General features: G+C 41.3%; 105 protein-coding genes, 1 tRNA gene, 2 pseudogenes, 1 riboswitch and 4 other annotated features (2 of these 113 running past the window's edge). Of the genes and pseudogenes, 98 read left to right on the top strand and 10 right to left on the bottom strand.

Annotated elements, in window-relative coordinates:
* From icd to NSQ64_RS14865, 18 genes are all read left to right on the top strand, one after another.
* A protein-coding gene (gene icd / locus NSQ64_RS14950) for an NADP-dependent isocitrate dehydrogenase (RefSeq protein ID WP_024424789.1) crosses the window boundary here: on the top strand, positions 1-1,102 show its 3' portion. The gene continues 170 nt to the left of window position 1, outside the view; only the last 1,102 of its 1,272 coding nucleotides appear in the window; its start codon lies beyond the left edge, outside the window; its stop codon occupies positions 1,100-1,102.
* A 34-nt stretch (positions 1,103-1,136) separates the two neighbouring features.
* A complete protein-coding gene (gene mdh, locus NSQ64_RS14945) occupies positions 1,137-2,075 on the top strand; it encodes a malate dehydrogenase (RefSeq protein WP_007501693.1) in 939 nt (312 codons plus the stop codon).
* Positions 2,076-2,262: 187 nt separating this feature from the next.
* Entirely contained in the window at positions 2,263-2,991 is a 729-nt protein-coding gene (locus tag NSQ64_RS14940; protein ID WP_007501691.1) for a response regulator transcription factor, read from the top strand.
* Complete coding sequence (gene pnpS / locus NSQ64_RS14935; protein WP_017358268.1) at positions 2,984-4,726, top strand: two-component system histidine kinase PnpS; 1,743 nt, start codon at positions 2,984-2,986, stop codon at positions 4,724-4,726. The genes NSQ64_RS14940 and pnpS overlap by 8 nt, the downstream gene beginning before the upstream one ends.
* A gap of 254 nt (positions 4,727-4,980) precedes the next feature.
* Positions 4,981-7,620, top strand: coding sequence for a DNA polymerase I (gene polA / locus NSQ64_RS14930; protein ID WP_341017133.1), 2,640 nt, complete (start codon positions 4,981-4,983; stop codon positions 7,618-7,620).
* 25 nt (positions 7,621-7,645) lie between these two features.
* On the top strand, positions 7,646-8,479 hold the full coding sequence (gene mutM, locus NSQ64_RS14925; RefSeq protein WP_337902818.1) for a DNA-formamidopyrimidine glycosylase: 834 nt from the start codon (positions 7,646-7,648) through the stop codon (positions 8,477-8,479).
* 174 nt (positions 8,480-8,653) lie between these two features.
* Complete coding sequence (gene ytaF / locus NSQ64_RS14920; protein WP_007501684.1) at positions 8,654-9,286, top strand: sporulation membrane protein YtaF; 633 nt, start codon at positions 8,654-8,656, stop codon at positions 9,284-9,286.
* A 13-nt stretch (positions 9,287-9,299) separates the two neighbouring features.
* On the top strand, positions 9,300-9,905 hold the full coding sequence (coaE, locus tag NSQ64_RS14915) for a dephospho-CoA kinase (RefSeq protein WP_024718656.1): 606 nt from the start codon (positions 9,300-9,302) through the stop codon (positions 9,903-9,905).
* A gap of 172 nt (positions 9,906-10,077) precedes the next feature.
* Positions 10,078-11,100 (top strand): glyceraldehyde-3-phosphate dehydrogenase, encoded by a 1,023-nt coding sequence (locus NSQ64_RS14910; protein ID WP_008346043.1) that lies wholly within the window; start codon positions 10,078-10,080, stop codon positions 11,098-11,100.
* A gap of 235 nt (positions 11,101-11,335) precedes the next feature.
* Complete coding sequence (gene speD, locus NSQ64_RS14905; protein WP_003216492.1) at positions 11,336-11,716, top strand: adenosylmethionine decarboxylase; 381 nt, start codon at positions 11,336-11,338, stop codon at positions 11,714-11,716.
* 184 nt (positions 11,717-11,900) lie between these two features.
* Complete coding sequence (locus NSQ64_RS14900; RefSeq protein ID WP_017358264.1) at positions 11,901-12,287, top strand: hypothetical protein; 387 nt, start codon at positions 11,901-11,903, stop codon at positions 12,285-12,287.
* Positions 12,288-12,291: 4 nt separating this feature from the next.
* Positions 12,292-12,750 (top strand): transcriptional regulator NrdR, encoded by a 459-nt coding sequence (gene nrdR / locus NSQ64_RS14895; RefSeq protein WP_003216720.1) that lies wholly within the window; start codon positions 12,292-12,294, stop codon positions 12,748-12,750.
* Positions 12,751-12,849: 99 nt separating this feature from the next.
* Positions 12,850-14,271 (top strand): replication initiation and membrane attachment family protein, encoded by a 1,422-nt coding sequence (locus NSQ64_RS14890; RefSeq protein ID WP_017367826.1) that lies wholly within the window; start codon positions 12,850-12,852, stop codon positions 14,269-14,271.
* Between the two features lie 17 nt (positions 14,272-14,288).
* On the top strand, positions 14,289-15,218 hold the full coding sequence (dnaI, locus tag NSQ64_RS14885; RefSeq protein ID WP_341017128.1) for a primosomal protein DnaI: 930 nt from the start codon (positions 14,289-14,291) through the stop codon (positions 15,216-15,218).
* A 32-nt stretch (positions 15,219-15,250) separates the two neighbouring features.
* Positions 15,251-15,889 (top strand): TVP38/TMEM64 family protein, encoded by a 639-nt coding sequence (locus NSQ64_RS14880; RefSeq protein WP_058336551.1) that lies wholly within the window; start codon positions 15,251-15,253, stop codon positions 15,887-15,889.
* Between the two features lie 60 nt (positions 15,890-15,949).
* Positions 15,950-16,819 (top strand): putative sporulation protein YtxC, encoded by an 870-nt coding sequence (gene ytxC, locus NSQ64_RS14875; RefSeq protein ID WP_268381844.1) that lies wholly within the window; start codon positions 15,950-15,952, stop codon positions 16,817-16,819.
* A 43-nt stretch (positions 16,820-16,862) separates the two neighbouring features.
* Positions 16,863-17,110 (top strand) — a binding site (T-box leader).
* Positions 17,111-17,155: 45 nt separating this feature from the next.
* Complete coding sequence (gene thrS / locus NSQ64_RS14870) at positions 17,156-19,096, top strand: threonine--tRNA ligase (protein WP_007501674.1); 1,941 nt, start codon at positions 17,156-17,158, stop codon at positions 19,094-19,096.
* Between the two features lie 171 nt (positions 19,097-19,267).
* Positions 19,268-20,188 (top strand): methyl-accepting chemotaxis protein, encoded by a 921-nt coding sequence (locus tag NSQ64_RS14865; RefSeq protein ID WP_268381845.1) that lies wholly within the window; start codon positions 19,268-19,270, stop codon positions 20,186-20,188.
* Between the two features lie 55 nt (positions 20,189-20,243).
* Here NSQ64_RS14865 and NSQ64_RS14860 read toward each other — a convergent pair whose 3' ends face one another.
* Entirely contained in the window at positions 20,244-21,023 is a 780-nt protein-coding gene (locus NSQ64_RS14860; RefSeq protein ID WP_024718651.1) for an HAD family hydrolase, read from the bottom strand.
* Between the two features lie 136 nt (positions 21,024-21,159).
* Positions 21,160-21,735, bottom strand: a complete 576-nt coding sequence (locus NSQ64_RS14855; protein ID WP_024718650.1) for a DUF4352 domain-containing protein — start codon at positions 21,733-21,735, stop codon at positions 21,160-21,162.
* A 338-nt stretch (positions 21,736-22,073) separates the two neighbouring features.
* Positions 22,074-22,205 (top strand) — a sequence feature (ribosomal protein L20 leader region).
* A 71-nt stretch (positions 22,206-22,276) separates the two neighbouring features.
* Between NSQ64_RS14855 and infC the strand changes: the two genes are divergently transcribed.
* The 4 genes from infC (at position 22,277) to NSQ64_RS14835 (ending at position 23,739) form a co-directional block, all read left to right on the top strand.
* The gene (gene infC, locus NSQ64_RS14850) at positions 22,277-22,792 is read left to right on the top strand and encodes a translation initiation factor IF-3 (protein ID WP_024718649.1); all 516 of its coding nucleotides are present in this window, start codon (positions 22,277-22,279) and stop codon (positions 22,790-22,792) included.
* A gap of 25 nt (positions 22,793-22,817) precedes the next feature.
* Positions 22,818-23,018: a 50S ribosomal protein L35 gene (rpmI, locus tag NSQ64_RS14845; protein WP_003216324.1), complete on the top strand. Its 201-nt coding sequence runs from the start codon at positions 22,818-22,820 to the stop codon at positions 23,016-23,018.
* A 31-nt stretch (positions 23,019-23,049) separates the two neighbouring features.
* The gene (gene rplT, locus NSQ64_RS14840; protein ID WP_007501659.1) at positions 23,050-23,409 is read left to right on the top strand and encodes a 50S ribosomal protein L20; all 360 of its coding nucleotides are present in this window, start codon (positions 23,050-23,052) and stop codon (positions 23,407-23,409) included.
* A 63-nt stretch (positions 23,410-23,472) separates the two neighbouring features.
* Positions 23,473-23,739, top strand: a complete 267-nt coding sequence (locus NSQ64_RS14835; protein WP_008346019.1) for a DUF1294 domain-containing protein — start codon at positions 23,473-23,475, stop codon at positions 23,737-23,739.
* A 17-nt stretch (positions 23,740-23,756) separates the two neighbouring features.
* Here NSQ64_RS14835 and NSQ64_RS14830 read toward each other — a convergent pair whose 3' ends face one another.
* A complete protein-coding gene (locus tag NSQ64_RS14830; RefSeq protein WP_008346017.1) occupies positions 23,757-24,161 on the bottom strand; it encodes a hypothetical protein in 405 nt (134 codons plus the stop codon).
* Positions 24,162-24,340: 179 nt separating this feature from the next.
* Here NSQ64_RS14830 and NSQ64_RS14825 point away from each other — a divergent pair, with 179 nt between their 5' ends.
* Together NSQ64_RS14825 and cstA are read left to right on the top strand one after the other, a co-directional pair.
* Positions 24,341-25,429 (top strand): M42 family metallopeptidase, encoded by a 1,089-nt coding sequence (locus NSQ64_RS14825; RefSeq protein WP_017358255.1) that lies wholly within the window; start codon positions 24,341-24,343, stop codon positions 25,427-25,429.
* Between the two features lie 350 nt (positions 25,430-25,779).
* Complete coding sequence (gene cstA / locus NSQ64_RS14820) at positions 25,780-27,576, top strand: carbon starvation protein CstA (protein WP_039168858.1); 1,797 nt, start codon at positions 25,780-25,782, stop codon at positions 27,574-27,576.
* A 45-nt stretch (positions 27,577-27,621) separates the two neighbouring features.
* On the opposite strand, the gene sspI is transcribed toward cstA, so the two are convergent.
* Positions 27,622-27,843, bottom strand: coding sequence for a small acid-soluble spore protein SspI (sspI, locus tag NSQ64_RS14815; RefSeq protein ID WP_008346010.1), 222 nt, complete (start codon positions 27,841-27,843; stop codon positions 27,622-27,624).
* 113 nt (positions 27,844-27,956) lie between these two features.
* On the opposite strand from sspI, the gene NSQ64_RS14810 reads away from it, so the two are divergent.
* The 3 genes from NSQ64_RS14810 (at position 27,957) to pheT (ending at position 32,541) form a co-directional block, all read left to right on the top strand.
* Positions 27,957-28,700: a TrmH family RNA methyltransferase gene (locus tag NSQ64_RS14810; protein ID WP_135009382.1), complete on the top strand. Its 744-nt coding sequence runs from the start codon at positions 27,957-27,959 to the stop codon at positions 28,698-28,700.
* Between the two features lie 376 nt (positions 28,701-29,076).
* On the top strand, positions 29,077-30,111 hold the full coding sequence (gene pheS / locus NSQ64_RS14805; RefSeq protein ID WP_008346004.1) for a phenylalanine--tRNA ligase subunit alpha: 1,035 nt from the start codon (positions 29,077-29,079) through the stop codon (positions 30,109-30,111).
* A gap of 15 nt (positions 30,112-30,126) precedes the next feature.
* Positions 30,127-32,541, top strand: a complete 2,415-nt coding sequence (pheT, locus tag NSQ64_RS14800) for a phenylalanine--tRNA ligase subunit beta (protein ID WP_216894827.1) — start codon at positions 30,127-30,129, stop codon at positions 32,539-32,541.
* Positions 32,542-32,582: 41 nt separating this feature from the next.
* On the opposite strand, the gene rnhC is transcribed toward pheT, so the two are convergent.
* Entirely contained in the window at positions 32,583-33,506 is a 924-nt protein-coding gene (rnhC, locus tag NSQ64_RS14795; RefSeq protein ID WP_024718641.1) for a ribonuclease HIII, read from the bottom strand.
* A gap of 134 nt (positions 33,507-33,640) precedes the next feature.
* Between rnhC and zapA the strand changes: the two genes are divergently transcribed.
* The 15 genes from zapA (at position 33,641) to NSQ64_RS14720 (ending at position 50,516) form a co-directional block, all read left to right on the top strand.
* Positions 33,641-33,898 carry a cell division protein ZapA gene (gene zapA / locus NSQ64_RS14790; RefSeq protein WP_008345998.1) on the top strand — a complete coding sequence of 86 codons (258 nt, stop codon included), beginning with the start codon at positions 33,641-33,643 and terminating at the stop codon, positions 33,896-33,898.
* A 7-nt stretch (positions 33,899-33,905) separates the two neighbouring features.
* On the top strand, positions 33,906-34,439 hold the full coding sequence (locus NSQ64_RS14785) for a CvpA family protein (protein WP_025207758.1): 534 nt from the start codon (positions 33,906-33,908) through the stop codon (positions 34,437-34,439).
* 114 nt (positions 34,440-34,553) lie between these two features.
* Positions 34,554-36,266: a DNA polymerase/3'-5' exonuclease PolX gene (gene polX, locus NSQ64_RS14780; RefSeq protein WP_203143502.1), complete on the top strand. Its 1,713-nt coding sequence runs from the start codon at positions 34,554-34,556 to the stop codon at positions 36,264-36,266.
* 21 nt (positions 36,267-36,287) lie between these two features.
* Complete coding sequence (locus tag NSQ64_RS14775; protein ID WP_024718639.1) at positions 36,288-38,645, top strand: endonuclease MutS2; 2,358 nt, start codon at positions 36,288-36,290, stop codon at positions 38,643-38,645.
* Between the two features lie 14 nt (positions 38,646-38,659).
* Positions 38,660-39,064: a DUF350 domain-containing protein gene (locus tag NSQ64_RS14770; protein ID WP_007501637.1), complete on the top strand. Its 405-nt coding sequence runs from the start codon at positions 38,660-38,662 to the stop codon at positions 39,062-39,064.
* A gap of 162 nt (positions 39,065-39,226) precedes the next feature.
* Positions 39,227-39,682, top strand: coding sequence for an Imm63 family immunity protein (locus NSQ64_RS14765; protein ID WP_341017117.1), 456 nt, complete (start codon positions 39,227-39,229; stop codon positions 39,680-39,682).
* 100 nt (positions 39,683-39,782) lie between these two features.
* Positions 39,783-41,492, top strand: coding sequence for an AMP-binding protein (locus tag NSQ64_RS14760; protein ID WP_113767054.1), 1,710 nt, complete (start codon positions 39,783-39,785; stop codon positions 41,490-41,492).
* A 174-nt stretch (positions 41,493-41,666) separates the two neighbouring features.
* Positions 41,667-42,251, top strand: a complete 585-nt coding sequence (locus tag NSQ64_RS14755; protein WP_096881717.1) for a TetR/AcrR family transcriptional regulator — start codon at positions 41,667-41,669, stop codon at positions 42,249-42,251.
* Between the two features lie 25 nt (positions 42,252-42,276).
* Positions 42,277-43,056 (top strand): enoyl-CoA hydratase, encoded by a 780-nt coding sequence (locus NSQ64_RS14750; RefSeq protein ID WP_017358245.1) that lies wholly within the window; start codon positions 42,277-42,279, stop codon positions 43,054-43,056.
* A 31-nt stretch (positions 43,057-43,087) separates the two neighbouring features.
* Positions 43,088-43,861, top strand: a complete 774-nt coding sequence (locus tag NSQ64_RS14745) for an electron transfer flavoprotein subunit beta/FixA family protein (protein ID WP_058336556.1) — start codon at positions 43,088-43,090, stop codon at positions 43,859-43,861.
* A gap of 44 nt (positions 43,862-43,905) precedes the next feature.
* Positions 43,906-44,883, top strand: coding sequence for an electron transfer flavoprotein subunit alpha/FixB family protein (locus NSQ64_RS14740; protein ID WP_017358243.1), 978 nt, complete (start codon positions 43,906-43,908; stop codon positions 44,881-44,883).
* Positions 44,884-44,958: 75 nt separating this feature from the next.
* Positions 44,959-46,437 carry an alpha-N-arabinofuranosidase gene (locus NSQ64_RS14735; protein ID WP_341017111.1) on the top strand — a complete coding sequence of 493 codons (1,479 nt, stop codon included), beginning with the start codon at positions 44,959-44,961 and terminating at the stop codon, positions 46,435-46,437.
* Positions 46,438-46,683: 246 nt separating this feature from the next.
* A complete protein-coding gene (gene trxA, locus NSQ64_RS14730; RefSeq protein WP_007501629.1) occupies positions 46,684-46,998 on the top strand; it encodes a thioredoxin in 315 nt (104 codons plus the stop codon).
* 139 nt (positions 46,999-47,137) lie between these two features.
* Positions 47,138-48,910, top strand: coding sequence for an excinuclease ABC subunit UvrC (uvrC, locus tag NSQ64_RS14725; protein ID WP_041506756.1), 1,773 nt, complete (start codon positions 47,138-47,140; stop codon positions 48,908-48,910).
* Between the two features lie 61 nt (positions 48,911-48,971).
* A riboswitch (Lysine riboswitch) is annotated at positions 48,972-49,149 on the top strand.
* A gap of 131 nt (positions 49,150-49,280) precedes the next feature.
* Positions 49,281-50,516, top strand: a complete 1,236-nt coding sequence (locus NSQ64_RS14720; RefSeq protein ID WP_035701939.1) for an aspartate kinase — start codon at positions 49,281-49,283, stop codon at positions 50,514-50,516.
* A gap of 374 nt (positions 50,517-50,890) precedes the next feature.
* Here the strand turns inward: NSQ64_RS14720 and NSQ64_RS14715 are convergent, their stop codons facing one another.
* Positions 50,891-51,334, bottom strand: coding sequence for a YslB family protein (locus tag NSQ64_RS14715; protein ID WP_008345974.1), 444 nt, complete (start codon positions 51,332-51,334; stop codon positions 50,891-50,893).
* Between the two features lie 283 nt (positions 51,335-51,617).
* Between NSQ64_RS14715 and NSQ64_RS14710 the strand changes: the two genes are divergently transcribed.
* The 5 genes from NSQ64_RS14710 to NSQ64_RS14690 all read left to right on the top strand — a co-directional run bounded on the left by NSQ64_RS14710 (position 51,618) and on the right by NSQ64_RS14690 (position 56,160).
* Complete coding sequence (locus NSQ64_RS14710) at positions 51,618-52,226, top strand: succinate dehydrogenase cytochrome b558 subunit (protein ID WP_007501622.1); 609 nt, start codon at positions 51,618-51,620, stop codon at positions 52,224-52,226.
* Positions 52,227-52,263: 37 nt separating this feature from the next.
* Positions 52,264-54,024, top strand: a complete 1,761-nt coding sequence (sdhA, locus tag NSQ64_RS14705) for a succinate dehydrogenase flavoprotein subunit (RefSeq protein WP_007501620.1) — start codon at positions 52,264-52,266, stop codon at positions 54,022-54,024.
* A gap of 1 nt (position 54,025) precedes the next feature.
* On the top strand, positions 54,026-54,790 hold the full coding sequence (gene sdhB / locus NSQ64_RS14700) for a succinate dehydrogenase iron-sulfur subunit (protein ID WP_008345969.1): 765 nt from the start codon (positions 54,026-54,028) through the stop codon (positions 54,788-54,790).
* Between the two features lie 123 nt (positions 54,791-54,913).
* Positions 54,914-55,372 carry an acyl-CoA thioesterase gene (locus NSQ64_RS14695; RefSeq protein ID WP_007501614.1) on the top strand — a complete coding sequence of 153 codons (459 nt, stop codon included), beginning with the start codon at positions 54,914-54,916 and terminating at the stop codon, positions 55,370-55,372.
* A gap of 71 nt (positions 55,373-55,443) precedes the next feature.
* Entirely contained in the window at positions 55,444-56,160 is a 717-nt protein-coding gene (locus NSQ64_RS14690) for a biotin--[acetyl-CoA-carboxylase] ligase (protein ID WP_341017107.1), read from the top strand.
* A gap of 143 nt (positions 56,161-56,303) precedes the next feature.
* Here the strand turns inward: NSQ64_RS14690 and NSQ64_RS14685 are convergent, their stop codons facing one another.
* A complete protein-coding gene (locus NSQ64_RS14685) occupies positions 56,304-57,434 on the bottom strand; it encodes a 2-methylaconitate cis-trans isomerase PrpF family protein (protein WP_017367811.1) in 1,131 nt (376 codons plus the stop codon).
* Positions 57,435-57,569: 135 nt separating this feature from the next.
* Between NSQ64_RS14685 and NSQ64_RS14680 the strand changes: the two genes are divergently transcribed.
* The 25 genes and pseudogenes from NSQ64_RS14680 to NSQ64_RS14565 all read left to right on the top strand — a co-directional run bounded on the left by NSQ64_RS14680 (position 57,570) and on the right by NSQ64_RS14565 (position 80,476).
* A complete protein-coding gene (locus NSQ64_RS14680; protein WP_007501609.1) occupies positions 57,570-58,430 on the top strand; it encodes a LysR family transcriptional regulator in 861 nt (286 codons plus the stop codon).
* 155 nt (positions 58,431-58,585) lie between these two features.
* Positions 58,586-59,902, top strand: coding sequence for a CitMHS family transporter (locus tag NSQ64_RS14675; protein WP_017358236.1), 1,317 nt, complete (start codon positions 58,586-58,588; stop codon positions 59,900-59,902).
* Between the two features lie 206 nt (positions 59,903-60,108).
* A complete protein-coding gene (gene gerE, locus NSQ64_RS14670; RefSeq protein ID WP_003184172.1) occupies positions 60,109-60,333 on the top strand; it encodes a spore germination transcription factor GerE in 225 nt (74 codons plus the stop codon).
* 149 nt (positions 60,334-60,482) lie between these two features.
* Entirely contained in the window at positions 60,483-60,923 is a 441-nt protein-coding gene (locus tag NSQ64_RS14665; protein WP_007501606.1) for a MarR family winged helix-turn-helix transcriptional regulator, read from the top strand.
* Between the two features lie 7 nt (positions 60,924-60,930).
* Positions 60,931-61,749 (top strand): glutamate racemase, encoded by an 819-nt coding sequence (gene racE, locus NSQ64_RS14660; protein WP_341017104.1) that lies wholly within the window; start codon positions 60,931-60,933, stop codon positions 61,747-61,749.
* A 101-nt stretch (positions 61,750-61,850) separates the two neighbouring features.
* Entirely contained in the window at positions 61,851-62,912 is a 1,062-nt protein-coding gene (locus NSQ64_RS14655) for a GerMN domain-containing protein (protein ID WP_035701809.1), read from the top strand.
* Positions 62,913-63,063: 151 nt separating this feature from the next.
* Entirely contained in the window at positions 63,064-63,792 is a 729-nt protein-coding gene (gene rph / locus NSQ64_RS14650) for a ribonuclease PH (protein WP_024718627.1), read from the top strand.
* Between the two features lie 10 nt (positions 63,793-63,802).
* The gene (locus NSQ64_RS14645; protein ID WP_007501598.1) at positions 63,803-64,405 is read left to right on the top strand and encodes an XTP/dITP diphosphatase; all 603 of its coding nucleotides are present in this window, start codon (positions 63,803-63,805) and stop codon (positions 64,403-64,405) included.
* Between the two features lie 14 nt (positions 64,406-64,419).
* Complete coding sequence (locus tag NSQ64_RS14640) at positions 64,420-64,944, top strand: YfcE family phosphodiesterase (RefSeq protein ID WP_039166965.1); 525 nt, start codon at positions 64,420-64,422, stop codon at positions 64,942-64,944.
* A gap of 121 nt (positions 64,945-65,065) precedes the next feature.
* A tRNA-Arg gene (locus NSQ64_RS14635) sits at positions 65,066-65,139 on the top strand.
* 220 nt (positions 65,140-65,359) lie between these two features.
* A complete protein-coding gene (locus NSQ64_RS14630; RefSeq protein ID WP_341017100.1) occupies positions 65,360-66,163 on the top strand; it encodes a hypothetical protein in 804 nt (267 codons plus the stop codon).
* A gap of 76 nt (positions 66,164-66,239) precedes the next feature.
* Positions 66,240-66,344: a DUF4241 domain-containing protein gene (locus NSQ64_RS21000; RefSeq protein WP_081105443.1), complete on the top strand. Its 105-nt coding sequence runs from the start codon at positions 66,240-66,242 to the stop codon at positions 66,342-66,344.
* A 313-nt stretch (positions 66,345-66,657) separates the two neighbouring features.
* Entirely contained in the window at positions 66,658-69,864 is a 3,207-nt protein-coding gene (gene hsdR, locus NSQ64_RS14625) for a type I restriction-modification system endonuclease (protein WP_341018338.1), read from the top strand.
* Positions 69,865-69,978: 114 nt separating this feature from the next.
* The gene (locus NSQ64_RS14620; RefSeq protein WP_341017098.1) at positions 69,979-71,412 is read left to right on the top strand and encodes a class I SAM-dependent DNA methyltransferase; all 1,434 of its coding nucleotides are present in this window, start codon (positions 69,979-69,981) and stop codon (positions 71,410-71,412) included.
* Complete coding sequence (locus NSQ64_RS14615; RefSeq protein WP_341017097.1) at positions 71,405-72,871, top strand: restriction endonuclease subunit S; 1,467 nt, start codon at positions 71,405-71,407, stop codon at positions 72,869-72,871. Before NSQ64_RS14620 ends, NSQ64_RS14615 begins: the two co-directional genes overlap by 8 nt.
* Before the next feature lie 391 nt (positions 72,872-73,262).
* Positions 73,263-73,550: a recombinase family protein gene (locus tag NSQ64_RS14610; protein ID WP_341017095.1), complete on the top strand. Its 288-nt coding sequence runs from the start codon at positions 73,263-73,265 to the stop codon at positions 73,548-73,550.
* Positions 73,551-73,767: 217 nt separating this feature from the next.
* Positions 73,768-74,409: pseudogene (locus tag NSQ64_RS14605) on the top strand (DUF4241 domain-containing protein).
* A 176-nt stretch (positions 74,410-74,585) separates the two neighbouring features.
* Positions 74,586-75,056: a hypothetical protein gene (locus NSQ64_RS14600; RefSeq protein ID WP_216894800.1), complete on the top strand. Its 471-nt coding sequence runs from the start codon at positions 74,586-74,588 to the stop codon at positions 75,054-75,056.
* 18 nt (positions 75,057-75,074) lie between these two features.
* A complete protein-coding gene (locus NSQ64_RS14595) occupies positions 75,075-75,410 on the top strand; it encodes a DUF4288 domain-containing protein (RefSeq protein ID WP_079920222.1) in 336 nt (111 codons plus the stop codon).
* 276 nt (positions 75,411-75,686) lie between these two features.
* Positions 75,687-75,836 (top strand): teichoic acid D-Ala incorporation-associated protein DltX, encoded by a 150-nt coding sequence (locus tag NSQ64_RS14590; protein WP_024427820.1) that lies wholly within the window; start codon positions 75,687-75,689, stop codon positions 75,834-75,836.
* A gap of 14 nt (positions 75,837-75,850) precedes the next feature.
* On the top strand, positions 75,851-77,356 hold the full coding sequence (dltA, locus tag NSQ64_RS14585) for a D-alanine--poly(phosphoribitol) ligase subunit DltA (RefSeq protein ID WP_341017091.1): 1,506 nt from the start codon (positions 75,851-75,853) through the stop codon (positions 77,354-77,356).
* Positions 77,353-78,537 carry a D-alanyl-lipoteichoic acid biosynthesis protein DltB gene (gene dltB, locus NSQ64_RS14580; RefSeq protein ID WP_035391213.1) on the top strand — a complete coding sequence of 395 codons (1,185 nt, stop codon included), beginning with the start codon at positions 77,353-77,355 and terminating at the stop codon, positions 78,535-78,537. The genes dltA and dltB overlap by 4 nt, the downstream gene beginning before the upstream one ends.
* Positions 78,538-78,558: 21 nt before the next feature.
* The gene (dltC, locus tag NSQ64_RS14575) at positions 78,559-78,795 is read left to right on the top strand and encodes a D-alanine--poly(phosphoribitol) ligase subunit 2 (RefSeq protein ID WP_003216498.1); all 237 of its coding nucleotides are present in this window, start codon (positions 78,559-78,561) and stop codon (positions 78,793-78,795) included.
* Positions 78,795-79,961: a D-alanyl-lipoteichoic acid biosynthesis protein DltD gene (dltD, locus tag NSQ64_RS14570; protein WP_259253287.1), complete on the top strand. Its 1,167-nt coding sequence runs from the start codon at positions 78,795-78,797 to the stop codon at positions 79,959-79,961. The genes dltC and dltD overlap by 1 nt, the downstream gene beginning before the upstream one ends.
* A 95-nt stretch (positions 79,962-80,056) precedes the next feature.
* On the top strand, positions 80,057-80,476 hold the full coding sequence (locus tag NSQ64_RS14565; protein WP_341017086.1) for a YkvA family protein: 420 nt from the start codon (positions 80,057-80,059) through the stop codon (positions 80,474-80,476).
* Positions 80,477-80,670: 194 nt separating this feature from the next.
* On the opposite strand, the gene NSQ64_RS14560 is transcribed toward NSQ64_RS14565, so the two are convergent.
* Positions 80,671-81,714, bottom strand: a complete 1,044-nt coding sequence (locus NSQ64_RS14560) for a lactonase family protein (protein ID WP_341017084.1) — start codon at positions 81,712-81,714, stop codon at positions 80,671-80,673.
* A 432-nt stretch (positions 81,715-82,146) separates the two neighbouring features.
* Between NSQ64_RS14560 and ilvE the strand changes: the two genes are divergently transcribed.
* The 17 genes from ilvE to NSQ64_RS14475 all read left to right on the top strand — a co-directional run bounded on the left by ilvE (position 82,147) and on the right by NSQ64_RS14475 (position 102,492).
* Positions 82,147-83,061 (top strand): branched-chain-amino-acid transaminase, encoded by a 915-nt coding sequence (gene ilvE / locus NSQ64_RS14555; protein WP_047946273.1) that lies wholly within the window; start codon positions 82,147-82,149, stop codon positions 83,059-83,061.
* Between the two features lie 8 nt (positions 83,062-83,069).
* Positions 83,070-83,317 (top strand) — a binding site (T-box leader).
* A 122-nt stretch (positions 83,318-83,439) separates the two neighbouring features.
* Positions 83,440-85,164, top strand: a complete 1,725-nt coding sequence (gene ilvB / locus NSQ64_RS14550; protein WP_341017081.1) for an acetolactate synthase large subunit — start codon at positions 83,440-83,442, stop codon at positions 85,162-85,164.
* Positions 85,161-85,679, top strand: a complete 519-nt coding sequence (ilvN, locus tag NSQ64_RS14545) for an acetolactate synthase small subunit (RefSeq protein WP_007501584.1) — start codon at positions 85,161-85,163, stop codon at positions 85,677-85,679. The genes ilvB and ilvN overlap by 4 nt, the downstream gene beginning before the upstream one ends.
* A gap of 18 nt (positions 85,680-85,697) precedes the next feature.
* Positions 85,698-86,726, top strand: a complete 1,029-nt coding sequence (gene ilvC, locus NSQ64_RS14540) for a ketol-acid reductoisomerase (protein ID WP_007501581.1) — start codon at positions 85,698-85,700, stop codon at positions 86,724-86,726.
* On the top strand, positions 86,713-88,266 hold the full coding sequence (locus NSQ64_RS14535) for a 2-isopropylmalate synthase (RefSeq protein ID WP_008342850.1): 1,554 nt from the start codon (positions 86,713-86,715) through the stop codon (positions 88,264-88,266). The genes ilvC and NSQ64_RS14535 overlap by 14 nt, the downstream gene beginning before the upstream one ends.
* Positions 88,267-88,284: 18 nt before the next feature.
* The gene (gene leuB / locus NSQ64_RS14530) at positions 88,285-89,382 is read left to right on the top strand and encodes a 3-isopropylmalate dehydrogenase (RefSeq protein ID WP_341017079.1); all 1,098 of its coding nucleotides are present in this window, start codon (positions 88,285-88,287) and stop codon (positions 89,380-89,382) included.
* Between the two features lie 42 nt (positions 89,383-89,424).
* Positions 89,425-90,840: a 3-isopropylmalate dehydratase large subunit gene (leuC, locus tag NSQ64_RS14525; RefSeq protein WP_007501575.1), complete on the top strand. Its 1,416-nt coding sequence runs from the start codon at positions 89,425-89,427 to the stop codon at positions 90,838-90,840.
* A gap of 15 nt (positions 90,841-90,855) precedes the next feature.
* Positions 90,856-91,455 carry a 3-isopropylmalate dehydratase small subunit gene (gene leuD, locus NSQ64_RS14520; RefSeq protein WP_008342843.1) on the top strand — a complete coding sequence of 200 codons (600 nt, stop codon included), beginning with the start codon at positions 90,856-90,858 and terminating at the stop codon, positions 91,453-91,455.
* Between the two features lie 123 nt (positions 91,456-91,578).
* A complete protein-coding gene (ddcA, locus tag NSQ64_RS14515) occupies positions 91,579-92,586 on the top strand; it encodes a DNA damage checkpoint antagonist DdcA (protein ID WP_007501571.1) in 1,008 nt (335 codons plus the stop codon).
* A 240-nt stretch (positions 92,587-92,826) separates the two neighbouring features.
* Positions 92,827-94,101 carry a trigger factor gene (gene tig, locus NSQ64_RS14510; RefSeq protein ID WP_017358146.1) on the top strand — a complete coding sequence of 425 codons (1,275 nt, stop codon included), beginning with the start codon at positions 92,827-92,829 and terminating at the stop codon, positions 94,099-94,101.
* Positions 94,102-94,352: 251 nt separating this feature from the next.
* Positions 94,353-95,618 (top strand): ATP-dependent protease ATP-binding subunit ClpX, encoded by a 1,266-nt coding sequence (gene clpX, locus NSQ64_RS14505; RefSeq protein WP_007501568.1) that lies wholly within the window; start codon positions 94,353-94,355, stop codon positions 95,616-95,618.
* Positions 95,619-95,756: 138 nt separating this feature from the next.
* On the top strand, positions 95,757-97,418 hold the full coding sequence (gene lonB / locus NSQ64_RS14500) for an ATP-dependent protease LonB (protein WP_007501566.1): 1,662 nt from the start codon (positions 95,757-95,759) through the stop codon (positions 97,416-97,418).
* Between the two features lie 171 nt (positions 97,419-97,589).
* Positions 97,590-99,914, top strand: coding sequence for an endopeptidase La (gene lon / locus NSQ64_RS14495; protein ID WP_096881697.1), 2,325 nt, complete (start codon positions 97,590-97,592; stop codon positions 99,912-99,914).
* Complete coding sequence (gene yihA / locus NSQ64_RS14490; protein WP_007501562.1) at positions 99,911-100,498, top strand: ribosome biogenesis GTP-binding protein YihA/YsxC; 588 nt, start codon at positions 99,911-99,913, stop codon at positions 100,496-100,498. The genes lon and yihA overlap by 4 nt, the downstream gene beginning before the upstream one ends.
* A gap of 238 nt (positions 100,499-100,736) precedes the next feature.
* Positions 100,737-100,877 carry a hypothetical protein gene (locus tag NSQ64_RS14485; protein ID WP_017367733.1) on the top strand — a complete coding sequence of 47 codons (141 nt, stop codon included), beginning with the start codon at positions 100,737-100,739 and terminating at the stop codon, positions 100,875-100,877.
* Positions 100,878-100,947: 70 nt separating this feature from the next.
* Complete coding sequence (locus NSQ64_RS14480; RefSeq protein ID WP_341017075.1) at positions 100,948-102,096, top strand: MFS transporter; 1,149 nt, start codon at positions 100,948-100,950, stop codon at positions 102,094-102,096.
* Positions 102,097-102,492 (top strand): hypothetical protein, encoded by a 396-nt coding sequence (locus NSQ64_RS14475; protein WP_057079242.1) that lies wholly within the window; start codon positions 102,097-102,099, stop codon positions 102,490-102,492.
* Positions 102,493-102,717: 225 nt separating this feature from the next.
* Here NSQ64_RS14475 and NSQ64_RS14470 read toward each other — a convergent pair whose 3' ends face one another.
* Positions 102,718-103,203, bottom strand: coding sequence for a hypothetical protein (locus NSQ64_RS14470; RefSeq protein ID WP_024718411.1), 486 nt, complete (start codon positions 103,201-103,203; stop codon positions 102,718-102,720).
* 240 nt (positions 103,204-103,443) lie between these two features.
* Between NSQ64_RS14470 and hemA the strand changes: the two genes are divergently transcribed.
* The 8 genes and pseudogenes from hemA to ysxE all read left to right on the top strand — a co-directional run bounded on the left by hemA (position 103,444) and on the right by ysxE (position 112,343).
* Complete coding sequence (gene hemA / locus NSQ64_RS14465; RefSeq protein ID WP_024718410.1) at positions 103,444-104,811, top strand: glutamyl-tRNA reductase; 1,368 nt, start codon at positions 103,444-103,446, stop codon at positions 104,809-104,811.
* Positions 104,812-104,818: 7 nt separating this feature from the next.
* The gene (locus NSQ64_RS14460; protein ID WP_007501558.1) at positions 104,819-105,649 is read left to right on the top strand and encodes a cytochrome c biogenesis protein; all 831 of its coding nucleotides are present in this window, start codon (positions 104,819-104,821) and stop codon (positions 105,647-105,649) included.
* 37 nt (positions 105,650-105,686) lie between these two features.
* Positions 105,687-106,622 carry a hydroxymethylbilane synthase gene (gene hemC / locus NSQ64_RS14455; RefSeq protein ID WP_024718409.1) on the top strand — a complete coding sequence of 312 codons (936 nt, stop codon included), beginning with the start codon at positions 105,687-105,689 and terminating at the stop codon, positions 106,620-106,622.
* Positions 106,619-107,410 carry a uroporphyrinogen-III synthase gene (locus NSQ64_RS14450; RefSeq protein ID WP_341017071.1) on the top strand — a complete coding sequence of 264 codons (792 nt, stop codon included), beginning with the start codon at positions 106,619-106,621 and terminating at the stop codon, positions 107,408-107,410. Before hemC ends, NSQ64_RS14450 begins: the two co-directional genes overlap by 4 nt.
* On the top strand, positions 107,407-108,378 hold the full coding sequence (hemB, locus tag NSQ64_RS14445; RefSeq protein WP_007501555.1) for a porphobilinogen synthase: 972 nt from the start codon (positions 107,407-107,409) through the stop codon (positions 108,376-108,378). Before NSQ64_RS14450 ends, hemB begins: the two co-directional genes overlap by 4 nt.
* Before the next feature lie 27 nt (positions 108,379-108,405).
* Positions 108,406-109,698, top strand: coding sequence for a glutamate-1-semialdehyde 2,1-aminomutase (gene hemL / locus NSQ64_RS14440; protein WP_060781245.1), 1,293 nt, complete (start codon positions 108,406-108,408; stop codon positions 109,696-109,698).
* 331 nt (positions 109,699-110,029) lie between these two features.
* Positions 110,030-110,509, top strand: a pseudogene (locus NSQ64_RS20995) (LysM peptidoglycan-binding domain-containing protein); the annotation flags it as partial.
* An 802-nt stretch (positions 110,510-111,311) separates the two neighbouring features.
* Positions 111,312-112,343, top strand: a complete 1,032-nt coding sequence (gene ysxE, locus NSQ64_RS14430) for a spore coat protein YsxE (RefSeq protein WP_035391224.1) — start codon at positions 111,312-111,314, stop codon at positions 112,341-112,343.
* Between the two features lie 79 nt (positions 112,344-112,422).
* Here the strand turns inward: ysxE and NSQ64_RS14425 are convergent, their stop codons facing one another.
* Positions 112,423-112,611 (bottom strand): hypothetical protein, encoded by a 189-nt coding sequence (locus NSQ64_RS14425; protein WP_003216497.1) that lies wholly within the window; start codon positions 112,609-112,611, stop codon positions 112,423-112,425.
* 169 nt (positions 112,612-112,780) lie between these two features.
* Positions 112,781-113,010 (top strand) — a binding site (T-box leader).
* Between the two features lie 58 nt (positions 113,011-113,068).
* Between NSQ64_RS14425 and NSQ64_RS14420 the strand changes: the two genes are divergently transcribed.
* A protein-coding gene (locus NSQ64_RS14420; RefSeq protein ID WP_146270676.1) for a valine--tRNA ligase crosses the window boundary here: on the top strand, positions 113,069-115,343 show its 5' portion. The gene runs 368 nt beyond the window's last position; 2,275 of the gene's 2,643 nt are visible here — the first part of the coding sequence; the start codon lies at positions 113,069-113,071; its stop codon lies beyond the right edge, outside the window.

The following is a 115,343-nucleotide window of genomic DNA, read 5'->3' as shown; positions in this document are numbered from 1 at the left end:
TTGGAAAGAAGTATATGCAGGTGAAAAAGCTTACAATAAAACTGGCGAGTGGCTTCCAGAGCAAACACTTGAAGACATTCGTGAATATTTAATCGCGATCAAAGGACCACTGACAACACCAATTGGCGGAGGAATCCGTTCATTGAACGTGGCACTAAGACAAGAGCTTGATTTATTCACATGCTTACGTCCAGTTCGCTGGTTCAAAGGTGTACCATCTCCTGTGAAACGTCCAGAAGACACAGACATGGTCATCTTCCGTGAAAACACTGAAGATATCTATGCAGGAATCGAGTATGCAAAAGGATCAGACGAAGTGAAGAAGTTAATCGACTTCTTGAAAAACGAATTAGGTGTGAATAAAATCCGTTTCCCAGAAACATCAGGTATCGGAATCAAACCAGTTTCTGAAGAAGGAACATCTCGTCTTGTCAGAGCAGCGATCCAATATGCGATTGACCAAGGCCGTAAATCTGTGACGCTTGTTCACAAAGGAAACATCATGAAATTTACAGAAGGAGCCTTCAAAAACTGGGGCTACGAAGTGGCTGAAAAAGAGTTTGGCGACAAAGTCTTTACATGGGCACAATATGATCGTATTGTAGAACAAGATGGAAAAGATGCGGCAAACAAAGCGCAAAGTGAAGCAGAAGCTGCTGGCAAAATCATTGTCAAAGACAGCATTGCAGATATTTTCCTTCAACAAATTTTAACTCGTCCAGCTGAGTTCGATGTTGTCGCAACAATGAACTTAAACGGAGACTACATCTCTGATGCACTTGCAGCACAAGTTGGTGGAATTGGTATCGCACCTGGTGCAAATATCAACTACGAAACAGGACATGCTATTTTTGAAGCGACTCACGGAACAGCACCGAAATATGCTGGTCTTGATAAAGTGAATCCATCTTCTGTTCTTCTATCAGGCGTGCTTTTACTTGAGCACCTTGGATGGCAAGAAGCTGCTGATCTAGTGATTCAATCTGTTGAAAAAACAATTGCATCTAAAGTCGTCACGTACGATTTTGCTAGATTAATGGACGGTGCAACAGAAGTGAAATGTTCTGAGTTTGCTGACGAGCTCATCAAAAACTTGTCTTGATTCTTAAACTTTAAAGTTAAAGGGGAAAAAGGAAATGGCAAACAAGCGTAAAAAAGTATCTGTCATCGGAGCAGGCTTTACTGGAGCAACTACAGCATTTCTAACAGCTCAAAAAGAATTAGCGGATGTCGTATTAGTGGATATCCCTCAGCTTGAGAACCCGACAAAAGGGAAAGCACTTGACATGCTGGAAGCAAGCCCTGTTCAAGGCTTCGATGCGAATATTACAGGAACTTCTAACTACGAAGATACAGCCGGTTCTGATGTCGTGGTCATTACGGCAGGAATTGCAAGAAAGCCGGGAATGAGCCGTGACGACCTCGTGTCAACAAATGAAAAAATCATGCGCAGTGTGACACGTGAAATCGTTAAATATTCTCCAGAAGCGATCATTGTTGTGTTAACAAACCCTGTTGATGCAATGACATATGCAGTTTATAAAGAATCAGGATTACCAAAAGAAAAAGTCATCGGACAATCAGGAATTCTTGATACAGCACGTTTCCGTACGTTCGTTGCTCAAGAATTAAACCTATCTGTGAAAGATGTGACGGGCTTTGTTCTTGGCGGACATGGGGACGACATGGTTCCTCTTGTACGTTACTCTTACGCAGGCGGTATCCCGCTGGAAACATTAATTCCTAAAGAGCGAATTGATGCAATTGTTGAAAGAACAAGAAAAGGCGGCGGTGAAATCGTCAACCTATTAGGTAATGGTAGTGCGTATTATGCACCTGCTGCTTCACTCGTTGAAATGGTTGAGGCGATCTTAAAAGATCAACGTCGCGTCATGCCGACGATTGCATACCTTGAAGGTGAATATGGCTACGAAGGCATTTACCTTGGAGTTCCAACAATCGTAGGTGGAAACGGCCTTGAGCAGATCATCGAGCTTGAGCTGACAGAAGAAGAAAGAAGTCAGCTTGACCGTTCTGTTGAATCTGTAAAGAACGTCATGAAAGTATTGTCTTAATAAGAATAAAAAAGAAGGCTTCTCGTATGAGGAGTCTTCTTTTTGTTTACAAAGCCAATCTTGTCGAAATTTTAAATTGTTCTCTTGTTAAGCTTTCGTTAAAATGAAAGAGAAAGCATGACTTCTCGCTTTTCACATAAGATACAAAAAACCGGATGCAGGGGAAATCACTAATTGGAGGCACAACATGAATAAAAAAATATTAGTTGTGGATGATGAAGAATCAATTGTAACACTTCTAAGCTATAACCTTGAAAGGGCGGGCTACGATGTCGTCACAGCAAGAGACGGAGAAGAAGCGCTTGAAAAAGCAGCAAGTGAACAGCCTGATCTGATTGTGCTTGATTTAATGCTTCCGAAAATGGACGGCATTGAAGTGTGCAAACAACTGAGAATTCAAAAAATGATGTTCCCTATTTTAATGCTGACAGCAAAGGACGATGAATTTGATAAGGTGCTCGGTCTTGAACTTGGAGCCGATGATTACATGACAAAACCTTTCAGTCCTAGAGAAGTGGGTGCTCGGGTAAAAGCCATTTTGAGAAGAGCACAGCAATCTCAGCCGGCTCCCGTGCAAGAAGAGAAGGAAGAGATCATTGCAGACCAAATCAAAATTGGAGACCTGCGCATTTTACCTGAACATTACGAAGTCTATTTCCAAGAAGAACGTCTAGAGCTCACGCCAAAGGAATTTGAACTGCTTCTTTATTTGGCTAAGCATAAAGGCCGTGTCCTTACGCGTGATCTATTGTTAAGTGCGGTTTGGAATTATGACTTTGCAGGTGATACTCGTATTGTGGATGTGCATATCAGCCACTTGCGGGACAAAATTGAAAAGAACACGAAAAAACCAACATATATTAAAACCATTCGAGGCTTAGGCTACAAATTGGAGGAGCCAAAGCCAAATGAGTAAAGTGAGAACCCGCCTTTTTTCTGGGCTCATTTTTCTCTTGTTTATTGTGTTTGTTGCGCTTGGTCTTTTCTTGGATCATATGTTTCATATTTTCTATGAAACAAAATTAACCGAACGAATGGAAAAGGAATCGAGTTTTCTCCTTTCTTCTATGAATGTTGAAGATTTGAATGCGGAGCAAAACAAGAAGATTCTCAATCAAGCAAAGCAGCATCTCGATATGAATGCGTCGATTGTGGACGTGAAGGGGAATATCATACATACAACGGGTCAAGCAGAACAAAGGGCTGTCATTTTAAACACACTGAAAAGTGAGCAGCTCCAAACAAAAGGAACGTTCATTGAGGATGAGAAGGATGCGCTGTTTCATTATGCAGTCCCAATGATGAAACAAAACGAACCGGCGGGATATTTATTTCTTCATGCTTCATTCCAGCCTTTGAATGAGATTGATGGTCAGCTCTGGCTTGCATTAGCCTTTTGTCTTGGTTCAGCCATCATTATCATCGTCTTCTTTGGCTATCGCATGTCGATGAAGTATGTAAAGCCGATTGATTATGCCACAAAGGTGGCCAAACAGCTTGAACGAGGGAACTATGATACAAATAACTATGAAGAGCTGATCATTGAAACAAGTGAACTCAATACATCAATGAAGCGTCTGGCAGAAAGTCTTCAAGACATGACAAGCGCTGGCGAAATGCAGCGAGATCGTCTGCAAACAGTCATTGAAAACATTGGAGCGGGGATTATTTTGATTGATAAAATGGGCTATATCCACTTAGTCAATCGAACATTCCGCAAGCAATTCAAAGTGCAAAAACATATTTATATGCACAAGCTGTATCATGAAGCCTTTACCCATGAAGAGATTATTGAGTTAATAGACGAAATTTTCATGACAGAAACCAAGGTCCGAAAGTTTTTACGTCTCGCTGTTGACATCGAGCGCCGTTATTTCCAAGTCGATGGTGTCCCGATCTTAAGTACAGACGATGAATGGAAAGGGATTGTTCTTGTCTTTCATGATGTGACAGAAACAAAGCAGCTAGAACAGATGCGAAAAGACTTTGTCGCTAACGTGTCACATGAATTAAAGACACCGATCACGTCAATTAAAGGCTTTTCTGAAACACTTCTGGATGGTGCCATTGACGATAAAGAAGCGCTGACACAATTTTTGTCCATCATCCTAAAAGAGAGTATTCGTTTAGAAACGCTCATCCAAGACTTACTTGATCTCTCGAAAATTGAACAGCAGCATTTTAAGCTGAATATTCAAGAAGCCAATGCGACAGAAATCATTCAAGAGATTGAAGTGCTGCTAAAACAAAAGGCTGCTGAAAAAGGCATTGACCTACAAGTGCGTGTCCCGAAAGAGCCGGTCTATGTCATGGCAGATCCGCTGAGATTAAAACAAATTTTCCTCAACCTGATCAATAATGCCCTCACCTATACACCAGAGGGAGGAAGTGTTACGATCACAGCAAGACAGAGGAAAGACAGCTATGAATTTGATGTAGCAGATACAGGGATCGGTATGAAAAAGAGTGAGATTCCAAGAATATTCGAGAGGTTTTATCGAATTGATAAAGATAGAAGTAGAAACTCAGGCGGTACAGGACTTGGTCTTGCCATTGTCAAACACCTTGTCGAAGCACATGAAGGAACGATTTCTGTTCATAGCAAACAAGGCAAAGGGACGACGTTTACCGTGAGTTTAAAGTCAAAATAGAGAAGAATGGAAAGTGGCGTTAAAATTTACATGATCTTTACAATGAATTCATGTTTTGTTAATCAATCATTGGTAGGATGAATAGGAACCCCTTCATCCAAGGAGCCAATTTTGGAAGGACGAAAACACTTGTTGTTTTCGTCCCTTTTTTATGCAGGCTTGTCTATTTTCTTTTCAAAATAAACTTTGATAAAATGAACATACAATGTGCGAAAGAGACGGCTGAGCCGGCTCAGTCGATGGAGGATTAAAAGATGACAGATCAAAAGAAATTAGTACTTGTGGATGGAAACAGTCTCGCTTATCGAGCTTTTTTTGCTTTACCGCTATTATCCAATGATAAAGGCGTACATACAAATGCCATTTATGGCTTTGCGATGATCTTAATGAAGATGCTGGAAGACGAGAAGCCGACTCATATGCTCGTAGCATTTGATGCGGGTAAAACCACCTTCCGTCACGAGACCTTTAAGGAATATAAAGGCGGAAGACAAAAAACTCCGCCAGAACTATCAGAACAAATGCCGTTCATCCGTGAGCTATTAGATGCTTATCAAGTGAAAAGGTACGAGCTTCCGCAATACGAGGCGGATGACATTATCGGCACACTGGCTGTAGAGGCAGAAAAGGACGGCTTTGAGGTCAAAATCTTCTCAGGAGATAAAGACTTAACGCAGCTTTCAACAGACCATACAACAGTAGCCATTACGAAAAAAGGCATCACAGAAGTAGAATATTACACACCGGCCCATATTGAAGAGAAATACGGCCTCAGACCAGATCAAATCATCGACATGAAAGGGCTGATGGGAGACTCATCAGACAATATCCCTGGCGTGCCTGGTGTCGGTGAAAAAACAGCGATCAAATTACTAAAGCAGTTTGAAACGGTTGAAAATCTGCTTGATCATATTGACGAAGTCAGCGGGAAAAAGCTAAAAGAAAAGCTTGAAGAATATAAAGAACAAGCGGTGATGAGTAAAAAGCTGGCGACGATTCTCGTAGAAGCACCAATAGATGTGTCAAGCAAAGAGCTCGCCTATGAAGGTCCTCACATGGAGCAGGTCATCTCTCTTTATAAAGAACTGGGCTTTCAAACGCTGCTAGAGCGTTTAGGAGAAGCGCCAGAATCAGATGAACCAGTAGAAATAGACGAACTAGACGTGAAGAAAATGACAGATGTCACGGAGGACATGCTGACAGATCACGCTGCACTTGTGGTAGAACAGCTAGGAGACAATTATCACGAAGCCGATTTGATAGGGTTTGCGATCCATAATGAGAACGGTGCATTTTTTATGACAAAAGAAGATGCTCTGCAATCTGAAGCGTTTAAACAATGGGTACAGGATGAAACGAAGAAGAAATGGGTCTTTGATTCCAAAAGAGCGGTTGTTGCCCTTAGATGGCATGATGTTGATCTAAAAGGTGTCGATAACGACGTCCTGCTCGCTTCCTATGTGGTCAATCCGCAGAAATCCTATGAGGACGTTGCAAGTGTGGCGAAGGAATATGGCCTGAACATAGCCCTTTCCGATGAAAAAGTTTACGGAAAAGGAGCGAAACAGGCGATTCCACCTGAAGAAGAGCTAAAAGACCATCTTGGAAGAAAAGCAGCAGCGATCTCTGCGCTGCATGATTTGACCCTTGAAGCGTTAGAAAAAAATGATCAGCATGAGCTGTATGAAGATTTAGAGTTGCCACTTGCCCTCATCTTAGGTGAAATGGAATCTCTTGGAGTAAAAGTGGATGTTGAACGTCTTCAGAAAATGGGTGAAGAACTCACGAAGAAGCTGAAGGAATATGAAGAAACCATTCATCGGTTAGCAGGAGAAACATTTAACATCAATTCACCGAAGCAACTTGGTGTGATTTTATTTGAAAAATTAGGACTGCCGGTTATCAAAAAGACCAAAACAGGCTACTCTACGTCTGCGGATGTCCTTGAAAAGCTTGAAGATAAGCACGAAATTATTCGGTCCATTCTGCATTACCGTCAAATAGGAAAGCTGCAATCCACTTATGTGGAAGGCTTAATGAAAGTGACGCGCAAAGATACGCATAAAGTGCACACAAGATTTAATCAGGCACTTACACAAACAGGAAGATTAAGCTCAACAGACCCAAACCTTCAAAACATCCCGATTCGTTTAGAAGAAGGCCGAAAAATTCGTCAAGCGTTCGTTCCGTCAAAAGAAGGCTGGCTCATGTTTGCAGCTGACTATTCTCAAATTGAGCTGCGTGTACTCGCGCACATTTCTCAAGATGAGAACTTAATTGAAGCCTTTACGCAAGATATGGATATTCACACGAAAACAGCCATTGATGTGTTCCATGTCTCAGAAGAAGAAGTGACTTCCTCTATGAGAAGACAGGCCAAAGCTGTCAACTTCGGAATCGTATATGGAATTAGTGATTATGGACTGTCTCAAAACCTTGGGATTACAAGAAAAGAAGCAGCGGCCTTCATTGAGCGTTATTTAACAAGCTTTAAAGGCGTGAAAACCTATATGGAGGACATCGTGCAGGAAGCAAAACAAAAAGGGTATGTGACCACGCTTCTTAAACGCAGACGATATATCCCAGATATCACAAGCCGTAATTTTAATGTGAAAAGCTTTGCTGAAAGAACGGCAATGAATACACCGATCCAAGGCAGTGCCGCCGATATCATCAAAAAAGCGATGATTGATATGGCACGAAAGTTAAAAGAAGAGAATCTGCAGGCAAATCTGTTATTGCAAGTGCACGATGAACTGATCTTTGAAGCGCCAAAAGAAGAAATCGCCATATTAGAAAAAATCGTCCCTGAAGTCATGGAAAGCGCACTTCAGCTCGATGTGCCGCTAAAAGTCGATTTCGCTTCAGGCCCATCTTGGTACGACGCAAAATAAAGAGAGAGAAAAAGGAGCGAGGAGCATGCCGGAATTACCAGAGGTTGAGACCGTCCGGCGCACTCTTCAGCGGTTAGTCAAAGGAAAAACGATTGAAACGGTCGATATCAAATGGCCAAATATCATCAAACGTCCTGGGGAACCGGAAGAGTTCGCTAGAAGGATGGTAGGAGAAACCATTCAAACCATTGAAAGAAGAGGGAAGTTTCTACTCTTTCATTTAGACCACTATGTGATGGTCTCCCATTTAAGAATGGAAGGGAAATACCGTGTACATGAAACTGGTGAGCCTTATGATAAACATGTACACGTCGTCTTTACGTTCACAGACGGTACCGAACTTCGGTACCATGATGTCCGTAAATTTGGGACGATGCATCTATTTCTGCCAGGCGAAGAAGAAAAAGAACTTCCGCTATCACAGCTGGGATATGAACCTTTTTCAGACTCATTTACACCAGAATATTTATGGGAGCAATTAAAGAAAACCTCCCGCGTGGTCAAAACGGCTTTACTTGATCAAAAAATCGTGGTTGGTCTCGGTAATATTTATGTAGATGAAGTGCTGTTTAAATCAGGCATTCATCCAGAAACAAAAGCGAATCAGCTAAGTCTTGCATCTTGCAAGGTGCTCCACAAACATATTATTGACACGCTTCAAGTGGCTGTTGATGCAGGAGGCAGCACCATTCGCTCCTACATCAATTCACAAGGTGATATTGGGACTTTTCAATTACAGCTTCTTGTATATGACCGGCGGGGAGAACCTTGCCAGACGTGCGGCAGTATCATAGAGAAAACAGTGGTGGGAGGGCGCGGCACCCATTTTTGTGTGACCTGCCAAAAACGCCCTTCATAAAGGTAAGCCGTCAGCATGCTTCCTTTTTGCCATGCATACGATAAAAAACATTCTTTTTTCAGCAAGGTGTAGACTGACACACAGCCCACCTGCTCTTCATATAGTGAAGAAGAGTCTAAGGACGCCTAGAGACTCTTGATCATCGTTGCATGAACAGAAAGGAAGAGTACAGGTATGATTTCGTTTTCGCTTCTGTTTTTAGCTATTGCCGTCAGCATTGACAGCTTTTCTGTAGGTTTTACGTATGGTCTTCGCAAGATGAGGATTCCATTTAAAGCCATCGTTATTATTGCTTGCTGTTCAGGAATTGTGTTGCTCATTTCCATGCTGATTGGCAGCCTGCTCACGACATTCCTCCCTGTCTCAGTGACAGATAAACTGGGTGGAGGCATTTTAATTGCCATCGGACTTTGGGTTCTGTATCAATTTTATAAACCAGCGAAAGAGCGTGATTTGCTCCTTCATGAAAAAACACTTCTCAATGTAGAAGTGCAGTCTCTTGGGCTTGTCATTCATATTTTGCGAAAGCCTACAAGCGCAGATATTGACCGCTCTGGCACCATTAATGGAATGGAAGCGGTGCTTCTTGGAATTGCTTTATCCATCGATGCATTTGGTGCAGGGATTGGTGCAGCGATTCTTGGTTTTTCTCCAATTGTCATGAGCATCACGGTCGCTGTGATGAGTTCTCTTTTTGTATGCATCGGACTGCGTGCGGGTCATTATTTGGCCAATTGGCGCTGGATCGATAAACTCGCATGCTTACCAGGGCTGTTACTCATTTTAATTGGGGTGTGGAAGCTGTAAAGGAGGAAACGAATTGACGCTCGTCATTGGATTAACAGGCGGGATTGCTAGCGGAAAAAGCACAGTCTCGCAGATGATAAAAGAGAAAGGCATTCGGGTGGTGGATGCTGATATCATTGCAAAAGAAGCGGTTTCTAAAGGATCGGCTGCCCTTCATCAAATCGTTCAAACTTTTGGTGAAGAGGTTCTTCTGCCAAATGGTGAACTGAACCGGCAGCAGCTTGGAGCGATCATTTTTTCTGATGAAGAGAAAAGAAAAAAGCTCAATGCCATCGTTCATCCTGAAGTCAGAAAGGAAATGCTCGAGCAGCGTGATGAAGGGGTGAGCAACAATGAAACATTTGTTGTGCTTGATATCCCGCTCCTATTCGAGAGCAAGCTGGAAGGGCTAGTCGACCGCATCATCGTTGTGTACACGACGCCTGAATTGCAGCTGTCGCGGCTCATGAATCGAAACGACCTGAGCGAGGAAGAAGCACTGAATCGCATTCACTCCCAGCAGCCTCTTGAGGAAAAGTGCCAAAAAGCAGACCGCGTGATAGAAAACACAAAAGATCTTGCTTTTATTAGAAAGCAATTAGAGAACATATTAAACGAATGGGAACATACAGATAAGTAAGAGTACATACAGTACTCTTCTTTTTTTATGCTTTTTTCGTCAATTTCATTGCAAAGAACAGCCCTTTTTTGAAAATATACGTTTATATACTGGCAATTACATTCTAATGTGATATACTAATTTCATAAATAAATTTATTGAGTATAACACATAATAGAGGAGTGACCTGTTCATGAAGGTAAAAGCAGCGATCAATGGGTTTGGCAGAATTGGACGCATGGTCTTCAGAAAAGCAATGCTTGATGATCAAATTCAAATTGTAGCGGTGAACGCAAGCTATCCTGCCGAAACGCTAGCACATTTAATTAAATATGACACAAATCATGGACGTTACGAATGCGATGTGACAGCAGAAGATGACGCGTTGATTGTCAATGGCAAAAGAGTGCTTTTGCTCAATAATAGAGACCCAAAGCAGCTTCCATGGGGAGAGCTTGGGATTGATATCGTGATCGAAGCAACAGGGAAATTTAATTCAAAAGATCAAGCGATGGGCCATATAGATGCCGGAGCGAAAAAGGTCGTACTCACAGCTCCAGGTAAAAATGAAGACGTTACAATTGTAATGGGTGTCAATGAGGATGATCTTGATCCTGAAAAGCACGTCGTTATTTCAAACGCATCTTGTACAACAAACTGCTTAGCACCAGTTGTCAAATTGTTAGATGATGAATTTGGCATCGACAACGGCTTAATGACAACGGTTCATGCTTATACAAATGATCAAAAAAATATCGACAACCCCCACAAGGATTTGCGCCGGGCAAGAGCATGTGCCCAGTCCATCATTCCAACGACGACGGGTGCCGCTAAAGCGCTTTCTTTAGTGCTGCCGCACATGAAAGGGAAATTACATGGACTTGCACTTCGAGTGCCAGTTTCTAATGTGTCGATGGTTGATCTTGTGGTCGACTTGAAAAAAGATGTCACAGCAGAAGAGGTCAATGCTGCCTTTGCAACGGCTTCAAAAACATCTCTTGCTGGCATATTAGATTACACAGATGAACCACTTGTCTCCACAGACTTTAACACAAACCCTTATTCTGCTGTCGTTGATGGACTTACAACGATGGTGATGGAAGGCAGAAAAGTAAAAGTTCTTGCATGGTATGACAATGAATGGGGATATTCTTGCAGAGTGGTTGATCTTGTAAAGTTTGTTGGTTCCCAGATGAAAGAGCTTTCAGCTGTTTGAAATGAAGAAGACTGAACGTCCCTTTTCAAGAAATGAGAGAAAATCCCACTAAAAACACAGCTTGCAAAATGGGTCTAAACAAAGTATACTATTTTTCGTGAACTTCTTGTTCGCAGACTCATTCGGGTATACTTAAAGGGTTAGGACCTCTTTGGACTAACTTTCCCCCGTGGTATATGTCCGGTCCGGCTGCTTAGAACTTCACTCTTTCATTCTTGTTTAAGGGGGGTCCATGATGGAAACAATCGGACGTCACGTTATCTCCGAGTTATGGGGATGCGACTGTGATAAACTGAACGACATGGATTTTATTGAAAAAACGTTTGTAAATGCAGCTTTGAAATCAGGAGCTGAAGTAAGAGAGGTTGCTTTTCACAAATTTGCACCTCAAGGAGTAAGTGGAGTTGTCATTATTTCTGAATCTCATCTGACAATTCACAGCTTTCCTGAACATGGTTATGCGAGCATAGATGTTTATACTTGCGGCGATCTAGATCCGAATATTGCAGCAGATCATATCGGAGATGAACTAGGTGCTGAAACAAGAGAAAACATCGAAATTCCTCGAGGCATGGGACCTGTACAAGTGAAACAGGCGCAAGCCAAAGCACTGTAAACATAAAAAAGATTGCAATGGGAGCTGGCCAAAAGCATTAAATGCCTTTGTGTTATGCTCCTTTTTATATTTGTTCCATACACGACATCCAGCATGATCCAACCTGTCTATACTTTTGTTCTAGGAAAACAAAGGTTTTTTTTATAAAATAAAGAAGAGGGTTTATGACAAAGGGGATACGTGTATGACTTTAGGACAAAAGCTCAAACGATTCATTTCAAATCATACAGAAACATCTGACCATCATCCAGTATCAGAGCTGAAAAGCCATTACTACAAATCGACACAAACTCAAGTTTTCCAAGCGGTAGAAGCCGTTCTTTCAAGAAACGATTCCTATCAAGTGACATCTGTTTCAGCAGAACGAGGTGAAATCAGCGCAAACATACGAACGCCGAAAAAAGCTTTTCTCGTGGCGACTGTCATTTCAATTCGTCCTTTTGAAACAGCTGTCGATTTTAATGTGACAACAGAAACAGCGCTGCCCACAGACTTTGGCTACAGTCAAAAGGCTGTTTTGTCCCTCTATAAAGAACTAGACAAACAACTTCCAAGAAGAGATCGGAGCTGATGAAATGAAATGTCCCACATGTCAGCACCTTGGCACAAGGGTGCTTGATTCAAGACCAGTAGATGAAGGGAAGTCCATCCGTCGGAGAAGAGAGTGTGAAAGCTGTCAATATCGCTTCACGACGTTTGAAAAATTAGAAGAATTGCCATTGATTGTGGTGAAAAAAGAAGGAATTCGAGAAGAATTCAGCCGGGAAAAGATGCTGAGAGGCCTCATTAAAGCGTGTGAAAAGCGTCCTGTCGCTTTAAAACAGCTCGAGGATGTCTGCTTTAACATCGAGAAGGAATTGCGTAACCAAGGCATGTCAGAGGTGAAAAGCGAGCTTGTTGGGGAAATGGTCATGGACGAGTTGGCGAAAATTGATGAAGTGTCTTACGTCAGGTTTGCCTCAGTTTACCGTCAATTTAAAGATATCAATGTATTTATTGATGAATTAAAAGATTTATTAAAGAAAGAACGCTAAAAAAGAGCTGAAGATTCTTCATGCTCTTTTTCCTGCGTAAAGCGTAAAACGCAAAAAGAGTGTACAATGAAGACAACCGTATTAAGGGAGGATCAGCATATGACAGAGCATTGGAAGGAAGTGCTAGCCGTCGATCCGTATGTCGTCAAAAGCGCTTCATTGCTCGGTGACATCGATAGACAGCTTATTACTCTTTTATATCAGCCGCTTATTGGCATGTCCGCTTTCAGTTTATACATGACGCTGTGGGGAGAGCTGGAACAAAATCGAATGTGGGGGAAACCCGCACCTCACCGTCAGCTGATGGTGATGCTGCAAACGAATTTAAATGATATTTTTGAGGAGCGCTTAAAGCTTGAAGCGATCGGATTACTCCGCACATATGAACAGGAAACGGAAGAAGGCAGACTGTTTACATATGAGCTCGTGCCGCCGCTGAGACCGGATGAATTTTTCCAAGACGGTATGCTGAATGTCCTTTTGTATCATCGGGTAGAGAAAGCAAAATATATGCAGCTTCGTGATTATTTTTCTTATCCAGGAGTTCCTGCTGATGCAAAGAACATCTCCCGATCGTTTGAAGAAGTGTTTCACGTCTTGCAGCCAGGAGAGCGCAAGATGACAGAGGAAATCAATCAGGCGTCATCGCTTGACGAGGGCTACGAATATGTGACAGTTGGCTCAAGTCAGCCTGCACCGCTTTCAGATGAATCTTTTGATTTTGATCTCCTGTTAGCAGGCATGTCGGATATGATGATTCCGAGAAAGGCTTTGACAAAGCAAGTGAAAGAGACAATTAAGAAGTTAGCGGTCGTCTATGGCATCACCCCGCTGCAAATGCAAAATATTGTCGCAGGTGCCTGTGGTTCAGATCAGATGATATCAACTGAGGATCTGCGAAAAGCAGCGAGAGACTGGTATCAAATTGAATACAGAGGCGAACAGCCGAAGCTGATTGATCAAAAACAGCCAAGACATTTACGTCACAATGTCACGCAGAATTCAGGTGCCGATGCACCTGATGCGAAATTGATTGAAAAGCTTGATCATATTTCGCCTAGAGAGCTTCTAAAAGATATGGCAGATGGCATTGAGCCGACGTATGCAGACTTAAGAATTGTTGAAGATATTATGCTTGAGCAACAGCTAGAGCCTGGGGTCATGAATGTCCTGATCTACTATACACTGCTAAAAACCGATATGAAACTGTCCAAAACATATATGCAGAAAATCGCCGCCCACTGGGTGCGAAAGAAAATCAAAACAGTGGCAGCTGCTATGAAAATTGCCAAAGAAGAGAATAGGCAAATGACAGAATGGGCGCAGCAAAAAAATAAACGTCAATCATATGGATCAGGAAAAGTGATCCGCGAGGAGAAACTGCCTGACTGGATGAAAGAAGCTGAAACGAAAGAACAGCCAAAAGAACAGACAGATAACTTGTCTACAGAGGACCTCGAACGAGAAAAAGAAAAATTGTTAGATCAGTTTAATAATATGAAAAAGTACAATGCACATTAATGTGAGGTGAGATGGAGATGAAACCGATCGGTCGTTCATTTGATCAGCTAAAAGGGCGGGTAGATTTTCGCGTGAGATACAATCAGATTAAAGAAAGTGTCCTAGCTGATGAAGATGTAAAAGCTTTTTTAAAGGAGCATCAAGAGGACATCCAAGAAGACATGATCAATCGCAGCTTGAACAGGCTCTTTGAATATGTACAACAATCAAAGGGCTGTTCTTACTGCTTAGAGGAAGAGAATGTAAATGTCATTTTAGACGGGTATCACCCGAAGCTTGTGATCAAAGGTCAGAGCATTGATATTGAATATTCCCCTTGTCCTGTCAAACTGCGACTTGATAGACAGAAAAAACAGCAAGAACTTATGAAAAGCATGTACATTCCGCAGAATGTTCTTCAAGCGACGTTTGCTGATTTAAATGTGGTTGGAAGACAAGAAGTCATTCAAAAAGTAGGTCAATTCTTGCAAAGTTATGATGAAACAGGTAAGGGCAAAGGACTCTATTTACATGGAAAGTTTGGGGTCGGAAAAACATATATTCTGGCAGCAATTGCGCAACAGCTAGCGGTAAAAGAGTATCCATCTCTCCTTGTATACGTGCCTGAATTTGTGAGAGAGTTAAAAAATTCGTTAGCTGATCATACACTCGAAGAGAAGCTGAATATGGTCAAATCTACACCAATTTTAATGCTTGATGATATCGGAGCAGAGTCGATGACAAGCTGGGTACGAGATGAACTTTTAGGAACAATCTTGCAATACCGCATGGCAGAGCAGCTGCCGACTTTTTTCTCTTCTAATTTCTCACCGAATGAGTTAAAGCATCACTTTACGTACTCACAGCGCGGGGAAAAAGAAGAGGTGAAGGCAGCTCGATTAATGGAACGCATTCTCTACCTAGCTGAACCAGTTCTGCTTGAAGGGGAAAATCGCCGTCATTTATAAAAAGATAGGTCACGTGAAGGGGAGCGGATGAAATGAATAAAAGAAAATGGCTGCTTTTCCTCGTGATTGGCGTTCTAGCTGCTGTGCTATGGTGGCTCAACAAACAGCATTTTCAACTGTCGCCGAAAGATGTGAAGAATTGGATTCTTCAATTTGGGATGTTGGCTCCCTTTGTCTTTCTTTTCTTATCACTTTTTCGTCCATTTGTGCTTGTCCCTCTCACCGTCTTTTCGCTAGCAGCAGGTTTGGCATTCGGCAGTGTCCTTGGGACCATTTATGCCTTAGCTGGTGCGACAGCAGGTGCAACAGGATCTTTCCTGCTTGCCTCAACCTTCCGTTCAAACAAGCAGGAAACCGAATCAAGCAATCGGAAGCTAAAAGCGGTGACGTCCCGTATTCAAGAGCATGGATTTCTTTATATCCTCTTATTACGCATTGCACCCATTCACTTTGATTTTGTCAGTTATGCCGCAGCAGCTTCACGTGCGAATTATCGTGCATTTGCGGCGGCGACTTTTTTAGGGTTAATACCTGGTACTGTGGCGTTAAATGTCCTTGGATCAAGCTTTGTGAGCGGAAATTATGCCGCCTTAGCGATTGTTTGTTTGATTTATTTGATCTTTATCTCAGTGCCACTGATTTTAAAAAGAAAGATGCCTGATTTATTTTAGGCGTCTATTTTTTATGTTCTCCCCATATATATGTAACAGATGTCGTTAGGGGGGACAAACATGCTTGAAATAATCTTTGAAGATGAATATGATACCGCCGCTTTTTTACATCTTGCTGAACACTTGGACAGTCGGCATCACATTTCGATTCAACAAGGGAAAGACCGGCTTCTCATAGAAGCGAAGAAATCAGGAGAAGCCATAGAGCACATTGTGCGGACATTGCTGATTCACTTTTTTTTGGAATGCAAAGAAAATGAACGCATGCGCAGCATCCTTGAAAACACATACTTATTTAAAGATCCAGAAGAGCAGCACCAAATTCTTTCAATCGCCCATAGCATCATGAAAGGGGATCTAGATGATATTCCTGGAATTCATCAAGACCCACCGAGGGAGGATCTGTTAAAAAAAGAGCTTGAGACGATTTCTTTACAGAAAGGTGTTTTTTCCATTGGTTCATTTATGACATTTAGGCTCTCAGCGTATGACAGAAGGCTGAAGAACTATGTTGAAGTATCCATCGAAGAATATAAAATGGAACAAGAATATCAAAACTTTATTCAATCCCTTCGAGACTATGTGATGTCAAGAGAACCTAAGCTTGAAAAAGTACATGTTGTGCATCAGGACCGCCTGATGATTTGGGAATTTCGGTACGCTTCTGAGCGTGATCAAAAACAATACATAGACAGACAGTTTGTAAGAGAGCATCCAATGTATATTGATTCGCAGTTGATTGCACCGCTTGTATCCATTGCGCCACAAAAGATTGACCTATTTACAGATGATACAGGTCACTCGATGGTGCAAACCATTCAAAATATTTTTCAAGAAAGAGTTGAGGTATTCCCTTCTCATTCGTTTCAGGAACAGAATGTTCAATTTGTTCCTAGTCATTTGGAAAAGAAAAGTGAAAAGCTTTCTTGATTTTCACGAAAAAACGTTTTATAATACGGTGTAACTTCATACAGAGACCGTATTGATAAGGACATGAACAAATGAACACCCGCTTAAAGAGAGGGAAGCCGTGGCTGAAAGCTTCCTAGCAGAGGACCATTTGCTTTACCACCTTTGAACATCAGCTGTGAACTGTTTAGTAATAGCTGACGGGAATTCCCGTTATTGAACCACAAGCCGTATTTGCTTTTGACAAAGCAAGCTGCAAATACGGGAAAAAGGGTGGAACCACGATTCCGTTTATTCAACCTCGTCCCTTTCCAGGGGGCGGGGTTTTTATATTGCCAAAAAAAGGAGTGACTAGAGATGTCAGAACAAATTCAACTTACATTTCCAGATGGAGCAGTCAAGGAGTTTGACAAAACAGCTACAACAGAAGACATCGCGGCATCAATTAGCCCAGGCCTAAAGAAAAAAGCGCTTGCCGGTAAATTGAACGGCAAAGAAATAGATCTGCGTACGCCGCTGTTAGAAAGTGGAACAATCGAGATCATCACAGATAAGAGTGAAGAAGCGCTCGATATTATGCGCCACAGCACAGCGCATTTACTAGCACAGGCAATCAAACGCATTTATGGAAAAGAGCATCACGTCCAGTTTGGCGTAGGCCCTGTCATCGAAAATGGCTTTTACTATGATGTCGATATCGATGTAGCGATTACACCTGAAGATTTACCAAAGATTGAAAAAGAAATGAAAAAAATCATTAACAGCAATTTGCCGATTGAGCGCATTGAAGTTTCAAGAGAAGAAGCGAAAGCACGCTTTGAAGCAATTGGCGATGAATTGAAGCTAGAGCTGTTAGAAGCAATCCCAGAAGGCGAAGCCGTCACAATTTATGAGCAAGGTGAATTCTTCGATCTATGCCGTGGTATTCACTTGCCGTCTACAGGGAAAATCAAAGAATTCAAGCTGTTAAGCCTTGCAGGTGCTTACTGGAGAGGCGACAGTAACAACCAAATGCTTCAGCGTATTTACGGAACAGCTTTCTTCAGCAAAGAGGAATTAAACGAGCATTTACGTCTGCTTGAAGAAGCAAAAGAGCGTGATCACCGTAAACTAGGCAAAGAATTGAAACTGTTTGCGAACTCTCAAAAGGTGGGCCAAGGTCTTCCGCTCTGGCTGCCAAAAGGGGCCACAATTCGCCGCGTCATTGAGCGTTATATTGTTGATAAAGAAGTACGCCTTGGTTATGAGCATGTGTATACACCCGTTCTTGCGAGTGTAGAATTGTATAAAACATCAGGCCACTGGGCGCATTATCAAGAAGACATGTTCCCTGTGATGGAAATGGACAATGAAGATCTTGTTCTCCGTCCAATGAACTGTCCGCACCATATGATGATTTACAAAAACGAGCCTCATAGCTATCGCGAATTGCCAATTCGGATTGCAGAGCTTGGCACAATGCACCGTTATGAAATGTCAGGTGCTTTATCCGGCCTTCAGCGTGTTCGCGGGATGACATTAAACGATGCCCATATCTTTGTTCGTCCAGATCAAATCAAAGACGAATTCATTCGTACAGTTCGTTTAATTGAAGAAGTATACCAAGACTTCGGCTTAAATGATTATACGTTCCGCTTATCTTACCGTGATCCAGAAGATACTGAGAAGTATTTTGACGATGATGCAATGTGGAATAAAGCACAGTCTATGCTGAAAGATGCAATGGACGAGCTTGGACATGACTACTATGAAGCAGAAGGCGAAGCGGCATTTTATGGTCCGAAGCTTGACGTCCAAGTAAAGACAGCTCTTGGAAAAGAAGAGACTTTGTCTACTGTACAGCTAGACTTCTTACTTCCAGAGCGTTTCGATCTCACATATATCGGAGAAGATGGAAAACACCATCGTCCAGTTGTCATTCATAGAGGAGTTGTGTCCACAATGGAACGCTTCGTTGCCTTCTTAATTGAAGAATACAAAGGAGCTCTTCCAACATGGCTGGCACCTGTACAATTCCAAGTCATCCCGGTTTCACCATCTGTCCATCTAGATTACGCGAAAAAAGTGCAAGAACGTTTGCAGCTTGAAGGACTGCGTGTAGAACTAGACAGTCGTGATGAAAAAATAGGATACAAAATTAGAGAAGCGCAAATGCAAAAGATTCCGTACATGCTGGTTGTCGGTGATCAAGAAGCAGAAAATGGTGCGGTCAATGTAAGAAAATATGGGGAACAAGATTCAGAAACAATGGACCTCGAAGCTTTTGTGAAACATGCAGTCGCAGAAGCAAAAAAATAATGAAGGCGAACGAAACAGTCAGTGATCTCATCTATTGAGGTTGCTGGCTTTTTTCTTATGGAAAAAAATTCTCCACTAGTGATCCAAGTAAGCAAATGATACGTTTAGATAGTATGAAAGTATGGGTAAGTATGTACTATTAGAGAGAGGCAAATTGGGGGAATGAAAGCGATGATTCAAACAACAAACACTTTATCAACACAAGTATTAGAGCAATCAGCTGTGCTTCGTGCGCTAGAGCACTCACTGGCGATGATTGAATTTGATGTCACAGGTAAGGTCCTATGGGTCAATGATATTTTTGCAAAAGCCATGAAATATTCAAAGGAAGAAATGATTGGTTTAAAGCATAGACAGTTTTGTCCTCCACATATTGCAGAAGACGCAAGTTATCAAATGTTTTGGAAGCGTTTGAAGAATGGTCAAGTGTTTCAGGAAAAGGTGCAGCGGATCACGAAGTACGGTGACACCTTATGGCTTGAAGCGACGTATACACCAGTGCTCAATGAAGAGGGGAATGTAGTGGCTGTCGTGAAAGTGGCAACAGATATTACGGAGAGAGAAAACACAATGAAGCAGGTAGTAGAAGACCTAAAGGATATGTCTGCAAAATTAATGGAGCGAGCGGAAATCGGCATCCAGCATAGTCAAAATGTAAATGCTTCTTTTGAACATATCGCGAATGAAACTGATCAAAACATGAGTTTGCTAGAAGGGTTAACAGAGCAGGTGGAGTCGATCAGCTCAATTGCTACAACGATTAACAGTATCGCTTCCCAAACGCAGCTGCTCGCATTGAACGCGGCCATAGAAGCTGCGCATGCGGGTTCCTATGGAAATGGCTTTAGTGTCGTCGCGGCAGAAATCCGTAAGCTTGCGACAGATTCAAAGGAAGCGATCGTAAAGGTGGATCGTTATGTGAAGGCGATCCATTTAGAAGTTGAAAAGGTCAGCAACGGAACAAGCCGTGCAAAGACAAGCGTGTTTACAAACCGGGATCTTGTCAAGCAGGCAAGCGAGGAATTCATGAATGTAGGAGAAGCAGCACGCGGCTTAGATCGTCAAGCACAAAGTTTAGCAGCAATTGTATAGCCCAAAACGAAAAAACACCCAATCTCGATCAGGAGAAGGGTGTTTTTCCTATGGTTTATTTTAAAATATCAAACAATTCGTGTAAGTCTTTAATTTCATAATCTGGAGTCACATCTGTTTCATTTTTCTTGCCATGACGATTGATCCAAACGGTTTGGATGCCAGCGCGAGAAGCGCCGAGAATATCTGTTTTTGGATTATCTCCTACCATGATGACGTCATCTTTTGTGAGATTTAACAGCTGAAGGCAGTGCTCAAAGATACCAGGATCAGGCTTTCCTTTTCCGTAATCTCCTGAAATCACAATTTCATTAAAGTAAGGGGCAAGTTCCGGAACACCTGCAAGTTTTTCTTTTTGCAGACTAGGATCTCCATTTGTTAAAAGGAGTAATTCATAGGTGCCCTTCAGGCGCTCTAAAACAGGATACGTTTCTTCATAGACATACGGGCGTTTTCTGCGCTCTGCTGCAAAGAAATCTGCTAAGTATTGACCAAATGCTTCATCGTCAATTCCTGCCTCTTTTAAGCCGTTCGTCCATGCGTTTTTGCGATACTCTGGTGCAAGGGCGTTCAGCTTTTGAAAGCCTTCGCTAATCGGCTCACTAAAATTAGACCACAGTCCTTCAAAAGGATTAATGCCAATCATAACAGTATAATCATATGTTTCATAAGAAGAGTACAGCTTTCTTGCTTCTTCACGCACAATCTGTTCAAACGATTCTGGATCAAGTCCATATTTCTTTTCCGCTTCCCTGCATGTTTCCTGAAAAGTGGTATGAATGCTTTTTTCATCCCAAAGCAAAGTATCATCTAAATCGAAAAATACGGCTTTCATCATCTTCTCCCTTGTTATGTATGTAGTTACCCTCAATTGCATGTGACAGGCTCATGTTCATTTTACAATAGAAGTTTTAGAGTTTAAATAGATTATTTAGTAATAAAAAAAGTGCACAAAAATGTGCACTCTTACATTATTTTGATAAATCAATGGTCTTATACTTACCGCCAGTCCATCCTAGTCCTGATGAGACTTGAAGCGAGAATTTCTTTTCGTTTGGAACTTCAAAAGCAATTTTACCTTTTTTAGATAATTTAGGATTTATTTGTTTTAAGAAGAAACTTGAATCGGTATCATTTACATACATATTATTTGTTGCAAGTGATTTGTATTCTGTGCCGTCTTTGCCAATTAACCTGAACATCTCAGTATCTACCATTCTACCTTTTTTACCTGTATTTTTGACCGTTATTTCAACAATCACAAATTTGCCGTCTGTCGTTACATCACTCATATACTGTTTTTGTAAAGATTTCGCTTCTGTTACGCTGTTTACTTGATAAGTAAAGTCTTCGACTGCTACTTTATCTCCAATTTTATGCGTTTTTTCTTTATCATTTTTCTTTTCGCTACTCGTTACTGCATTTTTAGAACCAGTGTTTGATGTATTATCTTTTTTGTTGCCGCCCCCAGCCATACAAGATACAAAGATAATAATCAAAATGAGAATAATGATACTAAGACACCCAATCTTAAAAAACTTTTTCAAATAAATCCCCTACTTTTCCTTATTTTATTAAATGAATTTGAATACTTCTCCAATGATAAGTCTAAAGGATTATAAAATCAATCATTTTTTTGAAAAAATAGATATAATATCCTTTTTTATATAGAATATGATTTATATTTTGGTTTATTTTGTGTATACAACTTGATTTATATCGGTGTGTTAATGAAATATTGAAGGAATTGAAGAGACTTTATTTTCTTTTTAAATAAGTCTTGCCCAAATCGTTTCGTCATGCTAAAATGAAAAAGTTGTTTCAAGAGTTCGGTTACTTGACGGACAAATGAAAATTGTGTAGAATAGTTAACGAATTGAATAGATATCACAAGCAGAAGCACCCGCTTCTCACCTGATTGACACATGTTTGTAGTTGACAGGTTGACCGTACATTTATTTTTTCATGCAAATGTTCGCAGTGTGGGTGTTTTATATGCCCACACTTTTTGTTTGCCTGTAAAACATACAACGAAATGGTCAAAATGAATTGTGAACTCAATTCAAAATCTCATGGAGGTGGCTCACTATTAGCAAAGATCAATTAGTTAATGAAGGTATTCGTGCGCGTGAAGTTCGTTTGATCGGACAAAATGGCGATCAGCTGGGGATTAAAACCCGCCAGGAAGCTCTGGAAATTGCTACGAAAGCCAATCTTGACCTTGTGTTAGTTGCTGCAAATGCAAAACCACCTGTTTGCCGAATCATGGACTACGGTAAGTTCCGATTCGAACAACAGAAGAAGGAAAAAGAGGCACGTAAGAATCAAAAAATCATTAGCTTAAAAGAAGTTCGGTTGAGCCCGACAATCGATGAACATGATTTTAACACGAAGCTCCGTAATGCAATCAAATTCCTTGAAAAGGGAGATAAAGTGAAAGCTTCTATCCGTTTTAAAGGCCGTGCGATTACGCATAAAGAAATCGGACAGCGCGTGTTAGACCGTTTCTCTGAAGCTTGCGCTGAAGTAGCAACAGTAGAAACAAAACCTAAGATGGACGGACGCAGCATGTTCCTCATGCTTGCACCAAAAGTCGAAAAGTAAAAGTAACAGAGGGAGGAAACATCCAATGCCAAAAATGAAAACTCACCGCGGATCTGCTAAACGTTTCAAAAAAACAGGTTCTGGTAAACTTAAACGTTCTCATGCGTACACAAGTCACTTGTTCGCTAACAAATCTACAAAGCAAAAACGTAAATTGCGTAAGAGCGCAATCGTAAGTGCTGGAGATTTCAAACGTATCAAACAACAACTTGCAAACATCAAGTAATCTGGAATAGGAAACATAGGAGGGAATTACAATGCCAAGAGTAAAAGGCGGAACTGTGTCGCGTCAGCGTCGTAAAAAGGTTCTTAAATTAGCAAAAGGTTATTTCGGTTCAAAACATAGATTATATAAAGTAGCAAACCAACAGGTGATGAAATCTGGAAACTACGCTTTCCGTGACCGTCGTCAGAAAAAACGTGACTTCCGTAAACTATGGATCACTCGTATCAATGCTGCAGCTCGTATGAACGGTCTTTCTTACAGCCGTTTAATGCATGGCTTAAAGCTTTCTGGTATCGAAGTAAACCGCAAAATGCTTGCTGATCTTGCTGTGAATGACCTAAACGCATTCAACCAGCTTGCTGATGCTGCAAAAGCACAACTAGACAAGTAAGTCATATAAAAGATCATTCCTCCAAGGAGTGATCTTTTTTTCTCATCATGTGAGGTGAAATCAATGAATATCGCTCTGATCGTGCTGCTCATCTTGGTCAATGTCTATGGGTTTTGTCTCATGGGAGAGGATAAACGCCGGGCGAAAGCACACAAATGGAGAATATCAGAAGCGCACTTATGGAGTGCCGCAGTACTTTTTGGTGCTGCTGGGTCATTTCTTGGCATGCAGTATTTCCGTCATAAAACAAAGCATCCTGCTTTTCAAATGGGTATGCCTGCTTTAATTGTTGTCCAATTGGTGATATTGGTCTATCTCAATCTCATCTGAAAAGGGAGCAGACGCCGTTAAGTCGGCGTGTCTGCTCCCTTTTTTTGTTTGATTTTTTTGATGGGCTGATCCCAATCAATTTTTGTTTGAGGATACCGTTCAATGATGTTTTCCTCAAGTTTTTCAAAGTCTTCTAATGTGAATTCATTTAGCTTCTCAGGTGACTCCGTCCAAACGTAAATGGAGTGGACAAACAGAGGATGATCCTTAGAAGGAACATGCTTCTCCCCTTCAAACAAGACACCTTTATAGACGAAATTAAAATTTTTACGGGCATTTTGCTGTTCGTCCATAAAATAAAAGCCTTCTTTTAATTGTGCTTGTTTCAGCTTTCTTCTCGGGTTTGAGAAGAATTTTACCGCCATGTAGAAAATATAGACAAGCAATGCAACAAGAGCAAGTCTAATGAGGATGACAAACATGACAGGATGCACCTCCAATACCGTTATCTGATGTACTACGAATGAGAAAGACAAAAGGTTTCAACTTTTTTTAAAAAAATATTTCGATTAACGAAAAAATATTCATAAAAAGATCGTATTGAACGAAAGAGGTTTTGTATAATAAGAATGCACCATGAAGAAAAAGGAGGATACACAGAATGACAAAACTAGATCAAACATTAACTATGCTGAAAGACCTAACGGATGCAAAAGGGATTCCAGGAAATGAACGTGATGTAAAAAAAGTCATGCAGTCATACATAGAAACATATGCGGATGAAGTCTCTACAGACCGCCTTGGCAGCTTAATTGCTAAGAAGGAAGGAAATGCAAATGGGCCTAAAGTGATGCTTGCTGGTCACTTAGATGAAGTAGGATTCATGGTGACAAAAATCGATGACAAAGGCTATATTCGTTTTCAAACGGTCGGTGGCTGGTGGTCACAAGTTATGCTGGCGCAGCGTGTCACCATTGTGACGAAAAAAGGAGACATTACAGGTGTGATTGGTTCTAAACCGCCACATGTCTTATCACCAGAAGCACGAAAGAAATCAATCGAAATCACAGATATGTTCATTGATATTGGGGCTTCGAGCAAAGAACAGGCAATGGAATGGGGCGTCCTCCCTGGAGATCAAATCGTACCTTACTTTGAGTTTACGGTAATGAATGACGAAAAAATGCTTCTTGCAAAAGCCTGGGACAACCGTATCGGCTGTGCAGTAGCGATTGATGTCATGAAGAATTTAAAGGATACTCAGCATGAAAATATTGCATACAGTGTAGCAACTGTCCAAGAGGAAGTTGGCTTACGCGGAGCTAAAACAGCTGCAGCTACCATCCAGCCTGATATTGGATTTGCTATTGATGTTGGAGTAGCAGGTGATACACCAGGTATTACTGAAAAAGAAGCAACAAGCAAACTTGGCAAAGGACCAACGATTGTTGTATTCGACGCTTCCATGGTTTCTCATAAAGGGCTTCGCGATTTTGTTGTCCAAACTGCAGATGAATTAAACATTCCTTATCAATATGATTCCATGCCAGGTGGAGGAACAGATGCTGGAGGTATTCACTTAACAGGTCATGGCGTTCCATCACTATCCATCGGGATTCCAAGCAGATATATTCATACCCATGCAGCCATGATTCATCGAGATGATTATGAAAATGCGGTGAAGCTTTTAACAGAAGTCATCAAAAGACTTGATCAAAAAACGGTCGAACAAATTACGTACGGTTCTTAATGATGAAACCTTTCCTCAGTATGGGGAAAGGTTTTTTAATTGCGTTGAATTTCCCAGGAAATGAACTTTGGAATGTAAGTTGTGTCAAAAGAACTGTTTTCAGTAAATGAAGTGATATTTTTCTAGTGAGGAAGGCACATGTGATCCATCTTGTATTTATGTAAGATGAAATCAATAAAAAAGGACAGAGCCAATTGAGGCTCTGTCAAAAGAGAGTTTATGGAAGTAGGTGAAGCTTATTTTAGATTAAATCAATTATTCCTATTTGTCAACTCGGTTTTAAAAGAAAGAAAAATCACTCAATTTATGTTATATTTGTAACAAATTGTTTATAAAAAGGGGATGGTTAAATGAATGCGGTTTCAATTGTGATAGGATCGATGTGTATTTTAGCGATTGCCTATCGCCTCTATGGCACGTTTATGATGGTGAAGGTATTAAAGGTCACAGATGATCATCCTACACCGGCTCATGCACTCGAGGATGGGAAAGATTATGTGCCAACAAACAAATGGGTCACATTTGGGCATCACTTTGCTGCAATTGCCGCTGCTGGTCCATTAGTTGGTCCGATTTTAGCCGCACAATTTGGGTATTTACCTGGTCTCCTTTGGCTCTTAATTGGAGCGGTGATTGGCGGAGCTGTTCATGATCTTGTGGTCTTGTTTGCTTCGATGCGAAAAAAGGGGAAATCACTATCCGAGGTAGCGAAAGAGGAGCTTGGTCCTGTGGCAGGATTTTGCACAGGGCTCGCCATGTTATTTATTATTACAATTACAATGGCAGGACTGTCCATGGTTGTGCTTCATGCTTTAGAACGAAATCCTTGGGGAACCTTTGCAGTTGGTATTACCATTCCAATAGCGATGGGAGTCGGCCTTTATTATAAAAAGACTGGCAATTTAAAGCTGGCGACATCTGCGGGATTCATATTACTGATGTTGGGGGTATTCCTTGGACCGAATATTCAAGGAACAGCACTTGGAGATTTGTTAACACTTGATACAAAAACGCTTGCTCTTGCCCTGCCAATCTATGCGTTCTTTGCTGCGGCCCTGCCGGTTTGGTTGCTTTTGGCACCAAGAGACTATTTAAGCAGTTTTATGAAAATTGGTGTTTTCATCGCGCTGATTGCGGGAATCTTTGTGGTTAATCCAACCATCCAATTTCCGGCGTTTACGGAGTTTGTAAATGGAGGAGGGCCTGTCTTAGCTGGACCTGTATGGCCTTTTATTTCGATTACCATTGCTTGTGGCGCGATTTCTGGTTTTCATGCATTTGTTGGCTCTGGCACAACGCCAAAAATGCTAGATCGTTGGAGTGATATGAAGCCGGTGGCGTTTGGCGCGATGCTCGTAGAATGTTTAGTGGGAATCATGGCGTTAATTGCCGCTACTGCGCTTCATCCGGGAGATTATTTTGCAATTAATAGTACACCTGAAGTGTTCCGTACGCTTGGTATGAGTGTCGAGAATCTTCCTCAACTAAGCAAAGAAATCGGTCTTGACTTAGAAGGAAGAACAGGTGGAGCTGTTACATTAGCTGTAGGGATGGCGTACATCTTTACGGGTATTCCGTTCTTTAGTCATTTGGCCTCTTATTTCTTCCAATTCGTGATTATGTTTGAAGCCGTCTTTATTTTAACGGCGATTGACGCAGGAACCCGTGTCGCGCGATATTTGATCCAAGACTTCTTTGGAGAAGCATATAAACCGCTGAAACGAAATGACTGGGTACCAGGGTCAGTCTTTGCAAGTGCACTTGCTTGTTTTATGTGGGGATACTTGCTTTACTCTGGAGACATTGGATCCATTTGGGCACTCTTTGGCGTGTCAAACCAATTAATGGCCTCGGTCGGATTAATCATTGGGGCGACGGTTGTATTAAAAATTGCGGATAAAAGACGGTATATGTTGACTTGTTTAATTCCACTTGCTTACTTATATGTGACGGTGAATTATGCGGGTTATTGGATGGTTGCGAATGTCTATCTCAATCCTGAAGCATCTGGCTACAGTGTACTGAATGCCGTGCTTTCGATGATTATGCTGATTTTAGGTTTTGTCATTATCGTGTTCGCTATTAAAAAGTGGATCGAGATTTGGCGCGATCCAGCTCTTCGAATGGAGACGCCAATCACTGGCTAAATGAACAAAGCCGGCTTGCTCATAGATAAGCAAACCGGCTTCTTGTTATTGCTGATGCTCAGGCTTTAAGCCCTGCTCCAATGTTTCAAGAATTTCATTTTTTTCATCTTCTGATGCCTCTTGCCATAACACCTCAAACAAAACGCCAAGCCCTGGCAGCATTTTTTCCTCGCCACTTTGAATCGCATCTAAAATCGTATGCTCAAGCTGCTCTTGATTATGGCCAGTAATGTTTTGAATCACTGCGCCTCTTAAATTAAAATCCATTGCCCACACTCCTTTTTTGATGGTGATAGCCCTATTCTGTCTCAAAGGCAGGTTTATTATGTAGTGTGCTTGAGATATAATAAATTCATGATATTTAAAGGAGTTAAAGTCGCTTGAAATATATAGAATCAGCTAAAAACGCACACATTAAACAATGGAAAAAGCTCCATACAAAAAAAGAACGAACGAAAACAGGGCTGTTCCTTGTTGAAGGAAAACACTTAGTAGAAGAAGCATTGAAAAGCGGGGTTGTAAAAGAGTTAATGGTCGCAACGCCTGACATGCTCCCTGCTGACATCGAGCCTGACATTGAGCTGTATGAATTAAGTGAAGAGGCTTTTACTGCGATGACGGAAACGGAAACACCTCAGCAAATCGCAGCGGTTTGTACAATTCCTGTATTTGAGGAGAAAAAGTATGAACGAATGCTTCTGTTAGATGCAGTGCAGGATCCGGGGAATTTAGGCACACTCATTCGGACAGCAGATGCAGCGGGTCTTGATGCTGTGATTCTAGGGGATGGAACCGTTGATGCGTTTAACGGAAAAACGCTCCGTTCAGCACAAGGGTCTCATTTTCACCTGCCTATCTTCAAACAAACGCTACAACAGACAATTCCAGCATTAAAGGCGCAAGGCATATCTGTATATGGCAGTGCTTTGAAAGATGCGAAAGAGTATAAACACATAGCATCAGAAGGTCCATTTGCGTTAATTGTAGGCAACGAGGGAGCAGGTATTGATCCAGAGATTCTTCAAATGACAGATCAAAATTTATATGTTCCAATGTACGGACAAGCGGAATCATTAAATGTGGCTGTGGCAGCAGCAGTTCTTGTCTATCATTTGCGCGGATAGTGTTGCATCACGTCCTATTTTTCACTATAATGAAACTAATATTTTAAAAACCATGATAGAGGAAGATTGTTTCACGAAGCGTCCTATTAGGGAGAATGCATCGTAGACTGAAAGTGCATTTAAGGAATGCTGAAACAGGAATTCACCTCTGGAGTTGTCACCGGGACCGCAGGTTTTGCGTAAAGGTGGACCGGATTCGTTTGATTCCGTTATGTCAATGAAGCTTATTCGCACATATATTTGTGCTTAACAAGGGTGGTACCGCGACCACAACTCGTCCCTTCTTTTTTGGAGGGGCGGGTTTTTTTATTGTCTTCAAACAATCAAACACCCGTTTATTCAGACGGTTTTGTATATTAAAAGGAGGATAACACTCATGCAAGAAACGTTAAAACAGCTTGAAACAGAAGCGATAGCGAAGGTAGAAGCAGCCAGCTCGCTCAAAGAAGTCAATGACATTCGTGTTCAATATTTAGGGAAAAAAGGTCCGATTACAGAAGTGCTGCGCGGAATGGGCAAGCTTTCCGCTGAAGAAAGACCAAAAATGGGCGCACTTGCAAATGAAGTGAGAGAGCAGATTGCTGGTGCCATTGCTGAAAAAAATGAGCAGCTAGAAGCAGAAGAAGTGAAAAAGAAACTGGCTTCTCAAACCATTGATGTCACATTACCAGCAAGTCCGATCAAAATTGGGGCAAGACATCCATTAACGATTGTCGTAGAAGATATTGAAGATTTATTTATCGGCATGGGCTATACCGTTGAAGAGGGCCCAGAGGTGGAAACAGATTACTATAACTTTGAAGCGCTCAATCTTCCAAAAGAACATCCGGCACGTGATATGCAGGACAGCTTCTATATTACTGAAGACACACTCATGAGAACGCAAACATCACCCGTTCAAGCGCGTACACTTGAGAAATATAAAGGCCAAGGTCCTGTGAAAATCATCTGCCCTGGTAAGGTATATAGACGTGACAGCGATGATGCCACTCACTCCCATCAATTCATGCAAATTGAAGGACTTGTGGTCGATCACAATATTAGCATGAGTGACCTCAAAGGAACGCTTGAGACAGTCGCAAGAAAAATGTTTGGTGAAGATCGTGAAATTAGACTGCGCCCAAGCTTTTTCCCATTCACAGAACCTTCCGTTGAAGTTGATGTGTCATGCTTTAAATGCGGCGGGAAAGGCTGTTCTGTATGTAAAGGAACAGGCTGGATTGAAATTTTAGGTGCAGGAATGGTACACCCGAATGTATTGAAAATGAGCGGATTTGATCCAGATACTTATCAAGGCTTTGCTTTTGGAATGGGTGTTGAACGTATTGCGATGTTGAAATACGGCATAGATGACATTCGTCATTTCTACACAAATGATATTAGATTCACGAAGCAATTTAAGCAGGACTAAGAGGAGGAAATCAACATGTTTGTTTCATATAAATGGTTAGAGGACTATGTCGATTTAGAAGGCATTCAGCCGGATGAATTAGCAGAGAAAATTACAAGAAGTGGAATTGAAGTGGAAGCCGTTGAGTATAAAGGCGAAGGCATCAAAGGTGTTGTCGTTGGACACGTCATTGAACGTGAACAGCATCCGAATGCGGATAAATTAAACAAATGTCTTGTTGATATCGGCGAAGACGCACCGGTGCAAATTATATGTGGGGCTCCAAATGTGGATAAAGGACAGCATGTGGCTGTCGCAACGGTTGGTGCAGTCCTTCCTGGAAACTTTAAAATTAAAAAAGCAAAACTGCGCGGTGAAGAGTCTCATGGCATGATTTGTTCTCTGCAAGAATTAGGCGTAGAGAGCAAGCTCGTACCAAAAGAATATGCAGAAGGTATCTTTGTTTTCCCGAATGACGTGAAACCAGGAGATGATGCCCTTCAAGCGCTTCAATTAGATGATGCGGTACTTGAACTTGGCTTAACACCAAACCGTGCCGATGCCCTTAATATGCTAGGAGTGGCTTATGAGGTTGCCGCCATTTTAGGGAGAGACATCAAGCTTCCTGATACAGCGCATGACACTTCTTCTGAAAAAGCAGCAGACTATATTTCTGTTAAAATTGAGGATCAAGAAGCGAATCCACTTTATGCAGCGAAGATCATTAAAAATGTAAAGATTGGACCAGCACCGCTTTGGATGCAAACAAGATTGATGAATGCAGGTATCCGCCCAATTAACAACGTCGTGGATATTACGAATTTTGTCTTACTTGAATACGGTCAACCTCTACATGCCTTTGATTATGACCGGTTTGGTTCAAAGCAGGTGGTCGTACGTAAAGCGGCTGAAAATGAAATGATTCAAACTCTGGATGAACAAGAACGTACATTGTCTTCGAAGCATCTTGTCATTACAAATGGCACAAAAGCGCATGCTGTTGCAGGTGTCATGGGCGGTTTTGAATCAGAGGTGCGTGATGAGACGACAACGATTCTTTTAGAAGCGGCATATTTCAACGGTCAAACCGTCCGTCAAGCATCTAGAGACTTAGGGCTTCGCAGTGAATCAAGCACACGATTTGAAAAAGGGCTCGATCCGCAGCGGACGAAATCAGCAGCCGAAAGAGCAGCGCAATTGATCAGCATCTATGCGGGTGGTGAAGTGCTAAGCGGTACAGTTGAGGAAAACCACCTTGAAATAAATATGAATGTCATCCATGTATCTACTGAGCGTGTGAACAAGGTGCTTGGCATGAGCATTTCAAAAGAAGATATGATTCAAATTTTCAACAAACTAGGCTTTACAGTAGGCGAATCAAATGATGTTCTTGTCGTAACGGTTCCTTCTCGCCGAATGGATATCACGATTGAAGAAGACCTCATTGAAGAAGTTGCGAGATTATACGGATATGATAATATCCCATCTACACTGCCTGCGACAGCTGGTACCGTTGGCGGTCTCACGCCATACCAAGTGAAGCGCAGAAAGGTGAGACGTTTCTTAGAGGGTGCAGGGCTTTCTCAAGCGATTACGTATTCATTAACGAATCAGCATAAGTCCACAGCCTTTGCTTTAAATTCAGCTTATCAAACAAGACTTTCCCTGCCAATGAGTGAGGAACGCAGTGTGCTGAGACAAAGCCTTCTGCCAAACTTACTTGATTCTGTCGCATATAACTTAGCAAGACAAGCTGATTCTTTTGCCTTTTACGAAACAGGTTCTGTTTTCTTAGCGGAAACGGAAGGCGCAAAACCAGTAGAGAAAGAGCATGTGGCAGGTGCGTTAACAGGTCTTTGGCATAAAAATCTTTGGCAGGGCGAGAAAAAAGCTGTCGATTTTTATGTAGCGAAGGGTATTGCAGAAGGGCTGTTTGAAAAGCTTGGTGTATCAGAAGAGATCACGTATGTTCAAGCAGAGCGTGAGGGCCTTCACCCAGGACGTACAGCCGATGTTCATTTAAATGGAAAAGTGATTGGCTTTGTAGCTGCACTTCATCCAGTAGTGGAAAAGGAATTAGATTTAAAAGAAACGTATGTATTTGAATTTGATTTAACAGATGTGATGACGTCTGAAACAGAGGATATGAAATATACGGCTATTCCGAGATTCCCAGCAGTGACAAGAGACATCGCACTTGTCGTCGATCAGCATATTTCAAGCGGACAGCTGGAGCAAGTCATTTATGAAGCTGGCGGCCAATTGCTCACAGACCTTTCCGTCTTTGATGTGTATGAGGGTGAGCATATGGAAGAAGGCAAAAAGTCTGTTGCATTCTCTCTGCAATATTTAAACCCAGAACAAACGTTGACCGAGGAAGAAGTCACGGCTGTTCATACAAACGTATTGAAAGCATTAGAAGATACGTATCAAGCCGTCTTGCGCGGATAATAAAAAGAGCTATCGCTTTATGGGCGATAGCTCTTTTTTGATTATAACCATTTTTTCGCTTTTTGGGTGTTGGCAAAATGAAGTTTTGTAAATTGGCGTAAAGCCTCTTCGCCGTGCTGTTTCATCAGCTTTGCTGCCGCTTTGTCAACATGCGGACCGGCCCCTTTTGGAATGTCAAAGCCCGCTGCTTTTGATAATTTATCCATTTCAATTAAAAAAGCATATCTTGCAATAATAGAAGCTGCAGCAACCGATAAGTGGATGCCTTCTGCTTTCGTACTAAAATATGTACGCTCCCGAATGATCTTTTTCCCCGCAAGGTGCCTGAAATAAATACCTGGTTCGGCAAATTGGTCGATGAGAATGGCTTCTGGTTTCTTGCCATCCAGTTTTTCTAGCACGGAGGTGATGACTTGGTTATGAAGCAGTGCCTTCATTTTCCCTTGGCTCATGCCCTTTTCCTGCATCGCATTGTATTTTTCATTCCGAAGCACGAGAAGGCTGAACGGGATGGTTTTGATCAAGTCTTTGGCAATGTTGATAATCTGCGGATCTTTTAGTCCTTTTGAGTCTTTCACCCCGAGCTCTTTCATGAGAGCAAGCTGACTGGAATCAACATAAGCCGCACAGACCGTAATGGGTCCAAAATAATCGCCAGTACCGACCTCATCTGAGCCAATAACCGACATGGAAGCGATGCCGGGTGGTGGGCTGTACTGTGTGATGGATGGTGTTTTTTTGCTTTTTGTTTCAGCTGTTTGTAAATGGTTGAACTGACTCGCTTCAGCTTCTGCCTTTTGTCCTTGGAACAGTACTTTTCCAGATTTGTAGGCTGTAATCGTACAGCCGGGAACCTTTGCTTGAAATAGAGCGCCTGGCGGCAAAGTGTCAGTTAAATGCTGAGCGTACACGCTCTTCATTTTTTTCATGTCTTCTGATGTTGCTTTTAAGACGGATTGGGGCACAGTGGATAACTCCTTTTTACCTTGATATCATTGATTTCTAAAGTGTACCATAACAGGGAAGGGCTCGTCTTTCCATTCAATGTCTAAACATGTTATGATAGATACTAGGATTCTCGTGGAATGGAGGAGAAACGTTGTCTGACGGCGGTAAAACGAAAACAACAGTTGAGATTTACGGACAGTCCTATACGATCATCGGCCAAGAAACGAAGATGCATATGCGACATGTTGCTTCAATTGTTGATGATAAAATGAGAGAAATCAATGAAAAAAATCCATACCTTGATATAAACAAATTAGCTGTACTGACAGCAGTCAATGTCGTCCACGACTACTTGAAATTAAAAGAGCAATACGAAAAACTAGAGCTTCATCTAAAAGAAAAGGAATGAAATTACCGTGATCGATATCATCATTTTGTTTTTGCTTCTTATGGGAACGCTTGTCGGTCTAAAACGCGGGTTTATTCTTCAATTTATTAAATTGATTAGCTTTGTTGTTTCTATTTTAGTGGCTTCTCTGTTTTATCAGTCACTTGCACCACAGCTTACGTGGATTCCAGCACCTAATTTTAGCGGCGGTCAAGCGCAGCTCGCTTTCTTTAGTGGGAATCTAGAAACAGCTTATTATAATACCATTGCGTTTATCATTCTGTTTATCTTGACCAAAATCCTGCTCGCTATCATCGGCGGATTGCTCACAACCATTGCAAGTATCCCTGTGATTAAACAGGTCAACAAACTGCTTGGCGCTGTTTTAGGATTTCTTGAAACCTATCTATTTGTGTTTATTCTATTGTTTGTGGCTGCATTACTTCCAGTCGATGCGCTTCAAACCATGATGAGCAAATCAATGTTAGCAGATGTGATCGTAAATAGCACCCCTTACCTGTCCGGTCTTGTCAAAGACCTCTGGTCGACGTATGGAGTTTAAGAACTTCTCCTTTCTTGGAGAAGTTTTTTCTCATTCCATGACAGAAAGTTGTAGGATGAAGGGAAAGTTTGTATATTTATATAGGAAGATGCCAAAGCGGCTGGAGGATGAGAGATGAATAAAAAAGATATTATCAAACTTCTTGAAACAATTGCAGTCTATATGGAGCTAAAAGGAGATAATCCTTTTAAAATTTCTGCCTTTCGTAAAGCAGCTGCGGCACTGGAACAAGATGACCGCAGTCTTTCTCAAATAGATGACCTATTAGCATTACCCGGCATTGGAAAAGGAACCTTTGCTGTGATCACAGAGTATATCGAAAAAGGACAGTCTGAAACACTCGAACAATTAAAAAAAGAAGTGCCTGAAGGACTTGTCCCGCTCTTAAAATTGCAAGGACTCGGCGGGAAGAAGATTGCTAAGCTCTACCAAGAGCTTGGTGTTCACGATGCACAGTCTTTAAAAGAAGCATGTGAAGCGGAAAAAGTACAAACGCTTGCTGGGTTTGGCAAAAAAACAGAAGAAAAGATTCTTGCCGCTCTTGAGGAGGCAGGGAAGCAGCCAGAACGACTGCCAATTGGCTTTGCATTAGATGTGGCAGAGCGAATTGATCATGCGCTGGAACAGATGGAGGGAATCATCCGCTTTTCAAGAGCGGGTAGTTTAAGACGTGCGCGTGAAACGGTTAAAGATTTAGATTACATCATTGCGACTGATAACCCTGAACAAGTGAGAGAACAACTTGTTGCTCTTGATGATGTCAAAGATATCATTGCGAGCGGTGATACGAAGGTATCGGTCATGCTTGCACTTGATTTTGAAATCAGTGTAGATTTCCGGCTTGTGACAACAGACCAATTTGCAACAACGCTGCACCATTTCACTGGCTCAAAAGATCATAACATTCGTATGCGACAGCTTGCGAAGGAGCGCGGTGAGCGTATTAGTGAATATGGGGTTGAAACGATCGAAACTGGGGATGTGAAAACATTTGAAGACGAAAGCGCTTTTTATGCACATTTCCAACTTCCGCTCATTCCGCCAGAAATTCGTGAAACCGGAGCAGAGATTGATTCGTATAAAGAAAGTATGCAATTTGTAGAACGAAAAGATATCAAAGGCGATCTTCATATGCACTCGACATGGAGTGATGGCGCTTTTTCTATTCGCGAAATGGCAGAGGCATGTATCGCAAAAGGCTATGAATACATGGCCATTACAGACCACTCACAATATTTAAAAGTAGCAAACGGTTTAACAAAAGAACGTTTGCGTTTGCAAGCAAAAGAAATTGACAAGCTGAATCAAGAATTCGAGCATTTTCACATTTTCAAAGGGGTCGAAATGGATATTCTGCCGGATGGATCGTTAGATTATGATGATGACTTTCTAGCAGACATGGATTTTGTCATTGCTTCTATTCATTCTAGCTTCTCTCAGCCGGAGGAAGTCATTATGGAGCGCCTAGAAAATGCCTTGAATAATCAGCATGTGGATTTAATTGCTCATCCAACTGGCCGTTTGATCGGTAGACGAGACGGCTATGCCTTAAATATTGATCAGCTCATAGAGCTTGCGAAAAAAACGGGCACTGCACTGGAACTCAACAGCAACCCGTCAAGACTGGATTTAAAAACAGAGCATTTAATGAAAGCAAACGAAGCGGGTGTGAACATCATGATCAACACAGATGCACACAACATCGCCATGCTCGATCATATGGACGTCGGTGTCACAGCTGCAAGAAAGGGCTGGACACCAAAAGCAAATGTCGTGAATACATTTTCACTCAATGAGATGAAAAAGTTTTTAACGCGTGACAGGTAGTCGTTAGGAGGCTGGACCATGCTGCAACAAAAAGTGTTAGCATCATTAGAATTTCATAAAGTAAAAGAAAAAGTCATGTCCTATACTGCTTCGACTTTAGGGAAAGAAAAAGCGCAGGACTTAATACCACTCACAGATATCGAGAGCATTCAGCATCTGCTAGAAGAGGTAGCAGAAGCGCAAGATGTGATTCGTTTAAAAGGATCTGCGCCGTTTGGCGGGTTAACGGATATTAGACGAGGCGTCAAACGAGCAGAAATAGGCAGTATATTAAGCCCTTCTGAGCTGATGGAAATTGCGGCGCTGTTATATACCACAAAAAACATGAAGCACTTTCTCGCCTCTATGTATGAGGACGGAGTAGAGATACCCCGTCTTCATACATATGCAGAATCGCTGATTTTACTGCCAGACGTGAGAAAAGAAATCGAAAGCTGTATTGGTGATAATGGAGAAGTGCTTGATCACGCAACGCCAGCCCTCCGCACCATACGAACGCAGTTACGATCACTAGAATCAAAAGTACGAGATAAATTAGAATCAATGATTCGTTCACAATCTGCCTCGAAAATGCTGTCAGACACCATTGTGACCATTCGTAATGATCGGTTTGTCATTCCCGTAAAACAAGAGTACCGCTCGAATTATGGAGGGATTGTTCACGATCAATCTTCTTCAGGCGCAACTCTTTTTATTGAGCCGCAGGTGGTCGTAGATTTAAATAACACCTTGCAGCAAACTCGCCTAAAAGAAAAGCAAGAGATTGAAAAGATTTTGCAAATGCTGACAGCGAGTGTGTCAGAGCACATTGATGAATTGCTTCATAATGTGAATGAACTTCAGACATTAGATTTTATTTTCGCCAAAGCCAAATATGCAAAAGCAGAAAAAGCCACAAAACCTACTGTGAATAACCAAGGGGAGATTTATTTAAAACGGGCAAGACATCCCCTATTGCCCCGAGATCAGGTTGTGGCAAATGATATTGAGCTAGGGAAAGATTTTTCTACGATCGTCATCACAGGTCCAAATACAGGCGGTAAGACCGTCACTTTAAAAACACTCGGACTTCTTACGCTGATGACGCAGGCAGGTCTTCATATTCCAGTCGAAGAAGGATCAGAAGTGGCTGTATTCGATCAAGTCTTTGCTGATATTGGAGACGAGCAGTCTATTGAACAGAGCTTGAGTACTTTCTCATCTCATATGGTCAATATTGTGGATATCTTAAAGCATTTGACGTCTAATTCACTCGTGTTATTTGATGAATTAGGTGCGGGAACAGATCCTGCTGAAGGTGCAGCACTTGCGATGAGCATCTTAGATGAAGTTCATCAAACAAATGCGCGCGTCATCGCAACGACTCACTATCCTGAGCTGAAGGCATACGGGTATAACCGAGAAGGCGTCACAAATGCGAGTGTAGAGTTTGATATTGAAACCTTATCCCCTACATATCGCTTGCTCATCGGGGTGCCGGGACGAAGTAATGCATTTGAAATTTCCAAGCGTCTAGGACTGCCTCATCATTTAATTGACCGTGCAAAAGCAGATATGCACGCAGAACATAATGAAGTCGATCAGATGATTGCTTCATTAGAAGACAGCAAAAAACAAGCAGAAGAAGAACTGCATGAGACGGAATTCTATAGAAAAGAAGCAGAGAAGCTCCATAAAGAACTGCAAAAACAAATCCTTGAATGGAATGAACAAAAGGACAAACTGCTGGAAGAAGCTGAACAAAAAGCGGCAGAAAAAATTGAACAAGCAACAAAAGAAGCAGAAGAGATTATTCAAGAGCTTCGGTCCATTAAAAGTGAGCATCGTTCATTCAAAGAACATGAACTCATTGATGCGAGAAAGCGTCTTGAAGAAGCTGTCCCTGAGTTTGACCGTAAGAAAAAACCAGAGCCAGTGAAAAAAGCAGCAAGACAGCTAAAGCCAGGCGATGAAGTCAAAGTGCTGACGTTTGGCCAAAAAGGAACGCTCATCGAACAAACGGGTAACAAAGAATGGAGTGTCCAAATGGGCATTCTAAAAATGAAAGTAAAAGAAAAAGATATGGAATTTATCAAATCAGCACCGGAATTTAAACAAGAGAAAGCCATCACGGCGGTCAAAGGAAAAGACTATCATGTATCACTTGAGCTTGATTTAAGAGGAGAGCGTTATGAGAATGCCTTAAGCAGAGTCGAGAAATACTTAGATGATGCCGTCTTAGCTGGCTATCCGCGCGTGTCGATCATTCACGGTAAAGGCACTGGCGCCTTGAGAAAAGGGGTCCAGGAATTATTAAAACAGCACCGTAGTGTAAAAAATGCTCGTTTTGGAGAACAAGGCGAGGGAGGATCAGGCGTCACCATCGTCGAATTAAAGTAAAAAGGAGAAAACGCATGAAAGCCTTTTGGGAAAATGAACTTGTGGAAATTGCCGCCTATTACAGCGTGGCCGTCCTATGTCTTGTCTTATTTCTTACCATATTTGAACTCGTGACCTCCTATAAAAACTGGGAAGAGATTCAGCGGGGGAACTTAGCTGTTGCTATGGCAACCGGCGGGAAGATTTTTGGGATTGCCAATGTCTTTCAGCATTCCATCGCCCAGCACAACTCGCTTCTTCAAATGGTCGGATGGGGCGTATACGGCTTTGTGATGCTGCTCGTCAGCTATTTCATTTTTGAATTTTTAACACCACGATTTAAAGTAGACAAAGAGATTGAGAATGATAATAGAGCGGTCGGGTTTATTTCACTCATTATTTCTGTTGGGCTGTCTTATGTAGTAGCAGCCGGCATTTAAGGAGACGACATGGAAAAACTAGCCAAAGTATTAATTGTAGTTGCCTGCACTTTTGCGGTTATTGGTGCCGTTTACATGTTCCTGTAAAATGAAGAATACATTCTAGAAAGCTGTCAGGGAAAACCTTGACAGCTTTTCACTCATCAAAGGCGGCGAATCAGAATGAATCAAATCTTGCAAAAAGACGAACTCATAAAGCGCATTGACAGTTGTCTCAAAAATACATCTCTTCCCCAAGACATATATGAACCGTATATTGCACGTCCTTTTCAAACGACTGGTTTTTTTGATGATTTGAGCCCCTATATTGAAATTGATCCAGCCGGCTATATTCTTATTCAATATGAACGAGGGATTAAAGTGCTTCATAAAAGAACAAAAGAGGCGGATGAAGTCGTTTATTGGATTTTAGAAGACACCATCTTTCTAACTGTGTATCTAGACATGATGAGACAATATCAAGTGGACAACATCCACACACATTTACCTAATGACCCTAGTATCCATAAACAGATTGTGGAGAGAGTCCATGAGTCATTTCGTGAGATCGGTGGATTATACGAAAAGTGGCATCATGAAGGGAAAAGAGCCTCTATAGAAACACCGGCGAAAAAATGAAGATGTGTCATGGAACGAGCTCGATTTGAAAAAAGCAAACAGCCATAAGGAAAAGTTTGCTATAATAAAATAGTACGAAAGTTCAGGAAGGAGGGTTTTTATGCAGTCAGATAAACGTTGGCTTCTGCATTACCCGAATCAAATTCCCCACGAACTCACCATCCCAAATGAAACGTTGCAATCTTACTTATTCAGCTCCGCAGAGGCAGCACCTGAGCATACAGCCATTCATTTTTTAGGAAAAAACATCACCTACCAGCAGTTACAAGAAGATGCACTGAAATTAGCCAGTCACTTGATTGACATCGGTGTCAAAAAAGGCGACAGAGTAGCGATTATGCTGCCAAACTGCCCGCAATCGGTGATTTCTTATTATGCAGTTTTAATAGCAGGCGGCATTGTCGTTCAAACCAATCCGCTTTATACGGAGAAAGAACTGGAATATCAAATGGAGGACAGCGGCTCTAAGGTGCTGATCACTCTCGATCTACTGTATCCAAAGGCCTATAAAATGAAAGCGCTGACAAGTATGGAACATTTGATCATCACAAAATTACAAGATTACTTGCCATTTCCGAAAAATATATTGTTTCCGATTGTCCAGCGAAGGAAAAACAACATGGTCATCCAAGTGGAGAAGAGTGAGACCATTCATCATTTCTCACAGATCATGAAAGAATCGTCAGGAGAACGAATTCCGCAAATATCCTTTCAACCGAAAGAGGATGTCGCAGTTTTGCAATATACAGGCGGAACGACCGGTTTACCAAAAGGGGTCATGCTCACACACGAAAATATAGTAGCCAATACAGAAATGTGTGCATCCTGGATGTATAAAACGAACCGTGGAAAAGAACGGATTCTTGGGATCATTCCGTTTTTTCATGTATACGGCATGACGACCGTGCTAAACCTTGCAGTCAAGGAAGGTCATCAAATGATTCTTCTTCCGCGTTTTGATGCAGCGGATGCCTTGAAGACCATTGAAAAACAGAAACCGACGCTGTTCCCAGGAGCACCAACGATGTATATTGCCCTGCTTCATCATCCGAATATTGAAAAGTATGACCTATCATCCATCACCGCATGCTTAAGCGGATCGGCCGCTCTTCCTGTTGAAGTCAAACAGAGTTTTGAAAAACTAACAGGAGGAAGGCTGGTGGAGGGGTATGGACTTTCAGAAACTTCTCCTGTCACTCATGCCAATTTCTTATGGGGAGCGAACAAAATAGGAAGTATCGGGTGCCCTTGGCCGAATACAGATGCCGGTATTTATTGTGAAGAAACGGGTGGACTCAAAGCGCCATATGAGCACGGAGAGATTATCGTCAAAGGTCCTCAAATCATGAAAGGATACTGGAATCAGCCGGAGGAGACAGCGGCAGTGTTAAGAGACGGCTGGTTTTTCACAGGAGACATTGGGTATATGGATGAGGATGGTTTTTTCTATATCGTAGACCGGAAAAAGGATGTCATCATCGCGAGCGGCTATAATATTTACCCAAGAGAGGTTGAAGAAGCCCTTTATGAGCATGAGCTTGTACAAGAAGTTGTTGTGGCGGGTATTCCAGATCCGTATAGAGGGGAAACAGTAAAAGCCTTTGTTGTCCCGAAAAAGGATGCCTATGTAACAGAGGATGAACTGGATCGTTTTGTAAGAACAAGAATTGCCTCATTTAAAGTGCCGCGTGTCTACGAATTTAAGGAATCACTGCCTAAAACGGCTGTAGGGAAAATCTTGCGCAGGGTGTTAATTGAAGAAGAAAAAAGAAAGCAATCATCTTCAACAGAAGAACCAGTCGATCAATGAGAGAATGAACCAGCATCATCCGGTCAAGCGGCCGGATGATTTGAATTGTAGGTGTCTGCTCTGGTATGCTAAAGGTTGAAAAGAAAGAAGAACATCACTTGACAAATCACTCGTTTCTTTTTAACATAAAGTTATGAATGAATGCTCATTCAATTCAGAAAGGGACGAAGCACATTGAAGCAGAAAAGACCGAAGTACATGCAAATTATTGATGCAGCCGTTGTGGTGATTGCAGAGAACGGCTACCATCAATCACAAGTTTCAAAGATTGCCAAACAAGCAGGGGTAGCAGACGGAACCATTTATCTCTATTTCAAAAACAAAGAGGACATTTTGATCTCGTTGTTCAAAGAAAAAATGGGACAATTCATCGAACGGATGGAAAACGATATTCAAAAGAAACCGTCTGCCAAAGAAAAGCTTCTTCTCCTCATTCGAGAACACTTTCGCCTGCTATCTCAAGACCATCATTTGGCCCTAGTGACACAGCTTGAACTCAGGCAGTCAAACCTTGAACTGCGCCAAAAAATCAATGAGGTGCTGAAAGGGTATTTAAATATGCTAGAATCCATTTTAGCCGAAGGAAAGAAGACAGGAGAATTTAGACAAAATCTAGATGTCCGCTTAGCGAGACAAATGGTATTTGGGACGATTGACGAAACCGCTACAACATGGGTCATGAATGATCAAAAGTATGACCTGCCTGCACTCGCAGAAAGTGTACATGATCTTCTCTTAAACGGAATACATCAATCTTAAAGACAATTGAAAAAGGATGATTGACATGGAAAAAATACTTAGCTTACACCAAGACGAACAGACAGCACTCATCACGATTCAACACCCACCTGCAAATGCCTTATCCTCTCAGCTTCTCACTGAACTCAATGACATGTTTGATCAGCTTGAACAAAACAGTGAAGTGAGAGCTATTGTCATTCATGGAGAAGGTAGATTTTTCTCAGCAGGTGCTGATATTAAAGAATTTACGACCTTGCAGGAAGAGTCTGATTATGCCAGCCTTGCAGACAGAGGACAGCAAGTGTTTGAACGAATTGAACAATGTCCAAAACCGGTGATTGCTTCCATTCACGGGGCAGCATTAGGCGGCGGGCTTGAGTTGGCGATGTCGTGTGATATTCGAATCGCAACAAAAGATGCAAAGCTGGGACTGCCGGAATTAAATCTCGGTATTATCCCAGGATTCGGCGGAACGCAGCGCCTGCCTCGCTATGTTGGATCAGCTAAAGCACTTGAAATGATGGGAACAGCTGAGCCGATTACAGGAGAAGAAGCATTTGCCTGCGGACTTGTTTCAAAACTTGCGGAAACAGAAGAAGAAGCGCTGGAAACAGCCAAAACATTGGCTGCGAAATTTGCAGCGAAAAGCCCTAAAACGCTTGAGTATGTGCTTGAGTTATTGAATGCGACAAAAGTGTACTCATATGATGGCGGAATGAAGCTGGAAGCCAAAAAGTTTGCTGAGGTGTTTCAGTCGAATGATGCCAAAGAAGGCATCCAAGCTTTTATCGAAAAGCGTAAACCGAATTTTAAAGGGGAATAAGGGATTAGTACGACACAAGGGGGAGAAATGAATGAATATTTTTGTTTTAATGAAGCGTACGTTTGACACGGAAGAGAAAATCTCTATTCAGTCTGGTGCTATTCAAGAAGATGGGGCAGAGTTCATTATTAATCCTTATGATGAGTACGCAATTGAAGAAGCGATTCAGCTTCGGGATGAGCACGGGGGAGAAGTAACGGTCGTGACAGTTGGCAATGAAGATGCGGAGAAACAGCTTAGAACAGCACTTGCAATGGGCTGCGATCAAGCCGTTTTATTAAATGTTGAAGATGATTTGGAGGAGTGGGATCAGTTTTCCGCTTCTACGATTCTATATCACTATCTCAAGGATAAAGAAGCTTCCTTGATCTTAGCAGGGAATGTAGCGATTGACGGCGGGTCTGGACAGGTGGCCCCGCGTCTTGCTGAATTACTCGGTTTTCCATATGTCACAACCATTACAAGTATTCAAATCGACGGCGACTCAGCTTCAATTGAGCGAGATGCAGAGGGTGATGTGGAAGTGATTTCTGCCGAGCTCCCGCTAGTGGTCACCGCGCAGCAAGGTCTCAATGAGCCTCGTTATCCATCGTTACCAGGCATCATGAAGGCAAAGAAAAAGCCTTTAGAAGAATTAGAATTAGACGATCTAGATTTAGATGAAGACGATGTGCCATATAAAATCAAAACCATTGAACGTTTTTTACCGGAGAAAAAAGAGGGTGGCAAGGTGCTGAGCGGCGAGCTTCAGGATCAGGTCAAGGAACTGACAGACCTGCTAAGAAATGAAGCAAAAGTCATCTAAACATCCACTTTACGATATCACGAGAACAAGGGGGAGCTTAAAGGATGAGTAAAAAAGTTGTTGTACTTGGAGAAAGTCGTGACGGTAAATTAAGAAATGTGACTTTTGAAGCGATTGCTGCCGCTCACGAGGTGGCTGATGGCGGTGAAGTGATTGGCGTTTTAATAGGGGATCACGTCAAAGACCAAGCGGATGAACTGCTTTATTATGGAGCGGATCATGTGATGATCGTCGAGCACCCGCATCTTTCTTATTATACGTCTGATGGTTTTGCGCAGGCGCTTCAAGCAATATTAGATCAAGTCAATCCTGATGCAGTGCTGTTCGGTCATACATCGATCGGAAAAGACTTGTCACCAAAAATAGCTGCACGCCTGCAAACAGGCTTAATTTCAGATGCAATAGATGTAAGCGTTACCGGTGAACATCTTGTTTTCACTAGACCGATTTATTCAGGAAAAGCTTTTGAAAAAGTCATTTCAACAGATCGTCTGCTTTTGGCTACTATCCGTCCAAACAACGTGGCACCGCTGGAGCGTGATGCGTCACGCAGCGGAGAAGTGACGCCAGTTTCTGTCGATATTCAAAACCTAAGAACGATCGTGAAGGAAGTCATTAAAAAAACATCAGAAGGTGTAGATTTATCTGAAGCGAAGGTCATTGTCGCAGGAGGCAGGGGGGTCAAGAGCAAAGAAGGCTTTGAACCGCTGAAAGAACTTGCCCAAACGCTTGGCGCAGCAGTCGGTGCCTCGCGTGGTGCATGTGACGCTGACTATTGCGATTATGCCCTGCAAATTGGTCAAACCGGTAAAGTCGTCACACCTGACCTTTACATTGCCTGCGGGATTTCAGGAGCTATTCAGCATTTAGCCGGTATGTCCAACAGTAAAGTCATTGTTGCGATCAATAAAGACCCAGAAGCTGAAATCTTCAAAATTGCCGATTACGGAATTGTCGGTGACTTATTCGAAGTCGTTCCGCTTTTAAATGAAGAGTTAAAAAAGATGAATATCCATTCTTAACGCTCATACACTCAGAATGCCTAGGTATTCTGGGTTTTTTTGTATGTCATCACGAAACAAAGGAGCGGTTTACAAGTGAATGGGACAGTAAAAATCAATGAAGTGATTGGACGCATTTCTAAACACATCTATGGACACTTTCAAGAGCATTTAGGAAGAGGAATTTATGACGGCATTTGGGTAGGGAAAGACTCATCGATTGACCATATTGAGGGGATTCGTACCGATGTACTAAAGGCACTTCAAGCCTTACATATCCCGGTGCTGAGGTGGCCGGGCGGCTGTTTTGCAGACGAGTATCATTGGGCAAACGGCGTCGGTGATCTGAGTGAACGAAAGCCGATGGTGAATACTCATTGGGGTGGCACCGTTGAATCAAATGCGTTTGGTACACATGAATTTATGAGACTGTGTGAATTACTTGAATGTGAGCCTTATATTTGTGGAAACGTTGGAAGCGGCTCTGTTCAAGAATTAGCAGAATGGATTGAATATATCACATTTCCTAAAGGGACACCTATGTCGGATTGGCGGATTCAAAATGGAAAACAAGAACCGTGGGAGCTGACGTATGTTGGTGTAGGCAATGAAAGCTGGGGATGTGGTGGAAATATGACGCCAGAGTATTATGCAGACTTATATAAACGCTACCAAACGTATGTGAGAGAATTTGCTGGTCAGCGCATTTACAAAATCGCATGCGGTGCGAATTCAAATGATGTGAATTGGACAAAAGTATTAATGGAGCGTGCAGCGCCGTGGATGGATGGGCTCAGTTTGCATTACTATACGGTCCCAGGAACATGGGAGAAGAAAGGGTCAGCGACCGATTTTGATGAGGATGAGTGGTTTACAACGCTGAAAAAGGCGTCTGAAATGGAGCGGCTTGTCGTGGAACACGGAAAAATCATGGATCGTTATGATCCAGACAAGCGAATCGGGATGATTATTGATGAATGGGGGACATGGTATGATCCAGAACCGGGGACAAATCCAGGGTTTTTGTATCAGCAAAACACATTAAGAGATGCTCTAGTCTGTGCCTTGCATTTTCATATTTTTCATCGCCATTGCCAGCGGATTCATATGGCGAATATTGCCCAGACCGTCAATGTGTTGCAAGCGATGGTGTTAACGCAGGACGAAAAGATGCTCCTGACACCTACCTATCATGTATTTCACATGTTTCAAGTGCATCAAGAAGAAGAAGCGCTTGAAGTAGAATTGAATGCTCCTTCATATGAACGCCGGGGTGAAAAAATCCCTCAAGTCAGTGTGTCAGCCTCGCGGTCATCTGACAAGATGCATATTAGTTTATGTCATGTGGATCCCCATGAAAAAGCAGACGTATCTCTTGCGATAGAGGGAATCGATGCAAAAACGAAGGTCAATGGCCGTGTGCTGACTGCTGATCGGATGAATGCGCACAACACGTTCGTTGATCCTCATTCCGTTCAGCCTGCGGACTTTCGGCAATTTGCTGTTAAGCACGGCGAGCTGACTATTGATCTGCCGCCTATGTCGGTTGTAATGTTGACCGTCGATCTGGCTTGATCGCATATTTCAATGTTTGATGAGAAGAATGTTGGGGCATCATACATTGTAAATGAAGCGGAAAGGGAGTTATGTCATATGCTTAGAACCATTCTGATGATCATCGGTGCGATTGTTGTTATTGGTGCTATCATACGGTTTGTTTTTTAATTCATTTCATAAAAAATGATTCGTAAGCATTTCATTCGCAAGTCACATTGGTAGATGCTATACTAAAAAGCATAATTTACATTGGAGGAATGAATAATGGCAATCGTAAAAGCTACTGACGCAACATTTTCACAAGAAACTGCAGAAGGTGTTGTTCTTGCAGACTTTTGGGCACCTTGGTGCGGACCTTGTAAAATGATTGCTCCAGTTCTTGAAGAACTTGATCAAGAAATGGGCGATAAAATGAAAATTGTAAAAATTGATGTGGATGATAACCAAGAAACTGCTGGTAAATACGGCGTTATGAGTATCCCAACACTTCTTGTTTTAAAAGACGGTGAAGTCGTCGAAACGTCTGTTGGTTTCAAACCAAAAGAAGCACTAGCTGAGCTTGTAAACAAACATCTATAAACCGATCTATGCCCGCGTGGCATGATCTCAAAAGCGGTTCTCGTATAGTCGAGAGCCGCTTTTCTTTCATCGTGGTATAAAACAAATGTTCGTGATACACTAGAAGGAGTGAAAGAGGAAAACAAGGACGGATGAAAATATGAACAAATTGATCAAAGAAAAGCTGTCAGTCTTACCTGATCAACCAGGCTGTTACTTAATGAAAGATAGACAAAATACGATCATTTATGTGGGAAAGGCAAAGGTATTAAAAAATAGGGTCCGCTCTTATTTTACAGGATCTCATGATGCCAAAACGCAGCGGCTTGTCAGTGAAATCGAAGACTTTGAATACATTGTCACCTCTTCAAATATTGAGGCACTTATTTTAGAGCTGAATTTAATCAAAAAATATGACCCGAAATACAATGTCATGCTAAAGGATGACAAAACGTACCCTTTTATTAAAATTACGAATGAACGTCATCCTAAGTTGATTGTCACCCGCAATGTGAAAAAGGATAAAGGGAAATACTTCGGTCCATATCCAAACGTACAAGCAGCAAGAGAAACGAAAAAGCTGCTCGACCGTTTATATCCACTTAGAAAATGTGCGACACTCCCTGACCGAGTCTGCCTTTATTATCATCTTGGACAATGTCTTGCTCCGTGTGTGTATGACATTTCTGAAGAAACGAATAAACAGCTCGTCGACGAAATCACAAGATTTCTAAACGGAGGACATCAGCAAATCAAGAAAGAATTAACAGAAAAGATGCAAGAAGCGGCCGAACAATTAGAGTTTGAGCGGGCAAAAGAACTGAGAGATCAAATCGCATACATTGACTCAACGATGGAAAAGCAAAAGATGACGATGAGTGACTTATCTGATCGTGATGTGTTTGCCTATGCTTATGATAAGGGCTGGATGTGTGTCCAAGTCTTCTTCATCAGACAGGGGAAATTAATTGAACGTGATGTCAGCCTATTTCCGATGTATCAAGACCCTGAGGAAGAATTTCTCACGTTTATGGGGCAGTTTTATGAGAAGAACAACCATTTTCTGCCGAAGGAAATTTTGGTGCCAGACAGCGTCGATCAAGAGATGATTGAGCAATTGCTTGAAACGAATGTTCATCAGCCGAAAAAAGGAAAGAAAAAGGATTTGCTTTTACTTGCCCACCAAAACGCCAAAATTGCTCTCAAAGAAAAGTTCTCGCTTATAGAGCGTGATGAAGAACGGACAATTGGTGCAGTGGAGCAGCTTGGTGATGCACTCAATATTTATATGCCATACCGGATTGAGGCGTTTGATAACTCCAATATCCAAGGAGCAGACCCCGTATCCGCTATGGTTGTCTTCCAAGACGGGAAGCCGTATAAAAAAGAGTACCGAAAATACAAAATTAAAACCGTTGAGGGGCCCGATGATTATGCTTCCATGCGTGAAGTCATTAGAAGGCGGTATACCCGCGTGTTAAAGGATGAACTGCCGCTTCCTGACTTGATTTTAATCGACGGAGGAAAAGGACAAATCAACGCAGCCATAGATGTGCTCGAAAATGAATTAAATCTGTCTGTTCCTGTGGCAGGTCTAGTGAAAGATGAAAAACACAGGACATCGAATCTTATGATGGGTGATACGCTTGAAATTGTTGCGCTCGAACGGAATAGTCAGGCCTTTTATTTATTGCAGCGTATTCAAGATGAAGTGCACCGATTTGCGATTAGTTTTCACCGGCAGCTGCGGGGGAAGAATGCATTCCAGTCTATTCTAGACGATGTCCCAGGTATCGGGGAAAAGCGCAAAAAGCAGTTGCTGAAACATTTTGGCTCTGTGAAAAAGATGAAAGAAGCCTCTATCCAGGATTTTCAGGACGCTGGTATTCCGAAACAAACGGCTGAACTTTTAATGGAGGCATTAAAAAAATAGATTGTACTTTTTCCAAAAGTCTGTTAAGATGTGACTAATTTAATAAATGAACGTGTTGTTTGTTGAAGATAGAGGTGCGAACTTCAAGAGTAAGCCTTCAGAGATCGATGGGATCTAGGAAGAGGGCTGAAAGGGGAGCGTCGCCGAAGTGAATAAAATCCACTCATTTTATTCGCTGGCTGTACATTGAAGAAATGTAGGGCTGTCAAGAATGTATTTCTTGGAGGGCTATCTCATTGTTTGCATCGTTTGATGATGATTTTAAAGCAATGGGAGATTTGTTCTCTCATTGCTTTTTTATTTGCAGTGAACAGAGCAGTCTCCGCAGCCTCTTCTCTCACACGTGATCTTTTGAAAAAGGGTGGTAGACATGGGACTAATTGTACAAAAATTTGGTGGAACATCTGTTGGATCGACAGAAAAAATTCGCAATGTCGCAGAGAGAGTCATCGCTGAACGCGAGGCAGGAAATGATGTGGTCGTGGTTGTGTCTGCGATGGGCAAATCAACGGATGTTCTAGTAGACCTAGCGAAAGAACTCACAGATGATCCAAGCAAAAGAGAAATGGATATGCTACTGACAACTGGTGAGCAGGTGACCATTTCATTATTAGCGATGGCGCTCCAAGCAAAAGGTTATGATGCCATTTCCTTTACAGGCTGGCAAGCTGGGGTGAAAACAGAGAAGGTGCACGGAAATGCAAGAATCGTGGACATCGATGAAGCAAGAATCAAAGAAGAACTGAGTGCGGGAAAAGTCGTTGTTGTAGCAGGTTTCCAAGGAATTGCGGATGATCTACATATTACAACACTTGGGCGTGGTGGATCAGATACGACAGCAGTGGCACTAGCTGCGGCACTCAAAGCGGACAAATGTGATATTTATACGGACGTACCAGGTGTGTTTACAACAGATCCTCGTTATGTACCGTCTGCGCGAAAACTTGCAGGAATTTCATATGATGAAATGCTTGAGTTAGCCAATTTAGGAGCAGGTGTGCTGCATCCGAGAGCGGTCGAATTTGCGAAAAATTATCAAATCCCACTAGAAGTCCGTTCTAGTATTGAAAATGAATCGGGTACGTTAATTGAGGAGGAATCATCCATGGAACAAAATTTAGTTGTAAGAGGCATTGCATTTGAAGATCAGATGACACGCGTGACGGTATGCGGCCTTTCAAGCGGTTTAACAACGCTATCGACGATTTTTACGACACTTGCAAAGCAAAATATCAATGTCGATATCATCATTCAGTCTGTCACAAGCACCAATCAGACCTCCATCTCTTTCTCTGTGAAAACGGATGATTTGTCTAAAACAGTTGAAGTATTAGAAGAATACAAAGGTGCGCTTGGTTATGAGCAGATTGAGACAGAAAGCAAATTAGCCAAAGTATCCATCGTGGGTTCTGGTATGGTTTCAAACCCAGGCGTTGCGGCTGAAATGTTCGCTGTGTTAGCTCAAAAAGACATTCAAGTGAAAATGGTCAGTACGTCTGAGATCAAAGTCTCCACAGTCGTTGATCGTGAAGATATGGTGAAAGCGGTAGAAGCCCTTCATGATGCGTTTGAATTATCAAAGGTGAGCGCCGCAGCTCATTCTTAAATCTTCAAAAGAGGTGTATCCCATGAAAAGATACACCTCTCAGCGTGTAGACAAACCCTCGCATTCTTTGTCAGTCCTGCGCTCTGGTGCTCACGAATGCCAAATTCGCTCCGCTCCAGTGCTCGTCCTTCCTAGACTGCAAAGGTTTTCTGTCACGCTGAAAAGAAGACAAAGAGCTAAAATAAAGTTCATTTTAGCCCTTTGTCAACAATCTGAAAGGTGTATCCCATGAAAGGATACACCTCTTTTTTATTTTGGAAATCATCAGCATATGAAGAAAAGAAAACGTGCGTAAACCGGTACGCCAACTGTGCTATGATAGAAGGGTATATAAAAAAGGCGTGACACGAAGTCCTCGCCTTTCATAAGCAGTGTTAGCTAGGGTCTCTTAAATCCCATTTAACGGTTAAAATGACTTTATCAGCACGCTTTTTTACTTGTTCATAGGATTCAGCCACGTGCTCATTGAGAAGCTGAATCTGTTCAGCGATAAAACCTGCTTCCATTTGAAAGCATGGCTCCTTTTGATAGCTGAGTCGATTCGATACAAGTGGACCTTCGAGCTCAAACTCAATTTCCTGTTTTTTAGAATGGACCATCGTGAGAGTTCCCCATCCGGCATCATGGAAAAATTCGGGGATCTTTTCCCATGACTCTTGAGGAAATTTACGAGCAAGCAGTTTACCCGCAAAATACATCATAGATGAATGATCCTGACCAAGAATGTCAGGCAGCAGAACTTCGCGTATCAGCTCGTAGGCAAATCCATTGACTTCAATTTCTTTTAGCTGTTCTAAGTTAGATTCGAATTTATTCATTGTATGGCTCCCCTCTTTCAACAATTTATTATAGCTTATGTGGGCATATGATGACAGAGTTTTCCCTGAAGTCTAAGAAATTCTTATTGTAGTAAAACGAATTTTGATTTAAAACTTTTAAATTTCGGAAAATTTTAATTTATGTACGCGGTTTCTTGACGCTTTTTTGACATAGGAGTAAAATGAAATTGTCAATAAATTTGAATAAAGTGCTTACAATTGAAAGAAGCGGGGGTAAGACAATTTTCAAGCAATTGCACTTTTTTTACTAGGGGGTAAAGTAATGTCGGGGAACAAAGAATTTTTTTATCGGAGATTGCATTCTTTGCTTGGCGTCATTCCGGTCGGTCTATTTTTAGTACAGCACTTAGTGATTAACCACTTTGCGACGAATGGACCAGAGGCGTTTAACAAAGCTGCACACTTTATGGAACAGCTTCCATTTAGATATGCACTTGAGCTGTTCGTGATTTTCTTACCACTGATCTATCATGCTGTTTATGGGGTGTACATAGCCTTTACGGCACAAAACAACACGTCTCGCTTCAGTTACTTAAGAAACTGGTTGTTCAGACTGCAACGGATTACAGGTATCATCACATTGATTTTTGTCACTTGGCACGTATGGGAAACACGCATTCAAGCGCAGCTTGGAGCTGAAGTAAACTATGACATGATGGCGAATATTTTAAGCTCTCCATTTATGCTAGGTTTCTATATTGTCGGCGTTTTATCTACTATTTTCCACTTTGCTAATGGCTTGTGGTCATTTGCTGTCAGCTGGGGAATTACAGTTTCACCACGCTCACAAAGAATCTCCACATATGTGACATTAGGTATATTTATAGCGCTTTCATATGTAGGGCTAAGAGCAATTTTCGCTTTTGTTTAAGAGGAAATAGATTAGTAGAAGAGGGAGAGGGGCTACAATGAGTAATTCTAGCATCATCGTTGTCGGAGGCGGCTTAGCTGGTCTCATGGCAACTATCAAAGCAGCAGAAGCGGGAACAGCTGTTAAACTATTTTCAATCGTACCTGTGAAACGTTCGCATTCTGTTTGTGCACAGGGCGGAATTAACGGAGCGGTCAATACAAAAGGTGAAGGAGATTCACCTTATGAGCATTTTGATGACACGGTATATGGCGGAGACTTTTTAGCTAACCAGCCGCCAGTAAAGGCAATGTGTGAAGCAGCGCCGTCCATTATCCACTTACTTGATCGTATGGGTGTAATGTTTAACAGAACACCAGAAGGATTACTGGACTTCCGCCGTTTCGGGGGAACACAGCACCACCGTACAGCATTTGCTGGTGCGACAACAGGTCAGCAGTTATTATATGCACTAGATGAGCAGGTTCGCCGTTATGAAGTAGCGGGGCTTGTGACGAAATATGAAGGCTGGGAATTCCTTGGCGCTGTCTTAGATGACGAGGAAGTATGCCGAGGCATTGTCGCGCAGAACTTGACGACAATGGAAATCGAATCCTTCCGTTCAGATGCTGTCATCATGGCAACAGGCGGTCCTGGTATCGTATTCGGTAAATCAACGAACTCTATGATTAATACCGGATCAGCTGCATCGATCGTTTATCAGCAAGGTGCTCATTATGCTAATGGAGAATTCATTCAAATTCACCCAACAGCGATCCCAGGAGATGACAAGCTGCGTCTCATGAGTGAATCAGCTCGTGGTGAAGGTGGACGTGTTTGGACATATAAAGACGGAAAACCTTGGTACTTCCTTGAAGAAAAGTACCCAGCATACGGGAACCTTGTACCGCGTGACATTGCAACGCGTGAAATTTTCGACGTATGTGTGGAGCAAAAGCTTGGCATCAACGGAGAGAACATGGTGTACCTAGATCTTTCTCACAAAGATCCAAAAGAGCTTGATATTAAGCTTGGCGGAATCATTGAAATCTATGAAAAATTTATGGGTGATGACCCGCGTAAGCTTCCGATGAAAATTTTCCCGGCTGTTCATTATTCAATGGGCGGATTATGGGTTGATTATGATCAAATGACGAATATCAAAGGCTTGTTTGCTGCCGGAGAATGTGATTACTCTATGCACGGCGGAAACAGACTTGGGGCAAACTCATTGCTTTCTGCGATTTACGGCGGAATGGTTGCTGGACCAAATGCTGTGAAATACATTAGCGGTCTTGAAAAGTCTGCAGAAGATTTATCATCTGCAACATTCGACAGTGCCGTGAAGAAAGAGCAGGAGAAATGGGACAACATCCTTAGCATGGATGGCACAGAAAATGCATATGTGCTTCATAAAGAGCTTGGGGAATGGATGACGGACAACGTTACAGTCGTTCGTTACAACGAGAAGCTCTTAAAAACAGATGAGAAGATTGAAGAACTGATGGAGCGCTATAAGCATATTAACATCAACGATACAGCTTCATGGAGCAACCAAGGCGCTGCCTTCACGCGTCAGCTTGACAACATGCTTCAGCTGGCACGTGTCATTACGATTGGGGCTTACAACCGGAATGAAAGCCGAGGCGCACACTATAAACCGGAATTCCCAGAAAGAAACGATGAAGAATTCCTAAAAACAACGATGGCTACGTTCAAAGGGAAAAACCAAAAACCTGCATTCCACTATGAGGACGTCGATGTATCGTTAATTGCACCTCGTAAACGAGATTACTCGAAGAAAAAGGTGGAGAAATAAGATGAGTGAAAAAAATACGATTCAATTTATTATCACACGTCAAGATACAGCAGATGGCAAGCCTTATGATGAGGAATTCGAAATCCCTTACCGTCCGAATATGAACGTCATTTCCGCACTCATGGAAATCAGACGTAACCCGGTCAATAAAAAAGGTGAAAAAACAACGGCTATTAACTGGGACATGAACTGTCTTGAAGAAGTATGCGGCGCTTGTTCCATGGTCATTAATGGAACGCCTCGCCAGTCATGTACAGCACTAATTGACAAGCTAGAGCAGCCGATTCGTCTTCAGCCGATGAAAACTTTCCCGGTTGTGAGAGACTTGCAGGTTGATCGAAGCCGTATGTTCAATTCATTGAAAAAAGTCAAAGCATGGGTGCCAATCGATGGCACATATGATCTTGGACCTGGACCAAGAATGCCTGAGAAAAAGCGTCAATGGGCGTATGAGCTTTCGAAGTGTATGACATGTGGTGTCTGCCTTGAAGCTTGTCCAAACGTAAATGATAAGTCTTCCTTTATGGGCCCTGCACCGCTTTCACAAGTTCGTTTATTTAACGCACATCCGACAGGTGCAATGAATAAGTCTGACCGCTTAGAAGAAATTATGGGTGATGGCGGTCTTGCAAACTGCGGGAACTCTCAAAACTGTGTGCAGGCTTGTCCGAAAGGAATCCCGCTCACAACATCAATTGCAGCACTTAACCGAGATACAACATTACAAGCTTTCCGTAATTTCTTCGGAAGCGATCACGCAGAATAACATCACATTCAGTCCTCCTTGCCAATCATGATGAGTGTTTACAAGAGGCTGGATGCAATAACATAACAAACGCCTCTTCCAATACGGGAGAGGCGTTTTGTTTGCGAATAAGGAGTGGATCAAATGAGGCTGCCGTCATATATTGAAGAACCGTTTGAAGAGTGGAGGGCATCGTTTCGATTTTATGTGGAAACAACCGTCCGTTTTTCAGAAACGGATATGTTTGGTCACATGAACAATGTCACCCCGTTTGTGTATTTTGAAGAGGCACGGATTGCCTTCTTTCAAAAAACGGGAATTGTAGATAAACGAATGAAGCGAGCGAGAGAGACGATTACGGTCGTGGCAAACCTTCAATGTGATTACATCAAGCAAGTGGAAATCGGTGAGAGGCTGCGTGTGTATGTAAAGCCAGAAAAGGTTGGATCAAGCTCTCTCATCCTTCATTATTTAGGAGAAAATGAACAGCAAGAACCGTGTTTTACAGGCTCAGTCACCATGGTGCAAATAAGTAAAGACACCGGTGCCCCTGTACCGTTTACAGAAGAGGAAAAAGAGACTTTTCAGGCCCAGCGACATTAAAGAATCACGGGTGAATGCTTCATTTTGTTATAATAAAAGAATCATAATGAAGAAGAAACAAAGGAGAGCACATGAAGATTTTTCAATACGACACCATTGATAGTACAAATAATGAAGCGAAAAGGCTTATTCAGCAAGGAGAAACCCCTTCATTTGCCGTATACGCCCGGCAGCAGACAGCGGGAAGAGGCAGGCTTGGCAGACCGTGGGAAACGCCTACAGGGAATGTGGCTGTCACGATGACAGTAAAACCGCCAGTAGATATCTCCACCCAATCAACGATTGCCCCGCTGACGGCACTCGCCATTTATGATGTACTCAAACCACTCATGAGAGCAGAGGATCAGCTGGCAATCAAATGGCCAAATGATCTATTGATTAATGAAGCGAAAGTATCTGGCACATTAATTGAAGCAGACAGCAGCGCCATTTACATCGGTGTGGGCATCAATGTAGAGACAAAGCCGGAGCACGTTCCGTATAAAACCGTTTGCCTATCAGAACTGACTGAGGTGAAAGCGGACCAGCTAGTGAAAGATTTGGCAGCGGCCTTTGAAAAATACCATGCACGCTGGCAAATGGAAGGATTTGAAGCCCTCACAGCCCTCTATAACAAACGATTATATCGGCTGAATCAACCGCTTCGTATTTCATTAGATCGTGAAAAGCAAACATGGCAAGAAGGGATTTGCTGTGGTGTGAACCGTTATGGTCATATTCAGTTAAAAGATGATCAAGGACATATAAAAGCCCATTCAGCAGGAGATATTGATGCACCGCCCAAGTAGACAATTTCTTGTTCGATGAGTGTGTAGACAAACCGTTGCATTCGGTGTTAGAACGGAGTTGCTTTAAGATCTTCACACTGAAAAAAAGACAAAGAGCTAAAATCAGTTCATTTTAGCTCTTTGTCGACATGATGACGTCTCATTTATGCTTCTCTTTTTATTTGAGGTTGAACCATGTAGTCTTTTTTTGTAAAGACCACTCCATCTAGGATTTCTCTTGCGGTTCGAATGACTTTCACTCTGTTTTGTGAGATATCAATTTCAGTTTGCATAATACCAGCAGGATGACCAATTCGAAGTGTATCATCTTGACCTTGAAACAGCTGTGCCGGAAGCGTTTGATCCATGAAACAGCTGGCTGATACACAGACAGATCCGGTAATGGCAAGTGCTTGGTGCGGTCTTTGCATCGATAGCATCCGAACGATGATGTCCATATCTGCTGCTCTTCTCAATATTCCATTTGTATCTACATAATCAGCAGGCTCGCTGATGATCGCAAGCTTTGGAACAGCTGGAGACTGTAATGTGGCCAGTTCTTTTGGTGCAAAGTGGCACATTTCAGCAGCGATGGAACGAATCTCTTCTAAATCATCCAGCAATTCGTCTGTAAACTCCTCAGGCAATTCAGTTCCTTTTAATTGAATATCTTTGGCACGGACAAAGGCGATTGGATTTGCAATGTCAACGATTGAGATCGGAATCTCTCCAAACTTTGTCTGGATCGTATCCATTTTGTTTCCAGTCGGAAAGGTTTTACCTGTGACAGCGCCTTCAGGTTTTTCAAAGGATAAATAAATGGGAGAACCTGTTCCTTTCACTCCTGGAATTTCTGCCTGTCCTTCAAATTTCACTTCTCCGTTCTCGACTTCTACCTCTGCCACAATGATTTTATTCGTGTTGGTATTCAGAATACGTACTGTTGTGACAGGCTCAACTGCTTGGACAAGTCCTTTAATGATGGCATACGGCCCAACTGCTGATGAGATATTCCCGCAGTTTCCTTTAAAGTCCACAAATCTTTCATTGATGCTGACTTGTGCAAACGTATAGTTCACATCCACATCTGGACGAGTGGCTTTATCGATAATGGCCACTTTGCTTGTTAAAGAATTGCCGCCCCCGATTCCATCAACCTGTAGCCGGTCAGGGCTGCCCATAATGTCTAATAGAAATGCTTCGAGCTCATCGTGTTCGTAAGGTGCATCATTGGCTTGAATGAAGACCCCTTTGCTTGTACCGCCTCGCATGATTGTGATTGGAACTTTTCTCATTGATCTCACCCTCAATTGTTTAGTTACTATTTATCTAATCAAAATGGTAAAGTATAATAAGAAATAAGTTAAATACATTATTTTAAGAGAAATCGATAAATTATTTTTATAACAAGGTCAAAAGGAGGGCACACAATGGATGAGAAAGATTGGCGGTTTTTAAAGGTGCTATATGAAGAGAAGAACATCACAAAAGCGGCAGAAAAATTATTTGTCTCGCAGCCTGCCTTAAGTTATCGATTGAAACAGCTTGAAGAGGAATTTGACATGAAGCTTTTCTTTAAAAGAAAACGAGGAATTGAATTTACATCAGAGGGCGAATATTTGGCTAAATACGCAAATGACATGCTCAAGCAGCTCCAGCAAACGAAAGATGGCATGCTCAATATGCAAAAAAAGGTCAAAGGAACGATCCGACTAGGGGTGTCGAGTAACTTTGCTCAATATAAACTGCCGGAAATTTTAAGAGAGTTTTCTAAGCAGTATCCACATGTTCAATTTATGGTGAACACAGGATGGAGTACAAAAGTCATGGATTTATTAGGTACATCAAGTGTACATTTAGGGATTTTAAGAGGAGATTACGACTGGAATGGAGAGCGATTTTTGCTTGATAAAGAACGGCTTTGTATCATTTCAAAATCAGAAATACAGCTAAAGGATCTTCCTAAGCTGCCGCTCATTGACTATCACACGGATAGTTCATTAAAACGATTGATTAACAGATGGTGGCAGGAGACGTTCACGATGCCTCCGCTTGTGACAATGGAGACAGACAGGCAAGATACATCAAAAGAGATGGTGAAGCATGGTTTAGGTTATGCTATTGTCCCGGAAATTTGCCTCAGACCAAGTGATGAGCTATTTGTAAAAGGTCTTTCGTATAAAGATGGACAGCCTGTTTTAAGAGATACATGGCTCATGTACCAGCCAGATTCCCTTCATTTGTCTGTTGTGAAAGCATTCATTGAGTTTTTAAGAAGTCAGCAAGGCTAATTATAAAAAAAATTTATTGAATAGACGAAAAAATCGATATTTTCATTATAAAAAAAGCTATTATATCCTTGAAATAGAAAGCGCTAACATTTCGGGCCGCAAGTGCAAAAGGGGCGCTTGTGGATCGTGTAAAGAAGAGGATGGAGGGATATGAAGTGCTAGCTATTTTAGGGATCTTGATGGTCGTGACTTTTACATTTCTTATTATGACAAAACGTATGCATCCGGTGGTGGCTCTCACCGTTGTGCCAATCATCTTTGCATTAATTGGCGGATTTTACAGCGGATTAGGGGACATGATGCTTGATGGACTCAAGACCGTTGCACCATCTGCTGCTTTATTGTTATTTGCCATCTTATTTTTCGGTGTCATGCTGGATGCTGGATTGTTTGACCCGTTGATCAAACTGATTTTACGTCTTGTGAAAGGCGATCCGGTCAAAATTGCTTTTGGGGTAGCGATTTTGTCTATGCTTGTTGCATTAGATGGTGATGGGACCACAACGTACATGATTACCGTATCAGCTATGTTGCCACTTTTCTTAAGAATTGGGATGAACCCACTGATTTTAGGGACGATTTCATTATTATCACTAGGCATTATGAGTGGAATGACGCCTTGGGGCGGTCCAGCTACTCGTGCGATTGCTGCACTTGGTTTAGATGCAGCGGAATTCTTCATTCCATTACTCCCGACGATGATAGGGGGCGGTCTTTTTATCCTTTTTACAGCGTATGTTCTTGGAAAAAAAGAACGGAAGCGCATTGGGGTAGCCGAGATTCAGTATAAAGAAGAGGTCTCGATCTCTCCTGAATTGGCGGCATCAATTGAAGATGGCGTAGCTGATATGAAGAGACCAAACTTGATTTGGGTCAACTTCTTCCTGACGATTGCTGTCATGGTCACACTTGTATTGGATATCGTACCGATTCCTGTACTCTTTCTCATTGGCTTTGTCATTGCGCTTATGATCAACTATCCAAAAGTTGAAGATCAGCGTGAGCGGATTTTATCGCATGCAGGAAATGCTTTAACGGTCATTACCCTTGTGTTTGCAGCAGGAATTTTCACAGGCATTTTTTCGGGAACAAAAATGGTGGAGTCCATTGCTAACTTGGTCATTTACATGATTCCAGATTCATACAGCTCATTTTTTCCACTCATTGTCGCGTTGACGAGTATGCCATTTACATTTGTTCTTTCAAATGATGCTTATTATTTCGGGGTGCTGCCAATCTTAGCTGAAGCCGGCGCAGCTTACGGAATTGATCCAGTAGAAATTGCGCGCGCCTCTATTATCGGACAGCCTGTCCATTTACTGAGTCCGCTTGTCGCTTCCACATTACTGCTTGTGAGTATGCTGAATAAAGATATTGGTGATTTGCAAAAGTACGCACTGCTATGGACCGTACTCACAGCCCTGTTTACAACACTTATTGCTCTTTTAACAGGAGCCATTTCGATATTTTAAAAGCTTGTTTGATAAAGGACGATGTCTCTATAGGGGACTCGTCCTTTTTTGTGCGGTTTGAAGGGGAGGAAATTGGACGCTGATCTGCGGGAATTCTCGATTTTAACGTCACCTACCTCAAGTACCCGGCATATGATATCTCGACTATACAGAATCCCATTCTATAGAGACTAGAGCTCTCACCTTAGCAAGGAGGGTTACAATACTTGAAGGAGAAAGAGTTTCAATCCAAGCCGCTATTAACCAAAAGAGAAAGAGAAGTATTCGAATTGCTCGTCCAAGATAAAACAACAAAAGAAATTGCAAGCGAGCTTTTTATTAGCGAAAAGACTGTTCGAAATCATATTTCGAATGCCATGCAAAAGCTAGGAGTCAAAGGTCGTTCACAGGCCGTAGTCGAGCTTCTGCGTATGGGTGAGCTAGAGCTCTAACGTCAGCCGGTTTTCCTTCCGCACCAGGGAGGAGCCGGTTATTTCTATATCGTTTCCATGAGTCTCTTCTTGCAATTTCATTGAAAAACGAGGAAAATAGGAATGTACGTTTTAATCAAAGTGAGATGCTATAGTGAGGTATCAATGAAATGGAAACGAATGAGTCAGGCCATGTTGCAGAAATTGAAAAATCATTGCGCCATATTGCTGCAATCATTAAGCAAAAAGGTAGAGAAATTCTGAATCAATATACGATTACACCTCCTCAATTTGTAGGGCTTCAGTGGCTTTATGAATTCGGAGATATGACAATAGGTGAGCTATCACAAAAGATGTATTTGGCTTGCAGCACGACGACCGATTTAATTGATCGAATGGAAAAAAGTGAACTTGTTGAACGGGTGAAAGATCCGTCTGACCGCCGCGTGGTTCGCATTCATTTATTGCCTGAAGGTGAGCGGATCATTCAAGAAGTGATTGTCAAACGCCAAGAATACGTCAGTGAACTTCTAGGGGCTTTCTCAGAAGAAGAAGCCATCGTTTTCAACCAATCTTTAACGAAACTACAGCAGCAAATGAAAAGAAAATGAGGCGATTTTGTTGGATCAACCAATCGGCGTGATTGATTCCGGCGTTGGCGGTTTAACCGTTGCGAAGGAAATCATGAGACAACTGCCAAAAGAAAAAATTATTTATGTAGGCGACACAAAACGATGTCCATACGGCCCTCGAGCAGAAGAAGAGGTTCTTCAATATACATGGGAAATGGCGCACTACCTATTAAGACACCACCATATTAAAATGCTTGTCATTGCGTGTAATACTGCGACGGCGATAGCACTTGATGAAATTAAAGCAACACTTGATATCCCGGTCATTGGCGTGATCCAGCCCGGAGCTCGCACAGCGATCAAGGTCACAAACAATCAGCATATTGGCGTCATCGGCACAGCCAATACGATCAAAAGTGAAGCCTATAAAGAAGCACTGCTTTCTTTAAAAGCAGGACTAACTGTTCAAAGTCTGGCATGTCCAATGCTTGTGTCGTTTGTGGAAAGTGGTACGTTTTTAGATCATACAGCAGATGAAGTCGTAAAAGTTTCTCTTGAACCGATGAAAGAAACAGGCATTGATACGCTTATTCTTGGCTGCACACACTACCCGATTTTAAAAGAACCGATTCAGCGCTTTATGGGCAGTGGCGTCAACATCATTTCTTCAGGAGATGAGACAGCGAGAGAAGCGAGCACCATTCTTTCATATAAAGGGCTGTTAAATGATTCGAAGGAAGAGCCTGTTCATACTTTTTATACAACAGGGCAGCAGCAAAACTTTCAAAATATCGCTCAAGACTGGTTCGGCTACCTGCCAGGAAAGGTCGAAACGGTTTCGCTTGAACACGTATATCAGCAATAACCTACTTCTCATGGAAGTGGGTTATTTTTTTATGAAAAGGGTCTAATCCTCTGAGGGAGCTCGTATACATACTAGTACAAACCACTAGAGGAGGGTGAAGTATGCTGAAAAAAGGAACTACAGCAGCTGTTACGTGTATTGCGTCAGCCATGCTTTTATCAGGATGCGGATTGTTTCAAACAGACCAAGCGAAAACAGAGATTGATCCACCACAAAATGTCACATTTGTGAAAGAAAATAAAGAAGAGAAACAAACAGCCAAAGAAGGAAAAGAAGAGAAGCAAGCAGATACCGTCATGAGAGAATTATATTTAATTGATAAAAATGGATATGTTGTCTCTCAGTCCATTCCGCTGCCGAAAAACGAAGGAAGTGCGAAACAAACACTTGAATACCTCGTAGACGGGGGACCGATTTCTAACCTGATGCCAAATGGGTTCAGAGCCGTGCTGCCGGCGGACACGAGCGTATCTGTCGATATTAAAGATGGCACTGCGGTTGTGGATTTCTCAAATGAATTCAAAAACTATAAAAAAGAAGACGAACAGCGCATTTTGCAATCGGTCACTTGGACATTAACGCAGTTTGATTCAGTAGCCAAAGTCAAATTAAAGATGAATGGCCATGAATTAAAAGAGATGCCTGTGAATGGGACGCCGATTTCAGATGATTTAAGCAGAGAGGACGGCATTAATATTCAGCACGAGGCTGCGGCTGATATGACATCGACAAAGCCTGTGACTGTCTACTATTTAGCTGAATCTGATAAACAGACGTACTATGTCCCTGTGACCAAAAGAGCACCAAAAGACGATGATGATCCAATTACAGCAGCCATTGATGAGCTCGTCTCTGGGCCAAGCAAAACAAGCCAATTGCTGACAGACTTTGATCAAGATGTGAAGCTGAATGATGTCCCGAAAGTAAAAGACGGTCATGTGACACTTGATTTCAATGAATCCATTTTTGGCAGTGCAGATGAAAAGAAAAAGGTCATTTCACAAAAAGTTCTTGATAGCATTGTGCTGACATTAACAGAACTGCCAGATGTGAAAAGCGTGTCTGTGAAGGTAAACGGAAAGGCAGAGCTTGTGAACGAAAAAGGAACAGAACTCACAAAGCCAGTTTCAAGACCAGAACAAGTGAATACAGGTAGTTTTTAACGTCACACATTGATATAATGGAGAAAAAGAGGCATGCACATTCGCTGCCTCTTTTTTATTCCAAGCGATTAGAACGGATCGAGGTTGTCAAAGTTAATAGGAGAACCCCGCTGACACCCGAGCGAAATGTATATTGTAACGGAGGTAAAACATGAGATTAGATGAAAGACAATACGACGAATTAAGAAAAATTGAAATACAGGCAGGCTACATCACGCACCCAGAAGGCTCTGTCTTAATCTCAGCGGGAAATACGAAGGTGATTTGTAACGCATCTATCGAGGACCGCGTACCTCCTTTTTTAAGAGGAGAAGGAAAAGGCTGGATTACAGCAGAATATAGCATGCTTCCTAGAGCAACGGCTCAAAGAACGATAAGAGAATCATCTAAAGGAAAAGTCACAGGACGTACAATGGAGATCCAGCGTTTAATTGGACGAGCTCTGCGCGCAGTCGTTGACTTAGAAAAGCTTGGTGAACGCACCATTTGGATTGATTGTGATGTCATTCAAGCAGACGGTGGAACACGCACAGCTTCTATCACAGGTGCATTTGTGGCCATGACACTAGCGATTCAAAAGCTTCAATCAGCAGGCGTTTTGAAAGAAAATCCGATCACTGATTATTTAGCCGCAATATCCGTCGGAATTGATTCTAAACAGGGACTTCTGTTAGATTTAAATTATGAAGAAGATTCTTCAGCTGAAGTGGATATGAATGTCATCATGACAGGTGCTGGACGCTTTGTTGAACTTCAAGGTACTGGCGAAGAAGCGACATTCTCAAGAGAACAACTAAACGGACTGCTTGATTTAGCCGAAAAAGGCATCAAAGAATTAATTGAAAAGCAAAAAGCAGTGACAGGAGAAGTTATCGAATAAAGAGAAGGGTTTGATCAGGATGAAAACTGCCATCATCGCAACGCACAATGCGGGCAAAGCGAAAGAATTCAAAGCCATTCTTGAGCCAAAAGGATTCACGGTCAAAACACTAGCGGACATCGGATTTACGGAAGAGATTGAAGAAACAGGACATACCTTTGAAGAAAATGCGATCATCAAAGCCGAGGCCATTCAAGCCAAAGCAGGTGAAATGGTGATTGCAGACGACTCGGGTCTGTCGATTGATTACCTTGGCGGAAAACCTGGCGTCTATTCAGCGAGGTACGCGGGCGAGCATAAAGACGATGCCGAGAACGTGGAAAAGGTGCTGAATGAGCTACAAGGCATTGAAAAAGAAGACCGCACTGCTAGATTCAGATGTGCCCTGGCTGTCAGTATACCGGGTAAAGAAACAAAAACGGTAGAAGGATCAGTAGAAGGCTTTATCGCAGAAGAACCGATCGGCGAAAATGGCTTCGGATACGACCCAATTTTCATCGTCAAAGACAAAGACCAGACGATGGCCGAGTTATCACCAGAGGAAAAAAACAAGATCAGCCATCGAGCGGTCGCGCTTCAAAAGCTTTCATCACTGCTAGACGCAAATGAATAAGGGGGAATGAAGCCATGAAGATACTCATCATTAGTGACAGTCATGGACTCACAGACGAACTTCAAACCATTGCCAAGAGGCATGCGGCTGAAGTAGACATGATGATTCACTGCGGAGATTCAGAACTCGAAACGAACCACCCAGCACTCGAAGGATACAAAGTCGTCAAAGGAAATTGTGACTTTATGGGCGATTTTGAAGAAGAGCTCCTGCTCCCACTCGACGGAGGCGGAAAACTATTTCTCACTCACGGACATCTGCATGGCATCAAACAATCCTTGCTTCAAGTCTACTACCGTGCAGAAGAGCTAGGCGCAGACATTATCTGCTTTGGCCACTCGCACATCCCAGGCAGTGAATTGCTAAGAGGAAAACTCCTCATTAACCCAGGCAGCGTGCACCTGCCAAGAGTGCGCAAAGAGCGCAGCTATGCTATACTGACACTAGATGGAATCGAAGCAAACGTACAGTTTTTCACGGACGAAGGTCACGTCATACAAGACCTCGAAAACACTGTCACATTGGAAGGTATTTCATAAGGGTGCAGCATTTGCCCCCTTATGAAAAAACTTTCGAAAAACCGTTGACTTTAAAGAACAATAGTAATATAATAAATCTTGTCGCTGAGGTAATTCGCCAAAGCACACTACATAACAACATGTCCCAGTAGCTCAGCAGGATAGAGCAACGGCCTTCTAAGCCGTCGGTCGGGAGTTCGAATCTCTCCTGGGACGTTAAAACTGTTAAAAGCCAGAGACGTTGTTTTATTAACGTTTCTGGCTTTTTTGCTAGTATTTATTAAATATTGCTCTGATCGTTCCTATGAATATAATTAAAATATTGATTTAGAGAGTTCTTAAAGATTTGTTTTATCCCTAGGATAGTCATTCTTATATTAAATTAGATGAAACTTTTATTTGTTTTTTTCGTAATAGAAATAGAGGTGATGACATTTTGATTGATATAGATGATATGTTATTTGAACTTAAACAAGAAGTGAGAAAAGTGAATACAATGAAATACTTATTAATAGATTCTCCTTTTTTAAATGAAGTGAAAGAAGAATCGGAAGTGAAGGCGGCAAAAAAGAACAAAATTTTTGTGGAATGTATATTAAAAATAGTTTCATGTTTAATTGTATTTATATTATTTATCTTCCTCTTAAATAAATTTTCACATGGAAAAGTATTCTCAATTGCAGTTGTGATTGTTTTCTTGCTACTATTATTTATAGCTATATACTGTATAATAGAAGGTTTAACTTGTTTTTCTAAATTGTCAGGCTTTAAGACTTTTAATGAGTTAAGAAAAAATGTTATTTATGAAGCTTTTAACGAAAAGCTTCATAAACATAATTTTTCAACAACTCAAATTGAAAAATATATATTGCCTCAACTAAAAGAAATAAATAAAGATAGAAGAGAAGCTTCTATAACAACATTTTTGAAAATTTCTATTCCTTCTATTCTAGTTTCGATGATCGCGAGTTGGTTTACTCTTATTATAAATACTGCTGTTGAAGAACCAGCTCTAAAAGAAGAAGAGTTTAATCAAGTTCTAGGTTTATGGTTGATACACGGGATTCAAGTAATGGTTGTCGGAGCTTTTTTGTATACTGGTATACATTATGCCCAAAAAATTTTAAGTTCGAACAAAAACTATAAATTATTAGAAAAACTTTTTTATAGCTATCTTTTAGAGAAAAACTTGAATGCTTCAGTAAATAAAAAAGCAAAAAAGTCTAAGAAGAGAAAATAAACAAAAAATATTTGTAACTAATCAATAAAATGTTATTAACCAAGAGTACAGAAATAATAAGCTATTTTAAGATGCTATGTTTACAACAGGCTACGGTGACGGAATGTACCCCAGCTTTTGGGGGCTAGAACAAAACGAAGAACCTGCTTGCCTTGTGACAGTCTTTCTTATAGTGGACTGATGAGAAACCCATAAAATCATGGGTTTTTTTATTGTTCTCTGATTATAGATTATTAGTAGCGAGATCTAGTAAAGTGGATAAAGTGTTGAAGACTTGTGATAACAGATCGTTTTTTCTGTCGGCAAATCTTGCTGGCTATTCGAAACAATATTGTTCTTGCCGATAAAAAGATTAAAGCACAAAAAGAAGATATGAAATTTGTTGAACAAACGTTAATTAACTTAACTTTGTCAGTTGTGGATTAAGACTACCTAATTTTTGTATAAATATAGTATAATAAACATATAAAACCTTTTGGGAAACGGTGATAATGATGAATAGCAATTTTTCATTTTTTCAAGGAAAGTGGGCAGTACTTTCCAATTTAGGAGAAACAGCTGAGAAAAATGTATATCATGACCCACATACAACAGTAATGAAACTACGTTTATTTGCCGAAACATTAACAAAATTTATTCTAGCCGCTGAAAATATTAAGGAAGCATATGGCACGAAACAAGTAGAGCGCATCAATATATTACGTCGAGAGGGAATACTTGAACCAGAATTAATAGATATCGTTGAAACGCTTCGTCGCAAAGGGAATGTGGCTATGCATGAAGCAGGTTATCAAAAAACAGAAGAAGCGAAATCTTTATTGCATTTGGCTTTTCGTTTGTCGACTTGGTTTATGGAGGTATACGGTGATTGGAATTTTCAAGCTCCAGAGTACATAGAGCCAAATAAACAAACAGGAATAGATACACGACAGCTCCAACAAGAGTATGAAGTGAAAGTGAGGCAGCTTGAAGAGGAATTAGAGGCAATTCGCCTTCAAGCTGAATTAGAGCAAGCAGATGAGAAAATGAAACGTAGAAAAGCGTCCAAAAACTTCATGCGTAGGCAGCAACTGACTGAAGATGAAACACGTATCATCATTGATCAGAAGTTACGTGGTGCTGGATGGGAAGTAGACACGAATTTACTAAACTATAAAAAAAACAGGACGCTACCAGAGAAAAACAAACATATGGCCATTGCTGAGTGGAAGGTCGATGGCGGCTGGGTTGATTATGCATTGTTTATTGGACTCAAGCTTGTTGGTTTCATTGAAGCAAAAGCAGAAAAGAAAACGATTCCTGGGGCATTAGATAGTCAAACAAAAGTGTACGCGAAAAATGTCATGCAAGTAGAAGATGAACAAATTACACCAACAACGGGTGATTATCAAGTCCCATTTTTATATGCAACAAATGGCCGACCTTATTTAAGACAGCTTCAAGAGGAATCGGGCATTTGGTTCTGGGATTCACGCAAACCATTTGAACATGCACGTCCGCTTGAAGGATGGCATTCACCCGAAGATTTACAGCTTCTTCTTAGCCAAGATGATAAGGATGCGGATAAGCGTCTAGAAGAAGAGGATATAACGAAGTTTGGATTGCGTCACTATCAGCAGAATGCGGTTCTGGCTGCAGAAAAGTCGTTAAAAGAAGGAAACAGAAGAATGCTTATTGCAATGGCTACAGGAACTGGAAAAACTCGTACCGCTATTGCGCTTATGTATCGCTTAATTAAGTCTAAAAAGTGTCGCCGCATTCTTTTTCTTGTCGATCGTAATTCACTCGGTAAACAAACAGAGGATTCACTGAAAGATACGAAAATTGAAGGTTACTCATTTGCTGATATATATGATGTGAAGTCATTAGGCGATCTCACACCGGAAGTTGAAACGAAGGTGCAGATTGCAACCGTGCAGGGAATGGTTCGCAGACTTTTTTATAACGATAGCGAAAAGCTTCCAAGCGTCGGGCAATATGATTTCATCATTGTAGATGAGGCGCATCGAGGCTATACAAGTGATAGAGAAATGACAGAGGAAGAATTAGAGTTCCGTGATCAGAATGATTATATTAGTCAATATCGGCGCGTTATCGATTATTTTGATGCGGCATGTCTAGGGCTTACCGCAACACCTGCTCTACATACAACAGACATTTTCGGTATGCCAATTTTTAAATATTCATATAGCGAAGCAGTGTTGGACGGATATCTAGTGGACCATGAGCCCCCTTATTTGTTTAAAACAGAACTTTCACAAGTGGGCATCACCTTTGAAAAAGATGAGGAAGTAGAAGTGTATGATGTTGTTAAAGGGGAGATTCAACTAGAAAAGTTAGAAGATACTGTGCACTTTGAAGTGGAGCAGTTTAATAAAAAAGTCATTACAGAACCGTTTAACCGTGCAGTTTTAAATAAATTAGTTGATTATATTGACCCTGCAGGTAAAGAAAAAACGCTCATCTTTGCAGCTACTGATCAACACGCAGATCTTGTTGTTCGCTTATTAAAAGAAGCATTTAAAGAACGTGGTGATGAGATTGAAGATGATGCCATTATGAAAATTACTGGATATATCTACAAGCCATTAGATGCCATTAAACGTTTTAAAAATGAGCGACTACCTAATGTCGTTGTTACAGTTGATTTGCTCACAACAGGTATTGACGTGCCTCCGATCACAAATTTGGTGTTTTTAAGAAGAATACAATCTCGTATCCTCTATGATCAAATGCTTGGCCGTGCGACTCGTCTCTGCCCAGAGATTGGGAAAACACACTTTAACATCTACGATGCCGTTGGAATATATGACAAGTTGCAACATTATACAGAAATGAAACCAGTTGTGAAGAAACAAAACTTTCGTATTGGTGATTTGTATGATTCTCTTGTAAATGCAACGACTGATGAGGAAGCTTCGTTTTATCGTGATCAATTAGTAGCAAAAATCCAACGTCGCAAACAAATATTTGACGAAGAAGGCATGGGAAAGTTTGAAGAAATATCAAATGGAAAACATGTGGATGAATGGGTGAAAGAAATTCAAACATACTCACCGCAAGAAGCCACACAGCATAATATCCTATTTGAATACATGGAAACGTACCAAGTGACACGTGAAAAACGCTATATATCTGATAAGGAAGATGAAGTAACACACGTCATTCGTGGGTATGGTGAAGGAAACAAGCGACCAGAAGATTATCTGGATGGTTTTGTTCGATTTATCCAAGAAAATATCAATGAAATTCCCGCTTTGCATCTGATTTGTACACGACCAAAAGATCTAACAAGACAAGATTTACGAGAACTAATGACGATTTTAGAAACAAAAGGTTTTAAACAATCACATTTACAAACAGCCTGGAAACAGACAAAAAATGAAGACATTGCAGCAGATATTATTAGTTTTATTCGCCAAGCTGCATTAGGTGAAGCGCTCGTTGACCATGAATCACGTATTAAACAGGCAATGCACAAAGTGTATTCACTGCATGATTGGACGCCAAGACAAAAGAAATGGTTAGAGAGAATAGAAAAGCAATTACTTCAAGTGCCTGTTCTTGCGCCTACCGCAGAAGAGGCATTCTCGGAAGAACCTTTTAGAACGTCTGGTGGCTACAAATTACTGAAACGTGAGTTCGGTGATCATATTGATCAAATTGTGAATACGATCAATGAGAACCTTTATATCAGCTAACGACTGTGCCTCTTCATTGAGGCACTTTTTTGGGTTATAATGAAAAGGTTCGCTTTCAACTAAAAATCATCAAATTTGATTTAATAGATTAGAAGCTTTTCAGGAGGAAAAAGGATGAATAACCAAGAAATCGTTCAAAAATTATGGAATTTATGCAATGTGCTTCGTGATGACGGTATTACATATCAACAATATGTCACGGAGTTAACCTATATTTTATTTTTAAAAATGATGAAAGAACAGCAAACAGAAAATGTAATACCCGAAGGATATAGATGGGATGATTTGCTAGAAAAAGAAGGGGTAGAACTCAAAACATTTTATCAGCGATTGTTACTTGAATTAGGAAGCAGTGAAAATGAGCGGCTGCGTCTAATTTACAGTGATGCTGCTACTAGTATTACAGAACCCAAGAACCTAGAGAAAATTATGAAAACCATTGATGGCCTTGATTGGTACAACGCAAAAGAAGAAGGTTTAGGTAATTTATATGAAGGCTTGTTAGAAAAAAACGCAAGCGAAACAAAATCAGGTGCTGGCCAATACTTTACACCGCGTGTATTAATTGATGTAATGGTGCAGCTGATTGACCCTAAACCTGGAGAAAGATGCAATGACCCTGCAGCTGGTACATTTGGTTTTATGATTGCGGCAGACCAGTATTTGAAAAATAAGACAGATAACTATTATGATTTAGATCCACAACTGGGCGTTTTCCAAAAGAAAGAAGCGTTTACTGGAATGGAACTCGTCACAGGGACTCATCGTCTTGCTCTAATGAATGCATTACTTCATGATATCGAAGGGCGGCTGGAACAAGGGGATTCATTATCTAGTAATGGAAAGTGGATGAAAAACTTTGATGTCATTTTAACCAATCCACCATTTGGGACGAAAAAAGGTGGGGAGAGCGTCTCCCGTGATGACCTGACGTTTGAAACTTCCAATAAACAGCTTAATTTTCTACAGTTAATTTATAACGCTTTAAAAGACGATGGTCATGCACGCGCAGCAGTTGTATTACCTGATAATGTCTTGTTTGAAAGCGGGGTTGGTGCACAGGTTCGACGTGATTTAATGAATAAATGCAATCTGCATACAATCTTACGCTTACCAACGGGGATTTTCTATGCCCAAGGTGTGAAAACAAACGTCTTATTTTTCACAAGAGGAACAACAGACCAAGATAACACAAAGGATGTTTGGGTATACGATCTCCGCACCAATATGAAGTCATTCGGAAAACGGAATCAGCTAACAATGGCACACTTTGAACACTTCATGAAAGCATATGTAGCAGAAGACCGCTCAAAAGTGGAAGATGAGCGATGGAACAAGTTTACACGAGAAGAAATTGCAAAAAAAGATGATAGTTTAGATATTGGATTGATTGCAGATGAATCATTATCTTCATACAATAATTTACCAGACCCGATTGAGTCGGCAGAAGAAGCGATTGCAAAACTTCAACAAGCAATGGATTTATTAAGTGAAGTAGTTGAGGAGTTACGTACTGTTGAAGAGGGTGGGGTGTCACAAAGTGAGTAAGAAGAAGAAAACTATTGAGGAACTATTAGAGGAGGCATTAGTTCAAGAGGAAAAGCAACCATATAAAGTACCGAAGAATTGGAAATGGGTAAAGATGGGTAGTGTGATTACCTTGATCTCAGGTAGAGATTTAAGCACAAAACTTTGCAATAGTGAAGAGAAAGGTATTCCTTATATAATGGGTGCGAGTAATATAGTCGATAATCAGTTGGATGTTGAAAGGTGGATAGAAACTCCTACTGTCATCGGTGTTAGAGGAGATATTTTAGTTTCTGTAAAGGGAACAGTAGGAAAAGCCATTATTCAAGAACTAGATGAAGTGCATCTAAGCCGACAAATAATGGCATTAAGAAGTAAAGATACAGTGTTAAATAAATTTCTATACCTGTATATACAAACTTATGTTGAGAAGTTGAAGGAAGTCGCAAAAGGAATTATCCCAGGTATATCTAGAGATGACATATTGAATGCTCCTTTTCCACTGCTACCTCTAAACGAACAAAAACGGATTGCTGATAAAGTGGAGCGGCTTTTAAGTAAAATTGATGAAGCAAAGCAGTTGGTTGAGGAAGCGAAGAAAACGTTTGAACTTCGTCGGGCGGCTATTTTGGATAAGGCATTTCGTGGGGAATTGACTAGGAAGTGGAGAGGGGAAAATGCTGATATTGATATTTTTGAGGTGCAAGAACATTTAGATAGGTTAAGGGCCGATAAAGAATCAAGTCCGATTAAATCCAATACTTTGAATGTTAAGTCTGTTAATGAAGATGATGAACCTTTTAATTTACCTAGAGGATGGAAATGGGCTAGATTAGGTGAACTATCTTACTATGTAACGAGTGGTTCTAGAGATTGGTCTAAATACTATGCTAATCACGGTTCATATTTTATTAGAACCCAAGATATTAATAAAAATAAATTAAATTTAGCAAATGTTGCGTATGTACTACTTCCAGAGAAGGTAGAAGGTAAACGAAGCCTAGTAGAACCTTTTGATTTACTAACAACTATTACAGGAGCAAATGTCGGGAAATGTGCTATCGTTGAAGAAATAATTCCAGAAGCTTATGTAAGTCAATCAGTTGCACTTACTAAGTTAATAGATAAAAGCATGGCTCAATATGTTCACTTAAGCTTATTATCGACCTGTGGAGGTGGAGGTGAACTAGAAAACAGAGCATATGGAATTGGAAGACCAGTCTTAAGTTTAGAGGATATTAAAAATATTAGATTACCAATTGCTCCATACAGAGAAAGACAGGTTATAATTAATATGGTAAAAAAATTATTAGATATGGAAGAAACAACAGGAAATTTGCTTTTGCTTGAGGAGAAATTAGACCAATTAAAAAATTCTATTTTATCTAAAGCTTTTCGTGGCGAAATTGGAACAAATGATCCAAGTGAAGAAAGTGCTCTTGAATTGCTAAAAGAAATGCTACAAGAACAAGTGAATTAGTTGTAAGAAGGCATCCAAAATAATTGGATGTCTTTTATGATTGCATACATGCCAAGTTGTGGTATTGGTTTGATAAAGAACCACTCTAATTCACAAACTGATAATCGGTAAATTTCCGACACGACTCACATAACCAATATGATTTAGCATGATAAAGCAATAAGAATTGCAGTAAAACCTTATTCAAGTTCGATAATAATATCGATAGCAGAGGGTGTAACCTTATAAGTGATATCAAAGAAAAGATACCGCTGCCTCTATCACATTGTTTTTGATAAGCTATCTGTTTCAAAAGGTACAACTTTGCGACGTATCCTGTGAAACGGTAGAATAAGGGTCCAGATACAAAGATGTTACGATTACAGTATCAAATAACAAGGTAAAATCAATTATGGACAACAAAGAATTTGTATACGTTAGAGTAAGTAGCAAAGACCAAAATGAAGCACGACAACTGGATAGTATGTATGCTCTTGGAATTGATGAGTGTGATATTCATATCGATAAGCAAAGCGGGAAAGACTTCAATATAACTCAATACCAAGCTTTGAAATTGCATTTGCGAAAAGGAGGTACGTTAAACATACATTCATTAGATAGGCTAGGTCGTAACAAAAAGATGATTTTAAACGAGTGGAAAGATATCACACAGAAGAAGGAGATGATGAACCGAGTATGAAGAAATTCGAGCATTTACAAAATCAAATTGAGTGATTTTCTTTTGAATGAAGGTGAAAAAAGACAAGTATATAGATGAGAATAGAGATGAAGTTTGTCTTGTTTCAGATTTTTTATTGACGGATTAAAAGGGAGAAAATAAAACAGGAACAAAAGACAAAACAGAGAAAAATACATAATCCCAAACGTCTCATAAAAACAATGAGAGGAATGATCCCTTGTACAACATCGATCCAACAAACTTAATTTTTGAAAATGGAGAGAACAAAAGCAGCTCAGAAGGTGATCAATTATTTGTAAAACAGTTTGGCCATATTGAGATCACAAGCGGTCATATCGTTGCCTGTGATCCTTTTGTTTCAGAAGGGAACCAATCGTTTACGAGGAAGGTGGCTCTAGGGAAACATCCTATTCTACTGATGGTTAAGCGGTTAGAAAGCGGAGACGAACGCGTAGCCTATGCAATGATCAAGTTTACAAACGAGCAAGCAATAGAATGGGAGATTGCCACACGAGCAGGGCAGGAACTCAAACAATTAAAAGAAGACGAGTTCTTTGGCTACGGTGTAAATAAGGGGATGGGTTGTTTCATGGATGCGGAGACAGCACAATATCTTTAAGCTTATGAGGCTAAGCAATATAAAGAGGATAATTATTTTTATCTTTATGAGGAATTTGCAGAGCCTCTTGAGCAAAACTACAAGCATACATGGGACTGGCTTGTCACCCGTTTTCATAACAAAGTGGACATTGCCATGTTTACAACAGGCTTCGGTGACGGGATGTATCCAAGCTTTTGGGGGATAGATGAAAACGGGGAACCTGCTTGTCTTGTGACGGATTTTCTTATAGTGGATTGATGAGAAACCCATTAAACCAGGGGTTCTTATCAAGATATAATGTAGGAAATATTCACATAGACGTTAATATAAAACAAATTTTCTTAAATTTACCTTAAAATCATTGAAAATCTAATTGATATAATATAATATTTTTATTCAACTAAATTTCTAATGAACTATAAGGAGTATTTAACATGATGAAAAAAATAATTTCCACACTATTAGCTCTATCCGTATTTACCTTTGTTTTACAAGCACCAGCAAAGGCAACAGAAAATGAAACTGTTGTAATTAACACAAATGATTCTGTATCATCTGAAGGAGAATTAAATCCTGATCAACTTGCAGAAACTAAATTCGCCATCCCACTTCCTTTCTTCTTTATTCCAGGGTTAGGACAAGCTGCAGTATTAGCAACTGGTGCTGTCATTGTAGGTGGTATGATATTTTCTTCAAACTCTTGGGAGGCTCAAGTTGTCAAACATCATAAAATGACAGCAGACCAATTCATCTCTAAGAATAGAAAAGGGTCAATCAGAAAAGAGTTTCCAAGTGAATACTTAAATAAAACGATAGAACAAATCAACAAAGACGCAAAAAAAGGAAAAAAGAATGCTAAAAAAGCTAAAAAACTGTTAACAGACAACAGGTTTAAGAAGAAATGAAATGAAAGGTGATAATTTATGTACGATATTTATTCTGTAAAAGTTTTATTTGAATCAACAACTTCGCCACGATTAAGCCCTGAAAAAATATTTGAAGAGAGGATTTTTTTAATAAAAACAAAAAAGCCAGATGAAATTGAAAGTATCATATACGAAAACTTTCCAGAAGAAACTTATGAAAATTCAGAGGGGGGAATGACTACTAATAAAGTAGTTGCAATTTTAGATACCTTTGAATTAGTAGATAATTTAGAAGAAACAGTACATTTAAAAGAAGTTTATAGTCGTTATCTTGTGTTCGATAAAGAAACGTCTCCAGAAGAAGCTATTAAAAGATATTCTCTAGATAAATAAAATTCACACAAATTTGAAGTAATTGATATCAAAGCCATCTAGTCCAACTAGGTGGCTTTTGCGTTAGTTCGACAGCTTTCAGCAATTTTAAGGTAAATTTAAGCTTCCATTTCATTTCAATTATATTAAATTTTTGTTACAATAAGACAGGTTTGCCCGAAGACACGTTCATACTTTGGACATCTTTTTTTCATAAATTCTTAAAATTTTTATGTTTTGATATGAAACTCTTTTGATGGTCCATGCGTCTTTATAAGTGTCAAAAGAAAAGAGGTTATCAATATGCTATTCAAAAAGCTATCAGAAAATAAGTCTGTAAAATGGATAGGATATACAAGCTTTTACTTACTTATTTTGCTATTATTGTTCTTTATTTACGGATTCCATACAGCAAATACGGGATCATTCATTTACAACGATTTTTAATTGGAGATTAAACTATGAAACTATTACACACGATTCATGAATACCAACAAACGAAACCGACACAGCCAGCATTTGTTTCTCAACATGCTTCGATCACATATGATGAGCTTTGGCGTCTATCAGACCAAATGGCTGGTGCGATCGATGCAGTCGCAGCTGGCAGTGAACCTGTCATTGTCTACGGTCATATGGAGCCAGAGATGCTGATTTCTTTCTTAGGCAGTGTGAAATCAGGCAGACCTTATATTCCGGTCGACATCTCAATACCTATCGAGCGCATCGTCTCGATCATTGAAAGCTCAAAAGCCAGTCTATTGATATGTGCAAATGAGCAGAATGTATTAGATGTAGAAGAACACATTGAAGTGAAGAGTGCGGCATCGATTTTAGCACTTGAAAAAGAAGCACCGCCATCCACGCAGTGGGTTCAACAAGATGATGTTTTCTACATTATTTATACGTCTGGTAGTACCGGGAAACCGAAAGGCGTTCAGGTAACAGCCAGCAATTTAGAAAGCTTTACAGGATGGATGTGCCGCGATTTCCCAATTGGTGAGGGGCGCACGTTCTTAAATCAAGCACCATTTTCTTTTGACTTATCAGTCATGGATCTCTATCCAGCGCTTCAATCAGGCGGCACGCTGTACTGTTTAGTGAAAGATTTTGTGAATAAGCCGAAGGATATGTTTGCAGCACTTGGTCAATCTGACGTTGAAGTGTGGACATCAACACCTTCCTTTGTGCAAATGTGCTTAATGGATCCTTCCTTTACAGGGGAGCTTTTACCAGAGTTGAAAGTTTTCTTGTTCTGCGGAGAGGCACTTCCTGTCTCTGTAGCAAGCGCGCTTCTTGAGCGTTTTCCTAAGGCGCAGGTCTTTAATACGTATGGTCCAACTGAAGCAACTGTTGCGATTACATCGATTGAAGTCACGCAGGAGATTCTTGATCAGCACGATTCTTTACCAGTGGGTTATGCCAAACCGGATACAGATATCGTCATTTTAGATGAAGAAGGCAAGACACTCCCTGATGGGGAAAAAGGGGAAATTGTCATTGTGGGGCCAAGCGTCACGAGAGGCTACTTAGGTGAACAAGCCTTAACGGATAAAGTGTTTTTTGAACATGAAGGACGCCCTGCTTACCGCACAGGTGACGCAGGTGTGGCGCAGGATGGTTTGATTACGTGCCACGGTCGTCTGGACTATCAAATTAAGCTACATGGATACCGGATGGAGCTTGAAGAAATTGAATATCATGTAAGCGAGACAACGTATGTCAATGCTTGTGTGATTGTGCCATTCCAGCCAAACGGGCATGTGGAGTACTTAATTGCAGCAATTGTCCCAACTGAGCATTCCTTTGAAAAAGAATATCAGCTGACAAGTGCGATTAAGAAAGAAATGGCGGATTCACTTCCTGCGTACATGATTCCAAGAAAGTTTGTCTATCTGGAGCAGCTGTACATGACGCCAAACGGGAAGGTTGATCGTAAAAGAATCGCGAAAGAGGTTCTTCTATGATTCCGTTTAGTTCATTCTTTTTCTTCATTCTAATTGGTATTCTTCTTCTGCCGACGATGATACTTGGTCTTCGCGGCAAAAGAATGCAGGGCTACAACATGTTTGCAACGGTTGTGGCACTCGCGCTTATTTTCTCAAAGGATGCACATGGCGCATTGCTGCTGTTCTTGTTTACAGTGTGGCAAGTCTTGATCATTCGCCTATACCTTGCGTACCGGCTGAAGGCGAACCGTGCGTCTGTCTTCTATATGGCAGTGGTGGCATCGATTTTGCCCCTTGTACTATCAAAGATTTTACCGTTCTTTTTAACTCATCAGCCGCATCAACCGCCGCCAATGAACTGGCTGAGCTTTTTGGGGATCTCGTACTTAACATTTAAAGGTGTTCAGTTAATTATCGAGACGAGAGACGGCTTGATTAAAAAGAAAATCCCGATTCACCGTTTGGTCTATTTCATCGTCTTTTTCCCGACGATTTCGTCAGGTCCAATTGATCGTTACCGCCGGTTTGAAAAGGATATGGATACACCGCCTGAAAAAGAAGCGTACAGTGACCTTCTATATGCAGGGATTCATAAAATTTTTATTGGGTTCTTATATAAGTTCATTATTGGTTATCTCATTCACACATATATTCTCATGAATATTCATCACATTAGTAGCAGTCACTTTGTTCAACAGTTAACGTATATGTATGCGTACAGTATGTATTTGTTCTTTGACTTTGCTGGATATACAGCATTTGCTGTAGGTGTGAGTTATATCATGGGTATTAAATCACCAGAAAACTTTAACAAACCGTTTATCAGCCGTAATATTAAAGACTTCTGGAATCGCTGGCACATGTCGCTATCCTTCTGGTTCAGAGATTATGTGTTTATGAGATTTGTGTTCTTTATGACAAAGAAGAAGTGGATCAAGAACCGAATGGCTGTATCAAATATCGGGTACTTTGTCCTCTTTCTATTGATGGGTGCTTGGCATGGTCTCGCCCTTCAATACATTATTTACGGACTATACCATGCAGTTGTGATGTCCGGTTACAATTTATTCGAGAAGTGGAATAAAAAGCACAAGTGGTGGCCGGATAATAAGGTCACAATGGTTGTGTCGATCATTATTACATTCCATGTGATTTGTTTCGGATTTTATATTTTTTCAGGAAAACCATTTCATCATTAATGATTAAGGGAGTAGAAAATTATGGAATTTAAAAATCAAGTATACGGTATTATTGCAGAGGTTTGTCAGGACGACGTTGTGAAAGAAAATCCAGAGATTGCAATTTTTGACGAAGGTCTTCTAGATTCATTTGGTACAGTAGAACTACTTATGGCAATTGAAAGTCAACTTGGAATTACTGTTCCGATTACAGAGTTTGATCGTGATGTGTGGGATACACCGAATCACATTGCTGAGCAGCTGGCAGAGATGAAGTAATGAAAAAGCGTTTTTTTGGGCCGCTTATTTTAGCGGCTGTTCTATTCATTGGTGTTCTTCTTGTACCAAATGCATGGCTCTCACATCTGATCCCAAAAGACAAATTACAAAAGTCAGCCACAGAATTAGATCCAGGGATGTTCCAAGGGCTTTATTTACAAGATGAAATGCTAAAAGATCCAACTTATTTGCCGATCTATGGATCTTCTGAACTTTCCCGTTTTGATCCATATCACCCTTCGAATTTCTTTCATGAGAATCCTCAAGGGTTTACACCTTATCTTGTTGGAAAAGGTGGATCGCAATCATTAATTCATGCCATGAACTTTGCAGCGCATATGGATGAATTAAAAGGGAAAAAGCTTGTGTTTATCGTGTCCCCGCAGTGGTTTGTCAAAGGGGGATCAGACGAGAATCACTTTGCTCCTAACTATTCAGCGCTTCAGGCGCTTGATCTTGCTTATAATAAAGAAATTGATCCAGCTGTGAAAAAAAAGCTCATCAAAAGAATCATGAAGTTTAAGGCAGTAAAGAACGACATGGTCATCACAGAGCTTTTTAAAGCAGAGCTTTCTGGGAACAAATTCGCTTATGGCGCGATTTCTCCTATTGCAAAAATGTATTATGGCATGCTTCAAAAGAAAGACATGTACTATACAATCGGATCTGGGCATGAGCGCAAGCTTCGTCCGTCTCCTTCAGTGAAAGGGAAAACATGGACTGAGCTTGAAAAAGAAGCGAGTGTCTTAGGATCCGAAAAAGCAGGGGACAACCCGTTTTATATTGATCAGAGACTGTTTGATCGTAAGCTGAAGCCGATCATGAAAAAGATGAAGGATTCTCGTCGCGACAATTCTTATGCAGCATCACCTGAATATAAAGATTTCCAGATCATGCTGGATATTTTAAAACAGGCAGGGGCGAAGCCTTTATTTGTGACGATTCCCGTCAACGGAAAATGGTATGATTACACTGGTTTTCCGAAAGAGGGACGTACAGATTATTATCAAAAAATCAATCGTCAAATTCGAGATAATGGGTATGAAGTCGCAGATTTGACTTCGCATGAGTATGACCCATATTTCTTTAAGGACACGATACATGTGTCGTATAAAGGATGGGTATACATCGATAAGGCGATCGAAAAGTTTTACAAAGAGCAGTAGATTGCAGCAGCTTTCTGCTGCTTTTTGTTTGTCGAATGAGTGGATTTCTTGTATAAATAAGGTGGAAGGGCTATGCTGAATATGGAGGCGATACGATGAATCGTTCTGAGGAAAAAGAACTATTAAAGCGTTCAAAGAAGCATTTTAATGATCAAGCCTTTTGGGAAAAGTTAAAAAAGACGGCACAAAAAGCTGGAGTTTCTCTTGTCTATGCTGTGCTATTACTTTATTATACATTGCAAAAACCCGAAGTACCGGTTAAAGCGAAGACCCTCATCATTGGGGCGCTAGGGTACTTTATCCTTCCGATTGACCTGATCCCTGATACATTGGTGGGGATCGGCTACACAGATGATCTAGGCGCCATCACATTTGCTCTGCTTCAAGTCGCGATGTACATTGATGACGATGTCAAAGGGAAAGCGAAAGACAGGCTTGGAAAATGGTTCGGTGAAAAAAGCGATACGTCTTTCATTGATCAAAAGCTTGAAGATGGCGGTATGCCGTCTGCTTAAAGAAAAGCCTCCTAAACGGTGGCTTCAGTGTGTAGACAAACTCTCGCATTCTTTGTCAGTCCTGCGCTCCGGTGCTCGTTCTTCCTAGACTTCAAGGGTTTTCAACTACGCTGAAAAAAGACAAAGGGCTAAAATAAAGTTCATTTTAGCCCTTTGTCAACAATCTATAGCCTCCTAAACGGAGGTTTTTTTCATTATCCTAAAAATTTCACGCAAACCGGATGCGGAACGGTGATGTCTGATTGTAAGACAGTGAGTCGACCGGTTTCTTTGTCACGTTTGTATAACACAAGATTACTAGATTCTTGGTTTGAGCCGACGAGAAATTCTTCTGTTGGATCAAGGACAAAGTCTCTAGGCCAATTTCCTTCAGATGAAGCAATTTCAACGAGGCTTAGTTTGCCGTCATGATCTGCTTTGAAAATGGCAATGCTGTCATGTCCACGATTTCCTGCATACACAAAGTGACCGTCAGAAGACACATGAATGGCGCTGCCTTGATTATTCTCTGTGAAGTCATTAGGAATGGTTGCGATCGTTTGGATCTCTTCGAAATGACCATCTTCAAAGTAACGAAGTACAATGACCTCTGAGCTGAGCTCTGTCATCACATAGGCCACAGGTTTCGTTGGGTGGAATGTGATATGACGAGGGCCGCTTCCTGGTTTTGTTTCAAATGTATGGGTAAGCTCAAGTTTGCTGTTTTCTTTCTTATACGTATAAATTCCGTCTGTGCCAAGGTCAACAGCTACTGCAAATTGTTCATCAGGTGTCAAACCCATAAAGTGAGTGTGCGGTTTTTCTTGACGGTCTTCGTTTGGTCCAGTGCCTTCATGCTGCGCCTGTGACAGCGTGCGAATCACTGAGCCGTTTTCAGCATCAATTTCGTACATCTCTGCTGTTCCTTTATGATAGTTTGCTGTAAACGCTGTTTTCGTTTGGCTGTCCACGCTGACGTGACAAGGAGAAGCCCCATCGGCAAGCTCTTGGTTGATGAAACGAAGTGCGCCGGTGTCGGCATCAATTTGATACGCAGCAAGACCGCCCTGTGCTCCTTCTTTCACAACAGCATACACAAACTTTTGAGAATCTGAGACAGTTAAATATGTAGGATTTTCAAGTTCTGCAGCCACTTCTACTTGTTCAATCTGCTGCTTGTCCGTATTTAAAGTAAAAGAATAGATTCCTTTGCTGTCTCCCTTTGTATACGTTCCGATATAACCTCTGATGTTAGCCATGTATTGCCCTCCTTCTATTAGATGCTCTCATTCTATCATAAATTCATAGGAAAACGCTTTAGAAAGGCATGCTGAAGGAAAAAACAAACGCAATGAAATCTCACAATATTCTTCAAAAACCGTGTGAAAAAATATCACAAAAGCTTGTTCAAAAGAAAACAGTTCATGTAGAGTAAATAAATTGAAGAAAAAATACAAAAAATTTTAAGTTTTTTCATTCCTTGTCTAGCAAAGGTGTAAGCGTATACATTTTATTTTGATTAGTCTAAATTGTCTAATAATTTTAAAAATGCTGTTGACACTGTATGGAAAGCGGCGTAAGATGGGTTCAACAAAAGCAAACAGACACGCAGAGTAAGCGTAAGACACTTCAATATAAAGTGTCTGAAAATTCAACTACTTTTTGTTTGAAAGAGAGGGTGCTCACTGAAGATGGAAGACCAAAAGGAACAGTGGATCTTTTTAAACGATGAACTCGTGAAAAAAGAGGATGCGAAAATTTCAGTTTATGATCATGGCTTCTTATATGGTGACGGTGTGTTCGAAGGAATACGTGTATATAACGGAAATATCTTTCGAATGAAAGAACATTTAGACCGCCTGTATGATTCCGCTAGATCGATTATGCTGAACATTCCATATTCACTTGAGGAGCTCACTGAAAAAATGATTCATACAGTTGAAAGGAACGGCCTAAAAGATGCCTATATCCGCCTTGTTGTCTCAAGAGGAGCCGGTGATCTTGGCTTAGATCCAAACAACTGTGGGAGAGCCAACACAGTGATCATTGTAGAGCCGCTGGCCATCTTTCCAAAGCACCTATATGAAACAGGTATTGATATTGTGACAGTACCAACGAGGCGAAATCGTCCTGACGTACTAAGTCCAAAAGTGAAATCATTAAACTATTTGAATAACATCCTTGTCCGAATCGAAGCCCATATGGCCGGTGTGAGTGAAGCGCTGATGCTGAACGATCAAGGGTACGTGGCAGAAGGTTCTGCAGACAATGTGTTTATTTATAAAAAAGGTAAGCTCTATACACCGCCAGGTTATATCGGCGCTCTTGAAGGCATCACAAGAAATGCCATCATGGAAATCGCAGAAGACTTAGGCTACGAAGTGAAAGAAGAACCTTTCACAAGACATGATGTGTATACAGCTGAAGAAGTCTTCCTGACAGGAACCGCTGCCGAAGTCATCGCTGTTGTAAAAGTTGACGGCCGTATCATTGGCGAAGGAAAGCCAGGGTTCCACACACAAAAACTTCTTGAACAATTCCGCAAACGAGTCGTTGAAGAAGGAGAAAAAGTAGTCTTTACCGATGAAAACATTCACGCAAGCTAAATAGATATCGATAAACGTTGAAGAGGACTAGTAGCTTTAGAGTCAGTATCTACAGAGAGCCGGTGCTAGCTGGAAACCGGTGTTACTTTCTAAAGTGAACTCACCTCTGAGTGTCTGCTTGAAATGATAGTAGGGCAGACCGAGTGACATTGCATCACTCGTTACCAAAATGGATGAAAGATGTCCATGAGACGGCAGCATGATTTGCCGTGAACAAGGGTGGTACCGCGAAAAACAAAGCTTTTTCGCCCCTTTGACCTAGTGAAAAGTAGTGTCATTGTGGGGTGAGAAGGCTTTTTTATATGGTCTCATATCTCTATCTTGAATGGAAAAGGGTGAAAGGACTTGACTGAAGCAAGACAAAGAGGAGGAAATCAAATGGGGACAAATGTACAAATGGAGACGGGAAAATCAAATGCACCACAAACGATGAACGGTGCACTCATGTTAATTGAAGCACTCAAAAGAGAAAAAGTAGAAGTCATTTTTGGTTATCCTGGCGGAGCCGTTTTACCGATCTACGATAAAATTTACGATTCTGGTTTATTTCATGTCCTGCCAAGACATGAGCAAGGAGCGATTCACGCAGCGGAGGGATACGCAAGAGTATCTGGTAAACCAGGCGTTGTTATTGCCACATCAGGACCGGGGGCAACCAACCTAGTCACAGGAATTGCGGATGCGATGATTGATTCACTACCTATGGTTATCTTCACTGGACAGGTGGCAACCTCAGTCATTGGATCAGATGCTTTCCAAGAAGCAGATGTACTTGGTATCACAATGCCAATCACAAAACACAGCTATCAAGTGAGACGCCCAGAAGAGTTACCGGGTGTCATTAAAGAGGCATTTCACATCGCAACAACCGGCAGACCTGGTCCAGTCTTGATTGATATTCCAAAAGATGTCGCTGGCATTGAAGGGACATTTGAATACGATCAGCCAATCGATTTGCCAGGTTATCAGCCGAAAATTGAGCCGAATTATTTGCAAATTCGCAAGTTGGTAGAAGCTGTAAGCAGAGCAAAGAAACCAGTTATTCTAGCAGGAGCTGGCGTTCTTCACGGCAAAGCGTCGGAAGAATTAAGGCAATATGTAGAGCAGCAACAAATCCCTGTCGCTCATACATTGCTTGGGCTTGGTGGATTCCCAGCAAAGCATCCTCTTTTCCTAGGAATGGCGGGTATGCACGGCACATATGCAGCGAACATGGCACTACATCAATGTGACTTACTCATTTCAATCGGAGCGAGATTTGATGACAGGGTAACCGGCAACCTCAATCATTTTGCAAAGCATGCGAAGGTTGCTCATATTGACATCGACCCAGCGGAAATTGGTAAAAACATTCACACCCATATCCCAGTTGTTGGTGACAGTAAGCTAGTGCTTCAAGAACTGATCAAGCAGGACGGGAAAAAAGGTGAATCAGACGAGTGGAAGAGCCAGCTAAATCAGTGGAAGGAAGAATATCCACTCTGGTATGTCGAAAACGAAGCTGAAGGCTTTAAGCCTCAAAAGCTGATCGAATACATTCATCAATTTACAAAAGGTGAAGCCATTGTGGCAACTGATGTCGGACAGCACCAAATGTGGGCTGCGCAGTTCTATCCATTCGAAAATGCCGATAAATGGGTGACATCTGGTGGGCTTGGCACAATGGGATTTGGTTTACCGGCAGCGATTGGCGCGCAGCTAGCTGATCAAGAGGCAACGGTTGTGGCGATTTTAGGAGACGGAGGTTTCCAAATGACCCTGCAAGAACTTGCCGTTATCCGTGAGCTGAACCTTCCAGTGAAAGTGATTGTTCTCAATAATCACAGTCTTGGAATGGTAAGACAATGGCAAGAAATTTTTTACGAAGAACGCTACTCACATTCTAAATTTTCAGAGCAGCCAGACTTCGTGAAATTATCTGAAGCTTATGGCATTAAAGGGATCAGAATCTCATCAGACGAAGAGGCGCAAGAAAAGCTAGAAGAAGCATTAACGTCTAGAGAGCCTGTTTTCATCGATGTCAATGTAGCGAGAGATGAGAAAGTATTCCCGATGGTAGCACCGGGGAAAGGACTTCATGAGATGGTGGGGGTGAAACCTTGAAAAGAATTATTGTGTTGACTGTATTAAATCGATCAGGCGTACTGAACAGAATCACAGGCCTTTTTACCAAAAGACACTACAATATTGAAAGCATTACGGTCGGCCATTCTGAGATTCAAGATGTATCACGCATCACGTTCGTCGTCCATGTAGACCAGGAGAAAGACATCGAACAGCTGACAAAACAGCTGAACAAACAAATCGATGTCCTCAAAGTAACGGATATTACAAACCAATCAATCGTTCAGCGAGAGCTGGCTTTGATAAAAGTCGTATCTGCACCAGCATCTAGAATGGAGATCACGGGGGTCATTGAACCTTTTAGGGCTTCTATTGTAGATGTGAGCAGAGAAAGTGTCGTCATTCAGGTGACAGGTGAGTCTTCAAAAATTGAAGCACTCATTGAATTACTTAAGCCATACGGCATTAAAGAAGTCGCCAGAACTGGCACCACGGCCTTTGCGAGAGATAATCAGCAAAAGCCGCAAACAAATAAAACAATTTCAATTGTCTAAACAAAAGGAGAGAGTCAAATGGTAAAAGTATATTATAACGGTGATATTCAAGAAAACGTATTAAACGGTCAAAAGGTAGCTATCATTGGTTACGGATCACAAGGTCATGCACATGCATTGAACTTAAAAGAGAGCGGCGTAGATGTCATTGTCGGCGTAAGAAAAGGCGGATCTTATACAAAAGCACAAGAAGACGGTCATCAAGTATTCACAGTAAAAGAAGCAGCAGCACAAGCAGATGTCGTCATGGTATTACTTCCAGATGAGCAGCAAAAGAAAGTATATGATGAAGAAATCAAAGATCAATTAGAAGCAGGGAATTCACTTGTATTCGCACACGGATTCAACGTTCACTTCCATCAAATTGTTCCTCCAAGTGACGTAGATGTGTATCTTGTGGCTCCAAAAGGTCCAGGACATCTTGTAAGAAGAACATATGAGCAAGGCGCTGGTGTACCTGCACTATTTGCTATCTATCAAGATGTATCAGGTCAAGCGAAAGACAAAGCACTTGCTTATGCAAAAGCAATCGGCGGAGCAAGAGCGGGCGTTCTTGAAACAACATTTAAAGAAGAAACAGAAACGGATCTATTCGGTGAGCAGGCAGTTCTTTGTGGAGGTCTTACTTCATTAGTAAAAGCAGGTTTTGAAACATTAACAGAAGCTGGTTATCAGCCGGAGCTTGCATACTTCGAGTGTCTGCATGAACTGAAATTGATCGTTGACCTTATGTATGAAGAAGGATTAGAAGGTATGAGATATTCCATCTCTGATACAGCGCAGTGGGGTGACTTCGTATCAGGACCACGCGTTGTGGATGCAAAAGTAAAAGAATCAATGAAAGCAGTCTTGACTGACATCCAAAACGGAACATTCGCGAAAGAATGGATTGTTGAAAACCAAGTGAATCGTCCACGTTTCAATGCGATCAATGCAAATGAAAATGAGCACCAAATTGAAATCGTCGGAAGAAAGCTTCGTGAAATGATGCCTTTCGTTAAACAAGGAAAGAAAAAGGAAGCGGTGAGCGTCGGTGCGAAAAATTAATTTTTTTGACACAACACTTCGAGATGGAGAGCAATCACCAGGAGTGAACTTAAATGCACAAGAAAAGCTAATCATTGCTAAGCAGCTTGAGCGCCTTGGGGTTAATATCATTGAAGCGGGTTTTCCCGCTTCATCCCGAGGGGATTTCTTAGGCGTACAAGAAATTGCAAGAACGATTAAGAACTGTTCAGTTGCAGGACTTGCACGATGTGTGAAAGGTGACATTGATGCTGCATGGGACGCATTAAAAGATGGAGCTCAACCAAGAATACACGTCTTTATTGCGACTTCTGACATTCACCTCAAGCATAAGCTAAAGAAAACACGTGAAGAAGTGGTTGAACAAGCTGTTTCAATGGTGAAATACGCGAAAGAGCGCTTCCCAGTTGTTCAGTGGTCAGCAGAAGATGCATGCCGGACAGATCTTTCTTTCCTAGCAGAAATTGTAGAAAAAGTGATCGACGCAGGCGCAAGTGTCATTAACTTGCCTGACACTGTTGGATACCTAGCACCAAAAGAGTACGGAAATATCTTTAAATATATGAAGGAACACGTTCCAAATATCGATCAAGTCATCTTGTCAGCACACTGTCATGATGATTTAGGAATGGCTGTAGCGAACTCACTTGCTGCCATTGAAAATGGAGCAGATCAAATTGAAACAGCTGTCAACGGTATTGGAGAGCGCGCAGGAAATGCTGCTTTAGAAGAAATTGCAGTTGCCCTTCATATTCGCAAAGACTTTTACCAAGTCGAATCAACCATTCAGTTGAATGAAATTAAGCGCACAAGTGATGTAGTGAGCAAATACTCAGGTATGATTGTACCGCGTAATAAAGCAGTCGTTGGAAACAATGCATTTGCCCATGAATCAGGTATTCACCAAGATGGATTCCTCAAAGAAAAAACAACCTATGAAATTATCTCTCCAGAGCTTGTAGGCGTCACAACAGATGTGCTTGTCCTTGGTAAACACTCCGGAAGACACGCGTTTAAAGACCGCTTAAAAACACTCGGCTTTAAATTGACTGAAGAAGAAATCAATAAGTTCTTCGAAACGTTTAAGAACTTAACAGAGAAGAAGAAAGAAATCACAGATGATGATTTAATCTCTATTATATTAGAAGAAAAAGTAGCAGACCGTAAAATTGGCTATGAATTTGAAAGTCTTCAAGTTCACTATGGGACAGAGCAAATGCCGACAGCAACAGTCTCTCTTAAAAATCAAGAAACGCAGGAAGTCATTCAAGAAGCAGCTACAGGTGCAGGCAGTGTAGAAGCTGTGTACAACACGCTTGAGCGCTGTATGGAGGAAAGAATTCATTTGCTAGATTATCGTATTCAATCCAATGGAAAAGGCAGAGACGCACTAGCGGAAGTATATGTCACTGTTTCAATAGAAGGAAAAGAAACAGCAGGACGCGGTGTAGCGCAAGATGTGCTGGAAGCATCGGCTAAAGCTTACGTCAATGCAGTGAATAGACATTTAATCTTTAAATCAAACTTAATAGAAATTGAGAAACATCACGCCATCTCATAAGAAAGGAGGAAGGGACTCATGAAAAAGAAAATTGCACTTTTGCCCGGCGATGGAATCGGACCGGAAGTCGTCACATCAGCCGTCGCTGTCCTGAAAGAGACAGCGGCTCAATTTCAACACGAATTTGAATTCGAAACAGCTCTCATTGGCGGTATAGCGATAGATGAAAAAAACAATCCGCTCCCTAAAGAAACAGTAGAAGTGTGCAAAAGCGCAGATGCGATTTTATTAGGAGCCGTTGGCGGACCGAAGTGGGATCAAAACCCGCCAGAACTTCGCCCAGAAAAAGGCTTGCTCTCCATTCGCAAGCAGCTGGACTTATTTGCGAACATCCGCCCTGTCAAAGTATTTGATAGCTTGAGTGAGGCTTCACCGTTAAAACAAGATCACATTAACGGAGTAGATTTCGTCATCGTTCGTGAATTAACTGGAGGTCTCTACTTTGGCGAACCAAGTGAGCGCTACACGGATGATGAAGGAAAAGAAGCTGCGGTTGATACACTTCTTTATACAAAGGAAGAAATTGTTCGTGTATTAAAAGAAGCGTTCGACATGGCGTTAACGAGACGGAAAAAAGTAACGTCTGTGGATAAAGCAAATGTTCTCGCTTCGAGTAAACTATGGCGGGATGCGGTAGAAGAAGTTGCATCCCAATATCCAGATGTCGCATATGAGCACATGCTCGTCGATAATGCCGCGATGCAGCTTATTTATAAGCCCGCTCAATTTGATGTCATCGTGACAGAGAATATGTTTGGTGACATTTTAAGTGACGAAGCATCTATGATTACTGGCTCACTCGGCATGCTGCCATCTGCTAGTTTATCAAGCACCGGCCTTCATTTATATGAGCCGATTCATGGTTCAGCACCCGATATTGCGGGGCAAAATGTCGCAAACCCTCTGGCTACTATATTGTCAGCAGCCAGCTTGCTTAGAACATCCTTTGCTTTAGAAGAAGAAGCGGCTGCAATTGAAGCTGCTGTGGAAGCCGTTCTTGCCTCTGGCAAACGAACAAAGGACCTAGCATCAAAAGAGGGAACGTATGAAACGACTGATGATATCACGAAAGCCGTTGTAGATGCACTCAAACAACGTACGAAATCCATTGTATAAATAGAAATCTTGTTGAATTAGGTAGAGGGAGGAAAAAGGGTTATGCCTCGAACAATCATCGAAAAAATATGGGATCAGCATGTTGTCAAAAATGGCGAGGGAAAACCAGACCTTTTATATATTGATCTGCACTTGGTGCATGAGGTGACGTCACCTCAAGCATTTGAAGGATTAAGACAAAAAGGGCGCAAGGTGCGAAGACCACAAAACACATTTGCGACGATGGATCATAACATTCCGACTGTGAATCGATTTGTGATCAAAGATGAGATTGCGAAGAAGCAAGTCAGTGCTCTAGAGCGCAACTGTGCTGAATTCGGGGTCCGTCTAGCTGACCTTCACAGTGTAGACCAAGGAATTGTTCATGTCGTTGGACCTGAGCTTGGTTTAACACTTCCGGGGAAAACAATCGTGTGTGGAGATAGTCATACATCTACTCATGGCGCATTTGGTGCACTTGCCTTTGGGATTGGCACAAGTGAGGTTGAGCATGTGCTTTCCACACAAACACTTTGGCAGCAGCGTCCGAAGACACTAGAAATTAGAGTAGACGGAACGCTTCAAAAAGGGGTAACAGCCAAAGATGTCATTTTAGCAGTCATTGGCGCACATGGCGTGAAGTTCGGTTCAGGTTATGTCATTGAATACACTGGGGAAGTATTCAGAAACATGTCAATGGATGAGCGGATGACCGTTTGTAATATGTCAATTGAAGCAGGCGCAAGAGCAGGATTGATCGCACCGGATGAAGTGACCTTTGAATATTGCCGCGGACGCAAATACGCACCGCAGGGTGAAGATTTCGAAGCAGCGATAAAAGAATGGAAAGAACTAAGAACAGATCCGGGTGCGACCTATGATAAAACCATTGTTTTAGATGGAAATCATATTTCGCCAATGGTCACGTGGGGAATTAACCCAGGAATGGTGCTCCCTGTGGATGCAGCAATTCCAGGACCTGAAGATTTTGCACAAGAAGATGACCAAAAAGAAGCAAAACGTGCTTATGAATACATGGGGGTTCACCCGCATCAGCGTATTGAAGATATTACGATTGAGCATGTGTTTATTGGCTCATGTACGAACTCAAGAATGACTGATTTACGCCAAGCCGCTTCTATGATTGAAGGACAAAAAGTAGCTGATCATGTCAGAGCGATTGTGGTTCCTGGCTCACAAAGTGTCAAACTGCAAGCAGAAGAAGAAGGTCTTCATGAAATTTTCCTAGAAGCAGGATTTGAATGGAGAGAATCTGGCTGTAGTATGTGCCTCAGTATGAATAACGATGTGGTGCCAGAAGGTGAACGATGTGCATCTACATCAAACCGTAACTTTGAGGGACGTCAAGGGAAGGGTGCAAGGACGCATCTTGTCAGCCCGGCAATGGCTGCAATGGCTGCCATACATGGCCGATTTGTCGATGTCAGGAAGTTTAATCAAGAGAAAACAGTCGTGTAAGGAGTTGTGTCATAGATGGAGCCTTTAGTCACTCATAAAGGAAAAGCCGCTGTGCTTAACCGTATAAATGTAGATACAGATCAAATCATTCCGAAACAGTTTTTGAAAAGAATCGAACGAACAGGATATGGCCGATTTGCCTTTTTTGACTGGCGATATTTAGCAGATGGCAGTCCAAATCCAGATTTTGAGCTCAATCAGCCGATTTATGAAGGAGCCTCTATTTTGATCGCAGGCGAAAACTTTGGGTGCGGGTCATCAAGGGAACATGCGCCTTGGGCGCTTGATGATTATGGTTTCAAAATTGTCATTGCCCCATCTTTCGCCGATATTTTTCATCAAAACTGTTTTAAAAACGGGATGCTTCCAATTCGCCTTGATTATGATGTGTGGAAAACGTTTGCTGCATCATATGAAAACAAAGGATATGAAATGACAGTTGATCTGGAAAAACAACAGATTCAAGACCATGAAGGGAATGTTACTCCTTTCGATGTAGATCCACACTGGAGAGAAATGCTCTTGAATGGCTATGATGAGATTTCATTAACATTGTTACTAGAAGATGAGATTCAAGCATTTGAAGAAAAACGTAGCAGCTGGCTGCGTGCATAAACAACGAGAAGCCGTCCCCGTGGTGTGACGGCTTCTTTTTTGCATGAAAACCTCTCGTTACTTGTGTTTACTAATCTTCGTTGGTAAACTGATAAAAAATATGCGCCCGAAAGGAACGTAAGCATGAAACATGACAAGAAGAAAGATAATGTCATTTTGTTTCCTGGTCTGAAAGAAAGACTGATTGAAAAAGGAATGGCAGCATTAAAAGATAAACAGTATCAAGAGGCGCTTCACTTATTTTCAGAAGCGAAATCGTATGATGACGATGAAGAATCCGATATTCATCTCGGTATGGCGATTTGTTTTCTAGAGCTTGGTGAGCTGCAGGATGCAAAGCGAGTCTGTGAAAAGATGCTACATGAAGGATATGGCCACTATTTCACTGTGCTTCAAGTATATATGACCATCTTAATTCAGCTGAAAGAGTACGAGGAAGTCAAACAAACAATTGAGGCTGTCCTTGAAGAAAATCACCTTCCAGCAGAAAGCGCGGAGCATTTTTATAAGCTGCTTGAATTTAGCAGAAAGATGATTGAATCACCAGAAGAGATTTTAGACGAAGACGAGGAAGGCAGCGGAGAAATCAATATAGATGAAATGCTCGAGCGGCCAGAAGAGCAGGTGCAGTTCATCCATTCGCTGAAAGACCGAAACATCACGCCGCATATGGGTCTATTAAATACGATCCTACAAAAGCCTGATGGCAACCCTTTGGTCAAATCATTGATCCTGCAACTTCTGTCAGATCATGATGTGGCAAAGCCGGTTCATGTGACGAAGTTCGGTGATTCTTTAACGCTTGTTCCTTCTGAGGCTGTCAAGCCAGAGCAAATGCCACTGCTTCAGCAAGTCCTTCGAAAGCTCGATGACACACTCGGCAATGAGAACCCAACCCTTTACCAAGGAGTTGAAGAGTTATGGCGCCGGCACTTATTTGTGCTATATCCATTTCTTCCTAAATATACGGATCCGAGTCTTTGGGCTGCGGCACTTCATAAAGTCGGCTATGAAATGCATGGAATCGAGATTGACCTCGAAGAATTGCATTTATTGTATGATTTTAACGAACGAGAGCTGAGAGAAGCTTGTACAATGCTGAAAGATATTGAAGAAATTTCTTATTTGTAATTTGTCGATTTAGTTGAAAGACGGACTTGTTATGTTATAATATAATGGTTGTATTTGTGCATATATCGTGCGGTTGTAAGATTCCAACGGTTAAAAGACGTTATGTATAATCAAGTCAAATGTTGTATACATAAGACCGCTTCTTTAGCGGAGTGCGTGGTTTTTGATTGGACGAAGTCTTTATGATGCTTTAGAATGTAACAACGCACAATCTGAATAGATTTTTGGAGGGAAACACACATGTCAGTAAAATGGGAAAAACAAGAAGGTAACGAAGGTGTCTTAACAGTAGAGGTTGACGCTGAAACATTTAACAAAGCACTTGATGATGCATTTAAGAAAGTAGTTAAGCAAGTATCAATCCCTGGATTCCGTAAAGGGAAAGTACCACGTGGTCTTTTCGAGCAGCGTTTTGGAGTAGAATCTCTTTATCAAGATGCACTAGATATTCTTCTTCCAGTTGAATATCCGAAAGCAATCGACGAAGCTGGTATCGAGCCGGTTGACCGCCCTGAAATCGATGTTGAGAAAATCGAAAAAGGCGAAAGCTTAATCTTCACTGCAAAAGTAACAGTGAAGCCAGAAGTAAAACTTGGTGACTACAAAGGTCTTAACGTAGAAAAAGACGACACATCTGTGTCTGATGAAGATGTCCAAGAAGAGTTAAAAGCTATGCAAAACCGTCAAGCTGAGCTTGTTGTCAAAGAAGAAGGCGCAATCGAAAACGGCGATACAGTTGTTCTAGATTTCGAAGGATTCGTTGATGGAGAAGCATTCGAAGGCGGAAAAGCTGAGAACTACTCTCTTGAAGTAGGTTCTGGTTCATTCATCCCTGGTTTCGAAGAGCAATTGGTTGGTCTTGAAGCAGGTGCAGAAAAAGATGTTGAAGTGACATTCCCAGAAGAATATCATGCTGAAGACCTTGCAGGTAAACCAGCTGTATTCAAAGTGAAAATTCATGAAATTAAAGCAAAAGAACTTCCAGCACTTGACGATGAGTTCGCTAAAGATGTTGATGAAGAAGTTGAAACGATTGCTGAATTAACTGAAAAAACGAAGAAACGTCTTGAAGAAGCAAAAGAAAACGAAGCAGAAGGCAAACTTCGTGAAGAGCTAGTAGCAAAAGCTTCTGAAAATGCGGAAGTTGACGTTCCTCAAGCGATGGTTGACACTGAGCTAGACCGCATGATGAAAGAATTCGAACAACGTCTTCAAATGCAAGGGATGAACCTTGAGCTTTACTTCCAGTTCTCTGGACAAGATGAAGATGCGCTAAAAGAGCAAATGAAAGAAGATGCTGCTAAACGCGTAAAATCTAATCTTACTCTTGAAGCAATTGCTGCTGCAGAAGACCTACAAGTGTCTGATGAAGAAGTGGAAGAAGAACTTTCAAAAATGGCTGAAGCATACAACATGCCAGTTGAAAATATCAAACAAGCGATCGGTTCTACTGAAGCAATGAAAGAAGATTTAAAAGTTCGTAAAGCAATTGATTTTCTTGTAGAAAACCGTTAATATGGTGCATAATAATAAAACAGGGCGCGAGTGACTCGTGCCTTGTTTTGTACAATTTTTGACTTATCATCGCTTCTTTTGGAAACGATAGTGTAAGTCGCATCTTTCTGTCATACATATCTCAATGTGCAGTGTTACAAACACATCATTACCGTCTTTTAGGAAAGTATGGTAAAATGCATACATACTGGACCCAGAAGGGTAGCTGACTGTTAGCTACAGGCAAGTGAAGAAGAATAAGGGGTGAAAGAATGTTTAAATTCAACGAGGAAAAAGGTCAATTAAAATGCTCGTTTTGCGGAAAAACGCAAGATCAAGTGCGTAAACTGGTCGCAGGACCTGGCGTATATATATGTGATGAATGTATCGAGCTTTGCACGGAAATAGTTGAAGAAGAGCTCGGTACTGAGGAAGAAGTTGAATTCAAGGATGTTCCGAAACCTCATGAAATCCGGGAGATTCTTGATGAATATGTCATCGGACAAGAGAATGCGAAGAAATCCTTAGCTGTAGCGGTTTATAACCATTACAAGCGGATTAATTCCAACAGTAAGATTGATGATGTTGAGCTTTCGAAAAGTAACATTTCTATGATTGGACCTACAGGAAGCGGTAAAACATTACTTGCTCAAACGCTTGCACGTATTTTAAATGTTCCATTTGCGATTGCAGATGCGACGTCTTTAACAGAAGCAGGTTACGTTGGGGAAGACGTAGAGAATATTTTACTAAAGCTGATCCAAGCAGCAGATTATGATGTAGAAAAAGCTGAAAAAGGCATTATCTACATCGATGAGATCGATAAAGTAGCAAGAAAATCAGAAAACCCTTCTATCACCCGTGATGTATCTGGGGAAGGTGTACAGCAAGCCCTTTTGAAAATTCTTGAAGGAACAGTCGCTAGTGTACCGCCTCAAGGTGGACGTAAGCATCCTCATCAAGAATTCATTCAAATTGATACAACAAATATCCTCTTCATTTGTGGTGGAGCCTTTGACGGCATTGAGCAAATTATCAAACGCCGCCTAGGTCAAAAAGTGATTGGATTCGGTGCGGAAAATAAAATTGAAGATCTTGAAAAAGAAGTCCTTCTATCAAAAGTTCTGCCAGAAGACTTACTTCGCTTCGGTTTAATCCCAGAATTCATCGGTCGTCTTCCGGTTATTGCAAGCCTAGAGCCGTTAGATGAAAAAGCACTTGTAGAAATCTTGACGAAGCCTAAAAATGCGCTCGTTAAGCAATATACAAAAATGCTTGAGCTTGATGATGTTGAGCTTGAGTTTGAAGAAGATGCTCTTAGCGAAATTGCGAAAAAAGCAATTGAGCGTAAAACAGGAGCTCGTGGTCTTCGCTCCATCATTGAAGGCATCATGCTTGATGTGATGTTTGACCTTCCATCTCGTGATGATATTGAGAAATGTGTCATTACTGGTGCAACGGTTGCTGATGGTGAGCCGCCTCGTCTTGTCTTAAAAGACGGTACAGTCGTGAATAAAGATACAAAAACATCAGCATAAGCCCATTTGATGACTCCTGAATCTTTTGATTCAGGAGTTTTTTATTTATCGTGGAAGTTGTGTTTATTCCGTCCAGCTCTAGGAAATACTAGCAGACAGAAACCAATACATAACGATAGATGAAGGAGGGAGCACCGATTGAGCTGGACAGGAATCGTATTATTCATACAACTGTTCTTTGGTATCGTCATCGGGTTGTACTTTTGGAACTTACTGAAAAATCAGCGCACACAAAAGGTGACGATCGATAAAGAATCAAAGAAAGAAATGGAAGCACTCAGAAAGATGCGATCCATTAAACTGAGTGAACCTTTATCAGAGAGAGTCCGGCCAAAGGGGTTTCAAGATATTGTAGGGCAGGAAGACGGTATACGTGCACTGAAAGCTGCCCTGTGTGGACCGAACCCGCAACATGTCATCGTCTACGGGCCGCCTGGTGTTGGAAAAACAGCTGCTGCTCGTCTAGTGATGGAAGAGGCGAAGCGTCACGCTGATTCACCATTTAAAAAAGATGCAGTATTTGTTGAGCTTGATGCCACAACGGCAAGATTTGATGAACGAGGCATCGCAGACCCCTTGATTGGTTCCGTACATGATCCCATTTATCAAGGAGCAGGGGCCATGGGACAGGCAGGCATTCCGCAGCCGAAACAAGGAGCCGTCACACATGCTCATGGCGGCGTTCTCTTTATAGATGAAATTGGAGAATTACATCCGATTCAAATGAACAAAATGCTCAAAGTGCTAGAAGATCGAAAAGTGTTTTTAGATAGTGCTTATTACAGTGAAGAAAATACGCAAATCCCGAATCACATCCATGATATTTTTCAAAATGGGTTGCCCGCTGATTTTCGACTGATTGGCGCCACGACAAGAACACCGGACGAAATTCCGCCGGCTATTCGATCAAGATGTTTGGAGATTTTCTTCAAGGATTTGGATCAGCATGAGCTGAAAATTGTTGCAGCTAAAGCAGTCGAGAAAATTCAGAAGGAATTAAGTGACGAAGGACTGAACCTGTTAACATCCTATGTGAAAAATGGACGTGAAGCGGTCAACATGGTACAGATCGCCGCAGGTATGGCTGTCACTGAAAACCGAAAAGATATTACGATCGCCGATGTAGAATGGGTCATTCATTCAAGCCAGCTGACACCAAGATATGAACAAAAAGTACCGGAAAAGCCAAAGGTAGGAGTAGTAAATGGTCTTGCCGTGTATGGACCGAATAGCGGGGCTCTGCTTGAAATTGAAGTGAACATTTGTAAAGCGCTTGAAAAAGGCAGTATCAATATTACTGGTATTGCGGAAGAAGAAAGCATCGGCAATCAGTCGAAATCAATCAGACGGAAAAGTATGGCGAAGGGCTCAGTTGAAAATGTCTTAACCGTGCTTCGAAACTTAGGTATACGAACAAATGAATATGATATCCACATTAATTTTCCGGCTGGTGCCCCGATTGATGGACCATCTGCTGGAATTGCGATGGCCACAGCCATTTTCTCAGCCATTCATCAAATCCCGATTGATCATTTAACGGCGATGACCGGTGAGATTGGATTACAAGGTCAGGTGAAGCCGATCGGCGGTGTCATACCAAAAATCAAGGCAGCCAAACAAGCGGGTGTCAAAACAGTGATCATCCCTTATGACAATCAGCAGTCGATCTTAAAAGAGATTGAAGGGGTTACGATTGTGCCTGTGAAGCACTTCCAAGAAGTGCTGGATCAGTGTTTGGTCAATCCGCCAGATGAGAAGAAAGATGGACTAGAAGAAGAAATGAAAAGGAAATCTGTTTAATCCCCATCTCATATGGGGATTTTTTAGTGAAATAGATCTTTTTTTCTTTTTCAAGATAAAAAGAAAGGGTATACTACGGTAAGATCATCATTTCTCAAGTCTTTTACATTGTACAAGACTGAAACAGGTATATTATAATGATTCATACTAGTGACGGAGGTGTCTATCAACATGGCAGATGAAATCAAAAAGAATGTTCCGCTCCTTCCGCTGCGAGGCTTGCTTGTTTATCCAACAATGGTCTTGCATTTGGACGTTGGGCGCGAAAAGTCTGTTCAAGCATTAGAACAGGCGATGATGAACGATCATATGATTTTTCTAGCAACACAACGGGAAATTTCAATAGATGAACCAGGTGAAGAGGAAATTTTCAAAGTCGGCACCTACACAAAAATTAAACAAATGCTGAAGCTGCCAAATGGAACGATCCGTGTGCTCGTCGAAGGCTTAAATCGAGCGCAGATCGAATCCTACATGGAGCTAGAAGACTATACGTCAGTCGATATTAAAGAGTTGACAGAAGAAGAATTAAAGGACGCAGAAGCAGAAGCACTCATGCGCACTTTGTTAGATCACTTTGATCAGTACATAAAAATTTCAAAAAAAATCTCAGCTGAAACATATGCAACGGTGACGGATATTGAAGAACCTGGAAGAATGGCGGATATCGTCGCTTCCCACCTTCCTTTGAAATTAAAAGACAAGCAAGAAGTGCTGGAAACAGTCGATGTCAAAAAACGATTGAATCGGGTCATCAGTCTCATTCACAATGAAAAAGAAGTGCTAGAGATTGAAAAGAAAATTGGCCAGCGTGTCAAACGTTCAATGGAGCGAACGCAAAAAGAATATTATTTGCGCGAACAAATGAAAGCTATTCAAAAAGAGCTTGGAGACAAAGAGGGGAAAACAGGCGAAGTCAGTACGCTTATGGCTAAAATTGAAGAGTCCGGCATGCCAGATTCCGTTCGTGAAACGGCTTTAAAAGAACTGAACCGTTATGAAAAAATCCCTTCAAGCTCTGCTGAGAGTTCTGTCATTCGCAATTATATTGATTGGCTGATCAATCTGCCGTGGGGCACTTATACAGAAGATCGTCTAGATTTAAAGCTTGCAAGCGAAATTTTAGATGACGAGCACCACGGGCTTGAAAAAGTAAAAGAGCGGGTACTCGAATATCTTGCTGTTCAGAAACTGACAAATTCATTAAAGGGACCGATTCTTTGCTTAGCAGGACCTCCTGGGGTAGGGAAGACGTCACTTGCTAAATCCATTGCCAAATCACTCGATCGAAAGTTTATCCGTATCTCTCTTGGCGGTGTACGTGATGAATCTGAGATCCGTGGTCATCGAAGAACTTATGTAGGTGCGATGCCTGGCCGTATCATTCGCGGGATGAGCAAGGCGGGCACGATGAATCCGGTCTTTCTTTTAGATGAAATTGATAAAATGTCTTCTGACTTTAGAGGAGATCCGTCTTCTGCGATGCTTGAAGTGTTAGATCCAGAGCAAAATCATAACTTTAGCGATCATTATATTGAAGAGACATTTGATTTGTCTCAAGTCTTATTTATCGCAACTGCCAACAATTTAGCAACCATTCCAGGTCCACTTCGTGATAGAATGGAGATTATCACGATTGCAGGGTATACGGAAGTTGAAAAAGCAGAAATTGTGAAAGATCACCTTCTGCCGAAGCAGCTAAAGGAGCACGGATTAAAGAAAGGGAACTTGCAGCTTCGTGAAGCAGCGATTTACGATATGATTCGCTATTACACGAGAGAAGCAGGAGTCCGCGGGTTAGAGCGTCAGCTTGCGGCGATTTGTCGAAAAGCGGCAAGAGCAATTGTGGCTGAAGACCGCAAACGCATCACAGTGACGGAAAAGAACTTATCTGAATTCCTCGGAAAAAGACTTTACCGTTATGGTCAGGCGGAAACGACAGATCAGGTCGGCGTTGTCACAGGCCTTGCATATACCACAGTTGGCGGAGACACCTTGTCCATCGAGGTCTCACTCTCGCCGGGTAAAGGCAAGCTTTTGCTAACAGGTAAGCTCGGTGATGTCATGAGAGAATCTGCGCAGGCGGCATTCAGTTATGTTCGTTCAAAAGCAGATGAACTGAACATTGATCCTCAATTTAATGAAAAGCACGATATTCATATCCATGTTCCAGAGGGTGCGGTTCCAAAGGACGGGCCATCAGCTGGTATTACCATTGCGACGGCTCTTGTATCAGCACTCACAGGACGTCCTGTTTCAAAAGAGGTTGGCATGACAGGAGAAATTACGTTAAGAGGAAGAGTGCTTCCGATTGGCGGATTAAAAGAAAAAGCATTAGGCGCACATCGTGCAGGACTGAAAACGATTATTCTTCCAAAGGACAATGAGAAGGATATTGATGATATTCCTGAAAGTGTGAGAGAAGGATTAACTTTTATTCCGGTTTCACATTTAGATGAGGTGCTTGAGAAAGCGTTAGTAGGAGAGGGAAGATGAAAGTAACAAAATCAGATATCGTCATTAGTGCGGTGAAACCAGAGCAGTACCCGAGCGGGGGACTGCCTGAGATCGCACTTGCTGGACGATCAAATGTTGGAAAGTCCTCGTTCATTAACTCATTGATTAATCGGAAAAATTTAGCGCGTACGTCTTCTAAACCAGGAAAGACCCAGACGCTTAATTTTTACATTATTAATGATATGCTCCATTTTGTGGACGTCCCAGGTTATGGCTTTGCGAAAGTATCAAAAACAGAGCGCGAAGCATGGGGGAGAATGATCGAAACGTATATTACAATGCGTGAAGAGTTAAAAGCAGTCGTCCAAATTGTGGATCTGCGTCATAAGCCATCCGCAGATGATGTGAACATGTATGAATTCCTTAAATACTATGGAGTTCCTGTGATCATTATTGCGACAAAGGCCGATAAAATTCCAAAAGGCAAATGGGAAAAGCATGCGAAAGTCGTCAAACAGACACTCGACATCGACCCATCAGATGAATTAATCCTTTTCTCTTCTGAAACAAAAAAGGGAAAAGATGAAGCCTGGAATGCGATCCTTGCGAAGATTAACAGCTAAGAAGATAATAAAAAGTTGTAAGAAAACATTTGTTTTCTTACAACTTTTTTTCATATGCTGAGAAAAACGTAGAACTTGAAGGAAAGCGATTAAGTTTAAATTCGTTCTGTTTCTAGAAATTATTGAATGCCGAAAGTTTATTTAAATAGATGCTAAATTATAATTAATTTCCATATTTACAAATAAAATCAAGTGCAGTAATATGATATTGAAAATATTTCAGATAGGAGTGGTAATAATGAAATTAAAAGCAAGAACTTGTTACAATTACTCACTAAATGAAATGAAGGAAAAACAATCAAAACTGAAAGCGAGAACATGCTATAATTACTCGCTAAATGAAATGAAAGAAATGCAAAAGGAATTAAAGAAAAAGTAAGAGAGTATGATGAGAAACAGAGGTTTTTTAGAATCTCTGTTTCTTAACACTTAAATAAGGAATAGTGTACATGAATATTAGTAGAGTGAGTACATTAGTTTATTTGGATACTATGATTGTTTTCATAGGGGCACTAGTTTGGACTGGATTGCCTCTTTATTTCTTTGAGATGACTGGTTCATATTTTTATGCAGGCAGTATGTATTTGATTGGTGGCTTTTCGTTTATTTTAAGTAATATTGTGAGCAACTATTTATTTAAAGTTTTATCTAGATACACGGCAAAATTTTTCGTCACCACATTGTCTATCCTAACCCTTGCTTCGTTTTTTGCTTTAAACAATCAATTATTTAATCTAATGTTTTTTTTAATGCTTTCTTTTCAATTTTTTATAAATGGCTTATCGTTTATTTTAGAATCGGGATTTAACATGTTTTTATCCAATCAACCCCATAAAGATATTGCATATCGTAATATGTTTTTACTCTCAGCTAAAACAATTGGTTTCTTTAGTGGGCCAATTTTGTTTATATTCTTTGGATCAGAAATGTATCTTGTTTTTCTGCTCTTTTTTATTGGTTTGTTGGTTTATGAGTATTTGTATCCAATTGTTGCCCAGTTGAAAATCGAAAGTATATCTTTCGCGAATGTTGAAATATTTAAAAAAGTACCAAAGAGTTATTTGTTCATCATGTTTATTGATGGGATGTTTTTACCTGTAGTAATGAATTATTCGTTTATTATTCTGAAAGAAACGTTTTCGGCAAGTGATCTTACTGTATCATTATTTTGGCTAATTGGCGGAGTATCGATTTTACTGGGAAATCTATTGATCCGAAGAATGGATATACAAAAAATACATTCGAAAGTCTATCTTATAACGATATATCTCATGTTTGGGTTAATTCTAATGATTTTAGCGCCCAATAGTTCACTGTTTTTAATTGGTTTTTTTATTTTGACACTCATTAACCCGTTGTTTATGAGCTTAATCAAAGCATCTTTTTTAGTTGTTTTTGATCCTCACTATAGAAGTATGGCACTTGCAAGTATGAATACATTGAATCAGCTAGGAACGATATTAATCATTACAGTGATTACATTCATGTTGGAAAGTTCGGAATTTTTCAATATTGCTTACATCATTCCATTATGTCTTTGTATAGGAATCATTCGATTTTTGATTCTAAAAAATATTTTAAAAAGGGGAATTCAATGAATGGATAAAGTGAGTTATCCTGACTTTTCGGTGGACTTAGTAGAAGCATGTTTGAAGTTTGGTTACTATTTTGAAGGAATGGATAAAGAGAATGTCACTCGATTAGTAGATCAATACAAAAAATTTTGGTTCTTGATCAAAAAATATCCCGATTGTTCTTTTGCCCCAAATACTGAAATTGATGAGGTTTGGCATTTACATATGCTGTTACCACAAAACTATTATTACGATTGTATGTCGTATTTCGGCATTATTTTAGCTCATGATGCTGGATTTGGGAATCAAGCTGATGAAGTGGATATACTAAATGAAATGTTTGATAGCGGAAATGATTTATGGGAAAAAGAATTTGGATTTAGATTACCTGATGAAAATGAACTTGAGACGAAACCATAAAAATGATAATAATTGCTTGACAGTGACACTGATATCAATTTAATGATACTTGACATAAGGGGAGAAAAACAAAACCGCCTTACCTGCAAAATGTTGCTACACAAGCAACTGCAGATAAGGCGGTTATTGTCGTCTATATCAGTTAAACTGGATCTTATTCTTCTCGTAAGATGTGTATTATAAAACACCCAATTGATGGCTTATCAAACAATTATATTGTATAAGTTATTTCCTTTTTAAAAATAATAAGAGGAGACTGACGGCAATCAATACATATGGCCAGTACAATTCAAAACCGGAAGTAGGGATCGAAAGTGTGCTAAGTTGCTTCGTAATTTGTTGAAAGAAATAAAGGAATAGACCGAGTGCAATGAGAACAACACTTTCTATTCGATATTCCTTTTTCTGTGATGATTTCATCAAAAGTGCGAGGCCGACGATGAACACAATCATCGTAAATGTATCTGGCCAGTGTTCTAATTTCGGCTGAAGGATAAAGTGTAGCGCAAGGCCTGTCATGAGCATACCGATAAACACATGAGAGGTTTCCTGCTCCTTCTTTCCTTGATATAAGAAAGCAAGGCCAAAAAGCAGTACAAGTGTATACCATTTCTCCTGATCTTTCCAAATGTCAAATTGATCTCCTGAGAGAATGGCATATAGTGCTACAGCCAGCAAAGTGAGCGGCAGCAAAATAGATTTCTTCTTCAAAGATGTCACCTTCTTATAAGCAGATCATTTGTCCGCACGTGCCAAATCTGATAAATTGCTTGAAGTGATGATATGGCATTCGATGTCGAACATTTTTCTACTATATCACAACATTTTTGAAATCTGTTCACAATTTTTATCCAGTTAAAAATGAATATATGTTATAATCATTATAAATAATAAATTCTATATTGTAATTATTATAAATTAGACAGGGCGTTGGGGGTGCAAGCTGAAGTTATGCATATTCTTGTTGTGGGTTTAGATTATAAAACAGCCCCTGTTGAGATACGGGAACAGCTGAGCTTTGAACCGAGCGAGCTCGGAACAGCGATGTCCAAGCTTAAAGAAGAAAAAAGCATTCTAGAGAATATCGTCATCTCAACATGTAATCGAACAGAGATCTACGCAGTTGTAGATCAGCTTCATACTGGTCGGTTTTATATAAAAAGATTTTTAGCAGATTGGTTCGGTTTAGAAAAAGAAGATGTCTCTCCATATTTGAAGTTTTATGAAAATGATGGAGCGGTTGAGCATTTATTCCGGGTTGCCTGTGGACTTGATTCTATGGTCATTGGTGAAACACAAATACTCGGTCAAGTGCGCTCAAGCTTTAAAGTCGCTCAAGAGGAGAAGACCATTGGTACCGTTTTCAATTATTTGTTTAAGCAGGCGGTAACAGTTGCGAAGCGCTCTCATGCGGAAACAGATATTGCGTCTAATGCTGTATCTGTCAGCTATGCGGCAGTGGAACTTGCAAAAAAAATCTTTGGACGTCTTTCTGATAAACATGTCCTTATTCTTGGTGCGGGTAAAATGGGCGAGCTGGCGGCTCAAAACCTTCAAGGTCAAGGGATTGGCCAGGTAACAGTCATCAATCGAACGTTTGAAAAGGCCAAAGAACTGGCCGGTCGTTTTTCAGGAGAGCCTAAGAGCTTGAATCAATTAGAAAAAACTTTATCTGAAGCGGATATTTTAATTAGCTCTACTGGGGCTAAACAATTTGTGATCACAAAGGAAATGGTCGAAAAAGCGAACAAACAGAGAAAAGGCAGACCTCTATTCATGGTGGATATTGCAGTACCACGTGATTTAGATCCAGCTATTTCTGAAGTAGAAGGTGCTTTTTTGTATGACATTGATGATCTTGAGGGCATTGTGGCAGCTAACCTGAAAGAGCGCCGTGCAGTAGCTGAAGAGGTGGAGCTTCTCATCGAAGCTGAAATTGTGGAATTTAAGCAATGGCTTAATACGCTCGGAGTGGTTCCTGTGATTTCTGCTTTAAGAGAAAAAGCACTCTCGATTCAAGCGGATACGATGCAAAGCATCGAACGAAAGCTTCCAAACCTCACAAATCGTGAAATGAAGCTGTTAAATAAACATACGAAAAGCATCATCAATCAAATGCTGAAAGATCCTATCTTAAAGGCCAAAGAAATTGCCGGGGAGCCGAATGCAGAGGAAAAACTTTTACTCTTTAAAGAAATCTTTGATTTACAGGTTGAAGATGAAGAGCAAAAGGCAGAGCCGATGCAGGTGGAGCAAGGGGCATTTCAGCTGTTTAAAACAAATATGGCACAAGGCCTTGCTACAGTTGCCAGTGAGTGATTAGGCGATGATGGAATCCATTGTAGCGAGACTAGGCGAAGCGACGACCTTGATCTATGCACTCAGTGTCTTGTTCTATTTCATAGATTTTCTTCAACACAACCGGAAGGCTGGAAAAATGGCTTTCTGGTTGCTTTCTATTGTCTGGCTGCTGCAAACAGTCTACATGTTTTATATTATGATGGAAACAGACCGATTCCCTGTGTTGAATGTAGCAGAGGGGTTATATTTTTATACGTGGGTGCTTGTGACATTGTCACTTGTTTTGACAAAAGTATTACGTGTTGAATTTATTGTCTTTTTTACAAATGTGATTGGTTTTTCCATGATGGCGATTCACACCTTTACACCATCTGATCTTCATTCTGCCGAACTGACGGGAAAGCTGACGAGTGAGCTGCTCGTCATTCATATTACGATGGCCATTTTATCATACGGCGCTTTTTCACTTTCATTTGCTTTTTCACTACTCTACCTATTTCAATATCGTTTGCTGAAAAAGAAAAAATGGGGAAAATGGCTTTTGAGAATTGAAGACTTATCAAAGCTTGATCATATGGCGTATGTCTTAAATATTATTGGCGTGCCGATGCTCTTGCTTAGTTTAATTCTTGGCATTATATGGGCATATATTTCGTATGATACGTTGTACTGGACAGATGCAAAGGTGCTCGGTTCGTTTATTATGCTGTTTTTATACGGCTTTTACTTATACATTAGACTGGTGAGAAATATGCAGGGCAAAATCGTGGCGCGATGGAATGTCGCTTCATTTCTTGTGCTGATGATCAATTATTTTCTGCTTGGTAGCTTATCAACCTTTCATTGGTTTCAATAATGATGAGTCTTAAGGGCATTGTCGGGAGGAAGACGTAATGCGTACAATTAAAGTAGGTTCTAGACGAAGCAAACTTGCGATTACACAAACAAAATGGGTCATTCAAAAGTTGTCTGAACTAAACCCTTCTTATTCTTTTGAAATTAAAGAGATTGTGACAAAGGGTGATCAAATTTTAGATGTGACCTTATCAAAGGTTGGCGGAAAAGGTCTGTTTGTTAAAGAGATTGAACAGGCAATGCTGAACCATGACATTGACATGGCGGTACACAGCATGAAAGATATGCCGGCCTCTCTTCCGGAAGGTTTAGTCATCGGCTGTATTCCTGAGCGTGAAGATGTGCGGGATGCATTGATTTCAAAGGATCATCTCCGTCTTCATGAACTGCCAAAGGGAGCGGTTGTGGGAACGAGCAGCTTACGGCGCAGTGCCCAGCTTCTTCAGGAGAGACCAGATCTTGAGATTAAATGGATCCGTGGAAACATTGATACGAGACTCGAAAAACTGAAAAATGAAGAATATGATGCGATTATTCTAGCGGCTGCCGGATTGTCTAGAATGGGCTGGAGTCAAGAAGTCGTGTCGGAATTTTTATCTCCTGATACTTGCCTTCCTGCTGTAGGGCAGGGCGCATTGTCGATAGAATGCCGAGGAGATGACGAAGAGCTATTGCAGCTGTTAGCTCAATTCACAAATGAGTATACAAAGAAAACGGTCCTTGCTGAAAGAGCTTTCCTTCAACAAATGGATGGAAGCTGTCAAGTGCCGATCGCTGGTTACGCAACGATGAATGAGCGTGATGAAATTGAATTGACAGGTCTTGTGGCATCTGCGGATGGGCATACGATTATTCGAGAAACCGTAACAGGTACTGACCCTGAGGCAATTGGAACAGCATGTGCGAAGCAGATGGCTGATAAGGGAGCAAAGGATTTGATCGACAAGGTGAAAAAGGATCTGTCTTCCCAATGACGATAGCCAAATCGCTTTACGGACAGACGGTGCTTGTCACTCGAAATGAACGTCAAGCGGGTGCGTTTCAGCAGAAAATTGAAGCGCTGAACGGCCATGCTGTTTTAACCTCTCTTATCAGGTTTGAACCAACGCTGACAAAAGAAAAAGCGAAGGTATTTTTAGAAGATTTAGAAGCAAGCCATTGGCTTGTGTTTACGAGTGTAAATGGTGCGTCTTTTTTTCTCAGTTATATAGAGAAGCATCAATTACATCAAAGCTTATCCCACTTGAAAGTGGCGGCCGTAGGTGAAAAAACATCTGCCTATCTGATGCAGCACGGCTTAAAAGTGGATGTGGTTCCAGAACGTTTTATAGCAGAAGAACTGGCAGATGCTTTAATTGAACATGTACACCCAGAAGAATGTGTCTTTGTAGCAAAAGGTCACCTGTCACGAGATGTGGTGAAGAATACCCTCGTTCCGCTTGGCATTGACGTAAAAGAGTGGATTATATATGAAACAGTGAAGGATGAGGACGGAATTATCGCACTCAAGTCGGCAATGATGGAGCAATCATTTGATTTTATTACATTTACAAGCTCTTCCACTGTTCATTCTTTTATGCACGCTATGGAGGCTGATATCGATAGATTAGCTGCATCAGACACATGTTTTGTGAGCATCGGTCCTCTTACACAAGAGGCACTGCTTCAATACGGGATTTCTTCTGAAACCCCAGATACTTATACGATAGACGGGATGCTTGATTTGATGTGCCGTTTATCTGAAAGGAAGTTGAACCAATGATGAAATTTAACAGACACCGCAGATTGCGTACAAGCGCAGGAATGAGAGAATTGGTGAGAGAAACATTTTTAAGACCCTCTGATTTCATTTATCCCATCTTTTTTGTAGAGGGAGAGAATGTCCGGAAAGAAGTCCCTTCAATGCCGGGTGTCTATCACATTTCAGTTGATCTTGTGAAAGAAGAAGTCCAAGAGCTTGTTGACCTTGGGATTAAATCTATCATTGTTTTTGGGGTACCAGACCATAAAGACCATGTAGGCAGTGAAGCTTATCACGATCATGGGATTGTTCAAAGAGCAACGCTTGAAATCAAAAAGCATTTCCCAGAGCTTGTGGTCATTGCTGATACTTGCTTATGCCAATATACAGATCACGGACATTGTGGAATCGTTGAAGATGGAGAAATTTTAAATGATGAATCTCTTCAGCTCTTAGCGAAAACCGCTGTCAGTCAGGCTCGTGCAGGTGCAGATATCATTGCTCCATCAAACATGATGGATGGCTTTGTTATCGCAATTCGTGAGGCGCTTGATGAGGCCGGCTTTGTGCATGTGCCTGTCATGTCATATGCTGTGAAATATGCAAGTGCTTTTTACGGTCCGTTTCGTGATGCGGCGCATAGCACACCGCAGTTTGGAGATCGTAAAACGTATCAAATGGACCCTGCAAACCGCTTAGAAGCACTGAGAGAAGCGCAGTCTGATGTAGAAGAAGGCGCTGACTTCCTGATCGTGAAGCCGTCACTTTCATACTTAGATATCATGCGTGATGTGAAAAATGAATTTACACTTCCTGTTGTTGCGTACAATGTGAGCGGAGAGTATGCAATGGTGAAAGCAGCAGCTCAAAATGGCTGGATTTCTGAAAAAGAGCTTGTTCTTGAAATGCTGACTAGCATGAAACGTGCAGGCGCAGAATTAATCATTACGTATCATGCAAAAGATGCAGCGAAATGGCTCTCAGAATAAAGAACGGATAGACAGGAGGACATTGAAATGGGACGTAGCTATGAAAAGTCAAAGCAAGCATTTAAAGAAGCGCAGCAGTTAATGCCGGGTGGTGTGAACAGCCCTGTGCGCGCATTTAAATCAGTCAATACAGACCCGATTTTTATGGAACGAGGAAAAGGCGCAAAAATATACGATATTGACGGAAATGAATATATTGATTATGTCTTATCGTGGGGACCGCTTATTTTAGGGCATACGAATGACCGTGTGGTTGAAAGCATTCAGCGAGTAGCTGAACATGGTACAAGCTTCGGTGCTTCTACTTTAGTTGAAAATGAATTAGCTAAGCTTGTATCAGAACGAGTTCCTTCTATTGAGGTCATTCGTATGGTCAGCTCTGGAACAGAGGCGACGATGAGTGCGCTTCGTCTAGCACGTGGTTTTACAGGCAGAAACAAAATTGTGAAATTTGAAGGCTGTTATCATGGACACGGTGATTCTTTGCTCATTAAAGCTGGTTCGGGTGTGGCAACGCTTGGACTTCCGGATAGCCCTGGTGTCCCTGAAGGTACAGCAAGCAATACGATCACCGTTCCATACAATGATTTAGAAAGCATCAAAGTCGCTTTTCAAGAATTTGGAGACGACATTGCAGGTGTCATTGTAGAACCAGTTGCAGGAAATATGGGGGTTGTCCCTCCGCAAGAAGGTTTCTTGCAAGGATTGAGAGACATCACAGAGGAATATGGCTCTTTACTCATTTTTGATGAGGTCATGACAGGCTTCCGTGTGGATTATCATTGTGCACAAGGCTATTTTGGCATTACGCCTGATCTGACATGTCTTGGTAAAGTCATCGGAGGCGGCCTGCCAGTTGGTGCTTACGGCGGTAGAGCGGACATTATGAGACAAATTGCGCCAAGCGGCCCGATTTATCAAGCAGGAACGTTATCCGGTAACCCGCTTGCGATGACAGCAGGTCTTGAAACATTAAAACAGCTGACACCTGAGTCTTATGAAGAGTTTAGACGCAAAGGAGATCGTTTGGAAGAAGGCATTTCAAAAGCGGCGAAAGTACATGGGATTCCATTAACATTTAACCGTGCCGGTTCCATGATCGGATTCTTCTTTACAAACGAACAAGTCGTCAATTACGATACAGCGAAAACAGCTGACCTCGCTTTATTCGCTGAATTCTACAAGGAAATGGCTGATCACGGCATCTTCCTTCCGCCTTCACAATTCGAAGGGTTGTTCCTCTCAACTGCTCATACGGATGAAGACATCGAGTATACAATTGCGACAGTTGAAAAGGTATTTCAAAAATTAGCTCAGTAACCAAAAGCCGATATGGAGACATATCGGCTTAGATCGTTGACAAAGGGTTAAAATGAACTTTATTTTAGCCCTTTGTCTTCTTTTTAGCGTGAAAGAAAACCTTTGCAATCTAGGAAGGACGAGTACTGGAGCGGAGCGAATTTGACATTCGTGAGCACCAGCGCACAGGACTGACACCGAATGCGAGGGTTTGTCTACACGCTGAGCCGATATGGAGACATATCGGCTTTTTGCTTTGCATAAAACCAATCATATTTTCACCGCCTCCTTCATACACCTGTATTGACATCTAATTTTATTTTGAAGGATTAGATGAAAGGAGGACACCGACTTGTCTCAAAACAATCGATTACAGTTTTCGGTAGAAGAGTCCATTTATTTCAAAAACGGACAGGAAGTCAGTGAGCTACTGTCAATTTCTCTCGATCCTGACATTCTCGTTCAAGAAGTGAATGATTATGTTTCCATTAGAGGTTCACTCGAGCTAACAGGAGAATACAACATAAATCAAGAGGAGCTAATGGGTGAATCCAGTTCCTATGCATCATACAGGCAGGCTGATGAGGTGAAGGTAAGAGAGGACGGAACGGCGGAGCTGCTGCATCAATTTCCGGTGGATATCACGATCCCCAAGAACAAAATTAGTCATTTAAATGATGTATTTGTGTTTATTGATGCATTTGATTACCAGCTGACAGAAAGCCGTTTGCTCACGATTCAGGCTGATTTGGCCATTGAAGGTCTGTTAGATGAAGGAACGCCTGAACCGCTGGTAGAAGGGCCATATGAATTTGTCCATCGTGCTGAAGAGGAATATGGCGATGTCACCTATGAATATCAGGCGCGGCCTGAATATGAAGAGCAAGAAATGCTCCCACGTGAAGAGCATGAAGAAAATGCAGAACAGCATGCTGCTTTGCAACATGAAGCGCGAACTGAACAAGAAGAGGATGAAATAGACATCGAGACGGTGATGGTGGAAGAAGCAGAAGAAGAGGAGGAAAATGAGGAAGAAGAAGCCGTGGCGCTTGGGTATCGTTCCTTCCCAGAAGCTCAAGTACAAGAGCCGCCATTCTTTGACCCGCCTAAGCTGTTAGAAGAAGAGGAGCGGGATGATACGTTCTTTGAGGTGGAAGTGAGGAAAGACCCTGAAGCAGAGAGCAAGGAAGAAGAAGAGCCGCCAGCTTATCCAGCCTTTGAATCACCTACTTATCAGATGGAACAGACGCAGGAAGAGCGGGATGACAGCTATCAGTTCGAACGATTATATGAACGTGAAGCACCAAAGGTGTATGAATCAGCTCAAGAAGCTGAGGAGTTTGAACATGACCAGAGAGAAGCGTCTGGCAGTGAGAATTCTCTTTATTTAACGAAGCTGTTCGCTAAGCAGGAGGAGGAAGATTTTTCTCGCATGAAAATATGTATAGTTCAGCAAGAAGATACGGTCGATCGTATTTGTGAGCGATATCAGTTGAATGTGCAGCAGCTCCTTCGAACGAATTCATTGTCGGTGGATGCAGAGCTTGAAGAAGGGCAGATTCTTTATATTCCTGAATATCAAAAAAGCAATGCATAGTATGAGATGATGGACCGAGAAAATGTGGTGAGAGAACGTGGATGAAATCCAATCTGTCCTATACGAATACGGGCTTGAGGCTGAATATATCGAACCTGTCAGTCCAGCTGTCGTTAGAGTGTATACAAAGCAGGGCGTATTTGCACTAAAGCGGGTAAAGCCCCATCGACACATGCAGTTTACAGAGCAAATGCTTGAACTAGAATCAAAAGGCTATCGCTCGTTTGTGCCGATTTATCGCACGAAGAGCGGTTCCTTTTTCTCTAATCATCGGGAAAGCCAGTACACGTATTATCTCATGCCATGGCTGACCAATGAAAAGAGAGAAGAGCAGGACGATAAACATGAATATTTATTTCAAGAGATTGCAAGACTTCATAAACGAACAGAAGTCATGATGGACATTACTGAGCAGGAAATAGAGGCTCACTACACCCAAATGAAAAGCAAATGGGAAACAGAGAAAGACATGTATGAACGATTTATCGAGCGGGCAGAACAAACATGGTATATGTCGCCATTTGAGCTGGCTGCTGCTATGTATTTTTCAGAAGCGATGTCTGCAAGTGAATTTGCACTTGAACGTTTAGAGGATTGGCATGAGGAAATGAAAGACCAAGAGACGACACGTATTGTGTTAAACCATGGGCAATTGTCAATCCATCACTTTTTGTACAATGATGTAGGTACAGGACATTTCACCAATTTTGAGCGGTCCAAAAAGGCTGCCCCCATTTATGACCTTTTGACCTTTTACTATCGCACATTCAAAACCTACCCTACTCCTTGTCCTGAATGCACATCTTTGTTTTATACGTATCAAAAGGGAAATAAACTTCGTGAGGAAGAGATTCATTTGTTCTTGAGCTACCTCGCTTATCCGCAGAGTTTGTTTGATACGGTGAAAGCCTATGAAGCAGGCGGACAGGATGAGATGGAAAGTTGTCAGGAGCTGTTAAGGGCGTATTGGCAAATGAAAAATTCTGAGCCGACCGTCATGAAAATACACGAAATTGAGCAGGCTAGACGCCTTGAAGAAGAACAAAATGCCTCGTCATCAGAAGAGTGACGAGGTTGTTTGCTGTTGCGCTATGAAATGTCTAACGAGGGACCTATACATAAGAGTGAGCCTGCAGCTTTCAGCTCTCTTAAAACCAATCAAGGTGAAAGGCACAGGCGAGAAATATAAGAATTCCTAAGATGAGGACGTCAAATGTTGTGGGAAAAATGATCGTGCGAAAGCCTTGAAATATGGCAATCGGGAGAACGACTTGGGAGGCAACTGCCCGAATTTGTCTAAGCCATGGGGGGAGTGTGTAAGGATTGATCTTTTTCAAAATAAAACGCCCTCCTTCTTTATTTTGTTATTATCATATGGGCAAAGAGGCAAAGGGTGCCTGCCCAATTTGTATAAAGAAGAAGAAAAGCGGAAAAGATGATTGACGAAAACAAAAGGCATTTAGTAATATTAATAAAAGATGAGTATAAGCTGATGAACGTGATATATCGTAAGCGTGGATCAGGAAGAGTACGAGCAAGCCCCTAAAGAGAGGGAAACCAATAGCTGAAAGGTTTTCTAGGATGCACTTGTTTGGAAGGTCGCCTGTGAGCTTAATTTCTTGAAACATGTAGTAGAGAAATTCGGGAGATCCCCGTTATCCTTTAGAGAGTACGGGACACGTCTAAGTGTTTCGTGAAAAAAGGTGGTACCGCGAAAAAGCTTTTTCGTCCTTTTATAAGGATGAAAAGGCTTTTTTATGTTTCATCAGCCGAAAAAATGTGGAGGTAACACAAATGGGAACAAATAATCAAGAAATGCCAACAAAGTACGATCCAAATGCGATTGAAAAAGACCGCTATACGTACTGGCTTGAAGGGAAATTCTTCGAAGCACAAAATGACAAAACGAAAGATCCATATACAGTCGTCATTCCTCCACCAAACGTGACAGGAAAATTACACTTAGGGCATGCTTGGGATTCAACTCTTCAAGACATCGTGACTCGTATGAAACGGATGCAGGGCTATGATGTTTTATGGCTGCCAGGAATGGACCATGCGGGTATTGCAACACAAGCCAAGGTAGAGGCGAAGCTTCGCGAAGAAGGTGTGAGCCGCTATGATCTCGGACGTGAAAAATTTGTAGAAGAAACGTGGAAGTGGAAAGAAGAGTATGCCGATTTTATTCGCAGCCAGTGGGCGAAAATGGGTCTAGGTCTAGACTATTCGCGTGAGCGTTTCACATTAGATGAAGGCTTGAATAAAGCGGTCCGCCAAGTGTTTGTTCAATTGTATGAAAAAGGATTGATCTATCGCGGAGAATACATCATTAACTGGGACCCAGCAACAAAAACGGCCCTTTCTGATATTGAAGTCATCTACAAGGATGTGCAAGGTGCGTTTTATCACTTGAGATATCCGCTTGCAGATGGATCAGGTTCGATTGAAATTGCGACGACAAGACCTGAAACGATGCTGGGAGATACGGCAGTCGCTGTACATCCTGAAGATGAACGCTATCAGCATTTGATTGGGAAAACAGTTGTTTTACCAATTACAGGCCGAGAGATTCCAATCGTTGGGGATGACTATGTCGATATGGAATTTGGATCAGGAGCTGTAAAAATAACGCCGGCTCATGACCCGAATGACTTCGAGCTTGGAAACCGTCATAACCTAGAGCGCATTCTTGTGATGAATGAAGATGGCACAATGAATGAAAACGCACTTCAATACAAAGGAATGGACCGCTTCGAATGTCGTAAACAGCTTGTGAAAGATCTTCAAGAAGAAGGCATTTTGTTCAAAATTGAGGACCACATGCATTCAGTTGGTCACAGTGAGCGCAGTGGCGCTGTAGTGGAGCCATATTTATCAACACAATGGTTTGTGAAAATGCAGCCGCTCGCAGATGAAGCCATCAATCTGCAAAAAGGTGATGAGCAAGTTCAATTTGTTCCAGACCGATTTGAAAAGACGTATTTACACTGGATGGAAAACATTCGTGACTGGTGTATTTCTCGTCAACTATGGTGGGGACACCGCATCCCGGCTTGGTATCATAAAGAAACGAAGGAAGTATACGTGGGACTTGATGCGCCAGAAGATATTGAAAACTGGGAGCAAGATAACGATGTACTTGATACATGGTTTAGTTCAGCGCTTTGGCCTTTCTCTACAATGGGCTGGCCAGATGCAGACAGTGAAGACTTCAAGCGATACTACCCAACCAATCTGCTTGTAACAGGCTATGACATCATCTTCTTCTGGGTATCCCGTATGATCTTCCAAGGTCTTGAATTCACAGGAGAAAAACCATTTAAAGATGTCCTCATTCACGGTCTTATCCGCGATGAACAAGGGCGTAAAATGAGTAAGTCACTTGGCAACGGAATTGATCCAATGGAGGTTATCGACAAGTACGGAGCGGATTCATTGAGATATTTCTTAGCGACTGGAAGCTCTCCAGGTCAAGATTTACGTTTTAGCTTTGAAAAGGTTGAATCCACTTGGAACTTTGCGAACAAAATTTGGAACGCATCCCGTTTTGCTCTCATGAATATGGATGGTTTAACGTATGATGAGCTTGATTTAACAGGAGAAAAATCAGTTGCTGATCAATGGATTTTGACACGCTTAAATGAAACAATTGAAAGTGTCACACAGCTTGCTGACAAGTATGAGTTCGGTGAAGTAGGCAGACATTTATACAACTTCATTTGGGATGATTTCTGTGATTGGTACATTGAAATGGCGAAACTTCCGCTTTATGGAGAAGATGAAGCAGCGAAGAAAACGACTCGTTCGATCCTTGCGTATGTATTAGATCAAACGATGAGACTTCTTCATCCGTTTATGCCATTCTTAACAGAAGAAATCTGGCAGCATCTACCTCATGAAGGTGAGTCCATTACTGTAGCGGCATGGCCTGAAGTGAAGCCGGAGCTTTCCAACGAACAAGCTTCTGCTGATATGAAACTGCTTGTTGAACTGATTCGTTCTGTTCGTAACATTCGCAGTGAAGTCAACACGCCAATGAGCAAACAAGTTGAGCTTTACATTAAAGCAT

Source organism: Bacillus sp. FSL W8-0183, assembly GCF_038006825.1.
GTDB lineage: Bacteria > Bacillota > Bacilli > Bacillales > Bacillaceae > Bacillus > Bacillus altitudinis.
The sequence above is the reverse complement of the archived record's forward strand: the minus strand, read 5'-3'. Positions and strand labels throughout refer to the sequence as shown.

Coding starts and splice junctions, on each gene's coding strand:
- mutM (WP_337902818.1), top strand. CDS start 7,646: ATGCCGGAATTACCAGAGGTTGAGACCGTCCGGCGCACTCTTCAGCGG.
- pheT (WP_216894827.1), top strand. CDS start 30,127: ATGTTTGTTTCATATAAATGGTTAGAGGACTATGTCGATTTAGAAGGC.
- rpmI (WP_003216324.1), top strand. CDS start 22,818: ATGCCAAAAATGAAAACTCACCGCGGATCTGCTAAACGTTTCAAAAAA.
- dnaI (WP_341017128.1), top strand. CDS start 14,289: ATGAAACCGATCGGTCGTTCATTTGATCAGCTAAAAGGGCGGGTAGAT.
- hemL (WP_060781245.1), top strand. CDS start 108,406: ATGGGACGTAGCTATGAAAAGTCAAAGCAAGCATTTAAAGAAGCGCAG.
- NSQ64_RS21000 (WP_081105443.1), top strand. CDS start 66,240: ATGTTTACAACAGGCTACGGTGACGGAATGTACCCCAGCTTTTGGGGG.
- NSQ64_RS14565 (WP_341017086.1), top strand. CDS start 80,057: ATGAATCGTTCTGAGGAAAAAGAACTATTAAAGCGTTCAAAGAAGCAT.
- speD (WP_003216492.1), top strand. CDS start 11,336: ATGGAAACAATCGGACGTCACGTTATCTCCGAGTTATGGGGATGCGAC.
- NSQ64_RS14745 (WP_058336556.1), top strand. CDS start 43,088: ATGAATATTTTTGTTTTAATGAAGCGTACGTTTGACACGGAAGAGAAA.
- hsdR (WP_341018338.1), top strand. CDS start 66,658: ATGAATAGCAATTTTTCATTTTTTCAAGGAAAGTGGGCAGTACTTTCC.
- leuD (WP_008342843.1), top strand. CDS start 90,856: ATGGAGCCTTTAGTCACTCATAAAGGAAAAGCCGCTGTGCTTAACCGT.
- NSQ64_RS14620 (WP_341017098.1), top strand. CDS start 69,979: ATGAATAACCAAGAAATCGTTCAAAAATTATGGAATTTATGCAATGTG.
- NSQ64_RS14710 (WP_007501622.1), top strand. CDS start 51,618: ATGTCGGGGAACAAAGAATTTTTTTATCGGAGATTGCATTCTTTGCTT.
- NSQ64_RS14685 (WP_017367811.1), bottom strand. CDS start 57,434: ATGAGAAAAGTTCCAATCACAATCATGCGAGGCGGTACAAGCAAAGGG.
- NSQ64_RS14450 (WP_341017071.1), top strand. CDS start 106,619: ATGACGATAGCCAAATCGCTTTACGGACAGACGGTGCTTGTCACTCGA.
- dltA (WP_341017091.1), top strand. CDS start 75,851: ATGAAACTATTACACACGATTCATGAATACCAACAAACGAAACCGACA.
- hemB (WP_007501555.1), top strand. CDS start 107,407: ATGATGAAATTTAACAGACACCGCAGATTGCGTACAAGCGCAGGAATG.
- NSQ64_RS14760 (WP_113767054.1), top strand. CDS start 39,783: ATGCAGTCAGATAAACGTTGGCTTCTGCATTACCCGAATCAAATTCCC.
- trxA (WP_007501629.1), top strand. CDS start 46,684: ATGGCAATCGTAAAAGCTACTGACGCAACATTTTCACAAGAAACTGCA.
- NSQ64_RS14460 (WP_007501558.1), top strand. CDS start 104,819: ATGATGGAATCCATTGTAGCGAGACTAGGCGAAGCGACGACCTTGATC.
- NSQ64_RS14475 (WP_057079242.1), top strand. CDS start 102,097: ATGGATAAAGTGAGTTATCCTGACTTTTCGGTGGACTTAGTAGAAGCA.
- leuC (WP_007501575.1), top strand. CDS start 89,425: ATGCCTCGAACAATCATCGAAAAAATATGGGATCAGCATGTTGTCAAA.
- NSQ64_RS14680 (WP_007501609.1), top strand. CDS start 57,570: ATGGATGAGAAAGATTGGCGGTTTTTAAAGGTGCTATATGAAGAGAAG.
- thrS (WP_007501674.1), top strand. CDS start 17,156: ATGTCAGAACAAATTCAACTTACATTTCCAGATGGAGCAGTCAAGGAG.
- pheS (WP_008346004.1), top strand. CDS start 29,077: ATGCAAGAAACGTTAAAACAGCTTGAAACAGAAGCGATAGCGAAGGTA.
- sdhB (WP_008345969.1), top strand. CDS start 54,026: ATGAGTGAAAAAAATACGATTCAATTTATTATCACACGTCAAGATACA.
- NSQ64_RS14765 (WP_341017117.1), top strand. CDS start 39,227: ATGAATCAAATCTTGCAAAAAGACGAACTCATAAAGCGCATTGACAGT.
- NSQ64_RS14865 (WP_268381845.1), top strand. CDS start 19,268: ATGATTCAAACAACAAACACTTTATCAACACAAGTATTAGAGCAATCA.
- hemC (WP_024718409.1), top strand. CDS start 105,687: ATGCGTACAATTAAAGTAGGTTCTAGACGAAGCAAACTTGCGATTACA.
- lon (WP_096881697.1), top strand. CDS start 97,590: ATGGCAGATGAAATCAAAAAGAATGTTCCGCTCCTTCCGCTGCGAGGC.
- NSQ64_RS14480 (WP_341017075.1), top strand. CDS start 100,948: ATGAATATTAGTAGAGTGAGTACATTAGTTTATTTGGATACTATGATT.
- ilvC (WP_007501581.1), top strand. CDS start 85,698: ATGGTAAAAGTATATTATAACGGTGATATTCAAGAAAACGTATTAAAC.
- NSQ64_RS14600 (WP_216894800.1), top strand. CDS start 74,586: ATGATGAAAAAAATAATTTCCACACTATTAGCTCTATCCGTATTTACC.
- ytxC (WP_268381844.1), top strand. CDS start 15,950: ATGCTTGAAATAATCTTTGAAGATGAATATGATACCGCCGCTTTTTTA.
- NSQ64_RS14740 (WP_017358243.1), top strand. CDS start 43,906: ATGAGTAAAAAAGTTGTTGTACTTGGAGAAAGTCGTGACGGTAAATTA.
- NSQ64_RS14770 (WP_007501637.1), top strand. CDS start 38,660: ATGAAAGCCTTTTGGGAAAATGAACTTGTGGAAATTGCCGCCTATTAC.
- polA (WP_341017133.1), top strand. CDS start 4,981: ATGACAGATCAAAAGAAATTAGTACTTGTGGATGGAAACAGTCTCGCT.
- NSQ64_RS14720 (WP_035701939.1), top strand. CDS start 49,281: ATGGGACTAATTGTACAAAAATTTGGTGGAACATCTGTTGGATCGACA.
- NSQ64_RS14665 (WP_007501606.1), top strand. CDS start 60,483: ATGGAAACGAATGAGTCAGGCCATGTTGCAGAAATTGAAAAATCATTG.
- ytaF (WP_007501684.1), top strand. CDS start 8,654: ATGATTTCGTTTTCGCTTCTGTTTTTAGCTATTGCCGTCAGCATTGAC.
- clpX (WP_007501568.1), top strand. CDS start 94,353: ATGTTTAAATTCAACGAGGAAAAAGGTCAATTAAAATGCTCGTTTTGC.
- NSQ64_RS14860 (WP_024718651.1), bottom strand. CDS start 21,023: ATGAAAGCCGTATTTTTCGATTTAGATGATACTTTGCTTTGGGATGAA.
- hemA (WP_024718410.1), top strand. CDS start 103,444: ATGCATATTCTTGTTGTGGGTTTAGATTATAAAACAGCCCCTGTTGAG.
- sdhA (WP_007501620.1), top strand. CDS start 52,264: ATGAGTAATTCTAGCATCATCGTTGTCGGAGGCGGCTTAGCTGGTCTC.
- dltC (WP_003216498.1), top strand. CDS start 78,559: ATGGAATTTAAAAATCAAGTATACGGTATTATTGCAGAGGTTTGTCAG.
- NSQ64_RS14890 (WP_017367826.1), top strand. CDS start 12,850: ATGACAGAGCATTGGAAGGAAGTGCTAGCCGTCGATCCGTATGTCGTC.
- pnpS (WP_017358268.1), top strand. CDS start 2,984: ATGAGTAAAGTGAGAACCCGCCTTTTTTCTGGGCTCATTTTTCTCTTG.
- NSQ64_RS14690 (WP_341017107.1), top strand. CDS start 55,444: ATGAAGATTTTTCAATACGACACCATTGATAGTACAAATAATGAAGCG.
- ddcA (WP_007501571.1), top strand. CDS start 91,579: ATGAAACATGACAAGAAGAAAGATAATGTCATTTTGTTTCCTGGTCTG.
- sspI (WP_008346010.1), bottom strand. CDS start 27,843: ATGGATTTTAATTTAAGAGGCGCAGTGATTCAAAACATTACTGGCCAT.
- NSQ64_RS14910 (WP_008346043.1), top strand. CDS start 10,078: ATGAAGGTAAAAGCAGCGATCAATGGGTTTGGCAGAATTGGACGCATG.
- NSQ64_RS14900 (WP_017358264.1), top strand. CDS start 11,901: ATGACTTTAGGACAAAAGCTCAAACGATTCATTTCAAATCATACAGAA.
- NSQ64_RS14830 (WP_008346017.1), bottom strand. CDS start 24,161: ATGTTTGTCATCCTCATTAGACTTGCTCTTGTTGCATTGCTTGTCTAT.
- rplT (WP_007501659.1), top strand. CDS start 23,050: ATGCCAAGAGTAAAAGGCGGAACTGTGTCGCGTCAGCGTCGTAAAAAG.
- mdh (WP_007501693.1), top strand. CDS start 1,137: ATGGCAAACAAGCGTAAAAAAGTATCTGTCATCGGAGCAGGCTTTACT.
- dltB (WP_035391213.1), top strand. CDS start 77,353: ATGATTCCGTTTAGTTCATTCTTTTTCTTCATTCTAATTGGTATTCTT.
- polX (WP_203143502.1), top strand. CDS start 34,554: ATGAATAAAAAAGATATTATCAAACTTCTTGAAACAATTGCAGTCTAT.
- NSQ64_RS14560 (WP_341017084.1), bottom strand. CDS start 81,714: ATGGCTAACATCAGAGGTTATATCGGAACGTATACAAAGGGAGACAGC.
- ilvE (WP_047946273.1), top strand. CDS start 82,147: ATGGAAGACCAAAAGGAACAGTGGATCTTTTTAAACGATGAACTCGTG.
- NSQ64_RS14610 (WP_341017095.1), top strand. CDS start 73,263: ATGGACAACAAAGAATTTGTATACGTTAGAGTAAGTAGCAAAGACCAA.
- NSQ64_RS14695 (WP_007501614.1), top strand. CDS start 54,914: ATGAGGCTGCCGTCATATATTGAAGAACCGTTTGAAGAGTGGAGGGCA.
- rph (WP_024718627.1), top strand. CDS start 63,064: ATGAGATTAGATGAAAGACAATACGACGAATTAAGAAAAATTGAAATA.
- dltD (WP_259253287.1), top strand. CDS start 78,795: ATGAAAAAGCGTTTTTTTGGGCCGCTTATTTTAGCGGCTGTTCTATTC.
- NSQ64_RS14595 (WP_079920222.1), top strand. CDS start 75,075: ATGTACGATATTTATTCTGTAAAAGTTTTATTTGAATCAACAACTTCG.
- leuB (WP_341017079.1), top strand. CDS start 88,285: ATGAAAAAGAAAATTGCACTTTTGCCCGGCGATGGAATCGGACCGGAA.
- NSQ64_RS14655 (WP_035701809.1), top strand. CDS start 61,851: ATGCTGAAAAAAGGAACTACAGCAGCTGTTACGTGTATTGCGTCAGCC.
- tig (WP_017358146.1), top strand. CDS start 92,827: ATGTCAGTAAAATGGGAAAAACAAGAAGGTAACGAAGGTGTCTTAACA.
- yihA (WP_007501562.1), top strand. CDS start 99,911: ATGAAAGTAACAAAATCAGATATCGTCATTAGTGCGGTGAAACCAGAG.
- NSQ64_RS14880 (WP_058336551.1), top strand. CDS start 15,251: ATGAATAAAAGAAAATGGCTGCTTTTCCTCGTGATTGGCGTTCTAGCT.
- NSQ64_RS14835 (WP_008346019.1), top strand. CDS start 23,473: ATGAATATCGCTCTGATCGTGCTGCTCATCTTGGTCAATGTCTATGGG.
- NSQ64_RS14750 (WP_017358245.1), top strand. CDS start 42,277: ATGGAAAAAATACTTAGCTTACACCAAGACGAACAGACAGCACTCATC.
- cstA (WP_039168858.1), top strand. CDS start 25,780: ATGAATGCGGTTTCAATTGTGATAGGATCGATGTGTATTTTAGCGATT.
- nrdR (WP_003216720.1), top strand. CDS start 12,292: ATGAAATGTCCCACATGTCAGCACCTTGGCACAAGGGTGCTTGATTCA.
- NSQ64_RS14940 (WP_007501691.1), top strand. CDS start 2,263: ATGAATAAAAAAATATTAGTTGTGGATGATGAAGAATCAATTGTAACA.
- ilvB (WP_341017081.1), top strand. CDS start 83,440: ATGGGGACAAATGTACAAATGGAGACGGGAAAATCAAATGCACCACAA.
- NSQ64_RS14640 (WP_039166965.1), top strand. CDS start 64,420: ATGAAGATACTCATCATTAGTGACAGTCATGGACTCACAGACGAACTT.
- NSQ64_RS14715 (WP_008345974.1), bottom strand. CDS start 51,334: ATGAATAAATTCGAATCTAACTTAGAACAGCTAAAAGAAATTGAAGTC.
- NSQ64_RS14825 (WP_017358255.1), top strand. CDS start 24,341: ATGACAAAACTAGATCAAACATTAACTATGCTGAAAGACCTAACGGAT.
- uvrC (WP_041506756.1), top strand. CDS start 47,138: ATGAACAAATTGATCAAAGAAAAGCTGTCAGTCTTACCTGATCAACCA.
- NSQ64_RS14485 (WP_017367733.1), top strand. CDS start 100,737: ATGAAATTAAAAGCAAGAACTTGTTACAATTACTCACTAAATGAAATG.